Genomic DNA, 110,627 nt, shown 5'->3' with positions numbered 1-110,627 from the left:
GGCCGCGTCCTAACCGCTAGACGAAGGGGCCAGCGTGTGGAGCGGTTAGGCGAGTGTTGGGCCGGCGTCAATCCGCCCAGGCCGCATCGTCGAGATGGAGTTCGGCGGCGGGGCGGCTACCCCATTCGTCGAGGCGAACGCGACCGGCCAGCCACAGGCGGCGGTGCGGCGGGGCGGCGAGCAGGGCCTGGCCGAGCGGCGTATCGGCGGCGCGGAATGCGATCGCCTTGACGGTGTTGCCGTCCGCACCGGCGGCGACCAACCTTACATGGCCATTGCCGACCACGTCGACGCGGACGGGGCGGAACGGGCCGGCGGCGATGCGCGGTGACGGCCAGCCGGCGCCGTAAGGTCCGCCCGCGTCGAGCGAGCGGACGAGGTCCGGATTGACGCCGCCGGGCGCCATTACCGCGTCGAGGAGCAGGGCACGGTCCTCGCGCGCGCGCTCGACGCCGGCGCGCAGGCGATCGTCGAGGAAGGCGGTGAGGGCAGGCACCGCATCCGCCTGCACGGTCAGCCCGGCCGCCATGGCGTGGCCGCCGCCGGCGACGAGAAGCCCATGCTCCTTGGCGGCGAGCACCGCGGCGCCGAGGTCGACGCCGGCGATCGAGCGGCCGGAGCCCTTGCCGACGCCATGCTCGTCGATCGCGACGACGACGACCGGGCGGCCGAGCCGCTCTTTCAAACGCCCGGCGACGATACCGATGACGCCAGGGTGCCAGCCATGGCCACCGACGACCACGACCGAGGCGGACAGGTCGACGCGCTCGTCCGCCTCCGCCTGGACGGCCGCTTCGATCGCGCGGCGTTCCTCGTTGAGGCGGTCTAGCTCGGCGGCGAGGGCGTGTGCCTCGGCAGGGTCCGCGGTGGTCAGGAGGCGGACGCCGAGATCGGCGCGACCGACCCTGCCGCCAGCGTTGATGCGGGGACCGAGCGCGAAGCCGAGGTCGGTGCAGGTCGGTGCGCGCGACAAGCGGGCGGCATCGGCAAGGGCGGCAAGGGCGATATCGGCGCGGCGGGCCATCACCTTCAGCCCCTGCGCGACGAAGGCGCGGTTGAGGCCGCGGAGCTGCGCGACATCGGCGACGGTGCCGAGCGCCACGAGGTCGAGCAGGTCGAGCAGCCGCGGCTCGGCCCGGCTCGCGAAAAAGCCGCGCGCGCGCAAGGTGCGGACCAGCGCGGCGGCGAGGAGGAAGCACATGCCGACCGCAGCGAGATGGCCGTGCGCCGACGCCTCCGCCACCTCGTCGAGGCGGTTGGGGTTCACCAGTGCATGGGCGGGGGGGAGGGCGGTGGCGCACTGGTGGTGGTCGACGACGACGATGTCCACCACCGCCGCTTCCATCGCGCCCAGTGCGTCGAACGCCTGGGCGCCACAGTCTACCGTGACGATCAGCGTCGCGCCCTCGGCGACCAGCCGGTGGAGGGCGGTAGCGGTCGGGCCATATCCCTCGGTCAAACGGTCGGGGATATAGAAGCGGGGAGCGAGGCCGCAGTCGCGGAGCACACGCATCAGGAGGGCGGTGGAGGTCGCGCCGTCCACGTCATAGTCGCCGAAGATGGCGACCTGCTCCCCCGCCACCACCGCATCCGCGAGACGCGCGGCGGCACGGTCCATGTCGCGGAAGATCGACGGATCGGGCATGAAGGCGCGGATCGACGGCGCCTTGTGGTCGTCGAGCAGATCGGGCGGGCAGCCACGGGCGAGCAGCAGCTGGTCGACCAGCGCGTCCTGCCCGGCCATGCCGTCGCGCGCATCGGCGGCGAGCGCACGCCAGCGCCACGGCTGGCCGGCGAGCGAGCGGGTGATGCCGAGTACGGTCACTTGATCCAGCGATCCTCGCGAAACCATTTGGTGACGACGTACTTGGTGCCGGCGACGACCGGCATTCCCTCGTGGATGGTCGCCTCGTTGGGGCTGCCGTCGGGCTTCATGTTGTTCCAGGTGAGAAGCAGGCCCCGCTTCGGCGCGACCTTGATCCCGGCCTGGGGGAACCAGGTGGCGCCGCCCTCCTCGACCGCGTTCAGGTAGATCATCGCGGTCCAGGTGCGCTGACCGCCCTCCTTCTGCATCCGCTCCCAATAGCTCTCGGTCGAGTGGAAATAGTCGTGGTGCGCGCGGAAATGCTGGCCGGGCGCATAGCGCTGCCCCTGCATCGTCTCGCCATGTGCGGCGTCGATGCCGAGCAGCGTGGCGATCGCCTCGTCAGTCGGTTGCACGTCGGGGGACCAGCGGTCCATGTCGCAGCTGTCACTGGTGCGGAAGCCCTGGTCGTTGCGATCGGACAGCAGGGTGGAGGGGCGTCGATGCGCGTCGATCATGGCAATCAGCCGGTCGCACGTCGCGTCGTCGAGGAAGTCGGGATAGTAATAGACCTGCGCCGCGTCGATCGCCGCCCGCTGGACCCTGGGATCGGCATCGAGACGGGTCGCGACCTGAAGGCCGAAGAGCTGGCGGACGGAAGAGGTCGCGGGTTTGCGGGTACGGGCGAAGAAGCTCATCGTCCCTGTTTCGTATCGCGCCCCGTGTTGTGCAAGAGCGAAGCGGCGGCGCGTCGGCACCGCCGCTTCGCATATGTCACCAGAAGATGCCGTAGACCGCGTCGACCACCTGCCCGCTGCGCAGGTCGACGAGCAGCGCGTCGTCATAGTAGCGGACCCAGCGATAGGGGCCGTACACGTCGGGCAGGCGATAGGCATAGGGGTCGGAGATCCAGTAATTCTCGCCCCACAGCGCACTCGACAGGCTGAACCCGATGCCGAACCGGCGATAGCCGCCGTTCCAGCCATAGGGCGCATAGTAGCGCGGCAGGTGGAACGCGCCGCGGTTCACGTCGCGGTAGCGGGTCCAGTCATAGCGGCTCTGACCGTGCCAGCCGCGATCCCAGCCTCTGCCCTCGCGACCGCTCCAGCCGCGATTGTTGCTCCAGCCCCGATTGTCGTTCCAGCTGCGTCCGTCGTTCCAGCCCCGGCCATCGGTTCGACCGCGTCCGTCGTTCCAGCCGCCACGGTCGGCACGGCGATCGTCGCGCCAGGAGCGATCATTGTCGCGCCGGCCCTGGAAGCCGCCACCGTTCCCGTCGCGTCGGCGATCGCCGTCGTAGCGACGATCGTCACGGTCGAAGTCGCGACGCTCGCCGCGTAGCTCGTCGCCGCGTAATTCTCCGCCGCGAACCGGGCGAGCATCGGGCCTGCGATCACCTGCGTCCGGGCCGACGCCGGCGGGCGGCGAGGGGCGGTCGCCACCGGGCGCGCCGGGACCGCCGCGTTCGTTGCGGGTCCAGTCCGGACGCGGGGCATCGGAGCGAAAATTTTCGGGCCGCGGCGCGTCGCCGCGCGGGCGCTCACCGCGAAAACCGTCGGGACGCGGGCCACGCGGCCCGCGCTGTTCGGCCCGGCCCCGGTCGTCGTCGCGCGGACCCTCACGCTGGGCCTGGGCCGCCATCGGTGCCAGCATCGATGCGGCCAGCAACACGCCGATCAGGTTACGCATCCTCGTCGATCCTCAATCAACCGGCGCCTCTCGAACGACCCCGATGGCCATTCCCGCCGTGAGACCGTCTGTGCGCCACGCGCGGTGAGGCGAAGCTGAATGGCGACGTCAGCGATGCGAAAGGAAGCGGGTTCAATGCGCCGGCAGCGGCGGCAGGGTGGAGAGATACGCCTTGCCGGAGATGCCGAGCTGGATCACCCGGCCGGCGTTGGCGGCGCCGACCGCCTTCAGAAAGGAGCGCGGCTTCTTCATCAGGCGGGGTTGGTCGAGGCCGGTCAGGCCGACGCGGCGTGCCGCCTCCTGCACGAAGTGGACGCAGTTGCGCCGGTTGAGATTGTAGCTGTTGTCGCCACCTTCCTCGCTCCACGCACGGGCGAGGGCCAGCAGCGCGGCATACTGCGCGTCGGTCAGGATCACCGCGAACTGCGCATCGCTGCCGCTGATATAGTTCGGCTTGGCCGTTTCCAGTCGCCCGGCGACCGTGCCCCAGAGGATGGCGGGACTGAGCGTGCGCGCGGTGAAGCCATATGCGATGTCGACCGGCGGGCCCCCGGCATCGGGGACACCGCGCAGAGTGAAGAAGGCGTGGGGGAAGCTGTTGCCCAGCTCATGGCTCCAGAAGGTCGCGGTGACCGCGGCCTGGGCGGGCATGGCGAGACCGAGCCATAGCAACAGGGCGATCAGGGGACGCAGCAGGATCACCGCGCCAGCCTATCGTGACAGGCGATCAGGCGCCAGCGTCGGTCAGCCGCTCCAGCTGTTCCTTCGACAGGTCCAGCGTCATCGCCGGCAGAAGGTCGTGCAGCTGGTCGACGCTGGTCGCGCTGGCGATCGGCGCGGTGACGCCGGGCTGGGCGATCAGCCAGGCCAGCGCGATTTGGGCGGGGGTGGCGCCGGTTTCGGCCGCGACCTCGTCCATCGCGGCGAGCATGTCCGCACCCTTGCCATCCAGAAGATCCGCCATCCGCCCGCCGCGCACGCTCTTGCCCAGATCGTCGCGCGACCGGTACTTGCCGGTCAGGAAACCGGAGGCGAGGCCGTAATAGGGCAGCACCGCGATATTCTCGGTGACGCAGAAATCCTGCAGCTCGCCCTCGAACCGGTGACGGCTGACGAGGTTATATTCGGGCTGAAGGACGTGGATGCGCGGCAGGCTGCCGTCGCGGGACAGGTCGACCGCGGATTTCAAGCGCGCGGCGGTGAAGTTGGACGCACCGAGCACGCCGATCTTGCCGGCGTCGATCAGCCTGCCGAACGCGGCAAGCATCTCTTCCTGCGGGACGCTCTCGTCGTCCTGATGCGCGTAGTAGAGGTCGATATGGTCGACACCCAGTCGGCGCAGCGACGCGTCGCAGGCGGCGGCGATGCGAGCAGGGGCCAGCTTCTCGCCGCCTTCGCCCGGCAGCATCCCGACCTTGGTGGCGATCACGACCTTGTCGCGCTTGCCCGAGCTGCGCAGCCACTCGCCGATCATCGTCTCCGACTCGCCGCCGCTGTGACCGTCGACCCAGGCGGAATAGACATCGGCCGTGTCGATCATCGTCCCGCCGCCCTCGACAAAGGCGTCAAGCACCGCGAAGCCCACGTCGCGATCGGCCGTCCAGCCGAACACGTTGCCGCCGAGCACCAGCGGCGCGATCTTGAGGTCGGTGGAGCCGAGACGGCGCAGGGTCATGGAAACGTCCGGGTCATGAGGAACGCCCCCGCCCGCCCCGATGGCGGACGGGGGCGGCCGGGATCAGTCGCGGATGGCGCGACCGGTGTTCTCGAGCGCACTACCGGTGGCATCGGCGGCGCGGTCCGTGGCATTGCCGATCGCGGCGCCTGCCTTGTCGGCATTGTGGTCGATCGCGGCGCCGGCATTGTCGAGGCTGGTTTCGGCATGGTCGAGCGCGCGGTCGGTCGCGGCATCGACATCGGCGGCAGCATTGCTGGTCGTCGCATCGACATCGGCAGCGACGGCGCCGGCGGCCTCGGACGTTTCGTTCTGCGCGTGCTGGCTGCAGGCAGCTAGGGCAATGGCGGCGAGCGCCGGTACGATAAGCTTCTTCATGGCCTTCTCCCAGTTGTAGACCTTTGGCGTGGGGATCGTAACGCCACCGATCCCAATCGGCTCCATCGGCACGTTCGATTGACCGCATATAAAGATTTCTTTATATGATGATCCACGATGGTCGAGCCTCTCAACATCTTCGGCGCGCTGGGCGATGCGACGCGGTTGCGCATCCTGGTGCTGCTGCGCCGGATGGAGCTGTCGGTCGGCGAGCTGGCGCAGGTGCTGGGGCAGAGCCAGCCGCGGGTGTCGCGACACGTCAAGATCCTGTGCGACGCGGGGCTGGCCGAGCGCCGCAAGGAGGGCAGCTGGGTGTTCGTGGCGCTGGGCGATCCGGCCGTGGTGACGCCGATCGCCGCCGCGCTCGACGGCTGGGCGGAGGGGCAGGCGGATCACTGGGCCGTGGCGGATGCGGCTCGGCTGGCGGCGGTGCGCGCCGACCGCGCGGCGTCGGCCAATGCCTGGTTCGAGGCGCATGCCGGGGAGTGGGACGCGATCCGTTCCCTCCATGTCGCCGAGACCGAGGTGGAGGCCGCGATCGCCGAGATGCTGGGCGCGGGCGACCGATCGCTCGGCACGTTGATCGATATCGGCACGGGGACCGGGCGGATGCTGGAGCTGTTCGCCGGGCGGGCCGACGCGGCGCTGGGCATCGACCGCTCGTCGGAGATGCTGCGGCTGGCACGGGCCAAGCTGGCCGGTGTCGCCAATGCCGAGCTGCGTCAGGCGGACCTTTATGCGCTGCCGATGGCGGACGATGCGGCGGACGTCGCGATCATCCACCACGTCCTTCATTTCGCGCAGCAGCCGGGGGCCGCGATCGCCGAGGCGGCGCGGGTACTGGCGCCGGGCGGGCGGCTGCTGATCGCCGACTTCGCGCCGCATGATCGCGAGGAACTGCGCGCCCGCGACGCGCATGTCCGCCTGGGCTTTACCGACGAGCAGATCGCCGGCTGGGCGAGCGCTGCCGGTCTGCGCGTGACGAGGGTGGAGACGCTGGGTGGCGGCGAACTGACGGTGAAACTGTGGCTGGTGCGCAAGGCGCCCCAGGCCCTGCAAGAGGTGAAGGCGGCATGACGATCTCGGTCAACCAGCTGGCGGAGGCGCGGCGCGCGCTGGAATCGCCGCTCTACGCCGATGTCGGTGGCGACCTGGACGTGAGCTTCGAATTCTTTCCGCCCAAGAACGAGAAGATGGAGGAGCAGCTATGGGCCGCGGTGCGGACGCTGGAGCCGCTGGCGCCCCGCTTCGTCTCGGTCACCTATGGCGCGGGTGGAACGACCCGCGAGCGGACCCATGCGACGGTCGCGCGCATCCAGCGCGAGACGTCGCTGGCGGCGGCGGCGCACCTGACCTGCGTCGAGGCGACGCGCGAGGAGATCGACCAGGTCGCGCAGGAATATTGGGCGGCGGGTGTGCGCCACATCGTCGCGCTGCGCGGCGATCCGCCGCAGCAGGGGGCGAAGTTCGCGAGCCATCCCGGCGGGTACGAGAATGCGGCGGCGCTGGTCGCCGGGCTGAAGCGGCTGCATCCGTTCGAGATCTCGGTCGCGGCCTATCCCGAATGCCATCCGGATTCGGCCGATGCGGCGGCCGACCTCGACAATCTGAAGCGCAAGCTGGACGCGGGCGCGAGCCGCGCGATCACCCAGTTCTTCCACGAGCCCGAGACGTTCTTCCGCTACCGCGACGCCGTCGCCGCGGCGGGGATCCGGGCCGAGATCGTGCCGGGGATCATGCCGGTCGCCAATTTCGCCAGCGTCCAGCGGATGAGCGCGATGTGCGGCACCGATGTACCCGCCTGGATGGCGCGCCTGTTCGAGGGACTGGACGATCATCCCGCCACGCGCCAGCTGGTCGCGGCGACGGTGGCGGCGGAACTCTCGCGCCGGCTCTATGCCGGCGGGGTGAAGCAGCTCCACTTCTACACGCTGAACCGGGCCGAGCTGGCTTTCGCGATCTGCCACCTGTTGGGTGTGCGGGCGAAGCCGGCGGCTGCGGTGGAAGCGGCCTAACTTCCCGATGTGCTCCCGCGAAGGCGGGAACCCAGCACTGGGTCCCCGCCCTCGCGGGGACGCATGAGAGACAGACGATGACCATTCGCGACACATTCCTGGGCGAAGCCGCCAAGCGCATCCTCATCACCGACGGCGCGTTCGGGACGGAGATCCAGAACTGGAAGCTGTCGGAGGCCGACTATGCCGGCACGCTGGCCCTCAGCCACGACCAGAAGGGCAACAACGACATCCTCGCGCTGACCAAGCCCGAGGTGCCCGCCGCGATCCACCGCGCCTATTTCGAGGCGGGGGCGGACATCGCGGAAACCAATACCTTCTCGGCCAACCGGATCAGCCAGGCCGATTACGGCGCCGAGCATCTGGTGCGCGAGATCAACGTCGAGAGCGCGGCAATGGCGCGGCGGATCGCCGACGAGTTCCAGGCGCGCGACGGCCGCCCCCGCTTCGTGGCGGGTGCGATCGGGCCGACGAACAAGACGCTGTCGCTGTCGCCCGACGTCAACGATCCCGGTTTCCGCGAGATCGACTTCGACCATCTGAAGGGTGTGTACCGCGAGCAGATCGACGCGCTGGTCGAGGGGGGTGCCGACTTCATCCTGATCGAGACGGTGTTCGACACGCTGAATGCCAAGGCGGGGATCATGGCGACGCTCGACGCGGCCGACGATCTGGGGCGCGACCTGCCGCTGATGCTGTCGATGACGCTGACCGACCTGTCGGGGCGCAACCTGTCGGGGCATACGGTCGAGGCGTTCTGGCATGCGGTGCGCCACGCGCGGCCGGTGACGATCGGACTGAACTGCTCGTTCGGGGCGGAGCAGTTGCGCCCGCATGTGAAGACGCTGTCGGACATCTGCGACACGCTCATCATGGTCTATCCCAATGCCGGGCTACCCAACGAGCTGGGCGCCTATGACGAGGCGCCGGCGACGACCGCGGGGTTGGTCGGCGAGTGGGCGCTGGCGGGGCAGGTCAATGTGCTGGGCGGCTGCTGCGGCTCGACGCCGGCGCATATCAGGGCGATCGCCGACATGGCGCACGGGGTGACGCCGCGCGCGATCCCGGTGCCGGCGGTGCGGACGCGGCTAGCGGGGCTGGAGCCGTTCACGATGGCGGCGTGAAGCCCACTATCGTCGCCCCAGCGCAGGCTGGGGCCTGCCAGTTGCGATAGCGCGCCCTTGCGGCACGAGATCCCGGCCTTCGCCGGGATGACGAGGTTTACCGAATGACCACCAATTCCTCCGCCCAGTTCGTCAACATCGGCGAGCGTACCAACGTCACGGGGTCCGCGGCGTTCAAGAAGCTCATCATGGCCGGCGACTATACCCGGGCGGTCGAGGTTGCGCGCAGCCAGGTCGAGAACGGCGCGCAGGTGGTCGACGTCAACATGGACGAAGGGCTGCTCGACGCCGAGTTCGCCATGACCACCTTCCTGAAGCTGATCGCCGCCGAGCCCGACATCGCGCGCGTGCCGGTCATGATCGACAGCTCGAAATGGAGCGTGATCGAGGCGGGGCTGAAGTGCGTGTCGGGCAAGCCGATCGTTAATTCGATCAGCATGAAGGAGGGCGAGGACGCTTTCCTCCACCATGCGCGGCGCTGCATGGCGTATGGCGCCGCCGTTGTGGTGATGGCGTTCGACGAGGTCGGGCAGGCCGACACCCAGGCGCGCAAGGTCGAGATCTGCGCGCGCGCGTACGACCTGCTGATGACCATCGGCTTCCCGCCAGAGGACATCATCTTCGACCCCAACATCTTCGCGGTGGCGACGGGGATCGAGGAGCACAACAATTACGGCGTCGACTTCATCGAGGCTTGCAAGGCGATCAAGGCGTGCTGCCCGCACGCGCATATCTCGGGCGGGCTTTCCAACCTGTCGTTCAGCTTCCGCGGCAACGAACCGGTGCGCCGCGCGATGCATTCGATCTTTCTCTACCATGCGATCCCTGCGGGGATGGACATGGGGATCGTCAATGCGGGGCAATTGGACGTCTACGACACGATCGATCCCGAGCTGCGGACGGCGTGCGAGGACGTCATCCTCAACCGCGATCCCGAAGCGGGTGACCGGCTGGTCGCGCTTGCCGAGCGGTTCCGCGGCACCGATGCGGTGGCGGAAAAGGCGGCGGCGGAGTGGCGATCGCTGCCCGTCACCAAGCGGCTGGAATATGCGCTGGTCAAGGGCATCGACGCGCATGTCGTCGACGATACCGAGGAATGCCGTCAGACGTTCGCCCGCCCGATCGAGGTGATCGAGGGGCCGCTGATGGACGGGATGAACGTCGTCGGCGACCTGTTCGGGTCGGGCAAGATGTTCCTGCCGCAGGTGGTCAAGTCGGCGCGCGTCATGAAGAAGGCGGTCGCGCACCTGCTGCCCTTCATCGAGGCCGCCAAGGAACCCGGCGCCAAGGGCAAGGGCAAGATCGTCATGGCGACGGTCAAGGGCGACGTCCACGATATCGGCAAGAACATCGTCGGGGTCGTGCTGCAGTGCAACGGCTTCGACGTGGTCGATCTGGGCGTCATGGTGCCGTGGTCGAAGATCCTCGAAGCGGCGAACGAGAACGATGCCGACATGATCGGGCTGTCGGGGCTGATTACCCCCAGCCTCGATGAAATGGTGACCGTCGCCGAGGAGATGAAGCGGGCAGGGATGACGATGCCCCTGCTGATCGGCGGGGCGACGACATCGAAGGTGCATACCGCGCTGCGCATCTCGCCCGCCTATGACGGGCCGATCGTCCATGTGCTCGATGCGTCGCGCGCGGTCGGCGTGGCGACGACGCTGGTCAGCGACACCCAGCGCGACGCCTATGTCGCCGGCATCGCCGACGAATATGAGAAGGTGCGGATCGCCCGCGCCAACAAGGGTCAGAACGACCTGCTGCCGCTCGCCGAGGCGCGCGCGCGCGGGCTGACGGTCGACATGGCACTGAAGGCGCCGGCTGCGGCCAGGCCCGGCGTGCATGTGTTCGACGCCTGGGACCTGGCCGACCTGCGCGATTACATCGACTGGACGCCGTTCTTTCGCGCGTGGGAACTGGCCGGCAATTTCCCTGCGATCCTGACCGACGAGGTCGTGGGCGAAAGTGCGAGCGGGTTGTACGCAGACGCGCAGGCGATGCTCGACCGGATCGTCGCGGAGAAGTGGCTGACCGCGCGAGGCGTCGCCGGGCTGTGGGCGTGCCATCGCCATGACGACGATGTCTGGGTCTACACCCAGCACCAGGATTCGCATCGCAGCCCGGATGGCGCGAGCATCCCCGATGGCTTTCACATACCCAATCTCGACCGGACGCAGGAAGCGAGCGTCCGCCTGCCGTTCCTGCGCCAGCAGATCGCCAAGCGTGAGGGGCGGGCCAATATGTGCCTTGCCGACTTCATCGATCCGGCGGGCGACTGGATGGGCGGCTTCGCGGTCGGCATCCACGGCATCGAACCGCATCTGGCACGGTTCAAGGCGGACAATGACGATTACAACGACATCCTGCTGAAGGCGTTGGCGGATCGGCTGGCGGAGGCGTTCGCCGAGCGGCTGCACGCGCATGTCCGGACCGACCTGTGGGGCTATGCGCTGGGCGAGCAGCTGACCAACGAGGCGCTGGTGCGCGAACAGTATCGCGGCATCCGTCCCGCGCCGGGCTATCCGGCCTGCCCCGAGCATTCGCTGAAGCGCACGCTTTTCGACATGCTCGACGCGGAGGCGGCGGTCGGGATCACGCTGACCGACAGTTTCGCGATGCTGCCGACGGCGGCGGTGTCCGGCTTCTATTTCGGCCATGCGCAGGCGGAGTATTTCGGGGTCGCGCGGATCGGCGAGGATCAGGTTGTCGACTATGCCGCGCGGCGCGGCGTGGACGTGGCGCAGGCGACGCGCTGGCTGCGGCCCAATCTGGACTGAGCATCTACGTCCAGTGATCGTCATCCTCGCGCAGGCAGGGATGACGGGATGGGGCGGAGGTCAGAACCCCCGGTCGATCAGTGCCGGATCGCGGCGCAGGCGGGGCGCGACCATCGGCATAGTCAGCATCGTCGAGGCGAGCGCCATCAGCAGCAGGGCCGTGAAGGTCTCGTTGGTGATGATGTGCTTGTCGAGGAGGATGTTGACGAAGATAATCATGATGAGCGCCTTGGTCTGAAGTAGCCAGCCGATGGCGCTCGCATCGCCCTTCGGCCATTTCAGAATGCGGCCGGCCAGCCCGACCCCGACCAGCTTGCCGCCGACCGACGCGGCCAGCAGCAGCGCCGCCGCGGCGAACACCGTCGCGCCGCCGACGCCCCACTGGGTGCGAAGGCCCGTCGACAGGAAGAAGACCGGCATGACCGCGAGCAGGATCGTCTCGCGGAACCGGTCCATCCGCGCCTGATCGAACCAGTGCGCGTCCATCACCGCGCCGGCCAGGAACGCGCCGACCATGAAGTGCAGCCCCGCCCAGTCCGCGGCGAAGCCGCAGGCGGCGAGCCAGATCAGGCTGACATACCAGCGGTCGCGCTCGGCGATACGCGGCATGGCCCAGCGGATGCCCCAGGTGGCGAGCGCGAAGGCGACGAGGAAGCCGCCCTGCCGCCCGACCCGCTCCCAATCGAGCAGGATCAGCGCCAGCACACCCCAGATCGCGATATCGTCCAGGCTGGCATAGCGCAGCGTGCGCTGGCCGAGCGGTCGACGCAGGATCTCCAGCTTCTCCATCAGCAGGACGAGGATGGGGAGGGCGGTGACGGCGCAGGCCATTCCGATGCCCAGCACCACCTGCCACGTCGCGCCCTCTGGCCCGCGCCAGCCGGGGAAGCGCAGCATCAGCACCGCCGCCACGCTGCCGGTGACGAGCGGCACGCCGAGGGCGAGGCCGGCGGTGACGCCCGTCTCGCCACGTCGGCGCCACGCCTCGGTCAGATCCAGTTCGATGCCGGCGATCCACACGAAGATCATCACCGCCCACCAGGCGATGCCGTTCAGCGATCCGATCGTCTGCGGCGTGAAGACGAAGGCGTAGTAGCCGGGGAAGAGCGCGCCGAGCACGCCGGGGCCGAGCAGGATGCCGCCGACGATCTGCACCACGACCAGCGGCGCCCAATAATCGGTCCGCCCCAGCCGCCACACGGCATAAGGGACCGAGAAGATCAGCAGCATGGCGAGGAGAAACACCTCCGTCGGCGACATGGCGTGCATCTTCTTCATCTCCCCGCGGCGGTCCCGCCGCCGCCCCCGTCGGATGGTTAGGCGAGGGGCGGCGACGGAGGCAAGGGCGCGCGCGTCAGCGGCGGCAGGTGTCCGCCGGGCCGGGATCGAGGTCGAGGCAGCGGCCGTCCTGCCCCGACACCTTCAGCCCGATCGTCGCGGCCAGCGTCGGCATGATGTCGACCGTCTCGACCGACAGCGGTTGTTCGAATCCGGTCATCCCCTTGCGCCAGAACAGGATCGGCACGCGCCGGTCGTAATCCCACGGGCTGCCGTGCGTCTCGACATAGCCGGGCGCCGGGTTCTCGATCGAGGTGACGCGCGGCTTCAGGAGGACGAGCAGGTCCCCCGAGCGCTGCGCGTCGTAGCTGGCGCGGGCGCGCTCCAGCAGGGTCCAGGTCTCGGGAGGCGTGGTCGGCATCGGCGAGGCGGCGATCTCTGTGCCGGTGAACACGGCGGCGACCTGCGGCAGCCCGCGGTAGCGGCGCACCGCCTCGGCCAGCACGCGCGGGCGCTGCGCGGCAGGAAGCGCGGTCGAGAGATAGATATCGCCCTCGGTGCCGAGCAGTACAGGGCTGGTCAGCCCCAAGTCGCGGCCGATCGCCGCGCCGACCGCGGCGGCCAGCGCCTCCGGCGCGACATGCGCCTCCATCGGCATGGCGCGCTGCTGCTGCCGCTCGGTCATGTCATGGGCGCCGTGGTCGGCGGTGAGCATCACCTCGTAATCGATGCCGGTTTCGTCGAGCACCGCGAAGAAGCCGGCGAGCGACTGGTCCAGCTCGTTCATCTGGATGCACATCTCGGTGCCCTGCGTACCCAGCGCGTGGCCGATATAGTCGGTGGCGGACAGGCCGACCGCGATGATGTCGGTCGCCGGGCCCTTGCCCAATGCCATGTCCTGGACGAGGCCGGCGGCCATCGCGAGCACCGCCGCGTCGGCGGCGGGGGACGTGCGGAAGCCACGGGCGTCGCCGGCCGCGCGCTCGAACCGGCCCTGGCCGACGGTGGCGGTGCCGGCGGTGATCGCCCGGTCGACCGAACGGCACCAGCCGGGCAGCGGCAGCGCAGTCTGCGGCCGGGCGATCAGCGCGGCGACCGCGTCGCGGGTGCGCTGGACGACCGGCGGCACGGCGCGGCCGGCATAGCTGGTATAGGTCTTGCCGTCCCACCACCACAGCTCGTCGACCTTGTGGCCGCCCATCATCACCGCCGCCCGGTCCTTGCCGGCGACCGAGACGACGCGGGTGCGCGGGTCGGCGGTCTTCATCCGCTCGCCCAGGGTCGGCACCTTCAGGTGCATGTCGGACACGGTGTAGCTGTCGTGGCTGGAGCCGGGAACGCGCTCGTCCTCGGAACAGTAGACGGTCTTGTCGGGCCGGCCGACGCGCTGGTCGATCCAGTTGTTGGCGATGATGCCGGTGTGGGCCGGCCGATAGCCGGTCAGGATGGTCGAGTGGCCCGGGCAGGTCTCGGTCGCGGCGTGGCTCTGATAGCCCGAGGGGAAGACGCCGCCGGTCAGCAGGCGCGCGAGCCCGCCGGTATAATGGTTACGATACTGGGCGAAGAGGTCGGCGGAGAACTGGTCGACCGAGATCGCGACGATCAGTTTTGGCGCGGCGGAGGGGAAGGGCGGGGGCGGCGGCGCCGGTGTCTCGGGCAGGCCGGGCGTGCTCGCGGCCGGTTGCGGCACGGGCGAGCTGGTCTGCGCCGCAAGTGGGGTGGCAAGGAAGGTTGCGGCGAGGAGGGCGGCGAGCTTGGCGGCGGTCATGCGGGGGTCGTCCTTGGTAAGGCTGCGCGTCGCGGCTATGGATCGCGGCAAGTGGCGACGCAACCGGCCACGCGAGGACGCCTGAGTGACCGCGATGCTTTGCAGGATGATGACATGTCTGGCGCTGCTGCTGGCACCCGCCGCGGCGCTGGCGCAGGCCCCGGGCGAGCGGCATCTGGCGATGGAGCTGGTGGCGGAGAGCGTGACACCTGCGCCGGGATCGACGGTGACGCTGGCGATCGCCGCGACGCCGCAGCCGGGCTGGCACGGTTATTGGCAGAACCCGGGCGACGCCGGTTTCCCGATGCGCGCCGACTGGACGCTGCCGGCGGGCGCGAAGGTCGGGACGCTGCGCTATCCGGTGCCCGAGCGGCTGATCGTCGCGGGGCTGATGAACTATGTCTATGAGCGGCCCTATGCGCTGCTCGTCGATCTGGCGGTGCCGGCGGGACTGGCCGAGGGTACGCGGCTGCCGGTCGGCGTGACGCTCGACTATCTGGTCTGCACCCGGCAGGTCTGCGTGCCGGAGAAGCAGACGGTGTCGCTGGCGCTGACGGTCGGGCGCGGTGCGATCGTGCCGGCGGTGCGGGCGCGCTTCGACGGCTGGCGACGGGCGCTGCCGCGCCCGCTTGGGTCGGTCGGAACCTGGCAGGCGGAGGCGGGCGCGCTGCGGATGTCGGTGCCGTTTCCCGCCGATGCGGCGCCGGCCGACGCCTATTTCTACCCGGCCGAGGCCGGCACGATCGACATGGCCGCACACCAGACGGTGACGCGCGAGGGCGACCGGCTGGTGGTCGCGACCAAGGCCGCGGCCACGCCGCCGACCGGCCGGATCGAGGGGGTGCTGGCGACCGGCGACGGGCAGGGTTTCGCGGTCAGCGCGATGCCCGGCAGCGTCGCGCGCCCGTCCGCGGGCGGTAGCGGCTGGGGCGTGGCGCTGGTTGCGTTCGCGGGGGCGGTGCTGGGCGGGCTGATCCTGAACGTCATGCCCTGCGTCTTCCCGATCCTGAGCCTGAAGGCGCTGAGCCTGGCCAAGAGCGGCGGCACCGAGGGGGCGGCGCGGGCGGAGGCGCTGGCCTATACCGCGGGCGTGGTGCTGGTCTGCCTGGCGCTCGGTGCCGGGCTGCTGGCGCTGCGCGCGGGCGGGGCGACGGTCGGCTGGGCGTTCCAGCTGCAGGACCCGCGGGTGATCGGTGTGCTGCTGCTGCTGGTCACCGGCATCGCGTTCAACCTGGCCGGGCTGTTCGAGCTGCCGACGCCGCGCTTCGCCGGGCGGGCGGGCACCGGCGGCGCGTTCGCGACCGGGGCGCTGGCGGCGTTCGTGGCGACGCCGTGCACGGGTCCGTTCATGGGCGCGGCGCTGGGCGCGGCGCTGGTGCTGCCGGCGGCGGCGGCGCTGCTCGTCTTCGCCGGGCTGGGGCTGGGGATTGCGCTGCCGTTCCTCGCGCTGGGCTTCGTGCCGGCGCTGCGGCGGCGGCTGCCGAAGCCGGGGGCGTGGATGGCGCGGCTGCGGCGCATCTTGTCGCTGCCGATGTTCCTGACGGCGCTGGCGCTCGCCTGGGTGCTGGGGCGGCAGGCCGGGGTCGACGGGATGACGCTGGGGCTGGCGGCGCTGCTGATCGCGGCGACCGGGCTGTGGTGGACCGGGCGGCGGCAGCTGGCCGGGCGCGAGCGCAGCTTCTGGCCGGCGGGTGTCGCGGGGGCGCTGGCGTTCGCAGCGGTGCTGACCCTGCAGCCGGCACCCGCTGGCGCAGCGAAGGTGGCGGGTGGGGAGGCGTTTACCGAGGCGCGGCTCACCGCGCTGCGGGCGGAGGGGCGGCCGGTCTTCGCTTACTTCACCGCCGACTGGTGCCTGACCTGCAAGGTCAACGAGAAGGCAGCGATCGAGCGCGACGGCGTGCAGGCGTCTTTCGCGAAAGCGAAGGTGGCGGTGCTGGTCGGCGACTGGACCGATGGCGATCCCGCGATGGGTCGTTTCATCGAGCGGCACAATCGCGCCGGGGTGCCCCTTTATCTCTATTATGCGCCGGGTGCCGCCGCACCCCGCGTGTTGCCGCAGGTACTGACCCCGGCGATGCTGGAGGCACTCGGCACGTAAATAACCGGCCCGGCCCTTGTGCGCTGCAACGAAAGCGCGCAGCATGGTTGCTTGTCACCAAGCATGTCGGGGATCGATGGGGCAGGACGCGTTCGACGAGATCATGGGGACGACGGGCGGCCCGCCGCCGCGGGCGGAACTGGCGGCCCTTGGCCGCTGGCTGAGCGTCACGTCGGACACCGAACTGCGCCGACGCCAGCAATCCGCCGAGGCGGCGTTCCGCCAGCTGGGCATCACCTTCGCCGTCTATGGCGACAGCGACGCCAGCGAGCGGATCATCCCGTTCGACATCGTCCCCCGCGTGTTCCTGCATGACGAGTGGGCGCGCCTGTCCGAGGGGCTGGTCCAGCGGGTCGAGGCGATCAACGCCTTTCTCGACGACATCTATGGTGAGCGCCGCATCCTGAGCGAAGGGGTGCTGCCCGCCGACCTGATCCTGTCGAACCCGCAGTTCCGGCCCGAGATCGCCGGCATCCGCCCGCCGCACGGCGTGTGGGCGCATATCTGCGGGATCGACCTGGTCCGCACCGGGCCCGACGACTTCTTCGTGCTGGAGGACAATGCCCGCACGCCGTCAGGCGTCAGCTATATGCTGGAGAACCGCGAGGCGATGCTGCGGCTGTGCCCGGAGCTGTTCCGCGAGTTCCGGGTGGCGGCGGTCGACAGCTATCCCGACCGGCTGCTGGAGGTGATGAAGTCGGTCGCCCCGCACGGCGTCGGTGCGCCGACCTGCGTGGTGCTGACGCCCGGCCACTACAATTCGGCCTATTACGAGCACAGCTTCCTGGCCGACTCGATGGGGATCGAGCTGGTCGAGGCGGTCGACCTGGTGGTGGACGACGACATCGTCTGGATGCGGACGATCGCGGGGCGGGTGAAGGTCGACGTGATCTATCGCCGGGTCGACGACGATTTCCTCGACCCGCTGGTGTTTCGGCCGGATTCGATGCTGGGCGTGCCGGGGCTGATCGCCGCCTATGCCGCCGGAAACGTCGCGATCATCAACGCGCCGGGCAACGGCATCGCCGACGACAAGGCGATCTATAGCTATATGCCCGACATCGTCCGCTTCTACTCGGGCGGTGAGGCGAAGCTGCCCAATGTCGAGACGTGGCGCTGCCGCGAACCCGAGGCGCTGAAGTACGTGCTCGACCATCTCGACGAGGTGGTGGTGAAGCTGGTCGACGGGTCGGGCGGTTATGGCATGCTGGTCGGACCGACCGCGAGCAAGGCCGAGATCGCCGCGTTCCGCGCCGCGCTGGTCGCCGAGCCGCACCGCTACATCGCGCAGCCTACGCTGGCGCTGTCGACCGTGCCGACCATGGCAGAGCGGGGGCTGGCCCCACGTCACGTCGACTTCCGCCCCTTCGTCCTGACCGGATCGAAGGGCGTGCAGGTGGTACCCGGCGGCCTGACCCGCGTCGCGCTGCGCGAGGGCTCGCTGGTGGTGAATTCCAGCCAGGGCGGCGGCACCAAGGACAGTTTCGTGCTGATGGACGATGCTGCGCCCATGACCCAGACGATAGGTGGCATGACGCAGAGCATGGGGGGCGGCGCCTGATGCTCAGCCGCACCGCATCGTCGCTCTACTGGCTGGGCCGCTATTTCGAGCGGGCCGACTTTATCGCGCGGCTGGTCGAGGCGACGGTGCGGCTCGACGTGCTGTCGGCGCGGCCGGCGGGGCAGGCGGCCTGGGCATCGGCGCTGACCGTGACCGAGACCGACGCCGCTTTCGGCGCGACCGGAGGCGAAATCCGGCGTCGCGACGTCGCCCGGTTCCTGACCGTCGATCCCAGCCATCCGGGGTCGATCATCCGCTGTACCGAGATGGCGCGGCTGAATGCCCGCGCGGTACGCACCGCGCTGACGCGCGAGGCATGGGCAGCGATCAACCGCGCCTGGCTGATCTTCGAGGGGCGGCCGCCGGCGGACGATCCCACCGCGGTGCTGAACCTGGTCGACGCGGTGAAGACCGAGACGCGCGGGTTCGAGGGCGCGGTCCACCGGATGCTGCGCAACCAGACGACCTGGTTCATCCGGCTGGGGCAGGCGATCGAGCGGGCGGACAACACCGCGCGGCTGCTCGACGTGAAATACCATATCCTGTTGCCCGCCGGCGAGCGGGTCGGCGGCGTCGTCGATCGCGACCAGTGGACGACGATATTGCAGACCGTGTCGGCGGTGACCGCCTATCGCTGGCTCTATTCGGATGGGTTGCAGCCGGCCAACGTCATCGATCTGCTGGTCGCCCGCGGCGAGCTGCCGCGCAGCCTGGCCGCCTCGGTCGAGGAGACGGTGGACGTGCTCTCCCTGCTCGCACGGCGGACCGGACTGCATGGCGAGGCGGACCGGATGGCGCGGATGCGGGCGACGCGGATGGCGCGCACCCGATCGGGCGAGGTGATCGCGTCTGGCCTGCACCAGTTCCTGCAGAGCTTCATCCACGAGAATGCGCTGCTTCACGGCGCGATCGGGCGGCAGTTCAAGTTCGGATAGTCGAGGGCACACGGTCTGGGGGAGCGTAACGGGGCATGAGGCTGTCGATCCATCACCGCACGGCGTATCGCTTCACCGCCCCGCAGGCGCGGCTGGTGCAGATGCTGCGCCTGACCCCGCAGAACTCGCACGACCAGACGGTGGCGCGCTGGCGGATCGACGTCGACTGCGACGCGCTGCTGCGCGAGGGTCGCGACGGCTGGGGCAATGCGGTGACGATGCTCTATGCCGAGGGACCGCTCGACGGCATCGAGATCGCGATCACCGGCGAGGTGCTGACCAGCCACTCCGACGGGGTGCTCCACGGCGTGCACGAGACGCTGCCGCCGCCCGTGTTCCTGCGCGCGACCCCGGCGACCGCGCCTGATCCCGCCATCGCCGCATGGGCCGCGGAGATGGCGTCCGGGGTGCCGATGCTGACCGCGCTGCACCGGATCAACGCGGGTGTCCATGCCCGGTTCGCGCCCGACGCCGGACGGCCGGACCCCGAGCTGACGGCCGGCAAAGCCTGGCTTAGGGAGAGTGCGACCGCGCGCGATGCGGCGCAGATCTTCGCCGTGGCGGCGCGCAGCATCGGTGCTCCGGCACGCTATGTCAGCGGCTATCGCTGCCTGGCGCGCGAGGCGCGGGCGACGCCGCACGGCTGGGCGGAGGCGCATGTCGACGGACTGGGCTGGGTCGGCTTCGACCCGGACACGGGGCTTTCGCCTGAGGAGGAGCATGTCCGTGTCGCCGTCGCCCTCGACGCCGTGGGCGCGGCGCCGGTCGCCGGATCGCGGCTCGGCGAAGGGGACGAGCGGCTGGACGTGGAGGTCAGAGTGTCGGAGGCGTAGCGGCCATCTCGTCGTCGCGCAGCTGGCGCCAGCCGGCGGGGCTCAACGCCTCGAGCGGGCGATAGCGGGTCTTGTACGCCATCCGCGACGACCCCTTCACCCAATAGCCGAGATAGACATAGGGCAGGCCCGCGTCGCGCGCGCGCATGATATGGTCCATGATGATGAAGTTGCCGAGCGCGGGCCGCGAGGAATGCTCGGGATCGAAGAAGCTGTAGATCATCGACAGGCCGTCCGCCTGACGGTCGGTCAGGCACGCGCCGACCAGCCGGCCGCGGCGGCCGTTCACCGCCGGCTCGCGATATTCGACGATCAGCGAGTTCACCGGCGAATGCTCGATCATATCGGCATAATCGTCCTCGTCCATGCCCGCCATGCCGCCACTGGGGTGACGCAGCGCAAGGTAGCGGCGGAGCAGCTGGAACTGCTCGTCGGTCGCCCAGGCGCGACAGGCGACGACCTCCAGATCGGCATGGCGGCGCAGCAGCTTGCGCTGGGTGGCGTTGGGGACGAACTCGCCCGTCACCACGCGGACCGAGACACAGGCGGTGCAGCCCGCGCAGGACGGGCGATAGGCGACCCCCTGGCTGCGGCGGAACCCGATGCGGCCGAGCGCGTCGTTCAGTTCGGTCGCGTGCGGGCCGGTCAACTCGGTAAACACCTTCCGCTCCTGCCGCCCCGGCAGATAGGGGCAGGGCGAGGGGCTGGTGACGAAGAAGCGCGGAAAACGAAAAGGCGCAGTCACCGCCGGCGGACCCCCAATGAAACGACTATGGGGCCGTATATGCTGTCGCCGGGCCCGCGTGGGAAGCGACTTTACCAGCCATTTGCGTCGAGGAGCTTAACGCTCCGACCGTTCCCCGGGGCGGTCCGCCCCGGCTGTGGCATTCCGGGGATGCGCGTGCGGAACCCATTCCGGCAGGTGCCGTTCGTCGTCGGACATTCACAGGAGTATCGTTATGGGTATCAAGTCCGTTCTTGCGACCGCCGCGGCGCTATCGCTGACCGCATCGCCGGCGCTTGCCGCCGCCGCCAATCCGGCGGCGTCGCTGTCGGTCGCCAAGTCGGCCCGCGCCAGCGCGTCGGGCGACAAGTCGAGCAAGCTGGCGGCAGGCGGCGGCGGGATCGTAGCCGCCGTGATTGCGGCCGGGATTGCCGCGATCGGCGTGATCGCGATCGTCAAGGACAGCGAGGACGATTCGGACAGCAACTGATCCGACGACGAACCCGCCCGGCTGCCGGGCGGGTTCACCTTGCCGGATCAGGGGCGCGTCACCGTGAAGCGGTGCGTGTCCCCGGCGAAGGTCACGGCGATCTCGAACGTCTTCGCCTTGCGCGGAACCCGGTCGGTCAGGACGGCGCCACCGAGACTGGCATGGGGTGCCACCATCGCCGACGACAGCAGCGCAGCGCGGAGCGCGCGGGCATTCTCGTTTTCCGGCGCGGTTTCCGGTCGAACGAAGCGTTCGTCGGGGATACCCGCATCGATATTGGCCGGGTTGGCGGCGCCCGATGTGTCCTTCTGCCCAAAGCCGGGGATGACCGGTGCTGCCGACGCCCGCGCGAGCGCGGAGTCGCGCGGCGCCGGTCCCGCGCGCCGCAACACCTGGTCTGCGGTCGCGACGGCGAAGGCCCTGCTCTCCGCGGAGACGGCGATCGCCTCCGGTCCGAACCGCTGGGGCTGATCGCCGCGATTGGCGGCGACGATGCGGATCGACAGCCGGCCGTCCTTCAGCGCGGGATCTACCGACAGCGTTACGGCGCCGCTTCTGGTCTGCGACGTCAGGGTCGCGCCCGCTACGCCGATCGTAGGCGCGGGGGCCTGTGCCTGGGCCGAAGCCGGCGCTGCGGCGGCGAGCATGATGCAGAATGTCGGTCTCATCGTGCCGTCTCCTGGAATGTGCCCCGATCCTGAGACGTTACCGACATTATCTCAAGCCAGTTCGACCTGCGTCGTCTCGTATCCGGCCGCGCGGAGCGCAGTGACGAGGCGGTCGAGATGCGCCTGGTCGCGCGTCTCGCACTCGATATCGGTGATGAGCCCCTTGGCCGGCAGGGTGGTGAAGACGCGCTGGTGATAGACCTCGATGATGTTGACCCGTTCCTGATCGAACAGGCGGGCGACGTTGAACAGCGCACCGGGCTGATCCTGCAACCGGATGCGCAGCCGGGCGAGCCGACCGGATCGGGCCAGGTCACGCAGCAGCACGTTGGCGAGCAGCCGCGTGTCGATGTTGCCGCCGCACAGCACCACGCCGACCGTCTTGCCGGCAAAGCGGCCGGGATGGGCGAGCAGCGCGGCAAGGCCGGCGGCGCCGGCACCCTCGACCACCGTCTTCTCGATCTGGAGCAGCAGGCTGACCGCTTCTTCCAGGCTGCGCTCACCGACCAGCAGGATGTCGTCGACCAGCGCGGCCACCATGCGGGCGGTGATGCCGCCCGGCTCCTTGACCGCAATACCCTCGGCCAGCGTGTCGCCGGCGCAGGGCATGTCGGTGCCGTTGATGCGGTTGTACATCGAGGGGAACAGCTCCGCCTCGACACCGACGATCTCGATGGGGCGGCCCTGCGCACGCGCGACGGTCGCCATGCCGGATATCAGGCCGCCGCCGCCGATCGGCGTCACCAGCGTGTCGATTTCGGGCACGTCCTCGAACATCTCGATCGCGGTGGTGCCCTGGCCGGCGATCACGCGCGGGTCGTCGAAGGGGTGGACGAAGGTATAACCGCGCTCCGCCTCCAGCACGCGGGCATGGGCATAGGCGGCGTCGAAGGTGTCGCCTTCCAGCACCACGTCGGCGCCGTGTCCCTCGGTCTGGACGACCTTCACCGTCGGCGTGTTGCGCGGCATGACGATGGTGGCGGGCACGCCCAGCCGATTGGCGTGATAGGCGAGGCCCTGTGCGTGGTTGCCGGCAGAGGCGGCGATCACGCCCTTGGCCTTCGCCTCCTCGGACAGCTGGAGCAGCGTGTTGAGCGCGCCGCGCTCCTTGTAGGCGGCGGTGAACTGAAGGTTCTCGAACTTCAGATAGACAGTCGCGCCGGTCAGGTTCGACAGCGTCCGGCTGATGAGCGTCGGCGTGCGGACGATCGCGTCGCGAATGCGCGCATGCGCGGCCCGGACGTCGTCGATGGTGACGGGGAGGGCTTCGTTCTCCGGAGCGGACTTGATCTGCGTTGCCATGGCGCCTGCCTAGACGGTCTGGTGCGGCGGGGGAACACCGCTTATGCCCACGTCCCATGGTAAAGCCGGTTCTCCTGACGTCCGTCACTCTCGCCCTCTTGGCCGTGTCGCAGCCGGCGCTGGCCGACGCGCTGATCGACAATGTCGACGGCATGACCCTGGACGCAGACGGTAAGGTGGTGCGCTTCACGGGCATCCTGATGACCCCGGACGGCAAGGTGGTGAAGCTGCTCGCCGCCAAGGACAAGCGGCCCGACCGGCTGGACTGGCGCGCCGACATGAAGGGGCGGGTGCTGCTGCCCGGCTTCGTCGACGCGCATGGACATGTGATGGAGCTGGGTTTCTCGGCGGTGCTGCTGGACCTGTCGACGGCGCGGACGCTGGATGAGGCGAAGGCGCGGATCGCCGCCTATGCCGCGGCAAACCCCGACCGGAAGTGGATCCTGGGTGGCGGCTGGAACCAGGAGCGCTGGGGGCTGGGTCGCTTCCCGACCGCCGCCGACCTCGACTCTGTGGTGTCCGACCGGCCGGTCTTCCTGTCGCGGATCGACGGGCATGCGGCCTGGGCGAACAGCGCCGCGATCCGGGCAGCGGGGGTGACCGCCGCCAGCGTCTCGCCGGCGGGCGGACGGATCGAGAAGGGGGCGGGTGGCACACCCGCCGGTGTCTTCGTCGACGCCGCCCAGGATCTGGTGCGCAAGGCAGTGCCGCAGCCGCTGCCCAAGGATCGGGATACCGCCGTGCTGAGCGCGCAGGCGACGCTGCTGTCGATGGGAGTGACCGCGGCCGCCGACATGGGGACGAGCGTCGACGACTGGCTGAGCTATCGCCGCGTCGCCGACCGCGGCGCCCTGCGCGTGCGGATCATCAGCTATGGCGCGGGGATCGACGATACGGTGCGGATCGGCGGCACCGGGCCGAGCCCCTGGCTCTATGCCGACCGGCTGCGGCTGGCAGGGGTGAAGCTGTACGGCGACGGTGCGCTCGGCTCGCGCGGGGCGTGGCTGAAGGCGCCGTATGCGGATGCGCCGGGGCAGAGCGGGCTGGGTTTCATGACCGACACGGTCATCCGCAACCTGATGAGCCGGGCAGCGATGGACAATTACCAGGTCGCCGTCCACGCGATCGGCGACCGCGCCAACGCGCAGGTGCTCGACGCCATCGAGGAGCTGTCGGCGACCTACAAGGGCGACCGGCGCTGGCGGATCGAGCATGCGCAGGTGATCGATCCGACCGACCTGAAGCGGTTCGCGGCGCACGGCACGATCGCCTCGATGCAGCCGACCCACCAGACCAGCGACCGGACGATGGCGGAGGCGCGGCTGGGCGCGGCCCGGCTCGCGGGCGCCTATGCGTGGCGGACGATGCTGGCCAACGGGGTGCCGCTGGCGTTCGGGTCGGACTTCCCGGTCGAGCGGCCCGACCCGTTCGCGGGCTGGGCGGCGGCGTTCACGCGGCAGGATGCGGACGGGCAGCCCTCGGGCGGCTGGCGCCCGGAAGAGGCGGTGACGCGCGAGCAGGCGTGGCGCGCCTTCACGCAGGGTGGCGCCTATGCGGCGTTCGCGGAAGACAAGTTCGGGCGGCTGGCGCCGGGGCAGCGGGCGGACTTCATCATCGTCGATCGCGACCCGCTGCTCGCCAGTCCATCCGACCTGCGCGCGACCAAGGTGCAGGAGACGTGGGTCGGCGGCGAGAAGGTGTGGGAGCGGAAGGGCGGCTGATCCGCTCTTTTCCTCTTTATGTCATGCCGGGCTGGTCCCGGCATCCACTGTTCCGCACGAGCAACATGTGCTGGATGCGTGGCACGGTGGATGCCGGGACCAGCCCGGCATGACGAAGATAGGACAGGGTAGGTCAGGCGACGGCGGTCGCCACCACCTCGTCCGACTCGCGCAGCACGTAGCCGCGGCCCCAGACGGTCTCGATATAGTTCTCGCCGTCGCAGGCCATCGACAGCTTCTTACGCAGCTTGCAGATGAAGACGTCGATGATCTTCAGCTCGGGCTCGTCCATGCCGCCATAGAGGTGGTTGAGGAACATTTCCTTGGTGAGCGTCGTGCCCTTGCGGAGCGACAGCAGCTCCAGCATCGCATATTCCTTGCCGGTCAGGTGGACGCGGGCGCCATCGACCTCGACGGTCTTGGCATCCAGGTTCACTGCCAGCTTGCCGGTGCGGATGACCGACTGCGAATGGCCCTTCGACCGGCGGACGACGGCGTGGATGCGGGCGACCAGTTCCTCGCGGTGGAACGGCTTGGTCACGTAATCGTCGGCGCCGAAGCCGAAGCTGCGCACCTTCGAGTCCATCTCGCTGACCCCCGACAGGATCAGGACCGGCGTCGTCACGCGGGCGACGCGCAGCTTCTTCAGCACGTCATAGCCGTGCATGTCCGGCAGGTTCAGGTCGAGCAGGATGATGTCGTAATCGTACAGCTTGCCGAGATCGAGGCCCTCTTCGCCCAGATCGGTGGTGTAGCAGTTGAACCCTTCGGCGTGGAGCATCAGCTCGATCGCCTTGGCAGTCGTCGGCTCGTCCTCGATCAGCAGCACGCGCATCAACCAATCCCCTGTCGCGGAAGACGCCGCCATTCCCCGGCCGGCGATCCGATTCATTAACCACAGAAGCTCTGAAGGCAAAAGGTTAATTCGGGGTTAAGTGCGTGGGCCGGGATGGTTGCGGGGCGGCAGCAGCCGGTCATGCTCGGCGCGCGGTATGTCTTCGCCGAGCACGTCGCGCAAGTAGAGACTCCGCACCAGCGTGAAGATCACGACGAGCAGCGCGGCCGAAAAGAACAGGCCGAACAGACCGAACACGACACCGATGCCGATGATCGCGAATACGGTGATCGCCGGTGGGATCGAGATCACGCGTTGCTGCACATAAGGGGTGATGAAGTTGGTCTGGACCAGCCGCACGACCGCATAGGTGACGAGCGCGCCAATGATCGGGCCGGTGCCGACGGTGGCGGCGAGACCCAGCGCCGGAATCATTGCCGCTGTCGGCCCGACATAGGGAATGAACTCAGACAGCCCTGCCAGCAGGCCGAGCGCGGCGGCCGAAGGGACGCCCGCAAACCACAGTCCGGCGCCGATCAGCACGCCCATGCTGGTCATCAGGATCAGGGACGAGCCGAGCCACAGGCGCAGCACGCGACCGACGTCGAACAGCGCATCCTCGAACGCCGGGCGCTTCGACGGCGGGACGAGGAGGAGGAGCCCGCGCTCGTACACCTTCGGGTCGCCGGCCATGAACAGCGCGCCGATCAGGAGGAGCAGGCAGTTGAGGATGAACTCGCCGCCGCCGGTCACCAGCCCGCCGACGTCCTGCGCGGCGCGGCTGCCGGCATAGGCCTGGCGCACCGCATCGGCGATCTTGGCACCGACCGGCGAGCGCGAGGCCCAGGCGTCGAGCTGGTCGAGCAGGTGGGGCAGTTGGGTGATGAGGACGTTGACCTGCTGGCGGAACTCGACGCCGAACAGCCAGACGAGAAAGCCGAGTATGCCGAGCACGGTCGCGTAGCCGAGCCCCAGCCCCAACTTGCGCGAGGCGCCGAGATGGTCGCGGTACAGGTCGGCGACGGCGTGGATGACGATCGCGCCCAGCACCGATCCGAACGCGAGGATCAGCAGGTTTCCGGCGCGATAGAGCGCCGCCGCGACTGCGAGGATGACGAGGACCAGCACGACGCGGCGGATGAAGCGCGCGTCGTCGGCGTCCGGGGCGAGGCGTGGGCGGGGTGGGGGCGGCAGGTCGGTCATGCCCTATGGCTCTCTCGTGTCCCCGCGCAGGCGGGGACCCAGTGCCGTCCCGCGCGGCCCAAGCCACTGGGCTCCCGCCTTCGCGGGAGCACGGACAGGGGGAGGGCGCAGCAGGGGGCGTCAGACATCCGGCGACGATGGCAGATCGCTTCTCCTCGCGACAGCCTCCGCGCACGGGTCGCGCAGCCGCTCGGCGAGGAAGGCGATCAGCGCCTCGACGCGCTGGGGGCGCAAGGGGCTGGGCGGGGTCAGCAGGTGGAGACCGACCGGCGGCGGTGTCCAGTCGGGCAGGATCGCGACCAGCGCGCCGGTGGCGATGTGCGGCCCGACGATGAAGCCAGGCAGCGGCGCGATGCCGAGTCCGGCGAGGAGCGCCGGGACCAGCGCGTCGCCGCTGTTGGCGATCAGCGGCCCGTCCGGCCGGATCGACACCTCGGCACCACCCGGCCCGTGGAAGCGCCAGTTGCCGGTGACGTTGGCGTAGCGGAGCAGGCGGTGATGGGCGAGTGCGGCGGCGTCCTGCGGCACGCCGGCGGCCGCGAGATAGGCGGGGGCGGCGACGATATGGGTGGCGATGTCGCACAGCCGACGCGCGCGCAGCGAGCTGTCGGCCAGATCGCCGATGCGCAACGCCACGTCGAACCCCTCCGCGACGATGTCGACCCGCGCGTCGGACAGGTGCAGATCGATATCGACCGCCGGATTGCGGACGAGGAACTCGGCGACCAGCGGCGCGACATTGGCGATGCCGAAGCTCATCGGTGCGGCGAGGCGGACGGTGCCGGATGGGGAGCTGGCGGCGTCGCGCGCCGCCTCCTCCGCCGCCCGCGCCTCCGCGACCATGCGGCGGGCATGTTCGGCGAGCGGGCGGCCCGCCTCGGTCAGCGCCAGCCGGCGCGAGGTGCGGTGGAACAGCGACTGCCCCAGCTGCGCCTCCAGCCGGGCGATGATCTTCGACACGGTCGCCTTGCTCAGTCCGATGTTCTCGGCCGCGCCGCTGAACGACTGGCGGTCGGCGACGGCGGCGAAGACCGCCCAGGCTTCCAGATCGGGCAGGCGCATCGAACGAACCTCCGGCTCAAGATCGGAAACGATCCTATTCCATCGTTTCCGTTTACGCGACCTATCGCGCGCCTATCTTGGTAGCAACAGGAACAGGAGGCTTCCCATGCTCGATACCAAGACCCGCATCGACCGTCGTCCCTTCGCCAGCCTGGGCCATGCGAACCATGGCTGGCTGGACGCGCGGCATCATTTCTCGTTCGCTTCCTATCACGATCCGGACCGGATGGGCTGGGGCGCGATCCGGGTGTGGAACGACGACGTGATCGCCCCCAATTCGGGCTTTCCGCCGCACCCGCATCGCGACATGGAGATCATCACCTTCGTCCGCAGCGGCGCGATCACCCATCAGGACTCGCTCGGCAATACCGGCCGCACCGGGGCGGGCGACGTGCAGGTGATGAGTGCCGGATCGGGCGTTCGCCATGCCGAATATAATGTCGAGGCCGAGCCGACGACGCTGTTCCAGATCTGGATCGAGCCGACGACCCGTGGCGGCGAGCCGAGTTGGGGCGCCAAGCCGTTCCCCCGGGGCGAACGGTCCAGGCAGCTGACCGTGCTGGCCAGCGGGTTCGCCGAGGATGCCGACGCGCTGAAGATCCGGGCCGAGGCGCGGGTGCTGGCGGCGACACTGAAGGCCGGCGAGCAGGTGACGCACGTCGTCGGTGCGGGTCGCCACGCCTATCTGGTCCCGGCGACCGGCGCGGTCGCGATCGACGGCGAGGCGGTGAACGCCCGCGACGGTGCGGCGTTGTCGGCCGGAACCTACACGATCGTCGCGACCGAGGATGCGGAGATCGTGCTGGTCGACGCGGCATAACACCGACTTCCAACCGCTACCCGGCCAGCGTCGGGTAGCGGACGCCATTCTTCAGGAGCTTTCCATGACCAAGGTTCTCGTCCTCTATTACTCGTCCTACGGCCATATCGAGCAGATGGCCGACGCCATCGCCGAGGGTGCGCGCGCCGGCGGAGCCGAGGTGGATATCCGCCGCGTCGCCGAGACCGCGCCGGCCGAGATCGTCGCCGCCGCGCACTTCAAGACCGACACCGCCCATCCCGAGATCGAGGGGCCGGACGCGCTGGCGAACTATGACGCGATCATCGTCGGCGCGCCGACCCGCTATGGCCGGATGCCCAGCCAGATGGCGGCGTTCTGGGACACGACCGGCGGCTTGTGGGCGAAGGGCGCGCTGGTCGGCAAGGTCGGCGGTGCCTTCACCTCCACCGCCAGCCAGCATGGCGGGCAGGAGACGACCCTGTTCTCGATCATCACCAACCTGCTGCACCACGGGCTGGCGATCGTCGGGCTGGACTATGGCTTCCAGGGGCAGATGGGCGTCGACGAGGTGCGCGGTGGCTCTCCCTATGGCGCGACGACGATCGCCGGCGGGGACGGCAGCCGCCAGCCGCACGAGGAGGAACTGGCGGGTGCGCGCTATCAGGGCAAGCGGATCGCCGAGACGGCCGCGAAGCTGGCGGGGTAAAAGCCTCTGACCGTCATTCCCGCCTGCGCGAGAATGACGGCTTTCCCCGGGACTAACGCCGCCGGCGCTTCTTCTTTACCGCAGGCACCACTGCCTGCACCGGCGGTTGTGGCTGGGCGGTCAGGACGATGCGCAGCGGCGGGTAGATGCCGGGATCGGCGGGAAATGCCGCCCGCGCCTTGGCGAAGATGAAGCGCGCGCGGGCCGCGCCGGGCGCGTCGGCACGTGTGCCGACCCAGCGCCAGTGCCACGGCTCCCACTTCACCTGCTGGCGATTGCCTGGCGGAAAGCTGAGTTCGAAGCCGAAGCGCGGCGCGTTGACGACCAGCCAGCGCGCGGCCGGCGTTGCCGCCATGCAGGCCTCCGCGTCGGGGCAGCCCGGCGAGGGGCGGACGGCGAAGTCGATGGCATAGCCCGTGCTGTGCTCGGTATGGCCGGGCGGGGCGACCGAGATGGCACGCTCGGCCGCGTCGCCCTGGCCGCCGCTGGCGAACACGCCGCCCTGGCGCGGAATCGAGCGGTGGCAGGACAGGCCGCGGATCGTGCCGCCCACGGCCGGATCGGTCGCCGCGGCGGCGATCAGGCGCTGAAGGTCGGGCAGCACATCGCGCCGGACGCGGCAGCTATGGAGTGCGAAGCCTGCGGGCGCTTCGGCCAGATCGCCGGGCGCGGCGTCGCCATAGGGAAAGTGACCAAGGACGCGGCCGTCGTTCGACGTCGCGGCGGCAAGCTGGGCGAGGAGAAGGGCGAGCATCGCGCCCATGCCTCTGGCATGCGGGGCGGCGCGGTGGCAAGGAGCGCGGCATGCATGGTGACCGCGTCCTGTTCCTCGATGGCGAGGCCCTGGTGATCGACAAGCCCGCCGGGCTGCCGGTCGATCCGCCGCGTGATGGTTCGATCAGCCTGGAGAATCATCTCGATTCGCTGCGCTTCGGCTTTCGGCGCTGGCCCAGTGCGGTGCACCGGCTGGACCGCGATACCAGCGGCTGCCTGCTGCTGGCGCGTAATCCCAAGGCGCAGGCGCGCTTCCAGCAGGCGTTCGAGGGCGGGCTGGTCGAGAAACGCTATCTGGCGGTGCTCGACGGCGTGGTCGAGGGCGAGGGCGAGATCGCGCTGGCGCTGGGCAAGACCAGCACCGCCGAGGCGGGCTGGCGGATCGTGCCCGATCCGCAGGGCAAGCAGGCACGCACCGCCTGGCGCGCGGTGGAATCGCGAGGGGAGCGGACGCTGGTCGAGTTCCGGCCGGCGACCGGGCGGACGCACCAGATCCGCGTCCATGCCGCCAGCGGGCTTGGCGCGCCGGTGGTCGGCGATCCGGTCTATGGCCGCGCGGCCAAGGAGGGCATGATGCTCCACGCCGCCGAGCTGGTCGTGCCGCGCGCGGGCAAGGACCCGATCCGCGCGGAGGCGCCGCTGCCCGAACGGTTCGGCGACTGGCGATGACCGTCACGGTGCCCGAGGACGCGCTGGAGGAACGCTTCCTCGCGGCGACCGGTCCCGGCGGGCAGAACGTCAACAAGGTCGCGACCGCGTGCCAGCTGCGCGTCGACGTGTACCGGCTGGGGCTGCATCCCGAGACGTTTCGGCGGCTGAAGCTGCTGGCGGGCAGCCGGCTGACCGCGGGCGGCACCTTGGTGCTGAACGCCAAGCGCTATCGCACGCAGGAGGCGAACCGCGCCGACGCACGCGAGCGGCTGGCCGAACTGCTCACCAAGGCGAGCGAGCGCGAGGCGCGCCGGGTTAAGACCAAGCCGTCCAGGGCCGCCAAGGCACGGCGGGTGGACGAGAAGAAGGGCCGCAGCGCCGTGAAGGCGGGGCGCGGCCGGATAAAGGTGGACTGATGTACGCATTCGATGTGACCGCCGGCTCCAAGGCCGAACTATATCGCGACCTGCTGGCGGCGATGGACGCGGTGACGGCGGGCGAGGCGGACGCCATCGCCAACATGGCCAACGCCGCGGCGCTGCTGTGGCAGTATCTGCCCGACCTGAACTGGGCCGGCTTCTACCGGATGGTCGACGGCGAGCTGGTGCTGGGGCCGTTCCAGGGCAAGGCGGCGTGCATCCGCATTCCGCTGGGCAAGGGGGTGTGCGGCACCGCCGCGGCGACGCGGGCGACGCAGCTGGTGGCCGATGTCCACGCCTTTCCGGGGCATATCGCCTGCGACGCGGCGAGCCGGTCCGAGCTGGTGGTGCCCATCGTCCGCGACGATGCGGTGCTGGGGGTGATCGACCTCGACAGCCCGTCGCCTGTGCGCTTCGATGCCGATGATGCAGCGGGTTGCGAGGCGCTGGCGGCACTGCTCGCGACGCGGCTCTGACCCGGATCGGGACTCTGATGGGGATGGCGACGCGGCCTGCGACGGCGTAGGTTTCGAGTCGGCCCAGGTCGGTCGCCGCATGTATGGGGGTAGACGCGGCGAGACGGGCCTTCACGATACCCTTGCGCGAGGGCGTCGTCGCGATGCCGCTCCGCTTGAACTCCCGCGGGGCGGCATTGTCGCGTCTGGCGATCTGCCATCTTGGCACATATCGGATCGCTGTATCGGATCGGCACAGCGATTAACCATCATACGTGCTGGCGCCGAATGCCTAACGGGACGTTAATGGCGGCATGTCCACGACCCACCTGACCCGACGCCTGGTCCTGACCAACGAGGGTGCCCGCCATCCGCTGCGCCGCGCCTTGCCGCCGGTGAAGGCGCTACCCGCGACGCGCGAGGACGATCAGGATCTCAAGCTGTTCGCACTGAGCTTCGCGGCGTTCTTCGTCTGCTTCTACAGCTTTATCTTCTGATCGGCCTTTGCGGGAGCAGGGAGCGGGGCAAGCCTATCCGCAGGGAAGGCACGCATCCTCGCGGTCGCAGACGCGGTGCAGGCGCTGGGCGATGCCGGCAGAGATCAGGCACATGCCCGCGACCACCAGCAGCATGTTCTCCGACGAGACACCCAGGCCAGTGGTCAGGAACAGCACCACGATTGCGCCGATCGTCATCGCGCCGGCGTTGACGACATTGTTCGCCGCGACGGTGCGTGCCGTCTGATCCTTCTCCACCGTCGTGGTCAGGAAGGCGTAGAGCGGCACGACGAACATGCCCCCGGTCACCGCGATCGCCAGCAGCGTGGCGAGCACCGCCAGGGCGCCGGGATGGGCCATGAAGGCCGACCAGCCGAGCAACTGCCCCGCCGGCGCCGACTGCCAGTTGCGCGCCAGGATCGAGAAGAGGACGACGAATATCCCCATGCCGATCACGGAGGCGGGGGCGTAGCGGGCCGAGATCCGCCCCTTCAGCATCGTGTTGATGATGACCGACCCGATCGCGACCCCGACCGAGAAGACCGCGATCACACCGCTGGCGACCCGCTCGTCGGCGGTCAGCACGTTCTTCACCAGCGGCGGGAAGACGATGATGAGGACCGAGCCGATCGTCCAGAAGAAGCTGATCGCGCAGATTGCCAGGAACAACCGCGGAATGTGCATCGTCGCCGAGATTAGCCGCCACGATGCGGTCAGCGGATTGTAGTTCAGTTTCAGCGGCGGCCCTTCGCGCGGGGCGGGAGGGACCTGTCGTCCGGCCAGCCAGCCGATCACGGCAATGGCGAGCACGGTCGCCGCCGCGCCCTCGATCGGAATCCAGCCGGCGACCACGGTGCCCGCCAGGATCGCGAGATACGTCCCCGCCTCGACCAGCCCGGTGCCGCCCAGCACGTCGCAAGGGGCCAGATGCTGGGGCAGGATGGCGTATTTGATCGGCCCGAAGAAGGTCGAGTGGATACCCAGCAGCAGCACCGCGCCCAGCATCATCGCGAGCCCGGCATTGATGAAGCCGCCGCGCGCCAGCATCAGGCCGGTCGCGCCGACCGCCATGATCGCGATCTCCGCCGCCTTGACGATGCGGATGATCCGCGCCTTGTCGTGGCTGTCGGCGAGCTGCCCGGCCAGCGCGGACAGGAGGAAGAAGGGCAGGATGCCGATCCCCGTCGCCAGCGCGTTGAAATTGGCTTCCTTCGCCGCGTCGTTGAAGATCGCGTAGGTCGCGAACAACACCATCGACGTCTTGAACAGATTGTCGTTGAACGCACCGAGAAACTGGGTGACGAAAAGGGGCAGGAAGCGACGCCGCTTCAGCAGCCCCAACGCATTAATCATGACATGGCCTTGATGCCGTATACCGTGGGCGCTTGTAGACCAGCCCGCCCGACCTGCCAACGTCCGATCCCGCCGCCCTGTCGCGCGGGGTTCCCGCCCGGCGCTTGGCGGGATAGGGGTGGCAGCATCATGTTAAGCCTGCCCAACCTGTTGACCCTGTCGCGCATCGTCGCGGTGCCGCTGCTCGTCGGCCTGTTGTGGTGGCCGGGCTGGGCGCTGGGATACGGGATCGCCTTCGCGCTCTACTGCCTGATGGGCATCACCGATTATTTCGACGGCTATCTGGCGCGGTCCAACGGCGCGGTGTCGCGGCTGGGCATCTTCCTGGACCCGATCGCCGACAAGATCATGGTCGCGGCCGTCATCCTGATGCTGGTCGGCACGCGCGACATTGCCGGGCTGCACCTGATCGCGGCGCTGGTGATCCTGCTGCGCGAGATCGCGGTGTCGGGTCTGCGCGAGTTCCTGGCGCCGCTGCATGTCTCGATGCCCGTGTCGAAGCTGGCCAAGTGGAAGACGACGCTGCAGCTGGTGTCGCTCGGTGCGCTGATCCTGGGCGGAGCGGTGCCGTCGGCGCCGTGGATCGCGACGGTCGGGCTGACGGCGCTGTGGGGCGCGGCGGTGCTGACGCTGGTGACGGGCTGGGATTACCTGCGCGTCGGCCTGAAGCACATGGACTGACGCGCATGGCGGTGCGGATGCTCTACTTCGCCTGGGTGCGCGAGCGGGTCGGCTGCGGCGAGGAACTGGTCGAGCCGCCCGCTGGCGTCACGACGGTCGCGCAACTGGTCGACTGGCTGGCGATGCGCAGCGACGGACATGCCCAGGCCTTTGCCGATCGCGGGCGGTTGCGCGCCGCGGTCGATCAGGCGTTCGTGCCGCTCGACACGGCCTTTGGCAGTGCCGGCGAAGTGGCGATCTTTCCGCCGGTGACGGGCGGATGATCCGCGTCGTCGTCGACCGCGAGCCGATCGACGTGGCGGCCGAGCTTGCGCTGATCGAGCGGGAGGGCGCAGGGGCGGTGGCGAGCTTCACCGGGCTGGTGCGCGCCGACGCGGGTGCCGAGGGCGCGGTCGAGACACTGGAGCTGGAACATTATCCCGGCGCGACCGAGGCAGCACTCAGGACGCTGGCGGACGAAGCGGTGACGCGCTGGTCGCTGGCCGGGGCGACGATCGTCCACCGGGTCGGGCCGATGCGGGCGGGGGAGCGGATCGTGTTCGTCGGAACCGCGGCGCCGCATCGCGGCGCGGCGCTGGACGCATGCGCCTTCCTGATCGACCGGCTGAAGACTGATGCGCCGTTCTGGAAACGCGAGGTGCGCGGGGGGCACGGGACCTGGGTCGAGGCGCGGGACACCGACGAGGTGGCGGCGCGACGTTGGTAATTGGCATGACGAACGGGGCGGCCGTGACCGCCCCGTTTCACCTCAGCCGAGCTTAGGCAGGCTGATGCCGTTGGTCGAGTGGATCACGCCGTTGCTCTGCTTCAGGTCCGGCTTGTCGATATAGCTCTTGTTGCCGACTGCGTCGGTCAAGAGGATCGCCTGTCCTTCCAGCGAGGCGGTGATCGACTGGCCCGATAGCGTGGCGAGCGTCGCCTTGCCGCCGCCGGAGGTGATCGCGGCGCGCAGCTGGTCGGACGTCATCGCACCCGCGACGACATGGTTCTTCAGGATCGTGGTCAGGCTGGCGACGTTGGCCGGAGCGAGCAGCGTGTCGAGCGTGCCGGCGGGCAGCAGCGCGAAGGCCGAGTCCTTTGGCGCGAAGACCGTGTACGGCCCGGGGCCGGACAGCGTCGGCTCCAGCTTGGCCGCGACGATCAGGCGCTGGAGCGTCTTGTGGTCGGGCGAGGCGGCGATCGCGGCGGCGATGGTGGTGGAGGCGGCGGGCGTCGTCGTCGCGGGCGCGGGCGGCGTGCCGATCGCCGGCGCAGCGGTGCCGGGCGCGCCGGGCGGTACGACGCCGGAGTTGGCCGCCGGCGTCTGGGTGGTGGGGGCGCCCGTCTGCGCGGCGGCAGGGACCGCCACGAGGGTCGCGGCAAGGAGGGCGGGGGTCAGGAAAACAGTCGAACGCATCGCGTTACTCCGGCTTATGAATTGCCTGTCATTCACGCGCGGTGAGGCAGATGGTTCCCGCGCGCCGCCCGACCGCCCCCGCGCCGAGCCTAGTTGATTTCCGCCAGGACGCCCGCCAGCAGGCGAAAATCGCTCTCCCGCGGAGAGGCGCGGCGCCAGACCAGGGCGACGCTGCGCACCGCATTGTCGGCCGCGAGCGGCCGGGCAGTGATGCTGGTATGATCGAGGATGCCGGCCTTCAGCGCCATTTCCGGCAGGACGGTCACGCCCAGACCATTGTCGACCATCTGGACGATGGTGTGGAGCGAGGTGCCGAGCATCGTCGCCTCCGCGCGCAATTCCGGCCGGTTACAGGCGGCAAGCGCGTGGTCCTTCAGGCAGTGGCCGTCCTCCAGCAGCAGCAGGCTGGCGGCGTCGATCGCGTCGGCGTCGATGGTGGCGGGCGCGGGCTCGTCGCCTCGGGTCTGGAAGGCGACGAACAGCCGGTCGTCGAACAGCGGCGCGGTCGCGACTTCGCCGCAGCCGAAAGGCAGGGCGAGGAGGACGCAGTCGGTGCGCCCGGCGTGCAGCCCCTCGCACGCCTGCGCGCTCGATTCCTCGCGCAGGAAGAGGCGGAGTTCGGGATAGTCGGCGCGCAGCCGGGGCAGGATGCGCGGCAGCATGAAGGGGGCGATGGTCGGGATCACACTCATTCGCATCTCGCCGGTCAGCGGGCGGCCGGCGGCGCGGGCCATGTCGCCCAACTCCTCCGCCTCGCGCAGGACCTTGCGCGCCTTGGCGACGATCCGCTCGCCCAGCGGCGTGAAGCGGACGACGCGGCGGGTCCGCTCGACCAGCACGACGCCGATCAGCGTCTCCAGATCGCGCAGGCCGGCCGACAGCGTCGACTGGGTGACGAAGCACGCCTCCGCAGCGCGGCCGAAATGGCCGTGGTCGCGCAGCGCCACCAGGTATTGGAGCTGCTTCAGCGTGGGCAGATAGGTCGCGGCCATTGGCGGCGATTAGCTTACCCGTGCAGCGCGCGCCACAAGCCGAACAGGCTGGTCACGATCAGGACGGTGCCGACCAGCAGCATCAGCGTCTTGGCGGGCACCCGCTTGGCCAGCATCGCGCCGAACGGCGCCGCCAGCACGCCGCCGATCAGCAGCCCGACCGTCGCCATGGTGAAGGCCGCCCAGCCGAGCTGGGTCAGGAAGGTAACCGAGATCGTCACCGTCAGGAAGAACTCGGCGGTGTTGACCGATCCGATCGTGGTACGCGGGGATGCGCCCTGCACCAGCAGGTTCGACGTCACCACTGGGCCCCATCCGCCGCCGCCCGCCGCGTCGAGAAAGCCGCCGACCAGCCCCAGCGGCTCGACCACCTTGGGCTCGCGCTGGGTCGGCGGATAACGCAGGCCCCGCCACAGAAGATAGCCGCCGATCGCGACCAGATAGGCGAGGATGAAAGGCTTGGCGACGGCGGCGTCGATGTTCGACAGCACATAGGCGCCGAGCACGCCGCCGATCACGCCGGGGATCATGATGCGGAAGAACAGCCGCCAGTTGACGTTGCGGTGCGCGACATGGCTGATCCCGGACACGGCGGTCGTGAAGGCTTCGACCGTATGCACCCCGGCAGACGCCGCGGCAGGCGGAACGCCGATCCACAATAGCGCGGTGTTCGAGATGACGCCGAACGCCATGCCGAGCGCGCCGTCGACCACCTGCGCGGCGAAACCGATCAGGACGAACGGCAGGACTTGCGCGAGATCGAGGCTGGATAAGTCGGGCATGAAATTCCTTTCATAATCGAACATGACCGACCCGGCCAAACTCTACAAGATAGATAGGCTTTATGGTGGCCGCAGCCCGGCCATTGCCGCTGATGGAGTGCGTGCCTAGATGCAGGCACGCGCGATCGGGAACGCGCGAGGGAAAATTTCTATGCCGAGCCGCCTCGTCGCCTATCTCGATTCGATCCGCGCCCGCGACCCTGCGCCGCGCAGCCGCGCGGAGGTGCTGACCTATCCGGGCGTGTGGGCGCTCGCCGGGCACCGGATCGCGCATCGGCTGTTCCGCGCGCGGCTGTTCCTGATGGCGCGCATCGTCAACCACACGACCCGTGCCTGGACCGCGATCGACATCCATCCTGGCGCGACGATCGGGCGGAACTTCTTCATCGACCATGGTTTCGTGGTGATCGGCGAGACGGCGGTGATCGGCGACGACGTGACCATCTATCAGTGCGTGACGCTGGGCGGGACCAGCCCCGACAATGGCGTCGGTGGCAAGCGGCACCCGACGCTGCTCGACGGCGCGATCGTGGGGTCGGGCGCGCAGGTGCTGGGGCCGATCACGGTCGGGCGCGGTGCACGGATCGGCGCCAATGCGGTGGTGACGCGCGAGGTGCCGGACGGCGCGGTCATGGTTGGCATCCCGGCCCGCCCGACGGTGGTGGAGGGCGGGGCGTCGCCCAAGCCCGACTTCCTGCCCTATGGCACCAAATGCTCCGAGAATTTCGATCCCGTGACCCAGAAGACCGAGCTGCTGCGCTGCGAGGTGGAGCAGCTGCGCAAGCGGCTGGACGCGCTGCTGGCCGAGCAGCAGGCCGGTGCCGGGGCGGAGCGCGACCGGGCTTGAGGAGGATGCGGGCCTGATGGGCGTCGTCCCCTTTCCCGGCCGGCAGATCGGGCAGGTCGGCTTCGAGCGCGCCGAGCTGACGCGGATCCTGGACCTGTACGGGCGCATGGTCGCCGCGGGCCACTGGCGCGATTATGCGATCGAGCTGGGCCGCGAGGCGGCGGTCTTCTCCGCGTTCCGCCGCGCGACCGAGCGGCCCGAGATCCGGATCGAGAAGCGCCCGGCGCTTCGTCAGCGGCAGGGCATGTGGGCGCTGGTCGGCGAGGCGGGGGCGGTGCTGAAGCGTGGGCACGAGCTGGGGCCGGTGTTAGCCCCGGTCGAGCGACGGCTGCTCAAGCTGGTCGAGGAATAGCCGGTCCGACGTCCTGCACGGGCGGCAGTCGGGTGCCGAGCGCGCCGAGCAGCCCGACAACACGCTTGCGGATCGGATGCCAGAACGCCGACAGGGTCAGTAGCGCAGACCCGATCGCGAGCGCGGTGAACGCCGCCGACAGCTCGACCGCGCCGGCGGTACGGAACAGCGAGAACATCGCGTAGAGGACGTAGACCAGGCTCGATACCAGCAGCGCGCGCCGATCGACCGCGAGTGCGACGAAGGCGAACAGGCCGTAGAGGATCAGGACCAGCACCGCGGTGGCCGGGCCGATCGCCTCGCCGAACACGCCGAGTAGCTGGAAGACCGGATGCGCGATCATCGGCGCGGCGGTGAGGTGGAGCCAGAAGGCGACGTCGGCGCGGCGGGTCAGCCGCTCGCGGTCGCTCAGGTCCCACCGCATCGCCAGCGCGAATACCGCGAGGCCCGCAGCCAGCAGCAGCGGCCAGACCAGCGCATCGACCTGAGGAAAAGCGGCGAGCACCAGTGCGACCGCCAGTCCGGCCACCGATCCCGCGCCGGCGGCGACGGTGATCGGCACCATGAAACGACGCCAGTGCAGCCACGCCGCCGCGGCTGCACCGAGCGCACCCGCCGCCGCGACCAGCGCCTCCAGCCGCTCGGACTGGGGATCGACCAGCGTGCCCAGCGCCAGCGCGACGGCCAGCCCGACGCCGCCGACAAAGGCGCCGAGCAGGATGATGCTGGGCAATGCCATGCGGCGCCGCGCGGTGAAGAACAGCGCCAGCGCCCAGGCGACCGCCGCGACCAGGGCGGGTGCGAGCGGCTGCCACACCTGCCCCCCGATCTGGCCGACCGCCACCAGCAGCAGCACGATGGCAATGGACACGAAGATGTCGTTGAAGCCGGTCAGGAGGCGGAAATGCTCCTCGTCGACCGCCGGGCTGGCGCGACCGGCAGCGACGTACCGGCGGAAGGCGTCGGCCGTCTGCGGGGGCAGCACCCCGGCAGCGACCGCATTGTCGATATCGCCCTCGCTGTACATGCCGGCATCCCCATCGTTTCGCGGGATGCTAGTCAATGTGTATTGCGGTTGCAATACACAGCGGGTCGGCAAGTATCGGCAGTAACGCTCGAACGTCATGCCGGGCTTGTCCCGGCATGACGGAGCGCGGCAGGATCAGCCCTGCTGGAGGAGCGCGGCGATGGTCATCGACTGTTCGGCACCGCTCTTCGGCACGATCTCGCCGTCGCGGTCCACGATCGCGTCCCAGTTGGCGGCAATCCCCTCGGGCGACAGGTCGTCGCCGCGCAGCGCCACGCCGCGCGACAGGGTGATGGCGGCAGACTGGAACACGCCCGCGCCGGCACCGACGATCTGGCCGGTCGGCGCATCTTCGGACACGAGGTAGAGCGCGGCCGGCACCACCTTCTCTGGCGCGAAGGCGGCAAACGCCTCTTCGGGGAACAGGTCCTCGGTCATCCGCGTGCCGGCGGTGGGGGCAATGGTGTTGACGCGAATATTGTTCTTCATGCCCTCGATCGCCAACGTCTTGGCGAGACCGGCGATCCCCAGCTTGGCGGCGGCGTAGTTGGCCTGACCGAAATTGCCGTACAGTCCGCTCGACGACGAGGTCATCAGCACCCGGCCATAGCCTTGCGTGCGGAAGAGGTCCCAGCACGCCTTGGTCGCATAGGCCGAGCCGAGCAGGTGGACGCGGACGACGAACTCGAAATCGGCCGGCTCCATCTTGGCGAAGCTCTTGTCGCGCAGCACGCCGGCATTGTTGATGAGGATGTGGACGCCGCCCCAGCGCTCCTGCGCGCGCGCGACCATCGCGGCCATCTGCGCGTGGTCGGCGACGTTGCCGCCGTCCGCCATCGCCGAGCCGCCCGCCGCCTCGATCTCCGCCACCACTTGCGCGGCGGCGTCGGAATGGCCGGTGCCGTCGCGGCCGCCGCCCAGATCGTTGACGACGACGTGCGCGCCTCGGCGGGCAAGTTCCAGCGCATAGTCGCGGCCAAGGCCCCCGCCGGCACCGGTAACGATGGCGACGCGACCGTCGAAGCGGATTGCGGGTCGGGTGGACATGGAAAAGGGCGCTCCAAGTGGTGGAGCGCCCTTCCTAAATGGGTTGCGCTCGCGCGCAACCCGTCGTTCGTGGCCGGTGTTACTTGCCGCCGCGCTGGCGGCACTTGTCGTACTGGCCCTTCTTGCAGATCGGGTAGCTGGCCAGCGGCGCCGGAGCCGGGAAAGCCTGGGCCGGGCTGACCGAGGGCTGCACGGTCACCGGGCCGGCGCCCGGAGCAGGAGCGGCGCCCGGAGCCGGCTGGTAACCACCGGCCGGGTCACTGGTGCTCATGCCCGACGGCGATGCGGTCGACGGCGCGGCGGGGGCGGCTGGCGGCGTGTCGGTCGTCATCGGCTGAGCCGGATCGGTGGCGGCGGCCGGCGGCGTGCCGGTCGCATCGGGTGCCATCGTGGTGTCGGGCGCGGTCGCGGGCGGCTGTGCGCCATCTGTGGTGGTGGTCGGCGCGGTTGCCGGGGTATCCTGCGCGAATACGGGGGCGGCCAGCAGTGCGGTGGCGGCGAGCAGGGCGAACTTCATGAGAGGATCTCCTCAGGATGATTTCGTACGCGATCCAAATGCATCACGCCGCCGCCCAACGCCCCACGACGCGGATGTGTCCTTCGTGCAACGGTTCCAATTAAGACGTGCGGAAATCAGCCGTCCGCATCAAGGGCATAGCCGGCAGAGCGCACGGTGCGGATGATGTCGGACCGGCCGCCGACGTTGATCGCCTTGCGCAGGCGACGGATATGGACGTCGACGGTGCGGCTCTCGATGTCGCTATCATGGCCCCAGACACTGTCGAGCAGCCGCTCGCGCGAGAAGACGTGGCCGGGATGCTCGAGGAAGTGCTTGAGCAGGCGGAACTCGGTTGGGCCCAGCGCCACCGTCTCGCCGCCGCGCTTCACCTTGTGGCCGACCGTGTCCATCTCGATATCCGAATAGATCAGCGCCTCGCCGGCCAGCGCGGGGCGGACCCGGCGCAGCACCGCGCCGACGCGGGCGACCAGCTCGCGTGGGGAAAAGGGCTTGGTGACATAATCGTCGGCACCCGTCTCCAGCCCGCGGACCCGGTCCTCCTCCTCGCCGCGCGCGGTCAGCATGATGATCGGCACGTTCTGCGTCTCGGGTGCGCGGCGCAGGCGCCGGCAGACCTCCAGGCCAGAGATCACGCCCTCGATCATCCAGTCGAGCAGAACGATGTCGGGCGTCCGCTCCCGCGCGAGGAGCAGCGCCTCCTCGCCATCGGCGGTCTGCACGACCTCGAAATCCTCGCGCCGGAAATGGAAGGTGAGGAGTTCGGCCAGCGCCGCATCGTCCTCCACCAGCAGCATCGTGACGCGTGCCATCAGTCCCGCTCCCCACCACCGCGCTCGCGATCGGCGAGATGTTCGCCGGTCGCCGCGAAATAGACCATCTCCGCGACGTTGGTCGCGTGGTCGCCGATCCGCTCCAGGTTCTTGGCGATGAACAGCAGGTGCGCGACCTGGCTGATCGTCGTCGGGTTCTCGACCATGAAGGTGACGAGGGTGCGGAAGATCGAATCGTAGAAGTCGTCGAGCGGCGGGTCGCTGTGCCAGACCCGCGCCGCCTCCTCGGCATCGCGCGCCGCGAAGGCGTCGAGCGCGTGGCGCACCATCTCGGCCGCCATTCGGCCCATGGCCGGCAGGATCGACACCGGCTCGATCCGGTGCTCGCTCTCGATCAGGGGAACGCGCTTGGCGATGTTCTTGGCATAGTCGGCGATCCGCTCGACCACGCTGGCGATCTTCATCGCCGCCACCACCTCGCGCAGGTCGATCGCCAGCGGCGCGCGCAGCGCGATGATGCGGACGGCCAGGCTCTCGACCTCCGCCTCCAGCGCGTCGATCCTGCGGTCGTTGGCGCGGACCTCGGCGGCGAGCTGCAGGTCGCTGCGCTGAAGCGCCTGCATCGCCTTGGCGATGGCGTCTTCGGTCAGGCCGCCCATCTCGCTGATGAGGCCGCGCAGCTGGCCGATGTCGGTGTCGAACGCCTTGACGGTATGCTCGTTCATGATGCCCCCACTCAGCCGTAGCGGCCGGTGATGTAATCCTTGGTGCGGTCCTGCCGCGGATTGGTGAAGATATCCGACGTGGCGCCATATTCCACCAGCGTGCCTAGGTGGAAGAAGGCGGTCTTCTGGCTGACGCGCGCCGCCTGCTGCATGTTGTGGGTGACGATGGCGATCGCGTAGCGGCCACGTAGTTCGTGGATCAGCTCCTCGATCTTGGCGGTGGCGATCGGGTCTAGCGCGCTGCACGGCTCGTCCATCAGGATTACCTCGGGATCGACGGCGATGGCGCGGGCGATGCACAGCCGCTGCTGCTGGCCGCCCGACAAAGCGGTGCCGCTGTCGGACAGGCGATCCTTCACCTCGTTCCACAGGCCGGCGCGGGTTAGCGAGCGTTCGACGACGTGGTCGAGATCGGCCTTGCCCGCCGCCAGCCCGTGGATGCGGGGGCCGTAGGCGACGTTTTCGTAGATCGACTTGGGGAAGGGGTTGGGCTTCTGGAAAACCATCCCGACGCGGGCGCGCAGCTGCACGACGTCCATCTCGGGCGCGTAGATGTCCTGCCCGTCGAGGCGGATGTCGCCCTTGACGCGGGCCGACGCGACGGTGTCGTTCATGCGGTTGAGGGTGCGCAGGAAAGTGCTCTTGCCGCAGCCGGACGGGCCGATGAAGGCGACGACCTTGTCCTGCTCGATGTCGATCGACACGCCGTCGATCGCCTGTTTCGGCCCGTAGTGAACGTGGACGTTCCGGGCGGTCATCTTGGGTGTGCTCACCAGCGGGTCTCGAAGCGGTTGCGCAGATAGATGGCCAGGCCATTCATCGCGAGGAGGAAGACGAGAAGGACGATGATCGCGGTCGACGTCTTCTCGACGAAGCCGCGGTCGACCTGGTCGGACCAGAGAAAGATCTGGACGGGCAGCGCGGTCGCCGGGCTGGCGATGCCCGAAGGCGGCGCGGCGATGAAGGCGCGCATGCCGATCATCAGCAGCGGCGCCGTCTCGCCCAGCGCGCGCGCCATGCCGATGATCGTGCCGGTCAGGATACCGGGCAGCGCGAGCGGCAGGACGTGGTGGAACACGACCTGGATCGGCGAGGCGCCGATGCCCAGCGCGGCGTCGCGGATCGAGGGCGGCACCGCCTTGATCGCGTTGCGCCCGGCGATGACGATGACCGGCATCGTCATCAGCGCCAGCGTCAGCCCGCCGACGATCGGTGCCGAGCGCGGCAGGCCGAAGGTGCCGAGGAACACGGCGAGCCCTAGCAGGCCGAAGATGATCGAGGGCACCGCCGCCAGGTTGTTGATCGACACCTCGATCAGGTCGGTCCAGCGGTTCCGCGGCGCATATTCCTCGAGGTAGAGCGCCGCCAGCACGCCGATCGGGAAGGCGAGCAGCAGGGTGACCAGCATCGTCAGCAGCGAGCCCTTGAACGCGCCCCAGATGCCCACGCGGGTCGGATCGGTCGCGTCCGCGCCCGTGAAGAAGCTCCAGTTCAGCCCGCGTGACAGGACGTCGCGTTTCGACAGGGCGACGACGGTCGCCTCCGCGGCGGCGCTGCCCTCTCCCTTGTAGGCGATGTCGATCGCGCTGGAGGTCGGCAGGTCGAACACCGCCTTGCGCGACAGGAGCGCGGGGTCGCGCTTGATCGCGTCGCGTACGCGCAGCCAGGCGCCGGACGAGAGTAGGGTCGGGTCGTCATAGGCGCGGGCGGCGGCGGCGCCGACGATCCCCTCCAGCCCGGCACCGGCGAGCGCCAGGTCGGCACCGCGACCGGCGAGCTGCTGCGGCGTCACCGGCAGCTTCGCGGCGGCAAGGTCGATCGGTACCGTCACGCGTGTCTCGGTAAAGCCGCCCAGCCCCTGCACCAGCATCGAGACGAGCAGGAACGCCAGGAATCCGGCCGACAGCACCACCGCGCCCAACCCCATCAGGCGGAAGCGGCGTTCGGCGGCATAGCGCTTGCGGATGCGACGCTGCATCGACCCGGTGGTCCAGTCGGTCGGCGCGCGGGGCGCCGGGTCGTGCGCGGTGCCCGCCGTCGGTAGCGGGGCGACGAGCGAGCTACTCATAAGCCTCCCGGTAGCGCTTCACGACGGTCAGCGCGACGATGTTGAGGAGCAGGGTGACGACGAACAGCGTGAGCCCCAGCGCGAAGGCGGCGAGCGTCTTGGGGCTGTCGAACTCCGCCTCGCCGGTCAGCAGGTCGACGATCTGGCGGGTGACGGTGGTCGCCGAGGCGAAGGGGTTGGCGGTCAGGGTCGCGACCCCGGACGCGGCCATGACGACGATCATCGTCTCGCCGATCGCCCGGCTGACCGCGAGCAGGACGCCGCCGACCACGCCGGGCAAGGCGGCGGGCAGCATCACCTTGCGGATCGTCTCGGAACTGGTCGCGCCCATCGCCAGGCTGCCGTCGCGCATCGCGCTGGGCACTGCCGCCAGGCTGTCGTCGGCCATCGACGAGACGAAGGGGATAATCATGACGCCCATGACCAGCCCGGCCGCCAGTGCGCTCTCTGATGAGGCCCAGCTGATTCCCAGCGATACCGCGAGCGCACGTACCGCCGGCGCGACGGTCAGCGCGGCGAAATAGCCGTAGACCACGGTCGGAACGCCGGCGAGCACCTCGAGAATGGGTTTCATCCAGCGGCGGGTGCGGGGCGCGGCATACTGGGTAAGGTAGACCGCGCTCATCAGCCCGAAGGGGATGGCGACCGCCATGGCGATGACGGCGCCGATGAAGAAGGTGCCCCAGAACAGCGGTACCGCGCCCAGGTTCGCACCCGGATCGCGCGGGTCGATGACCTGCGGGCTCCAGTGCGTGCCGAACAGGAAGTCGGTGACGGGTACGGTGTGGAAGAAGCGCCCCGCCTCGTACAGGAGCGAAGCGACGATGCCGATCGTGGTCAGGATCGCGATCAGCGAGGCGGCGAGCAGCAGACCCATCACGATCCGCTCGACCCTAGTCCGCGCGGCGAAGCCCGGTCGCACCCGCACGAAGGCGAAGGCGCCGCCGGCAAAGGAGAGGAGCAGCGCCAGGCCGGTGGCAATCCAGTCGTAGCGGTCCTGTGCGGTCGCGTAGGCAGGTGCCAGGCGCTGCGACAGTGCGTTGAAGGCACCATAGGCGCGACCCTGGGCCAGCGCCCGCGCCTCCGACAGGATCGACGCGCGGTCGAAGCCGGGTGGGGGCAGCTGCGCGGCGGCAGGCGTGGCGAGGACCGCGTCGGTGACCATCGCCGGCGACACCGCCGCCCAGATGGCGAGAAACACCAGAGGCGGCACCAGCAGCCACAGTGCCACATACCAGCCGTGATGGCCGGGCAGCGAACTGAAGCGCTGGCCGCCGTCACGGAATGCGGCGGCGCGGGCGCGGGCGATCAGCCAGCCGATCAGCGCCAGCCCGGCGACGATGATGACGAGGACGGGGCCGCTCATTTCAGCTCTGCCGGATCTAGCACCGCCTCTGTCGCAACGACCTGCGCCGCGCGGGCACGAACCGCCTCGGGCGCGGCGATCAGGCCGCGCGTGACCAGCGGGCCGTCAGGGCCCCAGCTGGCGACGTAGAGCTTCAGGAAGGTACGCAGGTTCGGGATGGCGGCGAGGTGCGCCTTCTTGACGTAGATGTAGAGCGGGCGCGAGCCGGGATAGCGGCCGTCGGCGATCGTCGCATAGGTCGGCGCGACGCCGCTGATCGGCACGCCGGTCACCGCGCCGGCATTCTCGTCGAGATAGGAATAGCCGAACACGCCGATCGCGTCGGGGTTCGACTGGAGCTTCTGGACGATCAGATTGTCGTTCTCGCCCGCATCGATATAGGCGCCGTCCTCGCGCACGCGGGTGCACAGCGCCTTGTGTGCGTCGGGGTTGGTCGCGGCGAGCGCGTGGGCGGCCGGATCGACCTGCTCGCAGCCCTTGCTCAGGATTAGCTCGGCCAGCGCATCGCGGGTGCCGCTGGTCGCGGGGGGGCCGTATACCTGGATGGGGATGGCGGGGAGCGCCGGATCGACGTCGCGCCAGGTGCGGCGCGTGTTCGGCTTGCCACCCGGCGCGGCGGCGAGCGCGAGATAGAGCTGAGCCGGCGTCAGCGCCATCTTCGGCCCGTTCTTCGCCTCGGCGAAGGCGATGCCGTCGATGCCGACCTGCACCTCCATGATGTCCTTCACGCCGTGAGCGGCGCAGTCGCGATACTCGCTCGCCTTGATCCGGCGCGAGGCATCCTCGATGTCCGGGTGCGCCGCGCCGACGCCGGCGCAGAACAATTTCATGCCCGCGCCGGTACCGGTCGACTCGATGACGGGGGCCGGGATGTCGGGGTCGGTCGCGACCAGCTGCTCGGCGACCATGGTGGTGAAGGGATAGACGGTCGACGATCCGACCACGCTGATCTGGTCGCGCGCGCCCGCACCGCCGCCATTGGCCTGATCCCGACAGCCGCCAAGCACGCACGCGGCCGAAATGGCCAGCAGCATCAGGCCGGATAGGATGTGGCGGCGCATCGATTTCCCTGACGCGGCGGGCTGATGCCGCCGCTCGTCCGCGCCTATGTGACCGAGGGGTTACGCTTTAATGACACGGCTCTCGATCAGCCGGTGGCGGGCAGGGTGACGCTGACCGTGGTGCCGACGCCGACCCGGCTCGCGATGTCGAGGCGACCGCGATGACGCTCGGCAATGTGCTTGACGATGGCGAGGCCGAGGCCGGTGCCGCCCAGCGCGCGGCTGCGCCCGGCGTCGACGCGGTAGAAGCGCTCGGTCAGGCGCGGCAGGTGTTCGGGGGCGATGCCCTCTCCCTCGTCGGTCACGGTCATGACCAAGCCGGTCGGGACGGCCTTCAACGTGACTGTGACCGGCGTGCCGGAACGGCCATATTTCATCGCGTTGCCGATCAGATTGTGGAACAGCTGCGAGAGTTGGGCGCGGTCCCCCGCGACGGGGGGCAGGTTGTCCCACTCCGCGCAGATCAGGTCGGCGGCGCGCGCGCGACCCGATCCGCGCAGCTCGGCACAGACTTCGTCGAGCAGGTCGGCGACGTCGACCAGCCGGTCGGGCAGGCGGTATTTGTCCGCCTCGATCCGCGACAGGGACAAGAGGTCCTCGACAAGGCGCTGCATGCGTCGCGCCTCGTCCATCATGATCTTCAGGAAGCGCGTGCGCAGGACGGGTTCCTCGCCGGCCTCCTCGCCCAGCGTCTCGATATAGCCCATGATCGACGCGAGCGGGGTGCGCAGTTCGTGGCTGGCATTGGCGACGAAATCGACGCGCATCCGCTCGGCGGCGGCATGCTGGGTGCGGTCGACGAGGTTGGCGATCGCGAGGTCTGGCGAGATGGCGGTCACCCGCATCTCCCAGCGGCGATCGCGGCTGCCGATGCCGACCAGCTCGACCGGGTGGCCATCGGCGGCGGCGAGCGCCTGGGCGGCGGCGGGATGGCGGATGGCGACGCGAGCATCCTCACCGATGACGTGCGTTCCCAGTACGTTGCGCGCCGCCGCGTTGGCGATCGAGACGCGGCCGTTCGACACCAGCAGCACCGGATCGGCGACCCCGTCCAGCATTTCCGCAAGCGTCGGTGCGGCGGGAGCGGGCGGTGGCGCCACGTCCATCACCACGTCGCGCCGGCGACCGAGCAGGACCGCGGCGACGCCGCCGACCAGGGCGAGGGCCAGTCCCTCCCAGGCGCCCGTGACCAGAAAGACTGCGGCCGAGGTCGCGGCGGCGAGCGCCAGGGCCGGGTAGGGCGTGGCAAGCATGTCAGCCGAGCCTTTCCAATGTTTCGACAAGCTGGTCGAAACCATCGATGACCGCGTCCGCCCCCAGCGCCTCGACCGGGCGGTCGAGGAAGCCGAAGCTGCATGCCACCACGGGCACGTCCGCCGCCTTGGCCGCGCCGACGTCATAGACCGAGTCGCCGACGAACGCCGCGCGTCCGCCGCCGCAGCGGGCGATCATCTCGAGGATCGGATCGGGAGCCGGCTTGCCGCGGCCGGGGCCCATCGTGTCGCCGCCGATCAGACAGGCGAAGCGGTCGGACAAGCCAAGATCGTCAAGGACCTGCGCGGCATATCGTTCCAGCTTGTTGGTCACGACCGCCAGCCTGACCCCGCGCGCCGCCAGCGTGTCGAGCGCCGCCAGCGCGTGCGGAAAGGGGCGGGTGTGGACCGTCATGTTCGCTTCGTAATAGTCGAGCAGGACGCGGTGGAGACGATCGAGTTCGGCTTCCGAGCAGCCGCCGGTCGCGGCCAGCCCCTGCGCCAGCATGTGGCGCGCGCCACCGCCGATCATCGGCCTGATCCGTTCGACCGGGAGCGTCGGGTGGCCGCTGGCCTGCAGGGCTTCGTTGACGGCGGCGGCGAGATCGCCGCTGGTATCGAGCAGCGTGCCGTCCATGTCGAAGCCGACGATCTGAAATGGAAAATCGGTCATGTCCGGCGCGGTGCCAGCAGGGCTATGGCGTTGGCAAGGCATTCGTGCCAGTCCGCCTGCCCGATGACCGACACGACTCCCGCCGCAGCCCGTCCCCTCGCCGCCGTGATCCTGGCGGCAGGCAAGGGCACGAGGATGAAATCCGACCTGCACAAGGTGCTCCATCCGGTCGCGGGACGGCCGATGCTGCTGCACCTGATCGCGGCGGTCGGCGAAATGGGGGCGGAGCGAGTCGTGGTCGTTACCGGCGCTGGCCGCGAGCAGGTGGAGGCGGTGGTGGCGCCGCACGGCGTCGCGGTGGCGGTGCAGGCCGAGCAGCTGGGCACCGGCCATGCGGTGCGACAGGCCGAGGCGGCGCTGGTGGGCTTCGAGGGCGACGTGCTGGTCCTCTACGGCGACGTGCCGCTGGTGACGGCGGGCACGATGCGGCGGATGGTCGAGCGGCTCCATGCCGAGGACGCGCCGGCGGTGGTGGTACTGGGCTTTCGGCCGAGCGATCCCGGTGCCTATGGCCGGGTAATCGCGGACGCCGAGGGGCGGATCGCGCGAATGGTCGAGTATAAGGATGCCTCCGAACCAGAGCGTGCGGAGACCCTGTGCAATTCGGGGCTGATGGCGGTGCGCGGCGCCGACCTGTTCGCGCTGCTGGCGCGGGTCGGCAACGACAATGCGGTGGGCGAATATTACCTTCCCGACATCGTGATGCTGGCCGCGGCCGACGGACGCGGATCGGCGGTGATCGAGACGGGGGCGGACGAGGTCGCCGGGGTCAACAGCCGCGGCGAACTCGCCACGGTCGAGGCGGGCTGGCAGGCGCGACGTCGGGCTGAGGCGATGGCGGCGGGAGCAACGCTGCTCGCGCCCGAGACGGTGTGGTTCGCGCACGACACGGTGCTGGGCCGCGACGTGACGGTGGGGCAGAATGTCGTGTTCGGTCCTGGCGTCAGCGTGGCGGACGGTGCGACGATCCACGCCTTCAGCCATCTGGAGGGCGCAGAGGTCGGCGCCGGTGCGGAGGTTGGCCCCTATGCCCGGCTGCGGCCCGGCGCGGTGCTGGAGCGGAAGGCCAAGGTCGGCAATTTCGTCGAGATCAAGAAGGCCCGGCTCGGCGAGGGGGCGAAGGCCAATCACCTCACCTATCTGGGCGATGCCGAGATCGGGGCGGGCGCCAATATCGGCGCGGGCACGATCACCTGCAATTACGACGGCTTCCTGAAATACCGGACCAGCATCGGCACCGGCGCGTTCGTCGGGTCGAACAGCGCGCTGGTCGCACCGGTGACGATCGGCGACGGCGCGATCGTGGGGGCCGGATCGATCGTGACCGGCGACGTGCCGGCCTACGCGCTGGCACTGGCGCGCGCGCGGCAGGAGAACCGGGCGGGCTGGGCGGCGAAGTTTCGTGACATGATGCGCGCGCGCAAGGCGGCGAAACAGGGGGGATGATGGCTGACGACGCACCGCTGATCGCGGGGATCGAACTGGGCGGAACCAAGTGCATCTGCATCCTCGCGCGCGGGCCCGACGCGATCGAGGACCGGGTCGAGATGCCAACGACCCGGCCCGAGGAGACGCTGCAGGCGATCGAGGCGGTACTCGACCGGTGGTCGGGCTTCGTCGGCCTGGGCATCGCCAGCTTCGGGCCGGTCTCGATCGACCGGCACGCCGCCGATTACGGGCACATCACCTCGACTCCCAAGCCGGGCTGGGCAGGGCAGGACGTGGGCGAGCGGCTGCGCCGGCACGCGCGGGTGCCGACCGGTTTCCACACCGACGTGGTCGGCGCGGCGCTGGCCGAGGCGCGGTGGGGCGCGGCAAAGGGGCTGGCAGACATCGCCTATGCCACGGTCGGCACCGGGATCGGCGTGGGCCTGATCGCGGGCGGGCGGCCGGTCGACGGGCTGACCCACTCCGAGTTCGGGCATATCCGCCCCGTGCGTGTGCCGGGCGACGAGTGGGTCGGCAGCTGTCCCTATCACGGCGCCTGCTGCGAGGGGCTGGCGGCCGGCCCGGCGATCCGCGCGCGCACCGGTATTCCCGGCCCGGAACTGGGCGCCGACGATCCCGCCTGGGACCTGGTGGCGCACGCGCTGGGGCAGTTGCTCCACACGCTGGTGCTGACCGGCGTGCCACGGCGGATCGTGATGGGCGGCGGCGTGATGGTGGGCAACGACCACCTGTTCCCCCGCGTGCGGACAGCGATGAGCCGCAGCCTGGCGGGCTATGTCGCCCTGCCCGAAGTGAGCGATGCGGAGACCTATGTGGTGCCTCCGGCGCTGGGTGGAAACGCCGGACCGCTGGGGACGATCGTGCTGGGTGCGCAGGCAGTGCATGCGCAGTTGGATGCGGCGTTTATGGGGTGACGGCTTGAGCTTTCAGGCGCCGCAGCGACGGAGCCGCTGGGCGCGGGATATGCAACATCTGATCGATTGGCGAGAGGGACACCTTAATCCTTTTTCGAAGCAAGAGCGTACAGATACTTGTGCCTACCTTCTGATCCGCGGGGATAGTGTCGGAGAATAGCTTCTTCAGACTTGCTTAGATCAAATTCTTTATAGCCTTTCTTGAGCAGGCAAGTGCGTACATCGCCGACTTGTATACTCTGTATTTGCGTCAACTTTCTATCCAGCCTTGTTATTAATATGGAGTCGCGCCACTTATCGACGCTTGCGCCTCCCATATCTGCTTGATTAATTGCTTCGTCGGCCGTGCGGAAGCCCCGGAGAAATTGTTTTCCGGGCTCGTCCTGAGATACGTCTCTATAGTATCCAAGTTTCGCGCATTCTATCGCGTCCGCTCTATACTGTGTATAGGTGACATCCGGCTTTCCCCAGCTTGTCTGAGGCTTCCTCTCTGCATGTGCATGACTACTAGCTAATACAATAGGAAAAAGTATACACGTTCTGTGCATGATTCATTTCCCAGATTATTAGGTCCATGAAGCGCATGATACATCAAGTGTATCATGCGCTTAACTTATTTAGCCACAATAGGCGTAGCACCGACCTGTGCACTGTTGAAATCTTCTATCTGCATCAAAAAGACACGCGATATAACGACTTTGCTCATCAAAATAGTTCATGCAAAATCATATATTTCTTGATCTTACAAAATCGCATGAACTTATACACTAAATAATATCTGCGGCCATGACGCTAGACGTGGAAATCGCGATAGCTAAAATAAGTAGCGGAAGCCGTTTTAGCATTTGCCTCTGCTGAAATATACCATTCCCGCTTATCTTGTGGGTTCAGATAATATGTGCTGAGCTTATTCGGTTGTAAATCTCCAAACGATGAATGCGCTCAAGAGGAGAGCGTCGTCATGCCAAGCGGAACCGCCCTCACACCACGGCGGCGACCGGGGGCGGGGTCTGCTGGTGCTGGACGACGCGCCAGACCTCGTGTTCCAGGCGGCGGATCGTCGTGGTGCAGTAGGCGGTGTAGGCTTCACCGTCCTTCGCCGCCTCTGCCTTGTAGGCGATGGCGATCAGGCCCTCTTGCGGGCGCATGACCTGCTGCTCGCTGAACGCGACCTGCGACCAGCGGGGAGTATTCGCGACCGCCTCGATCGCGGCGCGGCCGGTCAGGACGAAGGGGTGTTCGGGCAGAACCATGACGCATTCGTCGTCGATCAGCTCGCGATAATGGTCGGCGTCGCCGGTCCAGAGGCTCTCTTCGAAGGCCCAGATTCGGTTGTCTTCCATGGTCTTGTCTCCCGTGGGTGCGGGAGGGAAGCGCCGGTGGGGCGGGATCGTTCCCGGTGGATATTTCGTCATTCCCGCGCAGGCGGAGATACAGAAGCGCTGCCGCCGCGCCTCCAGCCATAAACGTCAGCGTCTATGGATCCCCGCCTGCGCGGGAATGACAGGTTTGGGGAGGGCGGGCCCACGTTAGAACGGAAGGGCTGGCTGGATGGTCGGCGGGGTGTCGTCCGCGCCCAGCGCCGAGAGGGTAAGGCCGAGGAGGCGGATGCCGGAGGGTACGGGGAGTTGCGCGTCGAGCAGGGTGGTGCCGGCCGCGTGGAACGTCGCCCGGTCCGCTACCGGTACCGCGAAGGAGCGGGCGCGGGTGATCGTCGTGAAGTCGGCGCGGCGCAGCTTCAGCGTGACGGTGCGGCCGGCGGTGTCGGCGCGCTCGACGCGGTCCCAGGCGGCGTCGGCGACGAGGGCGAGCTTTTCGTGGAGCGCGGCCCGGTCGGTCAGGTCGTGCTCGAACGTGCGCTCGGCGCCGATCGACTTTGCGATGCGGTGGGCACGGACTGGGCGGTGATCCTCGCCCCGTGCGGCGTGGTAGAGATAGGTGGCGAAGCTGCCGAAATGGCGCTGGAGGAACTCCAGCGGCCGGTCGCGCAGGTCGGCGCCGGTATGGATCGCCAGCGCCTCCATCCGGCGTGCCGTGACCGGGCCGACGCCGTGGAAGCGCGCGACCGGCAGCGAGGCGACGAAGGCGGCGCCCTTGTGCGGGGGAATGACGCAGAGGCCGTCGGGCTTGTTCTGGTCGGAGGCGAGCTTGGCGATGAACTTGTTGTAGCTGACCCCGGCTGACGCGGTGAGGCCGGTATCGGCGCGGATGCGGGCGCGGATCGCCTCCGCGATGGCCTTGGCCGAGCCGAGGCTGTGACGGTCGTGCGAGACGTCGAGATACGCCTCGTCGAGGGACAGCGGTTCGACCAAATCGGTATAGTCGCGAAAGATGGCGCGGATCTGGTGCGAGACGTCGCGATAGACCTCGAACCGGGGTTTGACGAAGACAAGGTCGGGGCAGCGGCGCACCGCGGTCGAGGAGGGCATGGCCGAGCGGACGCCGAAGCGGCGCGCCTCGTAGCTGGCTGCGGCCACGACGCCGCGTGCCCGACTGCCGCCGACCGCCACCGGGCGGCCGCGCAACGCCGGCTCGTCGCGCTGCTCGACCGAGGCGTAGAAGGCGTCCATGTCGACATGGATGATCTTGCGGATGGGCGCGTCGGCCATGGCGATGGAGATAATAGGCGTCTTCACCGTTTGCAGCCATATCGGGGCCGCAAGCGGGAGGCGGAATGAAGGGGAGCCGGATGGAGCCTGGGGACGAGTTCTGGCGGGTGGCGCGGGCCGACCGCATGTCGGTCATCATCGACGCGGACGATTATTTCCGGGTGGCGCGCCGCGCGATGCTGCAGGCGAAGCGGCGCATCCTGCTGATCGGCTGGGACTTCGACGCGCGGATCGTGCTGGATCACGACGCGGCGCCGGGCGAGGGGGTGGGCCGCTTCATCTACGACCTGGTCCGGCATAATCCGGCGCTGGAGGTGTTCCTGCTGCGCTGGGACCTGGGGGCGCTGAAGTCGCTGGGGCGGGGGTCGACGATCTTCACCGTGCTGAAATGGATGGCACACCCGCGTATCCACACCAAGCTGGACGGACATCACCCGACGGGCGCCTCGCACCACCAGAAGATCGTCATCATCGACGACTGCCTGGCATTCTGCGGCGGGATCGACATGACCGGCGACCGCTGGGACACGCGCGCGCACCTCGACGAGCAGCCGCTGCGCCGTCGCCCGCTGGGGCAGCCGTACAAGCCGTGGCACGACGCGATCACCGCCCTGCAAGGGCCGATCGCGCACCAGCTGGGCATCCTGTTCCGCGAGCGGTGGCGGGCGGCAGGGGGCAAGGACGCGCTGTTGCCGGCAGCCGATTCGCCGGGCGAGAGCTGCTGGCCGGACGGGCTGCCCGTCGATTTCGAGGGAATCGATGTCGGCATCGCGCGCACCCTGCCGGAAATGCCGGACCAGCCGGGCGTGCACGAGAGCGAGGCGCTGTTCCTGGCGCAGATCGCGGCGGCGCGCGAGAGCCTCTATATCGAGAGCCAGTATTTCGCCTCGCGCCGGATCGCCGAGGCGATCGCGCGGAGGCTGGACGCGGCGGACGGGCCGGAGATCGTCATCATCAACCCGGTGACCGCGCAAGGCTGGCTGGAGCCGCTGGCGATGGACACGGCGCGGGCGCGGCTGATGACCGCGCTCAGGCAGCGCGACCAGCATGGGCGGCTGAGGATGTATCATCCGCATACCGCGGGCGGCACGGCGATCTATTGCCATGCCAAGATCCTGATCGCGGACGGGCGCGTGCTGCGGCTGGGATCGAGCAACGTCAACAATCGATCGCTCAGGCTCGATACCGAGTGCGATGTGTCGATCACCGCCGACACCGACGCGGAGGTGGCGTGCGTGGTGGCGATCCGCGACGGGCTGATCGCCGAGCATCTTGGGGTGGATGCGCCGACGGTGCAGGCGGCGGTGGCGCGGACGGGTTCGCTGATCGCCACGATCGAGGAGCTGCGCGGATCGGGCAAGACGCTCCGGCCCTATGAGGTGCCCGACCTGAGTGCGGTCGAGGCGTGGCTGGCGGACAACGAGGTGCTCGATCCGGAGGGACCGGAGGAGATGTTCGAGCCGCTGTCAAAGCGGGGGTTGTTCCGGCGCCTGTCGTTGAGGGGGCGGTCGAAGCGCTAACTTGCCCTGTTGCCAAGGGGATGCGCGCGTTCCATCCTGCCCGGATGTTACGCCAGATCGGCGCCTTGCCCTATCGGATCGCGGCCGGTGGCGTGGCGGAGGTGATGCTCATCACCTCGCGCGACACCGGGCGATGGGTGGTGCCCAAAGGCAATCCGATGGCCGGGCTGGCCGGGCACGAGGCCGCCGCGCTGGAGGCGTGGGAGGAGGCGGGGCTGCGCGGTTTCGCCTGCGCCGCGCCGCTGGGCGATTATGCCTATACCAAGCGGCAGCGGCGCGGGCCGGTGGCGGCGAGGGTGGCGCTCTATCCCCTGGCGGTGACCGCGCAGGCGGCCGACTGGCCCGAGCGGCGCGAGCGCGATACCCGCTGGTTCAGCCTGCCCGATGCGGCGAAAGCGGTGGCCGAACCGGACCTGAGTGCGCTGATCGCTGGCTTTCGGCCGCCGCCTGCGCCATCGGGCGTGGTAGAACGGATGGTCCCGGCAGTCCGGACCGGGATAAGGAGGCGAATTCCGATGCTTGGCTGGTTCCAGTCGCTGCTGCCCCAGCAGGGGCGATTCTTCGATCAGTTCGAGGCGCATGCCGCGACGCTGGTGGCGGGCGCCGACGCGCTCGCGACGCTGCTGCACGAGACGGCGGCCGGCGACGTGCCCGCGCAGGTCGCGCGGATCGTGGCGCTGGAGCATCAGGCCGACGATATCACCCGCGACGTGCTGCAGGATGTGCGGCGCGTGTTCGTGACGCCATTCGACCGCAGCGCGATCATCGAGCTGATCGGAGTGATGGACGACGCGATCGACCAGATGAACCAGACCGCACGCTCGATCACGCTCTACGGCTTCGCCGAGTTCGAGTCGCAGATGCGTGACATGGCCGGCATCATCGTCGAGGCGGCACGGATCACCGCGGAGGCGATCCCGCTGCTGCGGTCGATCAACAAGAATGGCGACCGGCTGACCGAGCTGACTACCCGGCTGATCCGGATCGAGGGCAAGGCCGACGACATCCACGAGGACGGGCTGCGCGCGCTGTTCGCCAAGCGGCAGGGCGAGCCGATGGCCTTCATCGTCGGGCGCGAGATCTACAGCCATCTGGAACGGGTGGTCGACCGGTTCGAGGATGTCGCGAACGAGATCCAGGGGCTGGTGATCGACCATGCTTGAGGGGGTGGATCGGGCGCGTCCGTCGACGCTCGCCAACCCCGTCATCTCCGCCTGCACGGGGATGACGGGGTTGGGATTCGGGCTCCCGTTCTCGTTCCCCCGCGCAGGCGGGGGGCCAGTGCCTTCCGATGCGAGCTGCGGCCCTGAAGGCACTGGGCTCCCGCCTTCGCGGGAGCACGGGCGGCGTGGTGCACTCAAGGCGCGTCGGCGATGATTTCCTTGCCGCTGCTGGTCGGGCTCGTCGCGTTCGCGCTGCTGTTCGACTTCCTGAACGGCATGCACGATGCCGCCAACTCGATCGCGACCGTCGTGTCGACCCGGGTGCTGAAGCCGCAATATGCCGTGCTGTGGGCGGCGTCGTTCAACTTCCTGGCGCTGTTCGTGTTCGGCGAGCATGTCGCCAACACGGTCGGCAAGGGCATCGTCGATGCCAATGTCATCGACGCGACCGTCATCTGGGCGGCGCTGTGCGGCGCGGTGTTCTGGAACGTGCTGACCTGGGTGCTGGGCATCCCGTCGTCGTCGAGCCACGCGCTGATCGGCGGGCTGCTGGGCGCGGGTCTCGCCAAGGCGGGGTTCAGCGGCATCGTGTGGAGCGGCATCGTCAAGACGGTGGCGGGCATCTTCGTGGCGCCGGCGGTCGGCATGGTGCTGGCGCTGGTATTCGTGCTGGTCGTCGCCTGGACCAGCCTGCGCCTGTCGCCGCTGTCGGTCGACAAACGCTATCGCAAGCTGCAGCTCGTTTCGGCCGCGCTCTACAGCCTGGGCCATGGCGGCAACGATGCGCAGAAGACGATGGGGATCATCGCGGTGCTGCTCTATAGCCAGGGCGTGCTGGGCGACACCTTCTACGTGCCGCTATGGGTGGTGCTGTCCTGCTATGGCGCGATCGCGCTTGGCACCATGTCGGGCGGGTGGCGGATCGTCCACACGATGGGGTCGAAGATCACCCGGCTGACCCCGGCGCAGGGGTTCTGCGCGGAGACGGGCGGCGCGATCACGCTGGCCATCGCCAATATCGGCGGCATCCCGATCTCCACAACCCACACAATCACCGGCGCCATCGTCGGCGTCGGCGCGGCGCGGCGGGTGTCGGCGGTGCGGTGGAACGTGGCATCGAACATCGTCGTCGCCTGGTTCGTGACGCTGCCTGCCGCCGGGCTGGTCGGGGCGAGCGTGTTCTGGCTGACGCGGGCGATCGGGGGGCTGATCTGATGGCGGGATTGTGGTTCGACGAGCTGGTGGTGGGGCAGGTCTTTGCTCACGCGATCCGGCGGACGGTGACCGAGACGGACAATCTGCTGTTCTCCACCCTGACCCACAATCCCGCGCAGTTGCACCTGGATGCCGAGTATATGGCGGCGAGCGATTATGGCCGCATCCTGGTCAATTCCACCTTCACGCTGGGGCTGATGGTCGGCGTGTCGGTCGGCGATACGACACTGGGCACCGCCGTCGCCAATCTCGGCTGGGACGAGGTGCGGTTCCCGGCGCCGGTATTCATCGGCGACACGCTGCGCATCGAGACCGAGGTGACGGCCCTGCGCGAGTCGAAGTCGCGACCGGACGCGGGGATCGTGACCTTCCTGCACCGTGCCTATAATCAGCGCGATGAACTGGTCGCGACGTGCAAGCGATCGGGGTTGCAGCGGAAGCGGCCGGCATGATCCGGTCCTGGCTGTTCATCCCGGCGGACAGCGAGAAGAAGCTGGCCAAGGGCGATGCGTCGGGCGCGGATGCGCTGATCCTGGACCTGGAGGATGCGGTGGCGCCGGCGGCCAAGCCGGCGGCGAGGGCGCTGGCCGCGGAATATCTGCACGGCCGACCGGCGGGAACGCGGCGGCCGGAGGTGTGGGTGCGGATCAATCCGCTCGATACCGATCTGGCGCTGGCCGACCTGGCGGCGGTGGTCGCGGCGCGGCCCGACGGGGTGATGCTGCCCAAGGGCGAGGGGCCGGCGGACGTGCGGCGCCTGTCACACTATCTCGACGCGCTGGAGGTGCAGGCGGGGGTGCCGCAGGGCACGACGCGCATCCTGCCGGTGGCGACCGAGACGGCGGCGTCGCCCTTCACGCTCGGCGACTATGCCGGGGCGGGGCTGGCGCGGCTGGCTGGGCTGACCTGGGGGGCGGAGGATCTGGCGACGGCGCTGGGGGCGAGCACGAACCAGGCGGCGGACGGTAGCGGCTGGGCGTTGACCTATCGCCTCGTGCGCTCGCTGACCCTGCTCGGCGCGCGCGCAGCGGGCGTGCAGGCGATCGATACGCTCCACGCCGATTTCCGCGACGAGGCGGGGCTGCGTGCGGCATCGGTAGCGAGCTATGCCGAGGGATTTACCGGGCGCCTCGCGATCCACCCGGCGCAGGTCGCCGCGATCAACGAGAGTTATCTGCCCTCGCCCGGGCAGGTCGAGCACGCGCGGCGCGTGGTCGCGGCGTTCGCCGAAGCCGGTGGCGGCACGGTGGGGCTGGACGGGCGGATGCTCGACATCCCGCACCTGAAGCAGGCGCAGGCGGTGCTGGCGCAGCTGCGCGAAGGGTGACGAAAAAGTCGGGTGCCCGCCGAAGCGGACACCCGAGTAGGGGGACTTTGAAGAGGTTTCCGCTCGCCCTGCTTCCCGGGAAGAGGAGCCCGTGGATGCTAGAGCGGTTCGACATCCAGAATTTTGTGACCGTTCTGCGAATCGATCGAACGTCATGCCGGGCCTGCTGCGGCATCCACAGCCGCAAGCGATACCGCCCGCGACCCTGGATGCCGAACCTGCCTAAAACTTGCCGCGGATGCCGAACGAAATGGTTGTGCCGTTGAAGTAGGAATTGTCGCGGCGGGACTGGCCGTTGCCGGCGGATTGGGTCGGGTCGGTGTAGAAGAAATAGACTTCCTGATTGGTGATGTTCAGCGCATCGACGCGCAGCTCGATCATGTCGTTGAGGCGATAGCTGATCGTGCCGTCGAGGAAGCCCTGCGCGTTCAGGTAGGGCACCTGGTTGTTGCCGGTGTTCACGAAATTCTGGCCGGTCTTGCCACGGTAATTGTACGAGCCGCGGATCGACAGCGGACCCTTCTCGTAGAAGCCGGTGACGCTGTAGGCGAACTTCGGCACGGGCTGCAGACCGATGCGGTCGCCGTTGGTCAGGACGAAGTCGCTGCCCTCCTGATCGATCACGGTGAAGCTGCTGGTGACGCCAAGGCCGTCGAACGGCTTGGGCAGGAAGGTGAAGTTCTGCTGATAGGCGAACTCCAGCCCCTTCAGCTTCAGCTCGTTCTGATTGACCGTGATCGTCCGGTCGAACAGCGCATTGGGGTCGATCACGCCGTTGTTGCAGACGGTGCCGCCGAGCGACGCGCAGCTGAACAGGTCCGACGTCAGGCCGAGCGTGCTGAACGGCACCCGCTCGATCACCGAGAAAGGCCGGTCGCTGATGTTCTTGATGAACGCGCCCGCGCTCAAGAGGCCACCGGGGGCGAAATACCATTCCAGCGTGGCGTCATAGGTCGCCGCGGACTGCGGGCGAAGGTCCGGGTTGCCGACGGTGACCGCGGGATTGAAGATGTTGGGAACGCGCGTGCCTGCGGCGATCGTCGACAGCGCGTTGCGGGTGATCGTCTGCCCGGTCGAGCCGCGCAGCACCAGCTTTTCGGTGATGTCGAAGGTGAAGCTCGCCGAGGGCAGGAAGTTCTGATAGCCGCCCTCGCGCTCCGCGGGCGCGAAGCCGCCGGTCGGCACCGTCTGATAGTTGTTGATGAGCGTTCGGGTGTCGGAGAAGCGGACGCCCCAGTTCACGCGCAGCGCGTGGCCGGCGATCGGGAATTTGAAGCTCGTCTCGAAAAAGCCCGACTTGACGATCTCCTCGGCCTGGAATGCCTGGTTGAGCGCCGGGGTCGCCGCGCGATTGGCGGTGTTCGCCGCCAGCGTGCCGAGCACGAAATCACGCGAGAAGGTCGCGAACTGCGACGGGTAGCCAGAGTTGCCGCCGTTCCGCAGCTCGCCGAACTGGACGAACGGGTCCATGTTGGCGAACACGCCGGTCGGGTTGGTAGCAAAGGTACCGCCCTGCGGCAGCGGGGTGCGCGCCGCGATGGCGCTGCCGTCCTGGCGCTGCACCCGCTTGGTGCTGGAGGTGTAGTTGGCGCCCAGCTTCAAGGTGAGCAACTGCTCGCCATTGTCGACGGGCGTCCAGTCGAGCACCGCCCGGCCGGTCTTCACCCGGTCCAGCTCGTCGTTGATCGCGAAACCGAGCGACGGCGCACGATAGTTGGCCGGATTGGTGAAATCGACCGGCGAGCTGATCGTCGGATAGGTGATGTTGACGGTGGGATCGAAGGTGGTCGTGATCCCGTAGATGTTCGAGATGACGCGGTTTTCCGAATAGACCGCCTTGCTCTGGCTGAAATTACCCTGTGCCGAAAACCTCAGGTTGTCGGTAACGTTCCAGACGCCGCGCCCGATGATGTAGCGGAACTTGGTCTTGGTATCGCGGTAGAAGCTCTCGGTCAGGATGCTCGAATTGCCGAACGTGCCATAGAGGTTGTTATACTCGTCGATCTTCACGTCGAGCGGGATCAGGCCGGAATTGGTGCCGGTGCCAGGTGCACTGGTGCTACCCCGGACAGTGCGGCTGTTGCGGACCGGGACGCCGAAGGTAAACTCGGTGGTGGAGTCGGTCAGGTCCGAGGCGATGCCGTCGACGCTGAGCTCTACCCGGTCGCTCTTGTACTGGAGCGAGCCGACGAAGCCGAGCCGCTCGCGATCGGTATTCGATGCGTAGATGCGATAGAAGCGTGGCAGATTGGCATTGGCGATCTGGTCGCGAGTCAATCCGCCGAAATTGGCGAGCGGGTTGTCGAGGTCTAGCTCGAAATTGAACGGGCCGCTCGTGTTGGCGGCGGGGGAGCCGTAATAGGGACGGCGACCCAGTGCCGACGAGTTGTAGCCGCTGGTGCCACCGCCGGTCGACTGGAAGCCCGAGCGCTCGTTGACGTTCTTGGCATAGGCGACGCCGAACAGCGCGCCGAAATTGCCGACCGTGTCGCTGAGCAGCAGCGAGCCGCGCGGGCGCCATTCCTTCGACTGGGTATTGTAGTTGGCCTGCGCGGTGTAGCGGATGACGCGGCCGTTGCTGTCGAACGGACGCGGCGTCTGCAGGTCGATGACGCCGCCGATGCCGCCCTCTTCCAGATTGGCGAGCGGCGTCTTGTAGACGTCGACGCGGCCGAACAGCTCGGACGGGAAGACGTCGTAGTTGAAGTCGCGGGTCGAGCTGCCGACGTTGGTCGACGACGTGGTGCGGACCGGCGCCCCGTCGATGGTGGTGACGGTGAATTCCGATCCCAGGCCGCGGATGCTGATCCGCTGGCCCTCGTTCGAGAAACCGTCGCGGCTGAGGATGACGCCGGGAATACGCTGGAGCGAGTCGGCGACGTTCGCCTCGGGGAACTTGCCGATATCTTCGGCGACGATGGAGTCGCGGATCGCGATCGAATCGCGCTTCAGCGCGATCGCCTTGCTCAGGCTGTTGCGGAAACCGGTGACGACGATGTCTTCTGCCGCCTGCTCGTCGGGGGTTGTAGCGGCCTGGCCGTCAGGCGCCGCAGTGGCCTGGGCGTCGGTGGTCGTGTCCGGCGCTGTCTGGGCGTGGGCCGGCCCGATCGCCAGCACGGTTGCGAGAACGCCGAACGACACGGCCGATGCGAACCTGAACTTCCCCATTTCATCCCTCCAACCGTAACGGCCATTCTGCCATCTCGATGGGAGTTATCATACAAGTTGATGATGGCGTGTCAATTACCGGACAAATGCCGCGAGCAATGGCTATTCCTCTTCGCGGGCATGGGCGGCGTCGCTCAGCTCGGAGTGGCGGGTCAGGCTTTCCTGCATGTGGCGGCGGGCGGCGTGGCGGGCGCGGTTGGAGTCCATGCGGACGATCGCATCGAGAATCGCATCATGCTCGCCGCGGACCTTGGCGGCATAGGCGTGATGCTCCTCGGGCGGCTGGTCGCGCAGGTAGAGATTGCGTGGCGGGACGAGGCGGACGCCGAGGAAGTCGATCAGGCGTACATAATAGTCGTTCTTGGTTGCGCGGGCGATGGCAAGGTGGAAGTCGGCATCGGCCGCCGCCGCCTCGACCGGTGCATCGCGCATCGTGGCCATGCGACGCAGCGCATCGCGCATCGCGGCGATGTCCTCGGTGGTGCGGCGGGCGGCGGCGAGGGCGGCCATCTCCGTCTCGATCGCGAGGCGCATCTCGAGGAGCTTGATGACGTCGGATAGCTCGCCCAGCTCCTCGCGCGTGATCTGGAAGGCGCGGTAGCGGGCGGTATCGGCGACGAACACGCCCGATCCCTGGCGCGACACGGTGAGGCCCTGCGCCTCCAGCCGGGCGACCGCTTCGCGCACCACGGTGCGGCTGACCGCCTCATGCTCGGCGATCTCCTTCTGCGTGGGGAAGCGCGATCCCGGCGGCATGTCGCCGGAGGCGATCTGCCGCTCCAGCTTGGTGAAGAGCGTGTCGGTCAGCGAGTTGGAGCGGGGCATGGCGTCGTTCGGTCCTGACCAGCGAAAGGCTGTATCCACGCTTATCCGCCATCCGCATTGCTGCTTGCAAGTGTTGTACGATGACCTATTGATTTGTCGTACGAGTTTAGGAGGATGCGGATGCGCAACTGGGTGGCGATGGCGGTGATCGCCGGGGCAAGCGTATCCGCGGCCGCTCAGCTGCCGCCGGTTACCGCGCCGCTGCCGCCACCGCCCTCGCGCGCACCGGCCGCCGCGGTGTCGCTGGCCGACTATCGCTACGACGACCTGTTGTGGGAGAATGACCGCACGGCGCACCGCATCTACGGCCATGCGCTGGAGGCGGCGGAGCCGCCGTCCGGGTCGGGGATCGATGCCTGGGGCAAGAACGTCGCGTGGCCCTTTGCGGAGCGGCAGCTGCGGACCGGCGACCAGCACGGCTATCACGGCGAGGGTATCGATTTCTACAATGTCGGCACCGGTCGCGGCGACGGGGGCCTGGGCATCTGGTTTGACAACAAGCTGTGGACCTCGCGCAACTTCGTGCGCCACCGCATCCTGAAGAACGGCCCCAGTGCCGCTGATTTCGAGGTCGATTATGCGCCCTGGCCGGTAGATGTCGGGCGCAAGGTTTGGGAGACGCGGCGCTTCACCCTGCCGCTCGGCACGCATTTCACCCGGCAGGTATCGACCTTGTCCTCCGACAAGCCGGGGCCGCTGATGGTCGGGATCGGCATCGGCAAGCGGACGACGGGTCCGGGCGGCGAGCTGACGGTCGACCGCGCGCGGGGCGTGCTGTCGTGGTGGGGGCCGGTCGACGGCGCGCACGGCGTGATGGCGACGGCGATCCGGGTCGACCCGCGCATGATCGTCGAGGTGCGCGACGATGCCGACAATCACCTGGTGCTGCTGAAGGTGATGCCGGGCAAGCCGTTCGTGTTCTACACCGGGGCGGCATGGAACAAGGGTGAGGGCGGGTTCACCACCCGCGCGGCGTGGGACGCCTATGTCGCGAGTGAGCGGATGGACTTCACGCCACCGGCCGCCGGCGCCGCGAAAGGAAAATAACGATGGATATGGATCGGCGCGGGGTGCTGGCGGGAATGGCGGCGATGGGTGCGGCACCGGCGGTCGCCGCGCCGCGACGGGTTGGCGGCACAGGCGGCCTGCCCGATGGAGCCAGCGACCGTGCCTATATGCTGGACCTGTTGCGGCGCATGGCGGAGCCGCTGCTCGGGCGGATGAGCGCGGGGCGGTTGCAGCGCGAATGGACGCCGGAGTTGAGCCCGACCTGGGACGGGCGCAACCCCAAGGTCGCCTATATGGAGGGGTTCGGCCGGCTGGTCGACGGGATCGCGCCGTGGCTGGCGCTTCCCGATGGCGACGGCGCGGAGGGGCGGCTGCGCGCGACGCTGCGCCAGCAGGCGCTGCAATCCTATGTCCACGCGGTCGATCCGCAGAGCCCGGACTATCTGCGCTGGGAGGACCACGGCCAGGCGCTGGTCGATTCAGCCTATGTCACCAGCGCGCTGCTGCGGGCGCCGGACGCGCTGTGGAAGCCGCTCGACGCGACCACCAAGCAGCGGATCATCGCGTCGGTGCAGGGGCTGCGGCGGGTGTCGCCGCCCTATACCAACTGGCTGCTGTTCGCGGCGATGAACGAGGCGTTCCTGCTGGCGGTCGGCGCACAATGGGATCCGATGCGGATCGACCTGGCGGTGCGCAAGTTCCAGGAATGGTATGTCGGCGACGGCTGGTACGCGGACGGACCGCATTTCCATTTCGACTATTACAACAGCTACGTCATTCACCCCATGCTGACGCTGATCCTGGAGACGCTGGTGGCGACTGGCGCGGGGTTCAACAGCCTGAATGCCAAGGAACTGCTGCCGCTGCAGTACAAGCGGATGCAGCGTTACGGCGTGGCGCTGGAGCGGATGATCGGGCCGGACGGCGCCTATGCCGCGATCGGCCGCTCGCTGACCTATCGCACGGCGGTGCACCAGCCGCTGGGGATGCTGGCGTGGCGCAAGCGGCTGCCCGAGGCGCTGCCGGGCGGGCAGGTGCGCGCGGCGACCGTGGCGGCGCAGCGCCGGGTGTTCGCCGATCCGAGCAATTTCGACGCGCAAGGATTCCTGACGATCGGGTTCGCGCGGCATCAGCCGACGCTGGGCGACTGGTACTCGAACGCGGGGAGCATGTACCTGGCATCGGAGAGCTTGCTGGCACTGGGGTTGCCGGCGACGGATCCGTATTGGACCGCGCCGGCGGAGGCATGGACGATGCGGCGGGCCTATGCGGGAGCGGACTTCGCCAAGGATTATTACGTGGAGTATTGATTGGTAGGATCCGGGGGGGGGGGGCGTCGATCCTGCCCCGTCCGTCACCCCAGCGCAGGCTGGGGTCTTCTGTTCGGTGGGCGCACCGGGTCTGATGGGAAGACCCCAGCCTTCGCTGGAGTGACGGCCTTTTGGCGAATGCCCACGCTGACTCCCTCCCTCGTGCGGGGAGAGCAGAATGGGCTGGAACGACAAAGGGCGGCTCCCGGGGGAGCCGCCCTTTTCTGTGTCGCGAGCGCCGTCATGGAGCAAGTCCATGACGTCGGACGGGGCGGCTCTGCCGTCCCGCCGGCCGGCGCGATCGAGTCGCGGATTGCGCCAGCGCAATCCGTCGGTCGATCAGCGCTTGGAGAACTGGAAGCTGCGGCGTGCCTTGGCGCGGCCGTACTTCTTGCGCTCGACGGTGCGGCTGTCGCGGGTCAGGAAGCCGGCGGCCTTGACGGGCGCGCGCAGGATCGGCTCGTACTTGGTCAGTGCCTGGCTGATGCCGTGCTTGACCGCGCCGGCCTGGCCCGAGAGGCCACCGCCCTTGACGGTGCAGACCACGTCGTACTGGCCCTCGCGCTCGGTGATGCCGAACACCTGGTTGATGACGAGGCGCAGCGTCGGACGCGCGAAATAGGTTTCCTGATCGCGACCGTTGATCGTGATCTTGCCCGAACCCGGCTTCAGCCAGACGCGGGCGACCGCGTCCTTGCGGCGGCCGGTGGCATAGGCTCGGCCCAGCTTGTCGATGATCTGCTCACGCAGCGGCGTGGTCGGAGCGGCGGGGGCAATCGGGGCGCCGGCCAGGTAATCCTCGGCCTCCGAACCGGTGGCGCCGGTCTGGGCGGCCGGGGCAGCGGCGGGTGCCGGCTGCGAAGTCAGGTTCGCGAGATCGGAGAGCGATTGGCGGTTGTCGGACATTATGCACCCACCTTGTTCTTGCGGCTCATGCCGGCGATGTCGAGCGTCTCGGGGTTCTGGGCGGTGTGCGGATGCTCGTCACCCTTGAAGATGCGCAGGTTGCGCATCTGCTGGCGGCCCAGCGGCCCGCGCGGGATCATCCGCTCGACGGCCTTTTCCAGAACGCGCTCCGGGAAGCGACCCTCCAGCACCTTGGCCGCGGTCACGCCCTTGATGCCGCCGGCAAAGCCGGTGTGCTTGTAATAGACCTTCTTCGCGGCCTTGTTGCCGGTGAAGCGGATCTTGTCGGCGTTGATGACGACGACGTTGTCGCCGCAGTCGACGTGCGGGGTGAACGACGTCTTGTGCTTGCCGCGCAGGACGTTGGCGATCACCACGGCGGCGCGACCGACCACCAGGTCGGTGGCGTCGACGATGTGCCACTTCTTCTCCACCTCGTGCGGCTTGGCCGACTTGGTGGTCTTCATGAGCGCCTTCATGGGCGAGACCTTTCGAAACGAGAGCGCGCCGCCCCGAAGGGCAGCGCGGACGAGCGGCCAATGCCGTGTCGGCCACGCGAAGTCAAGATTTCCGCCACTTTGCTGACGGGTAACTTAATACCCGATGCGTAGCTGGCCCTTGCGCTGGACGCCGATGCGGTGCGCGGCGACGACGGTGGCGATCAGTAGCAGGGCGGCGTTCGCCTGGTGCGCGACGGCGATATCGATCTTGACCCCGGTCAGCAGCGTGGCGACCCCAAGGAAGATCTGGAGCGTCACCAGCCCGACCACCACGAACCCCGCGCGCGATCCGGCGCGGGTGGCGCGCACCGCCAGCCAGAACAGCGCGATGGCGGCGGCGAAGGCGAGCCAGCGATGGATGAACTGGACGACGACCGGGTTGTCGACCGCATTGGTCCAGGCGGGCGCCAGCATCTGCACGCCGGCAGGGAAGAAGGTATCGCCCATTCGCGGCCAAGTCGAGAAGGCATAGCCTGCGTCGAGCCCCGCGGTGAAGGCGCCCCAGGTGATCTGGGTGAAGAGCAGCAGCAGCGCGATCACCGCGACCCGGTACAGGCGCGCCGGCGCGGCGGCACCCCCGTCGCGATTGAGGCGCAGCAGGTCGAGCGCGGTCCAGACAATGCCGGACAGGATGACAAGCGCGGTGACGAGGTGGACGGCGAGGCGCAGGTGGCTGACGTCGGTGCGTACCGACAGCCCCGATGCGACCATCCACCACCCGATCGCCCCCTGCAGCCCGCCGAGCGCGAGCAGCGCGGTCAGCCGCCAGCCATAGCCGGCGGGGATGCGGCGCTTGACCGCGAACCAGACCAGCGGGATGGCGAAGGCGAGGCCGATGACGCGGCCCAGCAGGCGGTGGAGATACTCCCAGAAGAAGATGGCCTTGAACCCGGCCAGGTCCATGCCGCGGTTGAACGCGGCATATTCGGGAATCTGCTTGTACCGATTGAACTCTGCCTGCCACGCCGCCTCGGTCAGCGGGGGAACGACGCCGCTGATCGGCTTCCACTGGGTGATCGACAGGCCCGACTCGGTCAGCCGGGTGATGCCGCCGACGACGACCATCGCGACGATCAGCGCGGCGACGACGAACAGCCAGCGTGCGAGCGTGCGCGGACGGGCGGCGGACATGAAGGCGGCGCTGGGTTGGAGCATGGCCCTGTCTAGGCGCGTTTCGGGGCGAGGCCAATGGTGGGCGTTCGCGACTTGCCACTCTCCGCGCCACCACTTACCTCGATCGGCATCATGGCGCACGCGCATCTTCATTCCGAGCCGCATGGCGACGACCTGACCGCGGCGGCGCGCGCGGCGCTGGAGGCGGCGGGGGAGCAGTGGACCGCGATGCGCGCCAGCGTCTATGCCGCGCTGGTCGACCGGCAGAAGGCGGCCAGCGCCTATGACATTACCGAGGCGGTGTCGCAGCGCGAGGGGCGGCGGGTCGCGGCGAACAGCGTCTATCGCATCCTCGACCTGTTCGTGGCGACCAACCTGGCGCAGCGGGTGGAGAGCGCCAACGCCTATATCGCCAACGCGCATCCCGGCTGCCTGCACGACTGCATCTTCCTGGTATGCGACGCATGCGGGCGGACCGAGCATCTGGACGACGACCGGATCACCCGCGACCTTCGCCAGGCGGCACGGGCGGCGGGGTTCGCGCCGGTCCGGCCGGTGGTGGAAATGCGCGGAACCTGCACGGCCTGCACGCAAAACTGACGGCGCCACCCTGCGCGCGGTGATCGACACCCGTGTCCGGGTGGAGTAAGCCCCCGTGATGGTTGACCTGCCCCTGACTCCGTTGCTCGATACCGTAAACACGCCCGCCGATCTGCGCGCGCTGGCCCCCGAACAGCTGCGCCAGCTGGCCGACGAACTGCGGTTGGAGACGATCTCCGCTGTCGGATCGACCGGCGGGCATCTTGGATCGGGACTGGGCGTGGTCGAGCTGACCACCGCGATCCACTATGTCTTCGACACTCCGCGCGACCGGCTGGTCTGGGACGTCGGGCATCAATGCTATCCGCACAAGATCCTGACCGGGCGGCGCGATCGGATCCGCACGCTGCGCCAGGGCGGCGGACTGTCGGGCTTCACCAAGCGGTCCGAGAGCGAATATGATCCGTTCGGGGCGGCGCACTCGTCGACCTCGATCTCGGCGGCGCTGGGCTTTGCGGTTGCCAACAGGCTGGCGGGGACGCCGGGCAAGGGCATCGCGGTGATCGGCGACGGCGCCATGTCGGCGGGCATGGCGTATGAGGCGATGAACAATGCCGAGCAGGCGGGCAACCGCCTGGTCGTGATCCTGAACGACAACGACATGTCGATCGCGCCGCCCGTGGGTGGCTTGTCGGCCTATCTGTCACGGATCGTGACGAGCCGCGAGTTCCTGGGCCTGCGCGAGCTGATGAAGAAGTTCGCGCGCAAATTGCCGCGCCCGTTCCACACCGCCGCGCGCAAGACCGACGAGTTCGCGCGCGGGATGACGATGGGCGGGACGTTGTTCGAGGAGCTGGGTTTCTATTATGTCGGGCCGATCGACGGGCATAATCTCGACCACCTGATCCCGGTGCTGGAGAATGTTCGCGATGCCGAGGAGGGCCCGATCCTGGTCCATGTCGTGACCAAGAAGGGCAAGGGCTATGCCCCCGCCGAGGCTGCGGCGGACAAGTATCATGGCGTCCAGAAGTTCGACGTCATCACCGGCACCCAGGCCAAGGCGCCGCCGGGCCCGCCCCAGTACCAGAACGTGTTCGGCCAGCAGCTGGTGAAGGAGGCGGAGCGCGATCCCACGGTCTGCGCGATCACCGCGGCGATGCCGTCCGGCACCGGGCTCGACAAGTTCGCCACCGCCTTTCCGGAGCGGTTCTTCGACGTGGGCATCGCCGAGCAGCACGCGGTGACCTTTGCCGCCGGGCTGGCGGCGCAGGGGATGCGGCCGTTCTGCGCGATCTATTCGACCTTCCTCCAGCGCGCCTATGACCAGGTCGTGCACGACGTGGCGATCCAGAACCTGCCCGTGCGCTTCGCGATCGACCGTGCCGGGCTGGTCGGTGCGGATGGCGCGACGCATGCCGGCTCGTTCGACGTCACCTATCTGGCGACCTTGCCCAATTTCGTGGTGATGGCGGCGGCGGACGAGGCGGAACTGGTCCACATGACCCACACCGCCGCGCTCCACGACAGTGGGCCGATCGCCGTGCGCTATCCGCGCGGCAACGGTGTCGGCGTCGAGCTGCCCGCGACGCCAGAGCGGCTGGCGATCGGCAAGGGGCGGATCGTGCGCGAGGGCAAGACGGTGGCGATCCTGTCGCTCGGCACCCGGCTGGCCGAGGCGCTGAAGGCGGCGGATCAGCTGGAGGCCAAGGGCCTGTCGACGACGGTCGCCGACCTGCGCTTCGCCAAGCCGCTCGACGAGGCGATGATCCGCCGCCTGCTGGCGACGCACGAGGTCGCGGTGACGATCGAGGAGGGCGCGGTCGGCGGTTTCGGCGCGCATGTGCTGACGCTGGCGTCGGATGCCGGTCTGATCGATGGCGGGCTGAAGCTGCGCACGATGCGCCTGCCGGACCTGTTCCAGGACCAGGACAAGCCCGACGTCCAATATGCCGAGGCCGGGCTGGATGCCGAGCATATCGTCGAGACGGTGCTGACCGCATTGCGCCACAATTCCAGCGGGGTGGCCGGGGCGCGGGCATGAGTGGCGGGGCGAAGGCGGGGGCGCTGATCGCGCTCGCCATCGTCGTGCTCGTGTGCCTGAATATCGGGTTCTACCGCCGCTTTCGCGCCGCTCTTGCCGAGGGGCATCGGCGCGAGGGCGTCAGCGCAGCGTCCGACGAGCCTGCCAGTCCGGGCCTTTGATCGTGTCGCCGTCGACCTGTCCCGTGTAGCGGCGGTCGTCGGCGGTGAAGCGCAGACCGGCGCCGTCGAGATGCGTGTCGGTCATGGGCGTCCCGTCCAGCGTGCCGGCGACGTCCTGAAAATGCTGGTGCAGGACGAGGCGGCGGCCATCATTCAGCGTCCAGGTGCCGGCGACCTGCGCGGGGACACGCCAGAGATAAAGGTGCGAGCCGCCGACCCGTGCGGTCGCGTCGGGTGGCCAGTTCCCCATGTCGAAGGCGTGGCTGACGATGCGGGTGCCGGGCGCGAGGTCGGCGAGCAGGTGCGGGCGCAGGCGCAGGTTGACCGCCGGCAGCAGGAACATCGTCACGACGGTGTGGCCGCGGAGCGGCGTGGCGAACAGGTCCTGCGCGACGAAGCGGGTGCGGTCGGCAACGTCGGCGCGGGCGGCGGCAGCCTGCGCCTCTGCGATCAGGACCGGGTCGATATCGATACCAAATCCGTTCGCGCCGCGACGGGCGGCGGCGATCAGGATGCGACCATCGCCGGTGCCCAGATCGAGAACGCGATCGCCGGGGCCGACCTGCGCCATGTCGAGCATCCGTGCGACGACTTCCGGACGGGTACCGAGATAGGGAACGTCGAGTTTCGGGGCGTGGCCGGTAAGCGCTTCCCAGGAGCAACGGGCGACGCCGGGGGACAGGCAACGGGCGCCCAGCGCCACGCTGCCGCTGGCGAACAGGGTCAGGGCCAGGGCCGGGAGGTTGAGGCGGCGCATGCTGGCCTGGGTATCGCGTGTGAGGGGTTGGGGGCTAGAGTATGATCTGTTGCGATTGAAGTACCTCCCCGGCGAAGGCCGGGGCCCAGTTGGAAAGGCTGTCGTGACGAAGCGCGAGGCTTTTCATCAGCGTCCCTCAACTGGGCCCTGGCCCTTCGCCGGGGAGGTGATGTGGCTGGTTCAACCGGAGCGGATTAGCCTTTTGGATATTCGTGTCCCCGCGCAGGCGGGGACCCAGTAATCTTATGCGGCCAAAGCACTGTGCTCCCGCCTTCGCGGGAGCACATGGGAGGGGAAGGCAAGGCGCGTCAGGCGTCGTCCGCCTCTTCGATGCGGTAGTGGATGGGCTTGAACGACCCGCCGTTCGACTGCAGCGCCGAGCAGGCGGTCAGCGCGATCACCAGGTCCATCTCGGCGCGGAAGCGGATATGGTCGCCGGGGCGGCTAAGTGGCGGCTCGACGGTGAAGGCCCCGGTGGCGCCGTCGATCGGCACGTTCATGAAGCAGTTGAACGCGGTGGGGATCCGGTCTGCGGCGATGCCCCATGGCTCCAGCGCGGCGAGCAGGTTGCCGAAGCAGCCACGATGCGGATCGGTGTCGCCGTAGATGATCCGGAACGTGTCCTTGGAACAGGGCGTCAGCAGGAAGTCGTGCCGGCCGACCATGTCCTCCACGATCGTCAACATGACGTTCGAGCGGTTGGAATAGAGCGGGTCGCCGGTCGTCAGGTAGACCCGGCTGGCATAATCAAGCGTGCGGCCCGACGAGATCACTTCGTCCAGATCGTCCGCATTGAAGACGAGAAGGTCCGACACCTGCCGCCCCTCCGGATCGATGACGGTCAGATACTGGCCGCGCTTAAGGTCGAAGGCCGCGCCGGAGCGGGGTGGGATGACCTGGGCGGTGCTCATGCCGCGCTGCCGCGGCGGAACGGGCATTTCCAGTCCGCGTCGACCGCGCGACCGCTATACTGGCGCGCCTCGCTGATCTCGCCGTGACGGGCCAGCATCGGGTTGATCGAGCCGGCCAGCGCCTCGTCGCGGGCGAGGATGGCGGAGCGCAGCTTCTCGTAGCGCTGCTGCTCGCGCAGCACCTGGAACTGGTCGTGCAGGTTGAAGACCATTGCCGGCGTCTCGAACCGGCGCGCCGGCCGGCTGGCGTTGGGATGGAGGCCGACGACGAAGAACGCCTCTCCCGCGAAGCTGAGCGAGAAATGCGGGTCGTCCGGGTCCGACGATACCGAGGGATCGGCGCGGTAGCCGAGCCACTCGTCCTTGTCGGACAGCGACTGGGCGCGCGCCCAGAGATGTCGCTCGAACGCCGCCTCGTCGAGGTCGGTCGGCCCTTCGAACAGGACGACCAGGGTGCGGAACAGCGCGCGGTCCGCGCGGTACTTGGCGACGGTCGAGGCAAGCGCCGGGGTGATCCGCATATCGTCCCAGCCCGAGGTCATGTCGCGGGCGACGAGGATGTCCATCTGCCCCTTGCCCAGCGCCGACTTGGCGCCGACACAGGGGAAGGCGGGCGCTTCGACGGTCCGGACGAAGCGCTCGGCCAAGGGCGTATCGTTCTGAAAGGCAACGTGGTGCATAGGTGCACGGGAACACCCGGGGCGCTTCGTGGTTGCGTCAATCAACATGCATCAAACGGATTCAACCGGCGGCGAGGGGCGGATGCCGAGATTCGGCAACGTGACCCGCCTGTTCCTGCTCAACCGCACGCAGGGTCGGCTGGGTGCCGAGGAGCGCGCGGTGCTGGACGATGCCTGCGAGCAGGTCCGCGAGCTGCCGGCGCGTCACATCCTGGTGCGGGCGGGCGAGCGGGTACACACCAGCACGCTGCTGCTGGACGGGTTCATCTGCCGGTACATGGACGACAATGCCGGTGCGCGGCAGCTGGTGGCGATCCATGTGCCGGGTGATTTCGTCGATCTGCACGGCTTTCCGCTCCAGACGCTGGAACACGACGTCGCGGCGATGGGGCCGGTGACGATCGCCTCATGGTCGCACGAGACGCTGGTGCGGATCACGGAAGGCCGGCCGCACCTGACGCGGATGCTGTGGTATGCGACGCTGCTCGACGCCGCCATCCACCGCGAATGGATTTTCCGGCTCGGTCGGCTGGGGGCCGAGGGGCGGTTGGCGCACCTGATCTGCGAGCTGTACGTCCGCCTGGAAGCAGTCGGTCTGACGCGCGACGGGCGCTTCACGCTGCCGCTGAAACAGGCCGACCTGGCCGAGGCGTGCGGGCTGACCAACGTCCATATCAATCGGGTGCTGCGGTCGATTCGCGAACAGGGGATCATGACCTTTCGCAGCGGCGAGGTGGTGGTGCATGACATGGCGCGCCTCCGCAAACTGGGCGAGTTCGAGCCGTCCTACCTGTATATCGATCCGCAATGACCGCAGAGATGCCGGAGGAAAGAATGACGACGATGCAGCCCGAGAGCAGCCCGGGAGTCGCCGTGGCGGAGGACGGACTGGTCCTGCTCGACGGACCGGACGGGGTCGCGCTGTCGATGACGCCCGATGCTGCCGAAGTGACGGGCCAGCGGCTGATCGAGGCGGCCGCGGCGGCGCGGCGTCAGCGGGACGGCGGGGAATAGCCTGCCCCAAAGTCTGCCACGACGGATGCGGCACGACGATGAGCGGGGTAGGGGTTTCGCTTGTCCGGTAAGGGGTTATGCTGCGGAATTCCCCGGATGATCGGAGTGCTTTCCCTTTGCGTACCCTTTTCCTAGCTGCGGCCAGCCTGATCCCCGTGCTGGCGTCGATGGCAACGGCTCAGCCCCCCGCGGCAACCCCGGCCGCGAACCCGCTTACTGCCGAGTGGACCGGCCCCTATGGCGGGGTGCCGCCCTGGGACAAGGTGCGGCCCGAACTGTTTCCGGCGGCGTTCGAGGCGGCACTGGCAGAGCGGCGGGCCGATTACCGGCGGATCGCCGACAATCCCGCCGCGCCGACGTTCGACAATGTCTTCGTGCCGATGCAGCTGGCCGGGCGGATGCTGGGGCGGGTCAACACGCTGTTCGGCGTGATGACGGGCAACATGAACTCGCCCGCCTATCAGGCGCTCGACCGCGAATGGTCGCCGAAACTGTCGGCGGCGCAGGACGAGATTACCTTCGACCCCAAGCTGTTCGCGCGGATCGAGGCGGTGTACCGCAAGCGCGCCTCGCTGAACCCGCAGCAGCAGCGGCTGGTGACGCGGACCTATGACAGTTTCGTGCGGCAGGGTGCGAAGCTGAACGCGACGCAGAAGGCGCAGCTGTCGCAGTACAATCAGGCACTGGCGACGGCGTTCACCGAATTCTCGCGCAAGCTGCTGGCGGACGAGGGCACCGCGATCCTCGTCGCCGACCAGGCGCAGCTGGCAGGCATCCCGGACAGCGTGAAGGCGGTGGCGAAGGCTGCGGCGGCGGAGCGCAAGCAGACGGGCTGGGCGATCGTCAACACGCGATCGGCGGTCGACCCGGTACTGACCTTCGCGACCGATCGCGCGCTTCGCGAGAAGGTGTGGCGCGCCTTCGTCAACCGCGGCGACAACGGTGGCGACACCGATACGAACGCAACCATCGCCAAGATCGTGAAGCTGCGCGCCGACCGCGCGCATCTGCTCGGGTTCAAGACCCATGCCGACTGGCGCATGCAGGACACGATGGCGAAGACGCCGGCGGCAGCCATGGACCTGATGATGCGGGTCTGGCCCGCTGCCAAGGGCCGCGTCGCCGAGGAGGTCCGCGACATGCAGGCGATCGCCGATCGCGAGGGGCAGAAGATCACGATCGAACCGTGGGACTATCGCTTCTACCAGGAAAAGGTCCGCAAGGCCCGCTATGACCTGGATCAGGCGCAGCTGAAGCCGTATTTCGAGCTGAACAACATCATTCAGGGTTCGCTCTACGCCGCCAACCGGCTCTATGGGCTGGAGTTCAAGGAGATCACCGGCACGGTACCGGTGTTCGAGCCGAACATGCGCGTCTGGCACGTCACGCGGGCGGGCAAGGAGGTCGGCCTGTTCTACCGCGACGATTTCGCGCGGACCGGCAAGCGCTCGGGTGCCTGGGCCAATGTCTATCGCGGGCAGCGGGGGCTGCCGCCGGCGCAGACGGTGCTGTCGTCGAACAACAATAATTTCGCCAAGCCTGCGGCGGGGGAGCCGGTGCTCATCAGCCTGGACGACGCGCAAACGCTGTTCCACGAATTCGGCCACGCGATCCACGCGATGCTCCAGAACGTCTATTATCCGGGGCTGGCGGGAACGCCGCGCGACTTCGTGGAATATCCCAGCCAGGTGAACGAGCATTGGCTGCTGACCCGCGACGTGCTCGACAAATATGCGCGCCACTATCAGACCAAGGCGCCGATGCCGCAGGCGCTGCTCGACAAGATCGAGGCGTCGAAGACCTTCAACCAGGGGTTCGCGACGACCGAGTATCTGTCCTCGGCGATCGTCGACATGAAGCTGCACACGATCCCCGACGGCGTGGTCGATCCGGACGCGTTCGAGAAGGCGACGCTGGCCGAGATCGGCATGCCAAAGCAGCTGGTGATGCGGCACCGCCTGCCGCAGTTCAATCACCTGTTCTCGTCGGACAGCTACTCGGCGGGCTATTACAGCTATCTGTGGTCGGAGACGATGGACGCGGACACCTTCGCGGCGTTCGAGGAGGCGGGCAGCCCGTGGGACAAGGCAACGGCGGACCGCTTCGCCAAGGTGCTGCTGTCGACAGGGAACGAAACCGACCGGGCCGAGGCATATCGCACGTTCCGCGGGCGTGATCCGGATGTGAATGCGCTTTTGAAGAAGCGGGGGTTCGCGACGGAGAAGTAACCCCGGCCCCATCCGTCACCCCAATCCGCGCTGGGGTGACGGATGGGGGACAGGCTCCCCTCCCCGGCAGGGAGGGGAGACGACTGGGCTTACGCCGCCTTCAGCCGGATCGCCTGGCCGCCGCCGGGGGCAAGGGACAGGACCATCTGGTCGCCCTTCTTCACCCTGCGCGTCTCGATCGCGATCTGGTGCTGTGCGGCGGTGTCGTAGCGGGCGCCGGGGCCGTCGCGGTAGATCTCGGCGGTGTAGGTGCGGCCCGGATCGAGGAAGTCGAGCGTGACCGTCAGGTCGCGCGGGTTCTCGTCGGTGATGCTGCCGATATACCAGTCGCGGCCGTTCCTGACCTTGCGCGCGAAGGTGACGTAATCGCCGACTTCTCCGTTCAGGACCAGCGTGTCGTCCCAGTCGGTCGGCACGTCGCGGATGAACTTCAGCGGGCCGGGATACTCCGCGTAATGCTCGGGCGTGTCGGCCGCCATCACCACGGGCGAGTAGAGAACGACGTAGAGCGCCAGCTGCTTGGCGATCGTCGACAGGATGTCGCTGTCGTTCGACCCCTTCAGGCTGAGGATGCCGGGAGTGAAATCCATCGGCCCCTCGAGCATGCGGGTGAAGGCCAGATTCGCCTCATGCTCGGGCGGGTTCTTCCCCTCCCAGCTGTTATATTCCATCCCGCGCGAACCCTCGCGCGCGATCCAGTTGGGCCAGGTGCGGCGGAGCCCGGTGTCCTTGACCGGTTCGTGCGTGTCGATCGAGACGTGATATTTCGCCGCCGCCTGGACGACGCGGAGATAGTGGCCGACCATCCACTGCCCCTCGTGCCACTCGCGCGAACGGGTGCCGTCGGGGTCGACCCGCTCGATCTGGCCGGCGTCGGTGACATAGCCGGTCTTGACCGCGGGGATGCCGTGGTCGACCGCGTACCTGAACGCGCTGTCGAACTGGTCCTCGTAATGGCTGGCCGAGCCGCCTGTTTCGTGGTGGCCGATCAGATAGACCTTCTTCGCCTTGGCATAGCGTTGCAGCTCGGCGGCGTCGAAATCCTCGGTCGGCTGCGAGAAGTTCATCGCGTTGCCGTTGCCGAACCAGTCGCCGTCCCAGCCGATATTCCACCCCTCGACCAGTACGCCGGGGATTTTGTTGGCGCTGGCAAAGTCGATATACTGCTTCACATGCTGGGTGGTCGCGCCGTGCTGCGGGCCGCGCGCCCAGCTCCACTTGCCGGTAATCATGTTCCACCAGACGCCGACGAACTTGCCCGGCTTCACCCAGGAGGAGACGTCACCCAGCTTGTTCGGCTCGTTCAGGTTGAGCATCAGGTGGCTCATGTAGAGGCCGCCGGCGTTGTCGGCGATCAGCAGGGTGCGCCACGGGGTGGTCCAGCTGCCCTGCTTGACCACCTTGGGCCGGCCGGCGCCGGGCGTGAGGACGGCGGCGAACTGTTGTCCCTCTGCCTTCCTCAGGTTCATGCCGGCATAGTCGACCAGCGCTGCTTCATGGATCGTCACATGGGTGCCGCTGGCGAGCTTCATCGTGATCGGCGTGGCGACGGTGCCGGTGCCGGAGATGGGCGTGCGCTGGTAGAGATATTCTTCGCGGTTGAACTTGAAGGCGGGCTTCCACCACGCCTCTCCGTCCGAGGCGATGTTGAACTCGGTCAGCTCGTCGGCGATGTTGGCGGTGTGGAGGTTGGGCTGGTCCGGCACCTCGTACCGGAAGCCGACGCCATCGTCCTGCAGCTGGAAGACGACGTCCATCGTCCGCTTCAGCGCGCTTGTTTCCATCAGACGGACGCGCATGCTGGTGTGGTTGTCGCGGATGCGGCGCCATTCGCCCCAGGGCTGGGTCCAGCTGGTGTCGCCCTTGTCGCGAGTGACGGCGACGACGCGCATGTTCCGCTCGATCTTGGGCTGGTCGGTGAAGAGGAAGCCGAGGCGCGAGGGGGCGACGATCAGTTCGCCCTTGCGGGTCACGGTATAGACCGGGCGACCGTCGGTATCGGTCGTCACCTTGACCACGATCGAGCCGTCGGGTGAGGCGAGGGTGGCGTCGGGGGCGGTGGCGACCGGCTGCGGACGGATGATCTCCTGCGCGCCGGTGCCGGCAGGGGCGGGGTCCTGCGCGAAGGCGACGGCGCTGCCGGCGAGGGTTCCGACAGCGAGGATGGGGGCAAGAACGTGACGGGTCGACATGGACGATCCTCTCTGTTCGGGCGCGATGTTCCTCGCGATTGCAAAGGTTTTCGTCCGCGTGGCGGAGCGGGTCAAGCTGTGGCGCTCGAATACGTATTCCAGCAGCCGTTGACGCGAGCGGCGATATCGGCTGTGGTTGCGCACGCCCGTCCATGAACGGTCTGTCAGAGGAATGACCAAGGTGATCGGCCCCCTTCCGTGACAGGTCAGCGCAGGGCGACATCGTTCGACATCGCGCAGCTGGCGGGCGTGTCGCAGCCGACCGTTTCGCGCGCGCTGCGCGGCAGCCCCACCGTCAGCGCAGCGACCCGGCAGCGGATCGAGGCGATCGCGCGCGAGCTGCACTATACCGTCGACCGTGCCGCATCGAACCTGCGATCGGGCCGGTCGCGGACGATCGCGCTGCTGCTGTTCCGCGATCCGACCCCGGACGAGACGCTCATCAATCCCTTCTTTCTGGCCATGCTGGGGTCGATGATGGCGACCTGCGGGGCGGCGGGATACGACCTGCTGGTGTCGTTCCAGCAGCCGTCGAGCGAGTGGGACGCGGACTATTCCGACCATGCGCGCGCCGACGGGCTGATCCTGCTCGGCTATGGCGACTATGCCGAATATCGCCCGCGGCTGGAGGCGATGGCGGCGCAGGGGACGCACTTCGTCTGCTGGGGTCAGGTGCAGCCGGCGCAGCCGGGCGTGACGATCGGCTGCGACAATGTCGCGGGCGGGCGCTCGGCGACCGAGCTGCTGCTGGCGCGCGGGCGGCGGCGGATCGCGTTCCTGGGCCAGTCGGGTGAGAATTACCCCGAGTTCCACGACCGCTGCCGGGGCTATCGCGAGGCGCTGGCGGCGGCGGGGATGCCGGCGGACCCGGTTTTGCAGGTCGATGCGATCTCGACGACCGACGACGGGATACGGGCGGCGCGGGAGCTGCTGGCACGGGGGGCGCCGTTCGACGCGATCGTCGCCGCGAGCGACCTGATCGCGCTGGCGGCGATGCGGGTGCTGGCGGAGCAGCGGATCGCGGTGCCCGACGCCGTGGCGGTCGTGGGCTTCGACGACATACCGGCGGCGGCGCTCGCCAACCCGCCGCTGACCACGGTGACGCAGGACGCCGCGATCGCCGGCCGCAAGCTGGTCGAGGTGCTGCTGGCGCAGATCAATGGCGAGGCAGTGGAGCCGCTGATCCTGCCGACGCGGCTGATCGTGCGGCAATCGTCGGAGGGGTAGGGCCGCTTAAGTCCCCCCTGCAAGGGGAGGTGGCAGTGCGCAGCACTGACGGAGGGGTATCAGAACGGTGCCGTCGCGACCGGGGACATCGCTCCACTACCGCTTCTGCAGGGAAGGATGAGCCTAGCGGGGCAAGGTGATCGTGGCGGCCAGCCCGCCTTCTGGGCGGTTCGCCAGGGCGATGTCGCCGCCGGCCTCCTGCACGATGGCGCGGGCGAGGGCGAGGCCCAGGCCGATGCCGCCGGTCTCGCGGTTGCGGGAGGTTTCGAGGCGGGTAAAGGGGTCGAACACCTCGGCAAGGCGATCCGGCGGGATGCCGGGGCCGCGGTCGGCGACCGTGATCGCGACCGATGCGGGGGCGGTGGCGATGTGGACCTCGGCGACCTCGCCATACTTGACCGCATTCTCGATCAGGTTGCGCACCGCGCGGCGGATCAGGGCGGGGCGCAGGCGCATGCGCAGCCGCTCCGCCTCGACGAAGGTCACGGGCGCGTCGAGGTCGCGGAAATCCTCGACCACGGCATCGACCAGCGCTGCCAGATCGACCTCGGTCACCGGCTCGCTGGGGCGGCCCAGGCGGGCGAGCGACAGGATGTCATCGAGCGTGCGGTTCATCTCGGCAATGGTGTCGACCATGCGCAGGCGATCGGTCTCGTCCTCGACCGATTCGACGCGGACGCGGAGCGCGGCGAGGGGCGTGCGCAGGTCGTGACCGATCGCGCCCAGCATCCGGTCCTTCTCGTCGAGCATCGCCGCCACCCGCAGGCGGAGCGCATTGAAGGCGGCGATCAGCGCGGCGACGTCGTCCGGGCCGCTGGTCGGCAGCGCCGCCGCCGTGTCGCCGGGACCGAACCGCTCGGCGGCGAGGCGCAGGTCGCGCAGCGGGCGCGACAGGCGGCGAACGATCCACAGCACGGGCAACAGCACGACGACGTAGAGGATCAGCGTCTGGAACAGCAGCGCCCAGAGCAGGCGCGCCCCCGCCCTGGGCCAGGGCACGACGATGGTCAGCCAGCCACGTCCCGGCTGCTCGACCGCGATCATCAGCTGGTCGGCGGGGTGCTCGCCGCGGCGGCGCAGATCGCGTCGCTCGGCCCGATCGCCGTCGTCGGGAAAGGTGCGCAGGCCGGTGTCGATGCGGCCGGCCTGGACGCCCTGTTCGGCGAGCTGGCGGCGGAGTTCGCTGGCGACTTCGGGATGGCGCTCGGTGCCGGCGGGGGCGACGGGGTCGGTGGGATAGCGGCGGATGCGGCCCCACTCGGCGACGATCGGGCGGTCGCCGCGCGCCTCCCGCTCCAGCGCGTCGGCGATGCGGATCGCGACGGGGCGGGTCGCCTGGGCAAGGCGGAACTCGTTGCGGTCGCGCAGGATGAGGGCGAAGTTGATGACCTGCGCGACGAACAGGGCGAGCGCGATCAGCAGTGCCATCTGCCCGGCGAGGCTGTGCGGCCAGGGGCGACGCAGGGTCATGGCTGCGGTGTCGGAGTCTGTTTGAAAATTCGCTGGAGCGCGAATTTCAAGGCGGTGCCGGCCAGCAACGGGTCGATCATGCCGGGGGCATGATCGACCCGTTGCTGGCCGGCACCGCAAAATGCGCTTCGGCGCATTTTCAAACAGACACTCACAGGCGGGTGACGCCGGTCGCCAGCGTGTAGCCGCCGCCCCAGACCGTTTTGATGATTTCCGGGTTCTTGGGGTCGGTCTCGATCTTGCGACGCAGGCGGCTGACCTGATTGTCGATCGCGCGGTCGAACGCCGCAGCCTCGCGCCCTTGCGTCAGGTCGAGCAGCTGGTCGCGGGTCAGCACCTGGCGCGGGCGGGTGACGAGCGCGAGGAGCAGGTTGTACTCGCCGGTCGACAGCGGCACCGACACGCCCTCGCGATCGACCAGCGCGCGCTCGCCCGATTTCAGCACCCAGCCGGCAAAGGCGTAGGAGCCGGCCTCCGGTGCGTGCTGGCGCGCGCCGCCCGCCTGGGTGCGGCGCAGTACCACCTTGACGCGGGTCGCCAGCTCGCGCGGGGAGAAGGGCTTCACGACATAGTCGTCGGCGCCCATCTCCAGGCCGACGATGCGGTCGGTCTCCTCCGTCTTGGCGGTCAAGAGGATGACGGGCACGTCGCTGGTCGCAGCGATGTGCCGGCAAAGGCTGAGCCCGTCCTCGCCCGGCATCATGATGTCGACGATGGCGAGGTCGATGGCATAGGCGGCGAGGCGCGCGCGCGCACCCTCCGCGTCGCCGGCCTGGGTGACGCGGAAACCCTGCTTGGTCAGATAGACGGCGAGCGGCTCGCGGATCGAACGCTCGTCGTCGACCAGAAGCAGGTGCGGCAGATCTCCCATCCCGTCGGGCTCTAGCATGGTCGCCTCGCGAGGGAAGCCGGGGACGTGCCCAGCGCGATCAGCGGGCGGGACCTTCGTCGTCGCCGCGCCGATCGTCCCGGCGATCGTCGCCACGGCGGTCGCGACCGCGCGGGCCTTCACCCCGGTGCGGCATGGCGGCGCGGCGCTCCTCACGGGTCAGGATGCCGTCGTGATTGGTGTCCATCCGGTCGAAGCGGGCCATGTACTCGGCGCGGGTGACGATGCCGTCGCCATTCCGGTCGGCGCCCATCGCCGGCGGCGGCGGGGGTGGGGGTGCGGTGTCCGCGCTGGTCTGGGCGAGGACTGCGGCGAGGATCAGGGTGAAGGGTTCCATCGGGGCATCTCCGGCCGGCAGGGGCGATCCCCGCGTCGAGCCTGATGGATGTGGCGGTGCTTCGTCTCGCGCCTGTGTCGGCGAGCAGGAATTGTGTCGCAAAGCGTGTCAGGGTGCGTCACCCCAGCCGGACGCCGGGGTGACGTCGTCGCATCAGCCGAACAGCGCGACGCTCTGCATCTGCGCGGCGACGGGGTCGCCCGCGGCGTTCCAGATCGCCATGCGCTGGCTCGATCCGCCGTGGCGGGCGTGGTCGGTGGTGGCCTGGAGCAGCCACCAGCCGTCCGCGCTTACGGGTGCCGCAGCGAGCAGATCGAGCTGCCAGGTCAGCGAACTGAGCGGGATCAGCCTGTCGGCGAGTTTCAGCGCGGCGGGGGGCAGGCAATCGCCGATCGCCATCAGCTCGACCTCCGGGTCCAGGCCGGCGCGATCGGTCAGGCGGACCCAGCGTAGCCACTCGGCTGGTGCGGCGGGATGATCGACGAACTCGAAGTTCTGGGTGAAGGCCACCGCCGGCAGGCCGCCGGTCACCACATCGCCGGAACCGGGCGCGGGCACCGGCGCGGGCGCGGCGACGGCGTGATCGATGTGTGAGTCGGCAACGCGCATGAAGACGAAGGTCGCCGACAGGCCGAGCCCCGCCTCGCTCTCGATCGCGGCGTGGACGAAGGCGGCGTTGCGGCCCCGGCGGAGCAGGCGGGCGCGGACCCTGACCGTGCCGGACAGCGGCCCCACAAAGGCGACCTGCGCCGAACGGAGTGGCGGCAGATCGGGGGCGACCCGCTTGGCGGCATGGAGCGCGAGTGCGGCGGACAGGCCGCCATAGCAGGTGCGGCCCTGCAACCAGTTGTCGGGGATGGCGACGGAGAGCGCGCCGTCGCTGGCCGGAACCAGCGCGGCGATCAGCGCGGGCAGGCCGCTCATGCGCGCGGGCCCTGCTGACCGAACAGGACGCGCTTGGCCTCGTCCTCGTCGATCACCGTCGCGTCGGTGATCGCCTGGCCCTTGCGGTACGCCTCGACCGTAGCGGGGCGCGCGGCGATGCGGGCGAACCAGCGGGCGAGGTTAGGGAAGTCGGCCAGATCCTGCCCCTGAAGCGCGTGCGGGACGATCCAGGGATAACAGGCCATATCGGCGATCGAATAGTCGCCGGCGATGAAATCGCGACCTTCCAGTCGCCGGTCGAGCACGCCGTAGAGCCGTGCCGTCTCGCGGACGTAGCGGTCGATCGCATAGGGCACCGGTTCGGGTGCGTAGCGGGTGAAATGGTGGTTCTGGCCGAGCATGGGGTCAAGCCCGCCCATCTGCCACATCAGCCATTCGGTCACCGCCACCCGACCGCGCAGGTCGGCGGGCAGGAAGCAGCCGGTCTTCTCGGCGAGGTAGAGCAGGATCGCGCCGCTCTCGAACACGCTGACCGGCGCGCCGCCGCCGGCGGGATCGTGGTCGACGATCGCGGGCATGCGGTTGTTGGGCGCGATGGCGAGGAAGTCGGGCGCGAACTGCTCGCCACGGGCGATGTTGACGGTGCGGATCTGGTAAGGGACGTCCGCCTCTTCGAGGAAGAGGGTGATCTTGTGGCCGTTGGGGGTCGGCCAATAGTGGAGGTCGATCATGATGCGGTGTCCTTTGACGCGGGAAGCCGGTGCGCGGCGCCGAGGATGAGGATGCCGGCGGTGGCGACGAGCGCCCCGGCGACGAGGAAAGCAGCGCCCGGAAAGCCGCGGCCGGTACCGAATGCCAGCGCCTGTGCGGCGAGGATCGGACCGATGATCTCGGCGACCGCGTTGATGCTGGCGAGGCCGCCCTGCAGCGCGCCCTGCCGCCCGGCATCGACCATGCGGCTCGCCAGTCCCGACAGCGCCGGATAGGCGAAGGCGCCGAGCGCGCCGACCAGGAAGAAGACGTAGACCTGCCATCCCGCCGTCGCGAAGGCGCAGGCGACCAGGCAGGCGGCGCTCGCGGCGAGCGCGATGGCGGCGGCGCCGAACTCGCCGAAGCGGCGGACGACGCGGTCGGTCAGCCCGACCTGCGCGACGACGGTGACCAGGCCGACCCAGGCCAGCGACCAGCCGATCTGCCCCGGTGTCCAGCCGAAGCGGATCGTCGTCCAGAACGACCAGGTCGCGGGATAGACCATGCTGCCCAGCTGCCACAGGAACCAGGCGACGAGCAGCGGCAGCGCGTTGCCCGCGGCGAAGAGCGGCCGGAACGAGCCGACGACATGCGCCTCCCGCCAGCGGAACGGGCGGCGATGGGCGGCGTCCAGCGTCTCGGGCAGGAAGAGGATCATCGCCAGCGCGTTGAGTGCCGCCAGCACGGCCGCGACGATGAAGGGCGCATGGGTGCCGAAACCGGCGGCGATGCCGCCCAGCGCCGGGCCGACGATGAAGCCGATGCCGAAGCCGGCGCCGAGCAGGCCGAAGGCGGCGGCGCGCCGCTCCGGCGGGCTGACGTCGGCGATCACCGCGCCGGCCGGGCCATAGGTGGCACCGGCGATGCCCGCGACGACGCGGCCGACGAACAGCCAGGCGAGGGTCGGCGCGAACGCCATCAGCGCATAGTCGAGCGCGAACGCGGCCATCGACGCGATCAGTACCGGCCGCCGGCCGAACCGGTCGCCGAACTGGCCGAGCACCGGTCCGGCGAAGAACTGCGCCACGGCGAACGCGGCGAGCAGCCAGCCGCCGATCCGCGTCGCATGCTGCAGATCGGCATGACCCAGCCGGGTGATGAGCGCGGGCAGCACCGGCATCACGATGCCGAACCCGATCGCGTCGATCGCCACCGCGACGAGGACGATCGGGACGGCACGATGGTCGAAGCGCGGCATGGTGGCGGGGTCTAACGGGTGGGAGGGGGGCTGTCGCCCGTTTGTGCGCATCCCTCCGCCGGGGTGGCGGGACTTAGGGGGGGCTGCCCCTACAACCGCGTCCGCATAGTCGCGAGTTCGGGGAAGAAGGGCGTCTCCAGCACCTTGGCGAGATAGCCGATGCCGGCGGTGCCGCCGGTGCCGGTCTTGAAGCCGATCACCCGCTCGACCGTCTTCAGATGGCCGAAGCGCCAGAGCTGGACGCGGTAGTCGAGGTCGACCAGCTTCTCGGCCAGCTCGTAGAGGTCCCAGTAACGCGCGGTATCGGCGTAGATCGCTGCCCAAGCCGCCTCGACCGCGGGGTGCGGGGCATAGGGCTGGGCGAAGTCGCGTTCGACATGGTCGGCGGGGATCGCGAAGCCGCGGCGGGCAAGGAGCCGCAGCACCGCGTCGTAGAGGCCGGGGGCGGCGAGGTCGGCGGACAGGGTGGCATGGACGGCCGGCTCGCCCTCGTGCGGGCGGAGCATGGCGGGGTTCTTGTTGCCGAGCAGGAACTCGATGCGGCGATACTGATCGGACTGGAAGCCCGAGCTGGTGCCGAGCCGCCCGCGCATCGCGGAATAGTCGGCGGGAGTCATGGTCGCCAGGATTTCCCACGACTGGATCAGCTGCGCCATGATGCGCGCGACGCGGGCCATCATCTTGAAGGCGGGCGGCAGGTCGTCGGCGGCGATCCGGTCGCGTGCGGCGAACAGCTCGTGCAGGCACAGCTTCAGCCAGATCTCCGACGCCTGGTGGATCGAGATGAACAGCAGCTCGTCATGCGCCTCCGACAAGGGCGTCTGGCAGGCGAGCAGCTCGGGGAGGCGAAGATAGCTGCGGTAGGTGATGGTCATGCCCGTGGTTTAGGGCAGCTGGCGGGCCGTTTTGCAATCCTCCCCTGGAAGGGGAGGTGACAGGCGTCAGCCTGACGGAGGGGTGTCACGGGTCGTGAGGGAGCGGGCCGTCGTAGGGGGAGACACCCCTCCGTCATGGCTGCGCCATGCCACCTCCCCTTTCAGGGGAGGAGCTTGGAGCTTAGAGGGCAGCCATCTGGTCGTCGAACATGCCGAACAGCAGCGTCGATGCGTACATCGCCACTGCGCGGTCGCGGTCCATGGTGCCGGCCCATTTGCGCATGTCGAACGCGGCATTCTGGAGCGAGGTGAGTGCCTGCGCGGCGATCAGCGCGTCGACCGGGCGGCACGAGCCCTCCGCCACCCCGTCCATGATCGTGCCGGCATAACGGCGGGCGATGCGGTTGGAGCGGTCCACCATCGCCTCGCGCTCGCCGGCGGGCAGGCCGCTGAGCGCGGTGGTGCGAAGGAGCGGCGCGGCCTCGGCGAACTGGACGTCGAGCAGGGTCGCGATGGTGCTCGACAGGCGATGCCAGTGGCTGCCGCCCCCCGCGTCGGCGGTGCCCTGCGCGGCCGAGATCGTCTCGAAACTGCGGCGGTAGCAGGCGAGCACCAGCTCGTCCTTGGCATCGAGATGGTGGTAGAAGCTGCCCTTGGTCACGTTCAGCTCCGACGCGATCCGCTGGACCGAGGCGCCGCGATAGCCCAGCGCGTTGATGAGCCGGGTGGCCGCGAGCAGGAAGGCGGCGCGCCCCGGCTCCGCCTCGTCATGGCTGAGGTCGAGGAGCGCGGGTGACCACCGGGCGCCCGGTGCGGCGATACCGTGCGCGAGCACGTCCATCAGCCGCGCCTCTACCCGGTCGTACTGGTCGGGATCGTAGCGCGCGATCCATACCGTCAGCCAGAAGGTGTTTTCGAGCAGGACATGGGCGCGGGCGCTGTTCAGATCCTTTTGCGCGCGGGTCGCCGGATCGCCCCATAGCGCGCGGGTGGTGCGGAACACGCGCTGCCAGCCGGCCATCAGGCGCGTCTTGATCGGGTCCTCGGTCGCGCGCAGGTCGGACAGGACGGCGAAATCGCTCTGCTCGCCCGCGGCTATGCGCGACAGGCGCGCCATGTTGAGCGACAGGAAGCGCGCGACGCGGGCCTGCGGGGTGGGCTCGACCAGCGCCGCTTCGAGCATGGCCGTCAGCTGCTCCAGCGTATTCTCGAACGCGGCGGCGGCGAGGTCTTCCTTGCGGCGGAAATAATAGGTGACGCTGGTGGTGTTCAGCCCGACGCGGCGGGCGACGTCGGCGAAGGTCATGCCCTTTGCCGACTGTTCGTTGATCGCGCTGGCGGCGGCGGCGAGGATCGCGTCGCGCTTGGCCCTGAACCGGCGCGTACCTGCTGCACCCTCTCCGCTGATCGGTTCGTCCCCGGCTTCCATCGCATCGGTGTACCAGCTTCTTTTTGAAGGTACAGTGCGTTTGTTGAAGGAGCGCGATCACTGGCTTTACCGAAAAACCGGTACGGTCTAAGCAGTCTGCCAAACATTGGAGAGGCTGGGCGATGGACTTCACGCTGAACGACCGCGAGACGCATTTCCGCGACCGGGTGAAGGCGTTCATCGAACGCGAGATTCGGCCGCGTGTCCCCGACTATCACCGCCAGAACCACGAGGGCGAGCGGTGGAAGGTGATCCCGGTGATCGAGGAGGTCAAGGCGAAGGCGCGGGAGGCGGGCCTGTGGAACCTGTTCATGCCGCCGCGGTCCGGCCGGGCGCATGTCGACGACGAGTTCGCGTTCCAGGGCGAGCAGCTGACCAACCTGGAATATGCGCTGTGCGCCGAGGAGATGGGGCGGATCGCCTGGGCGAGCGAGTGCTTCAACTGCTCGGCGCCCGACACCGGCAACATGGAGGTGTTCCACCGCTACGGCACGCTGGCGCAGAAGGAGCGCTGGCTGCGCCCGCTGATGGAGGGGCAGATCCGATCGGCCTTCCTGATGACCGAGCCGGCGGTCGCCTCTTCCGACGCGACGAACATCCAGACATCGATGGTGCGGGACGGCGACCATTATGTCGTCAACGGGCGCAAATGGTGGTCGAGCGGGGTCGGCGATCCGCGCTGCAAGGTCGCCATCCTGATGGGCAAGACCAGTTTCGAAGGTTCCAGGCACCAGCAGCAGTCGATGCTGATCCTCGACCTGGGAACGCCCGGCGTGCGGGTGGAGCGGATGCTGTCGGTCTATGGCTATGACCATGCGCCGCACGGGCATGGCGAGGTGGTGCTGGATAATGTCCGCATCCCCGTGGAGAACATGCTGCTGGGCGAAGGCCGCGGGTTCGAGATCGCGCAGGGGCGGCTGGGGCCGGGGCGCATCCACCACTGCATGCGGACGATCGGCGTGGCCGAGGCCGGGATCGAGGCGATGGCCCAGCGGCTGCTGAGCCGCGTCGCCTTCGGCAAGCGGATCGCCGACCACAGCGTCTGGGAGCAGCGGATCGCCCGCGCTCGGATCGACATCGAGATGACGCGCCTTCTGTGCCTGAAGGCCGCCGACATGATGGACAAGGCGGGCAACAAGGCGGCGCAGCTGGAGATCGCGATGATAAAGGTGCAGGCGCCGACCATGGCGTTGCAGATCCTGGACGACGCGATCCAGGCGCATGGCGGTGGTGGCGTGAGCCAGGATTTTCCGCTGGCGTTCGAGTGGGCGCACGTCCGCACCCTGCGCTTCGCCGACGGCCCGGACGAGGTCCACAACCGCGCGATCGCGCGGGCGGAGTTCGGGAAGTATCCGGACGCGCGGAGCGAGGTGGCGGGACGGTGAGGTCCTCTTCGTGGTCATGAGCGACGATACGGTCGCGGTCGCCGACAAGGACCGCCTCGACCTCGCCGCGCTGGATGCGTGGATGGCGGCGGATGTCCCGGGCTATGCCGGGCCGCTCGCCTATGTCCGGTTTGCCGGCGGGCAGTCGAACCCGACCTATCGGCTCGACACGCCGGCGCGGTCCTACGTGCTGCGGCGCAAGCCGTTCGGACCGATCCTGCCCTCTGCGCACGCGGTCGAGCGCGAGTACCGCGTGATCGCCGGGCTGCACCCGACCGGCTTTCCGGTGCCGCGACCGTTCGGGCTGTGCGAGGATGCCGGGGTGATCGGCGCGCCCTTCTACGTCATGGAGATGGTCGCGGGGCGGACGATCTGGGACGGCGCGATGCCGGGCATGGTCCCGGCCGAGCGGCGCGCGCACTATGACGCGATGATCGACACGCTGGCGGCGCTGCACAACACCGACCACGTCGCGGCCGGGCTGGAGGATTACGGCCGGCCGGGCAATTATTTCGAGCGGCAGGTGGCGCGCTGGACGAAGCAGTATCGTGCTTCCGAGACCGAGCGGATGGAGCCGGTCGAGCGGCTGATCGACTGGCTGCCGCGCACGCTGCCGCCGCAGACGCGGGTGTCGATCGTGCACGGCGACTACCGCGTCGACAACATGATCTATGCCGCGGGCGAGGCGCGGGTGGTGGCGGTGCTCGACTGGGAATTGTCGACGCTGGGCGATCCGCTCGCCGATTTCTCGTACCTGCTGATGAACTGGGTGACCGAGCCCGAGGGGCGGTCGGGGGTGAAGGGGCTGGCCGGGCCGGACACCGGCATCCCGACGATCGAGGAGGTGGTCGCCCGCTACTGCGCCGCGACGGGGCGCGATGGGGTGCCGCAGCTCGACTGGTATTTCGCCTATAATCTCTTTCGGCTGACCGGCATCGTCCAGGGTATCAAGAAGCGGATCATCGACGGCAATGCCGCCAGCGCCAAGGCGGCGGAAACGGCGGCGCGGGTCGGGTCGCTGGCCGATGCGGCATGGTATTTCGCAGAGAGGGCAGGGGCATGAACCGGTTTCAGGGCAAGTCGGTGATCGTCACGGGCGCAGGCTCCGGCATCGGCCGCGCCGCCGCCATCGCCTTTGCCGAAGAGGGCGCGCGGGTAATTTGCGCCGACCTGACCGACGGGGCAGAGGCGACCGCCGCCGCGATCGGATCGGCGGCGCGCGCGATCCGGATGGATGCGGGATCGGAAGAAGACGTGATCCGCACCGTCGAACTGGCGATATCGGCCCATGGCGGGCTGGACGTGATGTTCGCCAATGCCGGCATCTCGGGCGGGATGGCGAACCTGTTCGACACCGACGTCGCGCTCATCACCGAAGTGTTGCGCGTCAACCTGATCGGGCCGTTCCTGGCGATCAAGCACGCCGCGCCCCGGATTGCGGAGCGGGGCGGCGGGGCGATCGTGCTGACCGCGAGCGTCGCCGGGCTGCGATCGGGCGCGGGGTCGCCGGCCTATTCTGCGTCCAAGGCAGGGGTCATCAACCTGGCGCAGCTATCCGCGCAGCAGCTGACCGGGTCCGGGGTACGGGTCAACGCGCTGCTGCCCGGCCTGACCGAGACGGGAATGACCGCGCCGGTGTTCGACCATGCCCGCGCGGTCGGCAAGATCGACCGGGTCGGACGGCTCAATCCGCTCGGCCGGGGTGCACAGCCGGAGGAGCTGGCGCGGGTCGCGCTGTTCCTGGCGTCCGACGATGCCAGCTACGTCAACGGCCAGGCGCTTGCCGCCGATGGCGGCCTGTCGTCGAGCCACCCGGTCACGCGGCAGGAGTTTGGCAGGACCGCGGCCTGACGACCTGCTCCGAGGTGGATTATAAGTATTTTGAAAAGGTTAGCAGTTATTTAGCCTTGTTGGTCCAAGGATCGATGGATGGAGATCCTGCCTGTCATCAACGACTGGTGTCGCGAGGGCGCCCTGTGGCGTGCGATGGAGCGGTCGCAGCTGATGGTCGAGTTCGACCTGAGCGGATGCGTGGTCTGGGCCAACACGCTCTTTCTTCAGGCCATGGGGTATGAACTGGCCGAGCTGGTCGGCCAGCATCACCGCATCTTCTGCGATCCGGTCTATGCCAGCTCGAACGAGTATCAGCGTTTCTGGGCCGGACTTTCCACCGGTCACTTCGATGCGGGCGCGTATCGACGCCGGGCGCGCGACGGCCGGACGGTGTGGTTGCAGGCCAGCTACAACCCGATCCTGGACGAGCATGGCCAACCGACGCGCATCCTGAAGGTCGCATCCGACGTCACTCTGCGCCGCGTCGCCGAGGAGGAGTCGGCTGCGCGCCACGCCGCGATCGACCGGTCGCAGGCGGTCATCGAATTCGATATGGACCGGCGCGTAGTCGCCGCCAACGATGCATTCCTCGCGCTGTTCGGCTATCGCCGCGACGCGCTGATCGGTCAGCCGCACGCGATCTTCTGTACCGGCGAGGAGGCGGCATCCAATCACTATGCCGCGTTCTGGCGACGATTGTGCCGGGGAGAGCATGCCGCCGGACGGTTCCAGCGGCGGGCGGCCGACGGAACGACGCGGTGGTTGCAGGCGACCTATACGCCGATCCTCGATGCATCGGGTACGCCGTTCAAGGTCGTCAAGTTCGCCACCGACATCACCCAGCAGGTATTGCTGGAGGCGGTGCTCGCGGACCGGCTGGTCGAAAGCCAGAAGCTGCGCGCCGAGGCGGACGCGCGGCGCGCGCGAGCCGACGAGGTACTGGACCAGCTGGGCATGATCGTCGACACGATCTCGGCGATCGCCGCCCAGACCAATCTGCTGGCGCTCAACGCCACGATCGAGGCGGCACGCGCAGGTGATGCGGGGCGCGGCTTCTCGGTCGTCGCGAGCGAAGTGAAGAAGCTGGCGGAGAATACGCGCAAGGCCACCCAGACCGCACAGGCAATGCTGGCGGGGTAGCAGGAGCGTTCATCCGCGCCGGCGGATCAGTCCTTCCTGCGCCACATTGGCGACCAGCCGCCCGTCGCGGGTGAAGACGCGGCCACGGTTGAAATCGCGGCCATGGCCCGCCCAGGGGCTGTCCATCGTATAGAGCAGCCAGTCGTCGGCGCGGAACGGCTCGTGCAGCCACAACGAGTGGTCGAGGCTGGCGACCTGCATGCCGGGGCTCATCCAGCCGACGCCGTGCGGGATCATGCCGGTGCCGAGCAGCCCCATGTCCGATGCATAGGCGAGCATCGCGCGGTGCAGCGCCGGATCGTCGCCGATCGCGGCGGAAAGGCGGAACCAGACATGGTTGACCGGCTCGCCCGGCTTCGGATCGATCCAGTCGTGCGGGGTGACGGGGCGCAGTTCGAATGGGCGAGGGCGGAGCAGGACGCGGCGTTGCCGCTCCGGCATCCGGTCGGCCATCGCACGGCGAAATTCGGCCTCGCTGGCCAGATCCTCGGGCGGGGGCACGTCGGGCATGCCGTCCTGATGCGCGAAGCCGTCTTCCGGCTCCTGGAACGAACATGCCATGTTGAGGATCGGCTTGCCGCGCTGCATGGCGATGACGCGGCGGGTGGCGAAGCTGCGCCCCTCGAAATCGCGAACGACGCGGTAGACGATCGGGTAGTTCTCGTCGCCGGGCCGCATGAAATAGGCGTGGAGCGAGTGGGCGACCTTGCCCCCCTCGGTCGAGCGCTGCGCGGCCTGGAGGCCCTGGGCGATGACCTGCCCGCCGAACACCCGACCCTCGCCACCGGGCTGGCGCCCCCCACGGAACAGGTCGGTGTCGATCTCCTCGACGTCGAGCAGCGTGACGAGGCCGGCGACGAGCTGGTCCGGTGTCGCATCGGGGGGCGTGTTCAGGTCCATGGCGCCGGCCTACGCGCGGGGCGGGGGCGGCTCAATAGCCGGCTGCGACGGCAAGGCGATCGGCATGGTAGTTGGCGTCGCCCCACAGCTCGGCGAGCGTTCGGGCGCGCTTCATGTAGAAGCCGATGTCATACTCGTCGGTCATGCCGATGCCGCCGTGCATCTGCACGCCCTCGTTGACCGACAGGGTGGTCGCCATCGCTGCCATGGCCTTGGCGACGGAAACCGCCTCATCGGCGGCGTCGCTGTCGGCGTCGAGCAGCTGTTGCGCCTTCAGGACCGCGGCGCGGGCGACCTCCATCTCGCTGTAGAGATGCGCCGCGCGGTGCTGGAGCGCCTGGAAGCTGCCGATCGGAACGCCGAACTGCTTGCGCTCCTTCAGGTAGGACATGGTCATCGCCATCGACCCGCCGCCGACGCCGAGCAGCTCGGCCGCGACACCGGTGCGGCCGGCGCGAAGCAGGCGGTCGAGGGACGTGCGGCCGGCATCGACCTCGCCGATCACCGCGTCGGCGTCGACCGCGACGTCGTCGAAGTTCAGATGCGCGGCGAGGCTGGCGTCGGCGAGCCGTTCCGGCCGGATTTCGAGCCCGGCGGCGTCGCGCGGGACGGCGAACAGCGTGACGCCGTCGCGGTCGCTCGCGCCGCCGGCGGTGCGCGCGGCGACGATCAACAGGTCGGCGACATGGGCATGGGCGACGAAGCGCTTGGTGCCGGACAGGCGGAAGCCGTTGCCGGCGCGTTCCGCCTTCAGCGCAACGGCGTCGCGGTGCTTGGCCGCCTCGTCGATCGCGATCGCTGCGACGGTTTCGCCGGCGACGATGCCGGGGAACCAGCGGTCAGCGTGCGGGGTGTTCCGCAGCGCGGCGACCGCGGCGACGGCGGTGGTGAGGAAGGGCGAGGGCGACAGGTTGCGGCCGATCTCCTCCAGCACCAGACCCGCCTCGACATGGCCGAGGCCCAGGCCGCCATGATCCTCGCCGATCAGGATGCCGGTGAAACCCATGTCTGCGAACTGCCGCCACAGGTCGCGGCTGAAGCCGGTCGGGTCATCGGCATCACGCAGTGCGCGAAGATGGGCGACCGGAGCCTGTTCGGCGACGAAGTCGCGGATCGTGTCCTGAAGGGCGGTCTGGTCTTCGGTGAGGTAGAGGGGCATCGGCGGGATCCCTTTGACCCTCCTCGTCACCCCGGCGTAGGCCAGGGTCTTCTGCGGCGAGGAGGGTGCCATTTAACGGAGAGGCCCCTGCCTTCGCAGGGGCGACGGCGGTGGTTAGGAGGGCAAATCCAGAATCCGCTTGGCGATGATGTTGAGCTGGATCTCGCTGGTCCCGCCCTCGATCGAGTTCGCCTTCGTGCGCAGCCAGGCGCGGGGGGCGGCGCCGGTGCGGCTGGCCTCGCTCTCCCACTCCAGCGCTGCCGATCCACCACCGGCCATCTGGAGTTCGTGGCGCTCCTTGTTCAGCTCGGTGCCGTAATATTTCATCATCGAGGGCTGGGCGGGGTGGGCGCGGCCTGCCTTCAGCTCGTCGATGAATCGCTCCGACATCGCCGCGAAGGCGCGGGCACGGACCTGGAAGCGGGCCATGTCGGCGCGCAGCAGCGGGTCGGCGAGGCGGCCCGCGTCGTCGGTGCCGATCGCGGCCAGCGCACCCGACACCAGCGTGTCGCGTCCACCCTCGCCCAGGCCCATGCCCGAGATCATCTCACGCTCGTGACCGAGTAGATATTTGGCGACGTCCCAGCCCTTGTTCTCGTCATGGACGCGGTTGGCCTTGGGCACCTTCACCCGGTCGAAGAAGGTCTCGCAGAAGGGCGAGTAGCCGGAGATGAGGAGGATCGGCTTGGTCGAGACACCCTCGGACGCCATGTCGAAGAGGACGAAGCTGATGCCGCCCTGCTTCGATTCCTTGGAGGTGCGGACCAGGCAGAAGATCCAGTCGGCCTGGTCGGCATAGCTGGTCCAGACCTTCTGGCCGGTGACGATGTAGTGGTCGCCCCCGTCCTCGGCGGCGGTGGCAAGCCCCGCGAGGTCGGAACCGGCATTGGGTTCCGAATAGCCCTGGCACCAGCGGATCTCACCGCGGGCGATCCGGGGCAGATGTTCGAGCTTCTGCTCCTCCGTGCCGTATTTCAGCAGGGCAGGTCCGAGCATCGAGATGCCGAAGCTGTTGAGCGGGGAGCGGGCGCCGATCGCCTTCATCTCCTCGCGCAGGATCTTGGTCTCGGCAGGCGACAGGCCGCCGCCGCCATAGGCGGATGGCCAGTCGGGGACGGTCCAGCCGCGTGACGCCATCGCGTCGAGCCACTGTTTCTGCTCGGGACAGGTGGGGACGTAGCTGCGGCCGCCCCAGCACACGTCCTTCTCGGAGCGGATCGGCTGCCGCATCTCGGGCGGGCAATTCGCCTCCAGCCAGGTACGGGTTTCGGTGCGGAAGGTGTCGAGGTCGGTCATGGTGTCCTCTTCCTCAAAATCCTCCCCTGCAAGGGGAGGGGGACCAGCGAAGCTGGTGGAGGGGTGTCGCCGGTCGCGATGATCCGCGATTGACCAGCGGGGACACCCCTCCGTCAGGCCTGCGGCCTGCCACCTCCCCTTGCAGGGGAGGAGTGGTTGGGCCTACTTCAGCCGCCCGCCCGCGCCGACCGCGTCCTTCAGCGACTTGGCGACCGGGAAGCCATGCGCTTCCAGCCCGGCGACAACCTTGGCCAGCCCCTCGGTCTGCGCCCAGAACATCGGGCCGCCGCGATAGACCGGCCAGCCGTAACCGTAGATCCACACGACATCGATATCCGACGCGCGCTGCGCCTTCCCCTCTTCCAGGATCAGCGCGCCCTCGTTGACCATCGTGTACAGCGTGCGGGCGACGATCTCCTCGTCGCTGATCTCGCGCGGAGTCACGCCCTCGCGTTTGCGGAACTCGTCGATGATCTCGGCGACGCGGGCGCTGTTCGAGGGGGTGCGCTTGTCGTCGTAATCGTAGAAGCCGGCCTTGGTCTTCTGGCCCCAGCGGTTCTCGGCGGCCAGCGCATCGCGGATGTTCTCGATCCGGGTCGGGTCGCGGTGCCAGCCGATATCGACACCGGCCAGGTCGGCCATCTGGAACGGGCCCATCGGCATGCCGAAGGCGACGTGGACACGGTCGATCTGCTCGGGCGTGGCACCTTCCAGCAGCAGCTTGGTCGCCTCCGTCTGGCGCGGGATCAGCATGCGGTTGCCGATAAAGCCATAGGTGACGCCGGCGACGACCGCGACCTTCCGGATCTTCTTGGCGAGCGCCATGACGGTCGCGAGCACGTCGCCCGCCGTCTTGGCGCCGCGCACGACCTCCAGCAGCTTCATGACGTTGGCGGGCGAGAAGAAGTGCATGCCGACCACGTCCTGCGGGCGCGACGTCACCGCGGCGATCTCGTCGATATCGAGGTAGGAGGTGTTCGACGCCAGGATCGCACCGGGCTTGGCGATCTTGTCGAGGCGGGTGAAGATGTCCTTCTTCACGTCCATATTCTCGTAGACGGCCTCGATGATGAGGTCGCACTCGCCCAGGTCGTCGAAGTTGAGCGTGGGGGTCAGGGCGCCCATCGCCGCCTCGACCTGGGTCGCGGTCATGCGCCCCTTGGCGGCGGTCGCCTCGTAATTCTTGCGCATCGTGCCGGTGCCGCGGTCGAGCGCGTCCTGCTGCATCTCGACGATCGTCACCGGGATGCCGGCCGACAGGAAGTTCATCGAAATGCCGCCGCCCATCGTGCCCGCGCCGATCACGCCGACGCGTTTGATCTCGCGCAGCGAGGTTTCGGCGGGAACGTCGTCGATCTTGGATGCCTGACGCTCGGCGAAGAAGATGTGGCGCTGCGCGGCGGACTGGACGCCCATCATCAGGCGCATGAATTCCTGCCGCTCGAACGTGATGCCATCGGCGAAGCTGGCGCCAGAGGCCGCTTTCTCGATGCAGGCGATGTTGGCGGCCGGCGCGTCGAAGCCGCGGAAGCGGCGGCCATTCTCGCGCTTGAACGTCTCGACTGCGGCGGGATCGTCGGCGACGGGCTTCTCGCTGGCGCGCGGGATCGGGCGCGCGGCCTTCACCTCACGCGCGAAGGCGATCGCTTCTGCCTCCAGCGAGCCCTCACCGGCCAGACGGTCGACCAGCCCGGCCTCGTGCGCCCGCTTCGCGGGGATCGGATCGCCCTTGGCGGTCATCTCCAGCGCCAGCTTGATACCGGCGACGCGCGGCAGGCGCTGGGTGCCGCCCGCGCCCGGCAGCAGGCCGAGCTTCACCTCGGGCGTACCGAGCTTCGCCGACGGGACAGCGATGCGGTAGTGGCAGCCGAGCGCCACCTCGCATCCGCCGCCGAGCGCGGTGCCGTGGATCGCGGCGACGACCGGCTTGTCCGACGCCTCGATCATGTCGACGACCTGGGGCAGCAGCGGATCGACCGGCGGCTTAGTGAATTCGGTGATGTCGGCGCCGGCGAAGAAGGTGCGACCATCGCAGCGGATCACCATCGCCTCGATCGAGGCATCGGCGACCCCTTCCTTGATCGCGGCCTCCAGCCCCTGGCGGACGGCGGCGGACAGTGCGTTGACCGGCTGGTTATCGGACACGATCACCAGGATCTCGCCGTGGCGCTCGGTGCGGATGGGGGACGTCATGGCCTGTCTCTCCTGAACGGTCGCCGGGCTGGCCGTGCCATACCCACGCTTCTAAGATCGCGCCCTCTATCGTCCGCCGCGATCCTTAAATCAACCGTCAAAGGTCTGTCGTCCGCCGCGGCCGACGACAGACCCGATATTCAATCGCGCGGCTTTCGCGCTTTATTCCATGCTTGATCCCGTACTGCGTCGGCGTCGCCTCAGCGGCAGCGCACCTGCTGCTGGTTCTGGTCGATCGCCTTGCCGGCGAGTGCGCCGGCGGCGGCGCCGAGAAGCGTGCCGACGGTACGGCTGCGGCCCCCGTCGATGACGTTGCCGAGCAGGCCACCCGCCGCACCACCGACGATCAGCCCGGTCGTGCCGTCGCTGCGCTTGCAATAGTAGCGGCCGTCATAGCCGGCATAGACGCGGTCGTCGGTCGACAGCACGCGCTCGCGATACTGCGCGCCATCGCGATAGTCGCGCGCGGGGTCGTAGCTGCCGCTGTCGTCATAGCCGCCCTGGAAGCGGCGATCGTCCGGGTAGCGGTCCGGCGCCTGGCGATAGGCGCCGCCGCCGCTGCGCGCGGTCTGATAGCGGTCCACTTCCTGCCGGTAGAGGTCGTACTCGCGGTCGAACCGCTCCTGCGCGGCGCGGAAGCGGGCGTCGGCGCTGGTCTGCGCGGCGGCCGGCGCGCCTGCCAGGGCAGTGGCGCAGAGCGTGGCGATCAGGGTGAGGGAGCGAAGGCGGCTTGGCATGAACGGATCCTCCCGCCCGCGAATCGGGCGATGGCGAAGCGATAGGCCCGGCCACCCGGACGGCAGCTGAACGGCGGATCGGAACAGCTGCGAAACCATGCGGCAATCGGTTGCGATCGTGCTAGTCGGGGATGTCGCCGGCCCTGCGATCCCAGGCTTGCCGGACGATGGCGGCGCCCTGCCGGCGTCACCGCCTGTTCGCGAAGGAGCGGCCGCATGGACGCCGACGATCTTCCCCCGCGCACGCTGTCCACGGTCGAGCGCGCGTACCAGCTGGCCCGCGAGGGGCCGTGCACCAGCCTGGACGATATCCGCCGGCAGCTGGAGCGGGAGCGCTATGCCTCGGTCAACGCGCATCTGGCCGGGCCGACCCTGCGACGGCAGCTACGGCAATTGTGCCGGGATCGGGCGAAGGTGGCGGAGGTGGCGAGCGCGGAGTAGATCCGCGCGCCCATCCGTCCGCCGCCATCCGCCGCTATCATCCGATCGTGACGAAGCTGTCCATCACCCGCTTGCGACCCGCCGTCTCGAAATCGATCTCCAGCTTGTTGCCCTCGATCTCGGCGATCGATCCATAGCCGAATTTCTGGTGGAAGACGCGCATGCCCAGCGACAGGTCGTCGCGACCCTTGTTGCCCAGGCTGACCGCGCTCGACCGTGCCTCGACGATCCGCTTCGGTTGGGTGGTGAAGCTGGAGGCACCGAGCTGCCCGGCCGCCCGCTGCCAGCCGGGACCGCGACCGGTGCCCCGCGCGACGTCGGCGAAAGGATCGGCACGCTCGGACCAGTTGGCGCGCCACAGGCTCTCGCCCCCCGACATGGTCGTCTCGCTCTCGATATGCTCGGGCGGCAGCTCGCCGACGAAGCGGCTGGGGATGGACGAGGTCCACTGGCCATAGATGCGGCGATTGGCGGCGTGGATGATCGTCGCGCGCCGCCGCGCCCGCGTGATCGCGACATAGGCGAGGCGGCGTTCCTCCTCCAGGCTCTTGGTCCCGCCCTCTTCGATCGCACGTTGTGACGGGAAGAGTCCTTCTTCCCAGCCGGCGAGGAAGACGGTGTCGAACTCCAGCCCCTTGGCGGCGTGGATGGTCATGATCGTGACCTCTGCCTGCCGCGCGTCGCCGTCTCGCTCCATCACCAGGCTGACATGCTCCAGGAAGGCGCCGAGCGAGTCGTACTCCTCCATCGCGCGCACCAGTTCCGACAGGTTCTCGAGCCGGCCGGCCGCCTCGGCGCTCTTCTCGGCCTGCCACATCGCGGTGTAGCCGCTCTCATCGAGGATCTGGCGGGCGAGTTCGGCATGGGGCAGCGTATTCGCCATGTCGCGCCAGCGGGCGATGTCGCCGACCAGCCGGCCGAGCGAACGCCGCGCCTGCGGGGTCAGCTCGTCGGTGTCGAGGATGCGCGCCGCCGCGATGGTCAGCGGCACGGCCCCGGCGCGGGCGAGCTGATGGACCTTGGCCAGCGCCTTGTCGCCCAGGCCGCGTTTGGGCGTGTTGACGATCCGCTCGAACGCCAGGTCGTCCGACGGCTGGTTGACCACGCGCAGGTACGCGATGGCGTCGCGGATCTCGAGCCGCTCGTAGAAGCGCGCGCCGCCGACGATGCGGTACGGCATGCCGATGGCGATGAAGCGGTCCTCGAACTCGCGGGTCTGGTGCTGGGCGCGGACGAGGATGGCGATATGGTCGAGCGTGGTGCCGCTCCGCTGCGCCGCCTCGATCTCCTCGCCGACGCGCCGGGCCTCTTCGGGGCCGTCCCAGACGCCCAGCACGCGGACCTTGTCGCCGACGTCCAATTCGGTCCACAGCGTCTTGCCGAGGCGCCCGCTGTTATGCGCGATCACCCCGCCGGCCGCGCCCAGGATGTGCGGGGTGGAGCGGTAGTTCTGCTCCAGCCGGATCACCTTGGCGCCCGGGAAATCCTTCTCGAAGCGCAGGATGTTCTCCACCTGCGCGCCACGCCACGAATAGATCGACTGGTCGTCGTCGCCGACGCAGGCGATGTTGCGCCGTTCCTGCGCGAGCAGGCGCAGCCAGAGATACTGGACGCTGTTGGTATCCTGATACTCGTCGACCATGATGTAGCGGAAGCGCTGCTGATACTGTTCCAGCACGTCGCGATGGGTCTTCAGGATGACCAGCATGTGGAGCAGCAGGTCGCCAAAATCGCAGGCGTTCACCGCCTTCAGCCGGTCCTGATATTGCTGGTACAGCTCGCCGCCGCGACCGTTGGCATAGCGCTCGCTCTCGCCCGCATCGATGTCGCGCGGGGTCAGCCCCTTGTTCTTCCACTCGTCGATCAGCCCGGCGAGGCTGCGCGCGGGGAAACGCTTCTCGTCGATGTCGGCCGCCAGAATCAGCTGCTTCAACAGGCGCAACTGGTCGTCGGTATCAAGGATGGTAAAGTTCGACTGCAACCCGACCAGCTCGGCATGCCGCCGCAGCATCTTCGCCCCGATCGCGTGGAAGGTGCCGAGCCAGGGCATTCCCTCCACCGCTTCGCCGACCAGCCGGCCGACCCGCTCGCGCATCTCGCGCGCGGCGCGGTTGGTGAAGGTGACGGCCAGGATCTCGCTCGGCCACGCCTTCCGTGTGAACAGCAGATGGGCAAGCCGCGCGGTCAGCGCCGCCGTCTTGCCGGTGCCCGCACCGGCCAGCATCAGCACGGGGCCGTCGGTGGTCAGCACCGCCTCGCGCTGTGGGGGGTTCAACCCTTTGAGATAGGGCGGGTCGGCTAGTTGGCTTTCGGTCACGCACGAACAGGTAGGGAACGGTGCGCGTCGCGGCAACCGCGGATTGGCGGCGTCATCGAACCGACGCGCGATCGTCGCGGAGCCGCAACGATCCTCGTCTAGCGGCACCGTGCCGGGTGCGAGCAGCGACGATACAGACCGCCGCCACCCCGGCCCAGCAATCCGAGGGAGCATCATCAATGACCGTCATCCGTTCGACCATCGCCGCGGCGATGGCCCTGTCCGCCTGCGCGGCCGCCGCGCCCGCCTTCGCCATGGATCCGAACCGCGAGGTGGTGCAGCTGCGCATCGCCTATGCCGACCTGAACCTGGCCCATCCGGCCGGCCGTGCCGCGCTGAAGAACCGGATCGACCGTGCCGTCCGCCGCGCCTGCGCCGCCACGCTGGCGGGTGCTCGGGGCGGAAACGACGCCACGCGCTGCCGCGACGAGATGATGCGCGACGCCGACGTGCAGGTCGCCGCGCTGAACACCGGCGCTCCGGTAAAGCTCGCCGCCAGCCGCTGACTGGCTGCACGAGGGACGGCGGCGGGACCCAAGCCCCGCCGCCGTTTCGTCGATGGCCAGTGCCGCCCGCGTTCGATAGGATCGCCCCGACCTGTCTGTGGGAGGATGCGAGATGAGCTATGCCGGCCACTGCCGCTGCGGCGCGATCAGCTGGCACGCGGAAGGCGAGCCCGCGCATGCGAGCCTGTGCCACTGCGCCGAGTGCACGCGCTCGGCCGGCGCCTATGTGGTCGGCTGGGCGCTGTTCCCGCAGGCTGCGGTGACGATCACCGGTAGCCCGCAGGATTACGAAAGCTCGCCCGGCACGATCCGCCAGTTCTGCGGGACGTGCGGGACCGGGCTGTTCTATCGCAACGAGAGCATCTTTCCCGGACAGGTGGACATCCAGACGGCGACGCTCGACGATCCCGCCGCCCTGCCGCCCCAGGCTCGCATCCAGGTCGCAGATGCGCCCGGCTGGTTCGAGCATTTCGACGCGCTGCCGACATTCGCACGGTTTCCGGAAGCATAGCCCGGTCGTCGGCCATCTTGGCCCGCAACGCGAAGGGTCATTAGGCCTGAACCAACCCACGTCGTCATGCCGGGACGAGCCCGGCATGACGGTGAGGCTCTCGCGGCGCCCCCTTCAGGGAAGGCGGGTGTAAAGCCGATCGCTTTCGCCTCCAGCCGCCGGGAACAGCGGTCTCCAGACGGGAACGTGTCGCACCGCCTGCCCGGCGCATGTCCTACACCCGGCCGGCATGATACAAATCCTGCCATGACCGCGTCGTCCGCCAACCGCCGATCCGCCATCGCCGCGGCGACATGCGTGGAACCGGACACGGAAGGGGGTACGTAGTGTCCGGTTCCAGCCGACCGGGGCCGAATCGCACCCGCAGACGGCCGCGCTTGACCACGCCGCCCACGCCCGTCACGACCGCGGATCCGGGGAAGGGATCCTGATGTCCGCACCATCGCACCGCCGCGTGCTGCTCGCCAGTTTCGTGGGCACGACCATCGAGTTCTATGATTTCTACGTCTACGCGACCGCCGCGGCTTTGGTGTTCGGGCAGCTGTTCTTCCCGACCGGTGCACCCGGTACGCAGCAATTGGCGGCGTTCGCGACGCTGGCAGTGGCGTTCTTCGCGCGGCCGGTGGGCAGCCTGGTGTTCGGCCATTTCGGCGACCGGATCGGGCGGAAGTCGACGCTGGTCGCCTCGCTGCTGACGATGGGCGTGTCGACGACGCTGGTCGCGGTGCTGCCGACCTATGCGACCGCCGGCTGGGTGGCGCCGGTGGCGCTGTGCGTGCTGCGCTTCGGGCAGGGTTTCGGCCTTGGTGGCGAATGGGGCGGGGCGGCGCTGCTCGCGGTCGAGCATGCGCCGCCCGGCTGGCGCGCACGCTATGGCAGCGCGCCGCAACTCGGCGCACCCGCCGGGTTCATCGCCGCAAACGGGCTGTTCCTGCTGCTCGGCCTGTGGCTGTCGCCGGCGGAGTTCCGCGACTGGGGCTGGCGCGTGCCGTTCGCGATCAGCGCGGTGCTGGTCGGCCTGGGCCTGTGGATCCGACTGAAGCTGACCGAGACGCCGGAGTTCGCCGCCTCGCTCGCCGAATCGCCGCCGCCTGCTGTGCCGATCGCCGAGCTGCTTGGCCGTCACGCGGGCGCGACGCTGGCCGGTACGGTGGGAGCGATCGCGTGCTTCGCCGCCTATTACGTCGGCACCGCCTTCCTGCTCGGCTATGGCACCAAGACGCTGGGCTTCACCATGCAGCAGTTCCTGCTGATGCAGCTGGGCGCGATCCTGTTCATGGCGGTCGGCATCTACGCCGCGGCGTGGCTGGCGGACAATCGCTGGGACGAGCGGCGGGTGCTGGCGGGCGGATGCGTCGCGACGATCCTGGTCGGCTTCACGATCCAGCCGCTGATGGACGGATCGGCGGCAGGGGCGTTCGCCTTCCTGTCGCTGACGCTGCTGGCGATGGGGTTCGTCTATGGTCCGCTCGGCGCGTGGTTGCCGTCGCTGTTCCCGGCGCGAGTGCGCTACACCGGCGCGTCGATCGCGTTCAACGTGGCCGGCGTGATTGGCGGTGGGCTGACGCCGCTGATCGCGCAGGGGCTGGCGATGGAGCAGGGGCTGGCGGCGGTCGGCTGGTATCTCAGCGCCGCGGCGGGGTTGAGCCTGGTCGCGCTGGTCTGGGTCCGGCCGCGCGCCGGCAGGGTCACTCCGATCGACGCAGCACCGTGATCCGCGCCTTGCCGTGGATGCGGGTGGCGTCGACGGTGAAGCCTTCGACAGCGATCTCCTCGGGCTTGGCCGTCTCGATCGTGACCCAGGTGGCCGGGCCGATCCAGCCGAGCCGCGCCAGCTTGTCGAGCGCAACGCTGCCCGCGCCGGTGCCATAGGGCGGGTCCATCATCACCAGGTCGAGCGGCGCGGGGGCGGGGCCGAGCGCCATGACCGAGGTGGCACGCACATCGCCGCGCGTGCCGAGCTTTGCCAGATTGGCCTTCAGCGCGTCGAGCGCGGCGCGATCCTGCTCGACGAACAGGCACGACGCCGCGCCGCGCGACAGCGCCTCGATCCCCAGTGCGCCCGACCCGGCGAACAGATCGGCAACCGCCAGATCCTCGAAACTGCCCAGCCGGCTCGCGAGCATTGAGAACAGTGCCTCGCGCGTGCGGTCGGCGGTGGGGCGGGTGGCGTCTCCCTTGGGCGCGACCAGCGGTCGGCCGCGCCACTGACCGGCAATGACCCGCATCGCCTAGCGCCCCCGACCGCCGCCGCGCGGCTTGCCGCCGGTGGGCGAGGGCTTATCGCCACTGCCACCGCGCGTGGAGGGCTTGCTGCCACGCGGCGGATGACCACGTCCGCCGGCCGGACCCTTGGCGGGGCCGGAGGAGCGGGCGGGGCGATCGGCGCGGGGATCACCCTGCGTCCGGCCGGCGCGACCGCGCGGTGCCTCGTCGCGCGGTTGGTCGCTCTGCGGAGCGCGGGTTGAAGCGAGCGGGCTGCGCTCACGCGGCCCCGCGTTGGCGAGGGGGCGGCGGCCACGGGACGGCGTAGCCGCCGCGTCGTCCGCCGGGCGAGCGACGGATCGGGCCGCGTTGGGCCGGGCGTGGGTGCCCCAGCTTGCGGTTCGGGCGGGCTTGGCTGCCGCCGCTGTGGGGCGTGGTCGCTCTGGGCGGCGCTCGGGCGGTGCAGGCGGGGGCGGGGGCGGTGCCTTTTCCCGCGCTGTCACCGCGACCGTCGCGCCCAGATCGGCCCCCTTTGGCCGGCGCGGCCCCAGCGTCTGGCGAAAGGCGACGAGGTCGTTCTGGCGTACTTCGCCGATCTCCCCCACCGGCAGGTCGCCGAGGATGAACGGACCATAGCGGGTGCGGATCAGGCGGCTGACCTGCAGCCCCAGATATTCGAGCACGCGCCGCACTTCGCGGTTCTTGCCTTCGGTCAGGGTCAGCTCGATCCAGACGTTAGCACCGGTCCGCCGCTCCAGATTGGCGTCGATCGAGCCATAGCGGACGCCGTCGATCTCGCAGCCCTCGATCAGTTCCTCGAGCATCGCCTGGGTGATCTCGCCATAAGCACGGGCGCGATAGGTGCGCTCGACCCCGGTCGCGGGCAGTTCCAGCTGGCGCTTCAGCCCGCCATCGGTGGTCAGCAGCAGCAGCCCTTCGGTCGCCAGATCGAGCCGGCCGACCGGCACCAGCCGTGGCAGGTCGGCGGGCAGGCGATCATAGATGGTCGGGCGGCCCGCCGGATCGCGCTCGGTCACCAGCAGGCCAGGCGGCTTGTGATAGACGAACAGCTGCGCTGCGGCAGGGGCCGCGACCGGCTGCCCATCGACGGTGATGCCGTTCAGCGAGCGCAGCACCGTCGCGGGCGTGTCGAGCGCGATGCCGTTCAGCGCGATGCGCCCCTCGGCGATCATCCGCTCGATCTCGCGGCGGGAGGCGATGCCGGCGCGGGCGAGCAGCTTGGCGATGCGGTCGCCGGCGGGGCGATCGCCATGGGCGCGGGCACCGTCCGATCCGTTGGATTCCTTCATAGGGCGGCGAATACAGCTGTTTCTGCGTCGAGGTGAAAAACTTTTGCGACCCGCGGGCCGGGCGTGCGTTACAGGACGAAAGCGTAACGAACGGAAACCACGCATGTTGTTCGGGAGGAAGAAGCGAAGGATCGCACGCATCCTCGTCGTCGAGGACGAGCCGCTGGTCGCGTTCGATACCGAGCATGTCCTGTCCGATGCGGATTACGAGATCGTCGCAACGGTTGATCGCGTCGTCGATGCAGTGACCTTGCTGGAGGGCGGGACGGCGATCGACCTGGTGCTGGTCGACGTCAACCTGGCCGACGGGTCGGGGCTGGACGTCGCTCGCGCGGCGCGGGGGCGCGACGTGCCGGTGCTGTTCGTCACCGGCGCCTTCCCGCCAGAGGCGGTGGAGCTGGCGGCGGGGTGCCTGTCGAAACCCTATGCGCAGCGTGACCTGCTGGCAGCGATCGGGGCGCTGGAATCGGGATTGACGGGCAAGCCGCCGAAGCGATTGCCGCCGGGGTTCCAGCTCTTCCAGCCGGCGGTCTGAGCAGGTTTCAGCCGCTTCCCTAAGCTGATCGCGCCGCTATGCTCGGGCCATGTCCGATACTGCTGCCGATCGCCGCCCCGGTTTCCTCGCGACGCTCGCTCCCTATCTCCGGCCGCGACCGCTCGCGGCGCTGATGCTGGGCATCTCCAGCGGGTTTCCGCTGACGCTGCTGCTCGGGACGATGACCTTCTGGCTGGCGCGGGAGGGGATCGACAAGAAGACGATCGGCTTCGCGGTCGGGCTGACGACGCCCTACACGTTGAAATTCCTTTGGGCGCCCTTCATCGACCGGCTGCGCCTGCCGGTGCTGACCGGTCTGTTCGGACAGCGGCGGGCGTGGCTGTTCTTCGTTCAGGCGCTGCTGTTCGTCGCGGTGTGGATGCTGGGCGCCAGCGATCCGGCGCGGCATCTGGGCGTGTTCGCCTTCTGGGCGATCGCAACGGCGTTTCTGTCGGCAACGCAGGACATCGTCATCGACGCCTATCGTATCGAGATCCTGCCCGAGGACGAGCTGCCGCATGGCACCGCGAACAACCAGTTCGGATACCGGCTCGGCAATTTCGCCGCCGGTGTAGGGACTATCGCCATCGCCTCTCCGCAGGGGCTGAACCTGGGCTGGGCGATGGGATACGGCCTGACTAGCCTGTGCCTGGTGCCGGCGGTGATCGCCGCACTGCTTGCGGGGCCGGGACTGCACGAACGGGCGCTCTCGTCGATCGGCGATCGGGGGATGAGCGCGTGGCTGCGCGATACGGTGGTCGGGCCGTTCCGCGAGTTCTTCGCGCGGCGCGGTGCGCTCCTCATCCTGCTGTTCGTGCTGATCTACAAGCTGGGCGACGCGATGGGACAGGTGATGCTGAACCCGATGATCGTCGATCTGGGCTTCAGCGACGCGGAGTTCCTGGCGATCAACAAGGTCGTCGGCTTCTGGGGACTGATCGTCGGCACCGCGCTGGCGGCGCCGTTCATGGCGTGGCTGGGGATGGGACGGGCGCTGTTCGTCTCGGGGGTGCTGATGATGATCAGCAACTTCGCGTTCGTCATCTTGGCATGGCACGGCCATTCGAACCTGTGGTTGACGATCGCGGTGGCGACCGAGCAGGTCACGAGCGGCATCGGGCTGACGGTGTTCGTCACCTATCTTTCGGGATTGTCGAACCTGGCCTACACCGCGACGCAGTTCGCGCTGCTGTCTTCCTTCGCCGCGATGGGGCGGACCTGGCTGTCGACGCCATCGGGCTATGCGGCAGAGGCGCTGGGCTGGCCGGGGTTCTGGATGCTGACCATGGTCGTCGCGCTGCCGGGGCTGCTGCTGCTGTGGGTGCTGTGGCGGCGCGGGTTCGTGGTGGAGACGGTGCGCCAGCCGGGCGCCGTCTAGCAGCAGACCGGTCGCCCCTCGTCGGCAAAGGCCGCGCTGACCGCGGCCGCGGACATCAGCGTCGCCTCTACCCGGCGGATGCCGAGCAGGTCGGCCATCAGCAGCCGGGCGCTGTCGGGCGCCGTCTCGACGCGCGCCAGCACGGCGAGCAGCGCCGATTCGGCCGGGGTCATGCGCGAGCAGCAGCAGGGCGCGATCGCGATGGTGCCGGCGGCATGCGTCGCCAGATCGGTCATCATCGCACGCATCAGCACCAGCGGCCGGCGGAAGCCCTGGCCGAAGGCGGTGAACATCGCATGCGCCGCGCGCGCGTCGGCGAGGCCGTGCGCGCCCATCCGCCGAATCGCGAACAGCGCGAGCCTGGCGTTGGGGCAGTGCGGCAGGGCATGGGGAAGCAGGGTGAGCGTCTCGGTCATCACACGCCTTTCAGTGGCCATGCCCCACCGTCGCGCGTTGGTTATTGCAAGTCAATAGCAATAGAGATGGATCGTGACAGCGTGCCGGATCAGTCGCTTAGACCGGTGCCTCGCCATTGGCGGCAAGGACGTCGCCGGCCATGTAGAGCGAGCCGGCGACCAGGCATACCGACGGCTGATCGACGGTGGCGAGCGCCGTGGCGACCGACTCCGCCATGCTCGCCGGCAGGTCATGCGCGCGGGCGATCGCGGCCAGCGCGGCGGGGGGATGATGGTCGTGGCCGGGGACGGGCACCGTCACGACCCGGTCAACCGAGGCGGCGAGACGGCGCAGGAGCCCGGCCGCGTCCTTGTTGGCGAGCATGCCCAGGACCAGCACCACCGGCCGGCCTTGCCGGATGCGGCGCAGCGCATGGGCGACAGGCGCGGCGGCAGAGGGGTTGTGCGCCCCGTCGAGCCACAGTTCGGACCCGTCCGGCAGGGTATCGACCAGCGGACCGGGCGACAGCCGCTGCATCCGCGCCGGCCAGGTCGCCCAGTCCGCTGCGGCGCGCATCGCAGCCTCCGGAATGGAAAGTGCGCCCTGATGGCGCAGCATGGCGATGGCGAGCGCAAGGTTGCGCGACTGGTGCGCGCCGACCAGTCGCGGTCGGCCGGTGACGACCGAGAAGCCGGGATCGGTGTAGCAGACGGTCGAGCGTGCCGTCTCGCTGTTCCAGTCACGGCCGCGGGCCAGCAGGGGAGCGCCGGCGCCGGCGGCGACCGTCGCGATCCGGTCACGCACCGGCCGGGGATAGTCCATCGTGACCAGCGGTACGCCCGGCTTGGCGATCCCCGCCTTCTCGCCGGCGATCGCCGTGGCGGACCGGCCCAGAAAAGCCTGATGATCGATGCCGAGCGCAGCGATGCCGGTCACGGCGGGGGCCATGACGACGTTGGTCGCGTCGAGCCGCCCGCCCAGCCCGACCTCGACGATCGTGGCGGCGGCAGGGGTGCGGGCGAAAGCGAGGAAGGCGGCGGCGGTCGTCACCTCGAAGAAGCTGGGGCCGATCCCGTCCGCGACGTCGAGCACCTCGGACAGCAGGGCTGCCAGCTCATCGTCCGCGATCAGCCGCCCGGCCAGCCGGATACGCTCGTTGAAGCGGACGAGGTGTGGACTGGAATAGACATGGACCGAATGCCCCGCCGCCTCGATCGCGGCGCGCAGAAAGGCGCAGGTCGATCCCTTGCCGTTGGTGCCGGCGACGTGGAACACCGGTGGCAACGCCAGATGCGGGTCGCCGAGCCGGGCGAGCAGCCGCGCGATCCGCTCCAGCCCCAGCACGTCGGCGCCCGGCGACAGCGCATCCAGCCGGTCGAGCTGTGCCTGCACCGCGGGCGAGGACGAGACGGCGTGGTCTGGCATCGGTGTCTCCGGTCGGTTGGCTCATCCCCCTTCGTCATGCTGGGACAGGCCCGGCATGAGGGGATGTTCCTAAGCCGCCGCGCGCTGCCCGCAGAGGTAACCGATCACCTGCCCCAGCCGCTCGCGCAGGTCGCGGCGGTGGACGACCATGTCGAGCATGCCGTGGTCGAGCAGATACTCGGCGCGCTGGAATCCCTCGGGCAGCTTCTCGCGGATCGTGCTCTCGATCACCCGCTGCCCGGCGAAGCCGATCAGCGCGCCGGGCTCGGCGATCTGGATGTCGCCCAGCATCGCGTAGCTGGCGGTGACGCCCCCAGTGGTGGGGTCGGTCAGCACGACGATATAGGGCAGGCCGGCATCGTGCAGCATCTGGATCGCGACCGTCGAACGCGGCATCTGCATCAGGCTGAGGATACCCTCCTGCATCCGCGCGCCACCGGCGGCGGTGAAGATCAGGTAGGGGCATCGGTCGGCGATCGCCGCCTCCACGCCGCGCACGAACGCCTCGCCGACGGCAAGGCCCATCGATCCGCCCATGAAGGCGAAGTCCTGCACGCCCATCACGACGCGGTGACCCAGGATCGTGCCGCGCGCGTTCAGGAGGGCGTCGGGCTCGGCCGTAGCGGTGCGCGCCGCCTTGATCCGATCGGCGTATTTCTTCGAATCGCGGAATTTCAGCGGGTCTTCGGGTACCTTGGGCGCGGGGAGCAGCTGGCAGCTGCCCTCGTCCAGCATCTGGTCGAAGCGGATCTTGGGCCCGATCCGCTCGTGATGCTCGCATTTCGGGCAGACGTAGAGATTCTCCTCCAGCTCGCGCGTGAAGATCATCTGCCCGCAGCCCTTGCACTTGTGCCAGAGATTGTCGGGCGTCTCCTTCTTGGTGCGGAAGGCGAGGGCGTTGCGAACGCTGTTCAGCCAGGTCATGCGGTTACTCCTTGGCGGGCGGTCGCGACGGCGTCGGCGAGGCTGCGGACGAACGCTTCGATCGGAGCAGGCGCGCCGCCATGCTGCGCGACGAGGTCGACGATCGCGGAGCCCACGACCACGCCGTCCGCGACGCGCGCGACGGCGGCGGCCTGATCGGGGGTGCGGATGCCGAAACCAACCGCGACCGGCAGCTCGGTCGTCGCCTTCAATCGGGCGACCGCATCCTCGATCGATCCGGTAGCGGCCTGTTGCAGCCCGGTGATGCCGGCGACCGAGACGTAAT

108 protein-coding genes and 1 tRNA gene (2 of these 109 running past the window's edge) are annotated in these 110,627 nt (G+C 68.9%); 47 read left to right on the top strand and 62 right to left on the bottom strand.

All coding sequences use genetic code 11. The features are described 5' to 3' along the window. The 7 genes from Q5H91_RS05405 to Q5H91_RS05375 form a co-directional block, all read right to left on the bottom strand. A tRNA-Glu gene (locus Q5H91_RS05405) sits at positions 1-31 on the bottom strand (it extends 44 nt beyond the left edge of the window). A gap of 36 nt (positions 32-67) precedes the next feature. Beyond that, complete coding sequence (gene recJ / locus Q5H91_RS05400; protein WP_370655221.1) at positions 68-1,852, bottom strand: single-stranded-DNA-specific exonuclease RecJ; 1,785 nt, start codon at positions 1,850-1,852, stop codon at positions 68-70. Further along, positions 1,822-2,502: a prolyl hydroxylase family protein gene (locus tag Q5H91_RS05395; RefSeq protein WP_305172191.1), complete on the bottom strand. Its 681-nt coding sequence runs from the start codon at positions 2,500-2,502 to the stop codon at positions 1,822-1,824. Before Q5H91_RS05395 ends, recJ begins: the two co-directional genes overlap by 31 nt. Before the next feature lie 76 nt (positions 2,503-2,578). Beyond that, positions 2,579-3,493: an RcnB family protein gene (locus tag Q5H91_RS05390; RefSeq protein WP_305172190.1), complete on the bottom strand. Its 915-nt coding sequence runs from the start codon at positions 3,491-3,493 to the stop codon at positions 2,579-2,581. A gap of 132 nt (positions 3,494-3,625) precedes the next feature. Next, positions 3,626-4,195 (bottom strand): hypothetical protein, encoded by a 570-nt coding sequence (locus tag Q5H91_RS05385; protein WP_305172189.1) that lies wholly within the window; start codon positions 4,193-4,195, stop codon positions 3,626-3,628. A 25-nt stretch (positions 4,196-4,220) separates the two neighbouring features. Further along, complete coding sequence (locus Q5H91_RS05380; RefSeq protein ID WP_305172188.1) at positions 4,221-5,168, bottom strand: aldo/keto reductase; 948 nt, start codon at positions 5,166-5,168, stop codon at positions 4,221-4,223. Positions 5,169-5,231: 63 nt separating this feature from the next. Continuing rightward, the gene (locus tag Q5H91_RS05375) at positions 5,232-5,546 is read right to left on the bottom strand and encodes a lipoprotein (protein WP_305172187.1); all 315 of its coding nucleotides are present in this window, start codon (positions 5,544-5,546) and stop codon (positions 5,232-5,234) included. A gap of 117 nt (positions 5,547-5,663) precedes the next feature. On the opposite strand from Q5H91_RS05375, the gene Q5H91_RS05370 reads away from it, so the two are divergent. The 4 genes from Q5H91_RS05370 to metH all read left to right on the top strand — a co-directional run bounded on the left by Q5H91_RS05370 (position 5,664) and on the right by metH (position 11,465). Next, entirely contained in the window at positions 5,664-6,623 is a 960-nt protein-coding gene (locus Q5H91_RS05370) for an ArsR/SmtB family transcription factor (RefSeq protein ID WP_305172186.1), read from the top strand. Beyond that, complete coding sequence (gene metF / locus Q5H91_RS05365) at positions 6,620-7,561, top strand: methylenetetrahydrofolate reductase [NAD(P)H] (RefSeq protein WP_305172185.1); 942 nt, start codon at positions 6,620-6,622, stop codon at positions 7,559-7,561. The genes Q5H91_RS05370 and metF overlap by 4 nt, the downstream gene beginning before the upstream one ends. Before the next feature lie 77 nt (positions 7,562-7,638). Then, positions 7,639-8,685, top strand: a complete 1,047-nt coding sequence (locus Q5H91_RS05360; RefSeq protein WP_305172184.1) for a homocysteine S-methyltransferase family protein — start codon at positions 7,639-7,641, stop codon at positions 8,683-8,685. A 104-nt stretch (positions 8,686-8,789) separates the two neighbouring features. Further along, on the top strand, positions 8,790-11,465 hold the full coding sequence (metH, locus tag Q5H91_RS05355) for a methionine synthase (protein ID WP_305172183.1): 2,676 nt from the start codon (positions 8,790-8,792) through the stop codon (positions 11,463-11,465). Positions 11,466-11,525: 60 nt separating this feature from the next. On the opposite strand, the gene Q5H91_RS05350 is transcribed toward metH, so the two are convergent. Both Q5H91_RS05350 and Q5H91_RS05345 read right to left on the bottom strand, forming a co-directional pair. Beyond that, positions 11,526-12,734 (bottom strand): cation:proton antiporter, encoded by a 1,209-nt coding sequence (locus Q5H91_RS05350; protein ID WP_305172398.1) that lies wholly within the window; start codon positions 12,732-12,734, stop codon positions 11,526-11,528. An 85-nt stretch (positions 12,735-12,819) separates the two neighbouring features. Beyond that, positions 12,820-14,511 carry an alkaline phosphatase family protein gene (locus Q5H91_RS05345; RefSeq protein ID WP_305172182.1) on the bottom strand — a complete coding sequence of 564 codons (1,692 nt, stop codon included), beginning with the start codon at positions 14,509-14,511 and terminating at the stop codon, positions 12,820-12,822. A 106-nt stretch (positions 14,512-14,617) separates the two neighbouring features. On the opposite strand from Q5H91_RS05345, the gene Q5H91_RS05340 reads away from it, so the two are divergent. The 4 genes from Q5H91_RS05340 (at position 14,618) to Q5H91_RS05325 (ending at position 19,938) form a co-directional block, all read left to right on the top strand. Continuing rightward, the gene (locus Q5H91_RS05340; protein WP_370655220.1) at positions 14,618-16,609 is read left to right on the top strand and encodes a protein-disulfide reductase DsbD family protein; all 1,992 of its coding nucleotides are present in this window, start codon (positions 14,618-14,620) and stop codon (positions 16,607-16,609) included. A 76-nt stretch (positions 16,610-16,685) separates the two neighbouring features. Then, entirely contained in the window at positions 16,686-18,170 is a 1,485-nt protein-coding gene (locus Q5H91_RS05335) for a circularly permuted type 2 ATP-grasp protein (RefSeq protein WP_305172181.1), read from the top strand. Then, positions 18,170-19,105 carry an alpha-E domain-containing protein gene (locus tag Q5H91_RS05330; protein WP_305172180.1) on the top strand — a complete coding sequence of 312 codons (936 nt, stop codon included), beginning with the start codon at positions 18,170-18,172 and terminating at the stop codon, positions 19,103-19,105. The genes Q5H91_RS05335 and Q5H91_RS05330 overlap by 1 nt, the downstream gene beginning before the upstream one ends. Before the next feature lie 35 nt (positions 19,106-19,140). Then, positions 19,141-19,938 carry a transglutaminase family protein gene (locus Q5H91_RS05325; RefSeq protein WP_305172179.1) on the top strand — a complete coding sequence of 266 codons (798 nt, stop codon included), beginning with the start codon at positions 19,141-19,143 and terminating at the stop codon, positions 19,936-19,938. Here the strand turns inward: Q5H91_RS05325 and Q5H91_RS05320 are convergent. Beyond that, positions 19,919-20,683: an arginyltransferase gene (locus tag Q5H91_RS05320; protein WP_305172178.1), complete on the bottom strand. Its 765-nt coding sequence runs from the start codon at positions 20,681-20,683 to the stop codon at positions 19,919-19,921. The genes Q5H91_RS05325 and Q5H91_RS05320 overlap by 20 nt on opposite strands. A gap of 214 nt (positions 20,684-20,897) precedes the next feature. Between Q5H91_RS05320 and Q5H91_RS05315 the strand changes: the two genes are divergently transcribed. Continuing rightward, positions 20,898-21,152 carry a hypothetical protein gene (locus Q5H91_RS05315; protein WP_305172177.1) on the top strand — a complete coding sequence of 85 codons (255 nt, stop codon included), beginning with the start codon at positions 20,898-20,900 and terminating at the stop codon, positions 21,150-21,152. A gap of 47 nt (positions 21,153-21,199) precedes the next feature. Here Q5H91_RS05315 and Q5H91_RS05310 read toward each other — a convergent pair whose 3' ends face one another. Continuing rightward, a complete protein-coding gene (locus Q5H91_RS05310; protein WP_305172176.1) occupies positions 21,200-21,820 on the bottom strand; it encodes a hypothetical protein in 621 nt (206 codons plus the stop codon). A 51-nt stretch (positions 21,821-21,871) separates the two neighbouring features. Continuing rightward, on the bottom strand, positions 21,872-23,122 hold the full coding sequence (locus Q5H91_RS05305) for a threonine ammonia-lyase (protein ID WP_305172175.1): 1,251 nt from the start codon (positions 23,120-23,122) through the stop codon (positions 21,872-21,874). A gap of 56 nt (positions 23,123-23,178) precedes the next feature. Here Q5H91_RS05305 and Q5H91_RS05300 point away from each other — a divergent pair, with 56 nt between their 5' ends. Beyond that, positions 23,179-24,843, top strand: a complete 1,665-nt coding sequence (locus Q5H91_RS05300; protein ID WP_305172174.1) for an amidohydrolase — start codon at positions 23,179-23,181, stop codon at positions 24,841-24,843. A 133-nt stretch (positions 24,844-24,976) separates the two neighbouring features. Here Q5H91_RS05300 and ctrA read toward each other — a convergent pair whose 3' ends face one another. The 3 genes from ctrA to Q5H91_RS05285 form a co-directional block, all read right to left on the bottom strand. Next, positions 24,977-25,678 carry a response regulator transcription factor CtrA gene (gene ctrA, locus Q5H91_RS05295; protein ID WP_305172173.1) on the bottom strand — a complete coding sequence of 234 codons (702 nt, stop codon included), beginning with the start codon at positions 25,676-25,678 and terminating at the stop codon, positions 24,977-24,979. Positions 25,679-25,774: 96 nt separating this feature from the next. Next, positions 25,775-26,881 carry an AI-2E family transporter gene (locus Q5H91_RS05290; RefSeq protein WP_305172172.1) on the bottom strand — a complete coding sequence of 369 codons (1,107 nt, stop codon included), beginning with the start codon at positions 26,879-26,881 and terminating at the stop codon, positions 25,775-25,777. A 120-nt stretch (positions 26,882-27,001) separates the two neighbouring features. Continuing rightward, positions 27,002-27,943, bottom strand: a complete 942-nt coding sequence (locus Q5H91_RS05285) for a LysR family transcriptional regulator (protein WP_305172171.1) — start codon at positions 27,941-27,943, stop codon at positions 27,002-27,004. Between the two features lie 106 nt (positions 27,944-28,049). Here Q5H91_RS05285 and Q5H91_RS05280 point away from each other — a divergent pair, with 106 nt between their 5' ends. Then, entirely contained in the window at positions 28,050-28,763 is a 714-nt protein-coding gene (locus Q5H91_RS05280; RefSeq protein ID WP_305172170.1) for a pirin family protein, read from the top strand. Between the two features lie 64 nt (positions 28,764-28,827). After that, on the top strand, positions 28,828-29,430 hold the full coding sequence (gene wrbA, locus Q5H91_RS05275; RefSeq protein WP_305172169.1) for an NAD(P)H:quinone oxidoreductase: 603 nt from the start codon (positions 28,828-28,830) through the stop codon (positions 29,428-29,430). Positions 29,431-29,482: 52 nt separating this feature from the next. Here the strand turns inward: wrbA and Q5H91_RS05270 are convergent, their stop codons facing one another. Continuing rightward, positions 29,483-30,184, bottom strand: a complete 702-nt coding sequence (locus Q5H91_RS05270) for a M15 family metallopeptidase (RefSeq protein WP_305172168.1) — start codon at positions 30,182-30,184, stop codon at positions 29,483-29,485. A gap of 50 nt (positions 30,185-30,234) precedes the next feature. Between Q5H91_RS05270 and Q5H91_RS05265 the strand changes: the two genes are divergently transcribed. From Q5H91_RS05265 to Q5H91_RS05250, 4 genes are all read left to right on the top strand, one after another. After that, positions 30,235-30,873 (top strand): RluA family pseudouridine synthase, encoded by a 639-nt coding sequence (locus Q5H91_RS05265; RefSeq protein ID WP_305172167.1) that lies wholly within the window; start codon positions 30,235-30,237, stop codon positions 30,871-30,873. Next, on the top strand, positions 30,870-31,271 hold the full coding sequence (gene arfB / locus Q5H91_RS05260; RefSeq protein WP_305172166.1) for an alternative ribosome rescue aminoacyl-tRNA hydrolase ArfB: 402 nt from the start codon (positions 30,870-30,872) through the stop codon (positions 31,269-31,271). Before Q5H91_RS05265 ends, arfB begins: the two co-directional genes overlap by 4 nt. After that, positions 31,271-31,750 carry a free L-methionine (R)-S-oxide reductase MsrC gene (msrC, locus tag Q5H91_RS05255; protein WP_305172165.1) on the top strand — a complete coding sequence of 160 codons (480 nt, stop codon included), beginning with the start codon at positions 31,271-31,273 and terminating at the stop codon, positions 31,748-31,750. Before arfB ends, msrC begins: the two co-directional genes overlap by 1 nt. Positions 31,751-32,043: 293 nt before the next feature. Beyond that, the gene (locus Q5H91_RS05250; RefSeq protein ID WP_305172164.1) at positions 32,044-32,226 is read left to right on the top strand and encodes a hypothetical protein; all 183 of its coding nucleotides are present in this window, start codon (positions 32,044-32,046) and stop codon (positions 32,224-32,226) included. Between the two features lie 33 nt (positions 32,227-32,259). Here Q5H91_RS05250 and Q5H91_RS05245 read toward each other — a convergent pair whose 3' ends face one another. Then, positions 32,260-33,579, bottom strand: coding sequence for an acyl-[ACP]--phospholipid O-acyltransferase (locus tag Q5H91_RS05245; RefSeq protein ID WP_305172163.1), 1,320 nt, complete (start codon positions 33,577-33,579; stop codon positions 32,260-32,262). A 129-nt stretch (positions 33,580-33,708) separates the two neighbouring features. Between Q5H91_RS05245 and pgsA the strand changes: the two genes are divergently transcribed. The 3 genes from pgsA to Q5H91_RS05230 are packed head-to-tail and all read left to right on the top strand — an operon-like array spanning position 33,709 to position 34,966. Next, positions 33,709-34,260 (top strand): CDP-diacylglycerol--glycerol-3-phosphate 3-phosphatidyltransferase, encoded by a 552-nt coding sequence (gene pgsA, locus Q5H91_RS05240; RefSeq protein WP_305172162.1) that lies wholly within the window; start codon positions 33,709-33,711, stop codon positions 34,258-34,260. Between the two features lie 5 nt (positions 34,261-34,265). Beyond that, positions 34,266-34,523, top strand: coding sequence for a molybdopterin converting factor subunit 1 (moaD, locus tag Q5H91_RS05235; protein WP_305172161.1), 258 nt, complete (start codon positions 34,266-34,268; stop codon positions 34,521-34,523). Beyond that, on the top strand, positions 34,520-34,966 hold the full coding sequence (locus Q5H91_RS05230) for a molybdenum cofactor biosynthesis protein MoaE (protein WP_305172160.1): 447 nt from the start codon (positions 34,520-34,522) through the stop codon (positions 34,964-34,966). The genes moaD and Q5H91_RS05230 overlap by 4 nt, the downstream gene beginning before the upstream one ends. A gap of 42 nt (positions 34,967-35,008) precedes the next feature. Here Q5H91_RS05230 and Q5H91_RS05225 read toward each other — a convergent pair whose 3' ends face one another. From Q5H91_RS05225 to Q5H91_RS05215, 3 genes are all read right to left on the bottom strand, one after another. After that, positions 35,009-35,656 (bottom strand): fasciclin domain-containing protein, encoded by a 648-nt coding sequence (locus Q5H91_RS05225; RefSeq protein ID WP_305172159.1) that lies wholly within the window; start codon positions 35,654-35,656, stop codon positions 35,009-35,011. Between the two features lie 89 nt (positions 35,657-35,745). Beyond that, entirely contained in the window at positions 35,746-36,648 is a 903-nt protein-coding gene (locus Q5H91_RS05220; RefSeq protein WP_305172158.1) for a hydrogen peroxide-inducible genes activator, read from the bottom strand. 14 nt (positions 36,649-36,662) lie between these two features. After that, positions 36,663-37,430 carry a sulfite exporter TauE/SafE family protein gene (locus tag Q5H91_RS05215; RefSeq protein ID WP_305172157.1) on the bottom strand — a complete coding sequence of 256 codons (768 nt, stop codon included), beginning with the start codon at positions 37,428-37,430 and terminating at the stop codon, positions 36,663-36,665. 151 nt (positions 37,431-37,581) lie between these two features. Here Q5H91_RS05215 and epsC point away from each other — a divergent pair, with 151 nt between their 5' ends. After that, the gene (gene epsC, locus Q5H91_RS05210; RefSeq protein ID WP_305172156.1) at positions 37,582-38,277 is read left to right on the top strand and encodes a serine O-acetyltransferase EpsC; all 696 of its coding nucleotides are present in this window, start codon (positions 37,582-37,584) and stop codon (positions 38,275-38,277) included. A 16-nt stretch (positions 38,278-38,293) separates the two neighbouring features. After that, positions 38,294-38,629 carry a DUF2794 domain-containing protein gene (locus tag Q5H91_RS05205; RefSeq protein WP_305172155.1) on the top strand — a complete coding sequence of 112 codons (336 nt, stop codon included), beginning with the start codon at positions 38,294-38,296 and terminating at the stop codon, positions 38,627-38,629. On the opposite strand, the gene Q5H91_RS05200 is transcribed toward Q5H91_RS05205, so the two are convergent. The 11 genes from Q5H91_RS05200 to Q5H91_RS05150 form a co-directional block, all read right to left on the bottom strand. Further along, on the bottom strand, positions 38,610-39,656 hold the full coding sequence (locus tag Q5H91_RS05200) for a hypothetical protein (protein ID WP_305172154.1): 1,047 nt from the start codon (positions 39,654-39,656) through the stop codon (positions 38,610-38,612). The two genes, Q5H91_RS05205 and Q5H91_RS05200, sit on opposite strands and share 20 nt — an antisense overlap. Before the next feature lie 135 nt (positions 39,657-39,791). Continuing rightward, positions 39,792-40,703 carry an SDR family NAD(P)-dependent oxidoreductase gene (locus Q5H91_RS05195; RefSeq protein ID WP_305172153.1) on the bottom strand — a complete coding sequence of 304 codons (912 nt, stop codon included), beginning with the start codon at positions 40,701-40,703 and terminating at the stop codon, positions 39,792-39,794. 79 nt (positions 40,704-40,782) lie between these two features. After that, a complete protein-coding gene (locus Q5H91_RS05190) occupies positions 40,783-41,220 on the bottom strand; it encodes a hypothetical protein (protein ID WP_305172152.1) in 438 nt (145 codons plus the stop codon). A 116-nt stretch (positions 41,221-41,336) separates the two neighbouring features. Beyond that, positions 41,337-42,032 carry a phosphate regulon transcriptional regulator PhoB gene (phoB, locus tag Q5H91_RS05185; protein WP_305172151.1) on the bottom strand — a complete coding sequence of 232 codons (696 nt, stop codon included), beginning with the start codon at positions 42,030-42,032 and terminating at the stop codon, positions 41,337-41,339. Next, the gene (gene phoU, locus Q5H91_RS05180) at positions 42,032-42,718 is read right to left on the bottom strand and encodes a phosphate signaling complex protein PhoU (RefSeq protein WP_305172150.1); all 687 of its coding nucleotides are present in this window, start codon (positions 42,716-42,718) and stop codon (positions 42,032-42,034) included. The genes phoB and phoU overlap by 1 nt, the downstream gene beginning before the upstream one ends. An 11-nt stretch (positions 42,719-42,729) precedes the next feature. Beyond that, positions 42,730-43,476, bottom strand: coding sequence for a phosphate ABC transporter ATP-binding protein PstB (gene pstB, locus Q5H91_RS05175; protein WP_305172396.1), 747 nt, complete (start codon positions 43,474-43,476; stop codon positions 42,730-42,732). An 11-nt stretch (positions 43,477-43,487) separates the two neighbouring features. After that, positions 43,488-44,786, bottom strand: coding sequence for a phosphate ABC transporter permease PstA (gene pstA / locus Q5H91_RS05170; RefSeq protein ID WP_305172149.1), 1,299 nt, complete (start codon positions 44,784-44,786; stop codon positions 43,488-43,490). Further along, positions 44,779-46,152 (bottom strand): phosphate ABC transporter permease subunit PstC, encoded by a 1,374-nt coding sequence (gene pstC / locus Q5H91_RS05165; RefSeq protein WP_305172148.1) that lies wholly within the window; start codon positions 46,150-46,152, stop codon positions 44,779-44,781. Before pstC ends, pstA begins: the two co-directional genes overlap by 8 nt. After that, positions 46,149-47,213, bottom strand: coding sequence for a substrate-binding domain-containing protein (locus Q5H91_RS05160; RefSeq protein WP_370655219.1), 1,065 nt, complete (start codon positions 47,211-47,213; stop codon positions 46,149-46,151). The genes pstC and Q5H91_RS05160 overlap by 4 nt, the downstream gene beginning before the upstream one ends. 86 nt (positions 47,214-47,299) lie before the next feature. Continuing rightward, positions 47,300-48,466, bottom strand: a complete 1,167-nt coding sequence (locus Q5H91_RS05155; protein ID WP_305172147.1) for a sensor histidine kinase — start codon at positions 48,464-48,466, stop codon at positions 47,300-47,302. Position 48,467: 1 nt separating this feature from the next. Next, positions 48,468-49,139, bottom strand: coding sequence for an HAD-IA family hydrolase (locus Q5H91_RS05150; protein WP_305172146.1), 672 nt, complete (start codon positions 49,137-49,139; stop codon positions 48,468-48,470). A gap of 63 nt (positions 49,140-49,202) precedes the next feature. Between Q5H91_RS05150 and glmU the strand changes: the two genes are divergently transcribed. Together glmU and Q5H91_RS05140 are read left to right on the top strand one after the other, a co-directional pair. Continuing rightward, positions 49,203-50,585, top strand: a complete 1,383-nt coding sequence (glmU, locus tag Q5H91_RS05145; protein ID WP_305172145.1) for a bifunctional UDP-N-acetylglucosamine diphosphorylase/glucosamine-1-phosphate N-acetyltransferase GlmU — start codon at positions 49,203-49,205, stop codon at positions 50,583-50,585. Continuing rightward, positions 50,585-51,502, top strand: a complete 918-nt coding sequence (locus Q5H91_RS05140; protein WP_305172144.1) for an ROK family protein — start codon at positions 50,585-50,587, stop codon at positions 51,500-51,502. The genes glmU and Q5H91_RS05140 overlap by 1 nt, the downstream gene beginning before the upstream one ends. A gap of 980 nt (positions 51,503-52,482) precedes the next feature. Here Q5H91_RS05140 and Q5H91_RS05135 read toward each other — a convergent pair. Further along, positions 52,483-52,845, bottom strand: coding sequence for a DUF4440 domain-containing protein (locus tag Q5H91_RS05135; protein WP_305172143.1), 363 nt, complete (start codon positions 52,843-52,845; stop codon positions 52,483-52,485). A 186-nt stretch (positions 52,846-53,031) separates the two neighbouring features. Continuing rightward, a complete protein-coding gene (gene dinB / locus Q5H91_RS05130) occupies positions 53,032-54,111 on the bottom strand; it encodes a DNA polymerase IV (protein WP_305172142.1) in 1,080 nt (359 codons plus the stop codon). 80 nt (positions 54,112-54,191) lie between these two features. On the opposite strand from dinB, the gene Q5H91_RS05125 reads away from it, so the two are divergent. The 5 genes from Q5H91_RS05125 (at position 54,192) to Q5H91_RS05105 (ending at position 59,336) form a co-directional block, all read left to right on the top strand. After that, positions 54,192-55,631, top strand: a complete 1,440-nt coding sequence (locus tag Q5H91_RS05125; RefSeq protein ID WP_305172141.1) for a phospholipase D-like domain-containing protein — start codon at positions 54,192-54,194, stop codon at positions 55,629-55,631. A 44-nt stretch (positions 55,632-55,675) separates the two neighbouring features. Then, positions 55,676-56,794, top strand: a complete 1,119-nt coding sequence (locus Q5H91_RS05120; protein WP_305172140.1) for a DUF47 family protein — start codon at positions 55,676-55,678, stop codon at positions 56,792-56,794. 210 nt (positions 56,795-57,004) lie between these two features. Continuing rightward, positions 57,005-58,009, top strand: a complete 1,005-nt coding sequence (locus tag Q5H91_RS05115; RefSeq protein ID WP_305172139.1) for an inorganic phosphate transporter — start codon at positions 57,005-57,007, stop codon at positions 58,007-58,009. After that, positions 58,009-58,461, top strand: a complete 453-nt coding sequence (locus tag Q5H91_RS05110) for a MaoC family dehydratase (RefSeq protein WP_305172138.1) — start codon at positions 58,009-58,011, stop codon at positions 58,459-58,461. The genes Q5H91_RS05115 and Q5H91_RS05110 overlap by 1 nt, the downstream gene beginning before the upstream one ends. Then, positions 58,458-59,336, top strand: a complete 879-nt coding sequence (locus Q5H91_RS05105) for an HpcH/HpaI aldolase/citrate lyase family protein (RefSeq protein WP_305172137.1) — start codon at positions 58,458-58,460, stop codon at positions 59,334-59,336. Before Q5H91_RS05110 ends, Q5H91_RS05105 begins: the two co-directional genes overlap by 4 nt. Positions 59,337-59,558: 222 nt before the next feature. Here the strand turns inward: Q5H91_RS05105 and Q5H91_RS05100 are convergent, their stop codons facing one another. Together Q5H91_RS05100 and Q5H91_RS05095 are read right to left on the bottom strand one after the other, a co-directional pair. Further along, the gene (locus tag Q5H91_RS05100) at positions 59,559-62,504 is read right to left on the bottom strand and encodes a TonB-dependent receptor (protein WP_305172136.1); all 2,946 of its coding nucleotides are present in this window, start codon (positions 62,502-62,504) and stop codon (positions 59,559-59,561) included. 102 nt (positions 62,505-62,606) lie between these two features. Then, positions 62,607-63,329, bottom strand: a complete 723-nt coding sequence (locus tag Q5H91_RS05095; protein WP_305172135.1) for a FadR/GntR family transcriptional regulator — start codon at positions 63,327-63,329, stop codon at positions 62,607-62,609. Between the two features lie 120 nt (positions 63,330-63,449). Here Q5H91_RS05095 and Q5H91_RS05090 point away from each other — a divergent pair, with 120 nt between their 5' ends. Both Q5H91_RS05090 and Q5H91_RS05085 read left to right on the top strand, forming a co-directional pair. After that, complete coding sequence (locus tag Q5H91_RS05090) at positions 63,450-64,376, top strand: DUF4861 family protein (RefSeq protein WP_305172134.1); 927 nt, start codon at positions 63,450-63,452, stop codon at positions 64,374-64,376. A gap of 2 nt (positions 64,377-64,378) precedes the next feature. After that, positions 64,379-65,647: a DUF2264 domain-containing protein gene (locus Q5H91_RS05085; RefSeq protein WP_305172133.1), complete on the top strand. Its 1,269-nt coding sequence runs from the start codon at positions 64,379-64,381 to the stop codon at positions 65,645-65,647. Positions 65,648-65,986: 339 nt separating this feature from the next. Here Q5H91_RS05085 and rpsI read toward each other — a convergent pair whose 3' ends face one another. The 3 genes from rpsI to Q5H91_RS05070 form a co-directional block, all read right to left on the bottom strand. Next, a complete protein-coding gene (gene rpsI / locus Q5H91_RS05080; protein ID WP_305172132.1) occupies positions 65,987-66,553 on the bottom strand; it encodes a 30S ribosomal protein S9 in 567 nt (188 codons plus the stop codon). Then, positions 66,553-67,032 carry a 50S ribosomal protein L13 gene (gene rplM / locus Q5H91_RS05075; RefSeq protein WP_305172131.1) on the bottom strand — a complete coding sequence of 160 codons (480 nt, stop codon included), beginning with the start codon at positions 67,030-67,032 and terminating at the stop codon, positions 66,553-66,555. The genes rpsI and rplM overlap by 1 nt, the downstream gene beginning before the upstream one ends. 114 nt (positions 67,033-67,146) lie before the next feature. Beyond that, positions 67,147-68,208 (bottom strand): COX15/CtaA family protein, encoded by a 1,062-nt coding sequence (locus Q5H91_RS05070; RefSeq protein WP_305172130.1) that lies wholly within the window; start codon positions 68,206-68,208, stop codon positions 67,147-67,149. 90 nt (positions 68,209-68,298) lie between these two features. Here Q5H91_RS05070 and Q5H91_RS05065 point away from each other — a divergent pair, with 90 nt between their 5' ends. Genes Q5H91_RS05065 through Q5H91_RS05055 form a run of 3 tightly spaced genes read left to right on the top strand, consistent with a single transcriptional unit; the run spans position 68,299 to position 70,908 of the window. Beyond that, the gene (locus Q5H91_RS05065; protein ID WP_305172129.1) at positions 68,299-68,766 is read left to right on the top strand and encodes a Fur family transcriptional regulator; all 468 of its coding nucleotides are present in this window, start codon (positions 68,299-68,301) and stop codon (positions 68,764-68,766) included. 58 nt (positions 68,767-68,824) lie between these two features. After that, positions 68,825-70,747: a 1-deoxy-D-xylulose-5-phosphate synthase gene (dxs, locus tag Q5H91_RS05060; protein WP_305172128.1), complete on the top strand. Its 1,923-nt coding sequence runs from the start codon at positions 68,825-68,827 to the stop codon at positions 70,745-70,747. Beyond that, entirely contained in the window at positions 70,744-70,908 is a 165-nt protein-coding gene (locus Q5H91_RS05055; RefSeq protein ID WP_305172127.1) for a hypothetical protein, read from the top strand. The genes dxs and Q5H91_RS05055 overlap by 4 nt, the downstream gene beginning before the upstream one ends. On the opposite strand, the gene Q5H91_RS05050 is transcribed toward Q5H91_RS05055, so the two are convergent. From Q5H91_RS05050 to gntA, 3 genes are all read right to left on the bottom strand, one after another. Further along, complete coding sequence (locus Q5H91_RS05050; RefSeq protein WP_305172126.1) at positions 70,868-71,665, bottom strand: SAM-dependent methyltransferase; 798 nt, start codon at positions 71,663-71,665, stop codon at positions 70,868-70,870. The two genes, Q5H91_RS05055 and Q5H91_RS05050, sit on opposite strands and share 41 nt — an antisense overlap. A 308-nt stretch (positions 71,666-71,973) precedes the next feature. Continuing rightward, positions 71,974-72,576 (bottom strand): DUF1989 domain-containing protein, encoded by a 603-nt coding sequence (locus Q5H91_RS05045; protein WP_305172125.1) that lies wholly within the window; start codon positions 72,574-72,576, stop codon positions 71,974-71,976. Beyond that, positions 72,573-73,256 carry a guanitoxin biosynthesis heme-dependent pre-guanitoxin N-hydroxylase GntA gene (gene gntA, locus Q5H91_RS05040; protein WP_305172124.1) on the bottom strand — a complete coding sequence of 228 codons (684 nt, stop codon included), beginning with the start codon at positions 73,254-73,256 and terminating at the stop codon, positions 72,573-72,575. The genes Q5H91_RS05045 and gntA overlap by 4 nt, the downstream gene beginning before the upstream one ends. 100 nt (positions 73,257-73,356) lie before the next feature. Here gntA and Q5H91_RS05035 point away from each other — a divergent pair, with 100 nt between their 5' ends. The 3 genes from Q5H91_RS05035 (at position 73,357) to Q5H91_RS05025 (ending at position 76,498) form a co-directional block, all read left to right on the top strand. Next, positions 73,357-74,067 (top strand): Crp/Fnr family transcriptional regulator, encoded by a 711-nt coding sequence (locus Q5H91_RS05035; protein WP_305172123.1) that lies wholly within the window; start codon positions 73,357-73,359, stop codon positions 74,065-74,067. A gap of 23 nt (positions 74,068-74,090) precedes the next feature. Next, positions 74,091-74,270: a hypothetical protein gene (locus Q5H91_RS05030; protein ID WP_305172122.1), complete on the top strand. Its 180-nt coding sequence runs from the start codon at positions 74,091-74,093 to the stop codon at positions 74,268-74,270. A gap of 116 nt (positions 74,271-74,386) precedes the next feature. Beyond that, positions 74,387-76,498 (top strand): M3 family metallopeptidase, encoded by a 2,112-nt coding sequence (locus tag Q5H91_RS05025; RefSeq protein WP_370655218.1) that lies wholly within the window; start codon positions 74,387-74,389, stop codon positions 76,496-76,498. An 89-nt stretch (positions 76,499-76,587) separates the two neighbouring features. Here the strand turns inward: Q5H91_RS05025 and Q5H91_RS05020 are convergent, their stop codons facing one another. Further along, a complete protein-coding gene (locus tag Q5H91_RS05020; RefSeq protein ID WP_305172120.1) occupies positions 76,588-78,690 on the bottom strand; it encodes a glycoside hydrolase family 97 protein in 2,103 nt (700 codons plus the stop codon). A 198-nt stretch (positions 78,691-78,888) separates the two neighbouring features. Here Q5H91_RS05020 and Q5H91_RS05015 point away from each other — a divergent pair, with 198 nt between their 5' ends. Next, positions 78,889-79,917, top strand: coding sequence for a LacI family DNA-binding transcriptional regulator (locus Q5H91_RS05015; protein ID WP_305172119.1), 1,029 nt, complete (start codon positions 78,889-78,891; stop codon positions 79,915-79,917). Positions 79,918-80,040: 123 nt separating this feature from the next. On the opposite strand, the gene Q5H91_RS05010 is transcribed toward Q5H91_RS05015, so the two are convergent. From Q5H91_RS05010 to Q5H91_RS04975, 8 genes are all read right to left on the bottom strand, one after another. Continuing rightward, on the bottom strand, positions 80,041-81,387 hold the full coding sequence (locus tag Q5H91_RS05010) for a sensor histidine kinase (RefSeq protein WP_305172118.1): 1,347 nt from the start codon (positions 81,385-81,387) through the stop codon (positions 80,041-80,043). 151 nt (positions 81,388-81,538) lie between these two features. Beyond that, the gene (locus Q5H91_RS05005; protein WP_305172394.1) at positions 81,539-82,258 is read right to left on the bottom strand and encodes a response regulator; all 720 of its coding nucleotides are present in this window, start codon (positions 82,256-82,258) and stop codon (positions 81,539-81,541) included. Between the two features lie 58 nt (positions 82,259-82,316). Beyond that, positions 82,317-82,613, bottom strand: coding sequence for a hypothetical protein (locus Q5H91_RS05000; protein WP_305172117.1), 297 nt, complete (start codon positions 82,611-82,613; stop codon positions 82,317-82,319). A 153-nt stretch (positions 82,614-82,766) separates the two neighbouring features. After that, on the bottom strand, positions 82,767-83,537 hold the full coding sequence (locus Q5H91_RS04995; protein WP_305172116.1) for an acyl-CoA thioesterase domain-containing protein: 771 nt from the start codon (positions 83,535-83,537) through the stop codon (positions 82,767-82,769). Further along, a complete protein-coding gene (locus Q5H91_RS04990; RefSeq protein WP_305172115.1) occupies positions 83,534-84,229 on the bottom strand; it encodes a glutathione binding-like protein in 696 nt (231 codons plus the stop codon). The genes Q5H91_RS04995 and Q5H91_RS04990 overlap by 4 nt, the downstream gene beginning before the upstream one ends. Next, the gene (locus tag Q5H91_RS04985) at positions 84,226-85,446 is read right to left on the bottom strand and encodes an MFS transporter (RefSeq protein ID WP_305172113.1); all 1,221 of its coding nucleotides are present in this window, start codon (positions 85,444-85,446) and stop codon (positions 84,226-84,228) included. Before Q5H91_RS04985 ends, Q5H91_RS04990 begins: the two co-directional genes overlap by 4 nt. An 89-nt stretch (positions 85,447-85,535) precedes the next feature. After that, the gene (locus Q5H91_RS04980) at positions 85,536-86,321 is read right to left on the bottom strand and encodes a tryptophan 2,3-dioxygenase (RefSeq protein ID WP_305172112.1); all 786 of its coding nucleotides are present in this window, start codon (positions 86,319-86,321) and stop codon (positions 85,536-85,538) included. A gap of 181 nt (positions 86,322-86,502) precedes the next feature. After that, positions 86,503-87,750: a TetR/AcrR family transcriptional regulator gene (locus tag Q5H91_RS04975; RefSeq protein WP_305172111.1), complete on the bottom strand. Its 1,248-nt coding sequence runs from the start codon at positions 87,748-87,750 to the stop codon at positions 86,503-86,505. 122 nt (positions 87,751-87,872) lie between these two features. Between Q5H91_RS04975 and Q5H91_RS04970 the strand changes: the two genes are divergently transcribed. The 4 genes from Q5H91_RS04970 to Q5H91_RS16520 all read left to right on the top strand — a co-directional run bounded on the left by Q5H91_RS04970 (position 87,873) and on the right by Q5H91_RS16520 (position 92,108). Then, positions 87,873-89,135, top strand: coding sequence for an acyl-CoA dehydrogenase family protein (locus tag Q5H91_RS04970; protein WP_305172110.1), 1,263 nt, complete (start codon positions 87,873-87,875; stop codon positions 89,133-89,135). A 16-nt stretch (positions 89,136-89,151) separates the two neighbouring features. Beyond that, the gene (locus tag Q5H91_RS04965; protein WP_305172109.1) at positions 89,152-90,198 is read left to right on the top strand and encodes a phosphotransferase family protein; all 1,047 of its coding nucleotides are present in this window, start codon (positions 89,152-89,154) and stop codon (positions 90,196-90,198) included. Continuing rightward, entirely contained in the window at positions 90,195-90,986 is a 792-nt protein-coding gene (locus Q5H91_RS04960; protein ID WP_305172108.1) for an SDR family NAD(P)-dependent oxidoreductase, read from the top strand. The genes Q5H91_RS04965 and Q5H91_RS04960 overlap by 4 nt, the downstream gene beginning before the upstream one ends. 78 nt (positions 90,987-91,064) lie before the next feature. Continuing rightward, positions 91,065-92,108: a methyl-accepting chemotaxis protein gene (locus Q5H91_RS16520; RefSeq protein ID WP_370655217.1), complete on the top strand. Its 1,044-nt coding sequence runs from the start codon at positions 91,065-91,067 to the stop codon at positions 92,106-92,108. 9 nt (positions 92,109-92,117) lie between these two features. Here the strand turns inward: Q5H91_RS16520 and Q5H91_RS04945 are convergent, their stop codons facing one another. From Q5H91_RS04945 to Q5H91_RS04925, 5 genes are all read right to left on the bottom strand, one after another. Next, positions 92,118-93,008: an acyl-CoA thioesterase gene (locus Q5H91_RS04945; protein ID WP_305172107.1), complete on the bottom strand. Its 891-nt coding sequence runs from the start codon at positions 93,006-93,008 to the stop codon at positions 92,118-92,120. A gap of 31 nt (positions 93,009-93,039) precedes the next feature. Further along, a complete protein-coding gene (locus Q5H91_RS04940) occupies positions 93,040-94,167 on the bottom strand; it encodes an acyl-CoA dehydrogenase family protein (protein WP_305172106.1) in 1,128 nt (375 codons plus the stop codon). A gap of 114 nt (positions 94,168-94,281) precedes the next feature. Next, positions 94,282-95,463, bottom strand: coding sequence for an acyl-CoA dehydrogenase family protein (locus tag Q5H91_RS04935; RefSeq protein ID WP_305172105.1), 1,182 nt, complete (start codon positions 95,461-95,463; stop codon positions 94,282-94,284). Positions 95,464-95,625: 162 nt separating this feature from the next. Beyond that, positions 95,626-97,656 carry a 3-hydroxyacyl-CoA dehydrogenase NAD-binding domain-containing protein gene (locus tag Q5H91_RS04930; RefSeq protein ID WP_305172104.1) on the bottom strand — a complete coding sequence of 677 codons (2,031 nt, stop codon included), beginning with the start codon at positions 97,654-97,656 and terminating at the stop codon, positions 95,626-95,628. Positions 97,657-97,856: 200 nt separating this feature from the next. Then, complete coding sequence (locus Q5H91_RS04925; protein ID WP_305172103.1) at positions 97,857-98,393, bottom strand: glycine zipper 2TM domain-containing protein; 537 nt, start codon at positions 98,391-98,393, stop codon at positions 97,857-97,859. A 216-nt stretch (positions 98,394-98,609) separates the two neighbouring features. Here Q5H91_RS04925 and Q5H91_RS04920 point away from each other — a divergent pair, with 216 nt between their 5' ends. After that, entirely contained in the window at positions 98,610-98,834 is a 225-nt protein-coding gene (locus Q5H91_RS04920; RefSeq protein WP_305172102.1) for a hypothetical protein, read from the top strand. Positions 98,835-98,871: 37 nt separating this feature from the next. On the opposite strand, the gene Q5H91_RS04915 is transcribed toward Q5H91_RS04920, so the two are convergent. Next, complete coding sequence (locus Q5H91_RS04915; RefSeq protein ID WP_305172101.1) at positions 98,872-101,151, bottom strand: ATP-dependent helicase; 2,280 nt, start codon at positions 101,149-101,151, stop codon at positions 98,872-98,874. Between the two features lie 179 nt (positions 101,152-101,330). Between Q5H91_RS04915 and Q5H91_RS04910 the strand changes: the two genes are divergently transcribed. The 3 genes from Q5H91_RS04910 to Q5H91_RS04900 all read left to right on the top strand — a co-directional run bounded on the left by Q5H91_RS04910 (position 101,331) and on the right by Q5H91_RS04900 (position 103,882). Further along, positions 101,331-101,657 (top strand): UrcA family protein, encoded by a 327-nt coding sequence (locus tag Q5H91_RS04910; protein ID WP_305172100.1) that lies wholly within the window; start codon positions 101,331-101,333, stop codon positions 101,655-101,657. Between the two features lie 112 nt (positions 101,658-101,769). Continuing rightward, positions 101,770-102,168 carry a GFA family protein gene (locus Q5H91_RS04905; protein ID WP_305172099.1) on the top strand — a complete coding sequence of 133 codons (399 nt, stop codon included), beginning with the start codon at positions 101,770-101,772 and terminating at the stop codon, positions 102,166-102,168. A 430-nt stretch (positions 102,169-102,598) separates the two neighbouring features. Further along, a complete protein-coding gene (locus tag Q5H91_RS04900; RefSeq protein ID WP_305172098.1) occupies positions 102,599-103,882 on the top strand; it encodes an MFS transporter in 1,284 nt (427 codons plus the stop codon). Here the strand turns inward: Q5H91_RS04900 and rsmD are convergent. Together rsmD and Q5H91_RS04890 are read right to left on the bottom strand one after the other, a co-directional pair. Next, positions 103,857-104,396: a 16S rRNA (guanine(966)-N(2))-methyltransferase RsmD gene (gene rsmD / locus Q5H91_RS04895; RefSeq protein ID WP_305172097.1), complete on the bottom strand. Its 540-nt coding sequence runs from the start codon at positions 104,394-104,396 to the stop codon at positions 103,857-103,859. The genes Q5H91_RS04900 and rsmD overlap by 26 nt on opposite strands. A 3-nt stretch (positions 104,397-104,399) precedes the next feature. Then, complete coding sequence (locus tag Q5H91_RS04890) at positions 104,400-105,683, bottom strand: pseudouridine synthase (RefSeq protein ID WP_305172096.1); 1,284 nt, start codon at positions 105,681-105,683, stop codon at positions 104,400-104,402. A 103-nt stretch (positions 105,684-105,786) separates the two neighbouring features. On the opposite strand from Q5H91_RS04890, the gene Q5H91_RS04885 reads away from it, so the two are divergent. Together Q5H91_RS04885 and Q5H91_RS04880 are read left to right on the top strand one after the other, a co-directional pair. Next, complete coding sequence (locus Q5H91_RS04885; protein ID WP_305172095.1) at positions 105,787-106,218, top strand: response regulator; 432 nt, start codon at positions 105,787-105,789, stop codon at positions 106,216-106,218. A gap of 49 nt (positions 106,219-106,267) precedes the next feature. Continuing rightward, complete coding sequence (locus Q5H91_RS04880) at positions 106,268-107,596, top strand: AmpG family muropeptide MFS transporter (protein ID WP_305172094.1); 1,329 nt, start codon at positions 106,268-106,270, stop codon at positions 107,594-107,596. Here the strand turns inward: Q5H91_RS04880 and Q5H91_RS04875 are convergent. The 4 genes from Q5H91_RS04875 to trpA form a co-directional block, all read right to left on the bottom strand. Next, positions 107,593-108,012, bottom strand: coding sequence for a DUF6628 family protein (locus Q5H91_RS04875; RefSeq protein WP_305172093.1), 420 nt, complete (start codon positions 108,010-108,012; stop codon positions 107,593-107,595). The two genes, Q5H91_RS04880 and Q5H91_RS04875, sit on opposite strands and share 4 nt — an antisense overlap. A gap of 97 nt (positions 108,013-108,109) precedes the next feature. Continuing rightward, positions 108,110-109,417: a bifunctional folylpolyglutamate synthase/dihydrofolate synthase gene (locus tag Q5H91_RS04870; RefSeq protein WP_305172092.1), complete on the bottom strand. Its 1,308-nt coding sequence runs from the start codon at positions 109,415-109,417 to the stop codon at positions 108,110-108,112. Positions 109,418-109,486: 69 nt separating this feature from the next. Further along, on the bottom strand, positions 109,487-110,341 hold the full coding sequence (accD, locus tag Q5H91_RS04865) for an acetyl-CoA carboxylase, carboxyltransferase subunit beta (RefSeq protein WP_305172091.1): 855 nt from the start codon (positions 110,339-110,341) through the stop codon (positions 109,487-109,489). Next, a protein-coding gene (gene trpA, locus Q5H91_RS04860; RefSeq protein WP_305172090.1) for a tryptophan synthase subunit alpha crosses the window boundary here: on the bottom strand, positions 110,338-110,627 show its 3' end. 514 nt of this gene lie beyond the right edge of the window; only the last 290 of its 804 coding nucleotides appear in the window; its start codon lies beyond the right edge, outside the window; the stop codon is at positions 110,338-110,340. The genes accD and trpA overlap by 4 nt, the downstream gene beginning before the upstream one ends.

Source organism: Sphingomonas aurea (assembly GCF_030678875.1).
GTDB classification, from domain to species: Bacteria; Pseudomonadota; Alphaproteobacteria; order Sphingomonadales; family Sphingomonadaceae; genus Sphingomonas; species Sphingomonas aurea.
Note: the sequence above shows the minus strand (reverse complement) of the source record. Positions and strands in the feature narration are given on the sequence as shown.

Bases quoted from the DNA above. Each gene is read 5' to 3' on its own strand.
- recJ (WP_370655221.1), bottom strand. From the start codon at position 1,852: ATGGTTTCGCGAGGATCGCTGGATCAAGTGACCGTACTCGGCATCACC.
- Q5H91_RS05395 (WP_305172191.1), bottom strand. From the start codon at position 2,502: ATGAGCTTCTTCGCCCGTACCCGCAAACCCGCGACCTCTTCCGTCCGC.
- Q5H91_RS05390 (WP_305172190.1), bottom strand. From the start codon at position 3,493: ATGCGTAACCTGATCGGCGTGTTGCTGGCCGCATCGATGCTGGCACCG.
- Q5H91_RS05380 (WP_305172188.1), bottom strand. From the start codon at position 5,168: ATGACCCTGCGCCGTCTCGGCTCCACCGACCTCAAGATCGCGCCGCTG.
- Q5H91_RS05375 (WP_305172187.1), bottom strand. From the start codon at position 5,546: ATGAAGAAGCTTATCGTACCGGCGCTCGCCGCCATTGCCCTAGCTGCC.
- Q5H91_RS05370 (WP_305172186.1), top strand. From the start codon at position 5,664: ATGGTCGAGCCTCTCAACATCTTCGGCGCGCTGGGCGATGCGACGCGG.
- metF (WP_305172185.1), top strand. From the start codon at position 6,620: ATGACGATCTCGGTCAACCAGCTGGCGGAGGCGCGGCGCGCGCTGGAA.
- Q5H91_RS05360 (WP_305172184.1), top strand. From the start codon at position 7,639: ATGACCATTCGCGACACATTCCTGGGCGAAGCCGCCAAGCGCATCCTC.
- metH (WP_305172183.1), top strand. From the start codon at position 8,790: ATGACCACCAATTCCTCCGCCCAGTTCGTCAACATCGGCGAGCGTACC.
- Q5H91_RS05350 (WP_305172398.1), bottom strand. From the start codon at position 12,734: ATGCACGCCATGTCGCCGACGGAGGTGTTTCTCCTCGCCATGCTGCTG.
- Q5H91_RS05345 (WP_305172182.1), bottom strand. From the start codon at position 14,511: ATGACCGCCGCCAAGCTCGCCGCCCTCCTCGCCGCAACCTTCCTTGCC.
- Q5H91_RS05340 (WP_370655220.1), top strand. From the start codon at position 14,618: ATGATGACATGTCTGGCGCTGCTGCTGGCACCCGCCGCGGCGCTGGCG.
- Q5H91_RS05335 (WP_305172181.1), top strand. From the start codon at position 16,686: ATGGGGCAGGACGCGTTCGACGAGATCATGGGGACGACGGGCGGCCCG.
- Q5H91_RS05330 (WP_305172180.1), top strand. From the start codon at position 18,170: ATGCTCAGCCGCACCGCATCGTCGCTCTACTGGCTGGGCCGCTATTTC.
- Q5H91_RS05325 (WP_305172179.1), top strand. From the start codon at position 19,141: ATGAGGCTGTCGATCCATCACCGCACGGCGTATCGCTTCACCGCCCCG.
- Q5H91_RS05315 (WP_305172177.1), top strand. From the start codon at position 20,898: ATGGGTATCAAGTCCGTTCTTGCGACCGCCGCGGCGCTATCGCTGACC.
- Q5H91_RS05310 (WP_305172176.1), bottom strand. From the start codon at position 21,820: ATGAGACCGACATTCTGCATCATGCTCGCCGCCGCAGCGCCGGCTTCG.
- Q5H91_RS05305 (WP_305172175.1), bottom strand. From the start codon at position 23,122: ATGGCAACGCAGATCAAGTCCGCTCCGGAGAACGAAGCCCTCCCCGTC.
- Q5H91_RS05300 (WP_305172174.1), top strand. From the start codon at position 23,179: ATGGTAAAGCCGGTTCTCCTGACGTCCGTCACTCTCGCCCTCTTGGCC.
- ctrA (WP_305172173.1), bottom strand. From the start codon at position 25,678: ATGCGCGTGCTGCTGATCGAGGACGAGCCGACGACTGCCAAGGCGATC.
- Q5H91_RS05290 (WP_305172172.1), bottom strand. From the start codon at position 26,881: ATGACCGACCTGCCGCCCCCACCCCGCCCACGCCTCGCCCCGGACGCC.
- Q5H91_RS05285 (WP_305172171.1), bottom strand. From the start codon at position 27,943: ATGCGCCTGCCCGATCTGGAAGCCTGGGCGGTCTTCGCCGCCGTCGCC.
- Q5H91_RS05280 (WP_305172170.1), top strand. From the start codon at position 28,050: ATGCTCGATACCAAGACCCGCATCGACCGTCGTCCCTTCGCCAGCCTG.
- wrbA (WP_305172169.1), top strand. From the start codon at position 28,828: ATGACCAAGGTTCTCGTCCTCTATTACTCGTCCTACGGCCATATCGAG.
- Q5H91_RS05270 (WP_305172168.1), bottom strand. From the start codon at position 30,184: ATGCTCGCCCTTCTCCTCGCCCAGCTTGCCGCCGCGACGTCGAACGAC.
- Q5H91_RS05265 (WP_305172167.1), top strand. From the start codon at position 30,235: ATGCATGGTGACCGCGTCCTGTTCCTCGATGGCGAGGCCCTGGTGATC.
- arfB (WP_305172166.1), top strand. From the start codon at position 30,870: ATGACCGTCACGGTGCCCGAGGACGCGCTGGAGGAACGCTTCCTCGCG.
- msrC (WP_305172165.1), top strand. From the start codon at position 31,271: ATGTACGCATTCGATGTGACCGCCGGCTCCAAGGCCGAACTATATCGC.
- Q5H91_RS05250 (WP_305172164.1), top strand. From the start codon at position 32,044: ATGTCCACGACCCACCTGACCCGACGCCTGGTCCTGACCAACGAGGGT.
- Q5H91_RS05245 (WP_305172163.1), bottom strand. From the start codon at position 33,579: ATGATTAATGCGTTGGGGCTGCTGAAGCGGCGTCGCTTCCTGCCCCTT.
- pgsA (WP_305172162.1), top strand. From the start codon at position 33,709: ATGTTAAGCCTGCCCAACCTGTTGACCCTGTCGCGCATCGTCGCGGTG.
- moaD (WP_305172161.1), top strand. From the start codon at position 34,266: ATGGCGGTGCGGATGCTCTACTTCGCCTGGGTGCGCGAGCGGGTCGGC.
- Q5H91_RS05230 (WP_305172160.1), top strand. From the start codon at position 34,520: ATGATCCGCGTCGTCGTCGACCGCGAGCCGATCGACGTGGCGGCCGAG.
- Q5H91_RS05225 (WP_305172159.1), bottom strand. From the start codon at position 35,656: ATGCGTTCGACTGTTTTCCTGACCCCCGCCCTCCTTGCCGCGACCCTC.
- Q5H91_RS05220 (WP_305172158.1), bottom strand. From the start codon at position 36,648: ATGGCCGCGACCTATCTGCCCACGCTGAAGCAGCTCCAATACCTGGTG.
- Q5H91_RS05215 (WP_305172157.1), bottom strand. From the start codon at position 37,430: ATGCCCGACTTATCCAGCCTCGATCTCGCGCAAGTCCTGCCGTTCGTC.
- epsC (WP_305172156.1), top strand. From the start codon at position 37,582: ATGCCGAGCCGCCTCGTCGCCTATCTCGATTCGATCCGCGCCCGCGAC.
- Q5H91_RS05205 (WP_305172155.1), top strand. From the start codon at position 38,294: ATGGGCGTCGTCCCCTTTCCCGGCCGGCAGATCGGGCAGGTCGGCTTC.
- Q5H91_RS05200 (WP_305172154.1), bottom strand. From the start codon at position 39,656: ATGTACAGCGAGGGCGATATCGACAATGCGGTCGCTGCCGGGGTGCTG.
- Q5H91_RS05195 (WP_305172153.1), bottom strand. From the start codon at position 40,703: ATGTCCACCCGACCCGCAATCCGCTTCGACGGTCGCGTCGCCATCGTT.
- Q5H91_RS05190 (WP_305172152.1), bottom strand. From the start codon at position 41,220: ATGAAGTTCGCCCTGCTCGCCGCCACCGCACTGCTGGCCGCCCCCGTA.
- phoB (WP_305172151.1), bottom strand. From the start codon at position 42,032: ATGGCACGCGTCACGATGCTGCTGGTGGAGGACGATGCGGCGCTGGCC.
- phoU (WP_305172150.1), bottom strand. From the start codon at position 42,718: ATGAACGAGCATACCGTCAAGGCGTTCGACACCGACATCGGCCAGCTG.
- pstB (WP_305172396.1), bottom strand. From the start codon at position 43,476: ATGACCGCCCGGAACGTCCACGTTCACTACGGGCCGAAACAGGCGATC.
- pstA (WP_305172149.1), bottom strand. From the start codon at position 44,786: ATGAGTAGCTCGCTCGTCGCCCCGCTACCGACGGCGGGCACCGCGCAC.
- pstC (WP_305172148.1), bottom strand. From the start codon at position 46,152: ATGAGCGGCCCCGTCCTCGTCATCATCGTCGCCGGGCTGGCGCTGATC.
- Q5H91_RS05160 (WP_370655219.1), bottom strand. From the start codon at position 47,213: ATGCGCCGCCACATCCTATCCGGCCTGATGCTGCTGGCCATTTCGGCC.
- Q5H91_RS05155 (WP_305172147.1), bottom strand. From the start codon at position 48,466: ATGCTTGCCACGCCCTACCCGGCCCTGGCGCTCGCCGCCGCGACCTCG.
- Q5H91_RS05150 (WP_305172146.1), bottom strand. From the start codon at position 49,139: ATGACCGATTTTCCATTTCAGATCGTCGGCTTCGACATGGACGGCACG.
- glmU (WP_305172145.1), top strand. From the start codon at position 49,203: ATGACCGACACGACTCCCGCCGCAGCCCGTCCCCTCGCCGCCGTGATC.
- Q5H91_RS05140 (WP_305172144.1), top strand. From the start codon at position 50,585: ATGGCTGACGACGCACCGCTGATCGCGGGGATCGAACTGGGCGGAACC.
- Q5H91_RS05135 (WP_305172143.1), bottom strand. From the start codon at position 52,845: ATGGAAGACAACCGAATCTGGGCCTTCGAAGAGAGCCTCTGGACCGGC.
- dinB (WP_305172142.1), bottom strand. From the start codon at position 54,111: ATGGCCGACGCGCCCATCCGCAAGATCATCCATGTCGACATGGACGCC.
- Q5H91_RS05125 (WP_305172141.1), top strand. From the start codon at position 54,192: ATGGAGCCTGGGGACGAGTTCTGGCGGGTGGCGCGGGCCGACCGCATG.
- Q5H91_RS05120 (WP_305172140.1), top strand. From the start codon at position 55,676: ATGTTACGCCAGATCGGCGCCTTGCCCTATCGGATCGCGGCCGGTGGC.
- Q5H91_RS05115 (WP_305172139.1), top strand. From the start codon at position 57,005: ATGATTTCCTTGCCGCTGCTGGTCGGGCTCGTCGCGTTCGCGCTGCTG.
- Q5H91_RS05110 (WP_305172138.1), top strand. From the start codon at position 58,009: ATGGCGGGATTGTGGTTCGACGAGCTGGTGGTGGGGCAGGTCTTTGCT.
- Q5H91_RS05105 (WP_305172137.1), top strand. From the start codon at position 58,458: ATGATCCGGTCCTGGCTGTTCATCCCGGCGGACAGCGAGAAGAAGCTG.
- Q5H91_RS05100 (WP_305172136.1), bottom strand. From the start codon at position 62,504: ATGGGGAAGTTCAGGTTCGCATCGGCCGTGTCGTTCGGCGTTCTCGCA.
- Q5H91_RS05095 (WP_305172135.1), bottom strand. From the start codon at position 63,329: ATGCCCCGCTCCAACTCGCTGACCGACACGCTCTTCACCAAGCTGGAG.
- Q5H91_RS05090 (WP_305172134.1), top strand. From the start codon at position 63,450: ATGCGCAACTGGGTGGCGATGGCGGTGATCGCCGGGGCAAGCGTATCC.
- Q5H91_RS05085 (WP_305172133.1), top strand. From the start codon at position 64,379: ATGGATATGGATCGGCGCGGGGTGCTGGCGGGAATGGCGGCGATGGGT.
- rpsI (WP_305172132.1), bottom strand. From the start codon at position 66,553: ATGTCCGACAACCGCCAATCGCTCTCCGATCTCGCGAACCTGACTTCG.
- rplM (WP_305172131.1), bottom strand. From the start codon at position 67,032: ATGAAGGCGCTCATGAAGACCACCAAGTCGGCCAAGCCGCACGAGGTG.
- Q5H91_RS05070 (WP_305172130.1), bottom strand. From the start codon at position 68,208: ATGCTCCAACCCAGCGCCGCCTTCATGTCCGCCGCCCGTCCGCGCACG.
- Q5H91_RS05065 (WP_305172129.1), top strand. From the start codon at position 68,299: ATGGCGCACGCGCATCTTCATTCCGAGCCGCATGGCGACGACCTGACC.
- dxs (WP_305172128.1), top strand. From the start codon at position 68,825: ATGGTTGACCTGCCCCTGACTCCGTTGCTCGATACCGTAAACACGCCC.
- Q5H91_RS05055 (WP_305172127.1), top strand. From the start codon at position 70,744: ATGAGTGGCGGGGCGAAGGCGGGGGCGCTGATCGCGCTCGCCATCGTC.
- Q5H91_RS05050 (WP_305172126.1), bottom strand. From the start codon at position 71,665: ATGCGCCGCCTCAACCTCCCGGCCCTGGCCCTGACCCTGTTCGCCAGC.
- Q5H91_RS05045 (WP_305172125.1), bottom strand. From the start codon at position 72,576: ATGAGCACCGCCCAGGTCATCCCACCCCGCTCCGGCGCGGCCTTCGAC.
- gntA (WP_305172124.1), bottom strand. From the start codon at position 73,256: ATGCACCACGTTGCCTTTCAGAACGATACGCCCTTGGCCGAGCGCTTC.
- Q5H91_RS05030 (WP_305172122.1), top strand. From the start codon at position 74,091: ATGACGACGATGCAGCCCGAGAGCAGCCCGGGAGTCGCCGTGGCGGAG.
- Q5H91_RS05020 (WP_305172120.1), bottom strand. From the start codon at position 78,690: ATGTCGACCCGTCACGTTCTTGCCCCCATCCTCGCTGTCGGAACCCTC.
- Q5H91_RS05010 (WP_305172118.1), bottom strand. From the start codon at position 81,387: ATGACCCTGCGTCGCCCCTGGCCGCACAGCCTCGCCGGGCAGATGGCA.
- Q5H91_RS05005 (WP_305172394.1), bottom strand. From the start codon at position 82,258: ATGGGAGATCTGCCGCACCTGCTTCTGGTCGACGACGAGCGTTCGATC.
- Q5H91_RS05000 (WP_305172117.1), bottom strand. From the start codon at position 82,613: ATGGAACCCTTCACCCTGATCCTCGCCGCAGTCCTCGCCCAGACCAGC.
- Q5H91_RS04995 (WP_305172116.1), bottom strand. From the start codon at position 83,537: ATGAGCGGCCTGCCCGCGCTGATCGCCGCGCTGGTTCCGGCCAGCGAC.
- Q5H91_RS04990 (WP_305172115.1), bottom strand. From the start codon at position 84,229: ATGATCGACCTCCACTATTGGCCGACCCCCAACGGCCACAAGATCACC.
- Q5H91_RS04985 (WP_305172113.1), bottom strand. From the start codon at position 85,446: ATGCCGCGCTTCGACCATCGTGCCGTCCCGATCGTCCTCGTCGCGGTG.
- Q5H91_RS04980 (WP_305172112.1), bottom strand. From the start codon at position 86,321: ATGACCATCACCTACCGCAGCTATCTTCGCCTCCCCGAGCTGCTCGCC.
- Q5H91_RS04975 (WP_305172111.1), bottom strand. From the start codon at position 87,750: ATGGAAGCCGGGGACGAACCGATCAGCGGAGAGGGTGCAGCAGGTACG.
- Q5H91_RS04970 (WP_305172110.1), top strand. From the start codon at position 87,873: ATGGACTTCACGCTGAACGACCGCGAGACGCATTTCCGCGACCGGGTG.
- Q5H91_RS04965 (WP_305172109.1), top strand. From the start codon at position 89,152: ATGAGCGACGATACGGTCGCGGTCGCCGACAAGGACCGCCTCGACCTC.
- Q5H91_RS04960 (WP_305172108.1), top strand. From the start codon at position 90,195: ATGAACCGGTTTCAGGGCAAGTCGGTGATCGTCACGGGCGCAGGCTCC.
- Q5H91_RS16520 (WP_370655217.1), top strand. From the start codon at position 91,065: ATGGAGATCCTGCCTGTCATCAACGACTGGTGTCGCGAGGGCGCCCTG.
- Q5H91_RS04945 (WP_305172107.1), bottom strand. From the start codon at position 93,008: ATGGACCTGAACACGCCCCCCGATGCGACACCGGACCAGCTCGTCGCC.
- Q5H91_RS04940 (WP_305172106.1), bottom strand. From the start codon at position 94,167: ATGCCCCTCTACCTCACCGAAGACCAGACCGCCCTTCAGGACACGATC.
- Q5H91_RS04935 (WP_305172105.1), bottom strand. From the start codon at position 95,463: ATGACCGACCTCGACACCTTCCGCACCGAAACCCGTACCTGGCTGGAG.
- Q5H91_RS04930 (WP_305172104.1), bottom strand. From the start codon at position 97,656: ATGACGTCCCCCATCCGCACCGAGCGCCACGGCGAGATCCTGGTGATC.
- Q5H91_RS04925 (WP_305172103.1), bottom strand. From the start codon at position 98,393: ATGCCAAGCCGCCTTCGCTCCCTCACCCTGATCGCCACGCTCTGCGCC.
- Q5H91_RS04920 (WP_305172102.1), top strand. From the start codon at position 98,610: ATGGACGCCGACGATCTTCCCCCGCGCACGCTGTCCACGGTCGAGCGC.
- Q5H91_RS04910 (WP_305172100.1), top strand. From the start codon at position 101,331: ATGACCGTCATCCGTTCGACCATCGCCGCGGCGATGGCCCTGTCCGCC.
- Q5H91_RS04905 (WP_305172099.1), top strand. From the start codon at position 101,770: ATGAGCTATGCCGGCCACTGCCGCTGCGGCGCGATCAGCTGGCACGCG.
- Q5H91_RS04900 (WP_305172098.1), top strand. From the start codon at position 102,599: ATGTCCGCACCATCGCACCGCCGCGTGCTGCTCGCCAGTTTCGTGGGC.
- rsmD (WP_305172097.1), bottom strand. From the start codon at position 104,396: ATGCGGGTCATTGCCGGTCAGTGGCGCGGCCGACCGCTGGTCGCGCCC.
- Q5H91_RS04890 (WP_305172096.1), bottom strand. From the start codon at position 105,683: ATGAAGGAATCCAACGGATCGGACGGTGCCCGCGCCCATGGCGATCGC.
- Q5H91_RS04885 (WP_305172095.1), top strand. From the start codon at position 105,787: ATGTTGTTCGGGAGGAAGAAGCGAAGGATCGCACGCATCCTCGTCGTC.
- Q5H91_RS04880 (WP_305172094.1), top strand. From the start codon at position 106,268: ATGTCCGATACTGCTGCCGATCGCCGCCCCGGTTTCCTCGCGACGCTC.
- Q5H91_RS04875 (WP_305172093.1), bottom strand. From the start codon at position 108,012: ATGACCGAGACGCTCACCCTGCTTCCCCATGCCCTGCCGCACTGCCCC.
- Q5H91_RS04870 (WP_305172092.1), bottom strand. From the start codon at position 109,417: ATGCCAGACCACGCCGTCTCGTCCTCGCCCGCGGTGCAGGCACAGCTC.
- accD (WP_305172091.1), bottom strand. From the start codon at position 110,341: ATGACCTGGCTGAACAGCGTTCGCAACGCCCTCGCCTTCCGCACCAAG.